Annotated in this window: 116 protein-coding genes, 3 tRNA genes and 3 pseudogenes; 81 read left to right on the forward strand and 41 right to left on the reverse strand. The window is 55.7% G+C overall.

Going from position 1 to position 105,264, the window contains the following annotated elements; all coding sequences use genetic code 11:
• The 9 genes and pseudogenes from RMS03_RS03390 to lexA form a co-directional block, all read right to left on the reverse strand.
• Window positions 1–432: glutathione S-transferase N-terminal domain-containing protein (locus tag RMS03_RS03390; RefSeq protein WP_310625700.1), on the reverse strand; the 432-nt coding region annotated here is incomplete at its 3' end.
• A 9-nt stretch (window positions 433–441) separates the two neighbouring features.
• Window positions 442–1,704 (reverse strand): acyl-CoA dehydrogenase family protein, encoded by a 1,263-nt coding sequence (locus RMS03_RS03395; protein ID WP_310625701.1) that lies wholly within the window; start codon window positions 1,702–1,704, stop codon window positions 442–444.
• Between the two features lie 25 nt (window positions 1,705–1,729).
• Window positions 1,730–2,809: a phosphotransferase gene (locus RMS03_RS03400; RefSeq protein WP_310625702.1), complete on the reverse strand. Its 1,080-nt coding sequence runs from the start codon at window positions 2,807–2,809 to the stop codon at window positions 1,730–1,732.
• 13 nt (window positions 2,810–2,822) lie between these two features.
• Entirely contained in the window at window positions 2,823–3,542 is a 720-nt protein-coding gene (locus RMS03_RS03405; RefSeq protein ID WP_310625703.1) for a Crp/Fnr family transcriptional regulator, read from the reverse strand.
• Between the two features lie 80 nt (window positions 3,543–3,622).
• Window positions 3,623–3,889, reverse strand: a complete 267-nt coding sequence (locus tag RMS03_RS03410; protein ID WP_310625704.1) for a hypothetical protein — start codon at window positions 3,887–3,889, stop codon at window positions 3,623–3,625.
• 6 nt (window positions 3,890–3,895) lie between these two features.
• Window positions 3,896–4,828: pseudogene (locus RMS03_RS03415) on the reverse strand (3-hydroxyacyl-CoA dehydrogenase family protein); the annotation flags it as partial.
• Window positions 4,829–4,876: 48 nt separating this feature from the next.
• Entirely contained in the window at window positions 4,877–5,884 is a 1,008-nt protein-coding gene (locus RMS03_RS03420; RefSeq protein ID WP_310625705.1) for a D-2-hydroxyacid dehydrogenase family protein, read from the reverse strand.
• 88 nt (window positions 5,885–5,972) lie between these two features.
• Complete coding sequence (locus tag RMS03_RS03425; RefSeq protein WP_310625706.1) at window positions 5,973–6,209, reverse strand: hypothetical protein; 237 nt, start codon at window positions 6,207–6,209, stop codon at window positions 5,973–5,975.
• A 13-nt stretch (window positions 6,210–6,222) separates the two neighbouring features.
• On the reverse strand, window positions 6,223–6,879 hold the full coding sequence (gene lexA, locus RMS03_RS03430; protein ID WP_310625707.1) for a transcriptional repressor LexA: 657 nt from the start codon (window positions 6,877–6,879) through the stop codon (window positions 6,223–6,225).
• Window positions 6,880–6,974: 95 nt separating this feature from the next.
• On the opposite strand from lexA, the gene RMS03_RS03435 reads away from it, so the two are divergent.
• A complete protein-coding gene (locus RMS03_RS03435; protein ID WP_310625708.1) occupies window positions 6,975–7,880 on the forward strand; it encodes an asparaginase in 906 nt (301 codons plus the stop codon).
• An 84-nt stretch (window positions 7,881–7,964) separates the two neighbouring features.
• Here RMS03_RS03435 and adk read toward each other — a convergent pair whose 3' ends face one another.
• The 6 genes from adk to RMS03_RS03465 all read right to left on the reverse strand — a co-directional run bounded on the left by adk (window position 7,965) and on the right by RMS03_RS03465 (window position 11,746).
• Window positions 7,965–8,621, reverse strand: coding sequence for an adenylate kinase (gene adk / locus RMS03_RS03440; protein WP_310625709.1), 657 nt, complete (start codon window positions 8,619–8,621; stop codon window positions 7,965–7,967).
• A 66-nt stretch (window positions 8,622–8,687) separates the two neighbouring features.
• Window positions 8,688–9,449, reverse strand: a complete 762-nt coding sequence (gene kdsB, locus RMS03_RS03445) for a 3-deoxy-manno-octulosonate cytidylyltransferase (RefSeq protein ID WP_310625710.1) — start codon at window positions 9,447–9,449, stop codon at window positions 8,688–8,690.
• Window positions 9,450–9,632 carry a Trm112 family protein gene (locus tag RMS03_RS03450; RefSeq protein ID WP_310625711.1) on the reverse strand — a complete coding sequence of 61 codons (183 nt, stop codon included), beginning with the start codon at window positions 9,630–9,632 and terminating at the stop codon, window positions 9,450–9,452.
• Complete coding sequence (gene lpxK, locus RMS03_RS03455; protein WP_310625712.1) at window positions 9,622–10,674, reverse strand: tetraacyldisaccharide 4'-kinase; 1,053 nt, start codon at window positions 10,672–10,674, stop codon at window positions 9,622–9,624. The genes RMS03_RS03450 and lpxK overlap by 11 nt, the downstream gene beginning before the upstream one ends.
• A 6-nt stretch (window positions 10,675–10,680) precedes the next feature.
• Window positions 10,681–11,106, reverse strand: a complete 426-nt coding sequence (locus RMS03_RS03460) for a biopolymer transporter ExbD (protein ID WP_310625713.1) — start codon at window positions 11,104–11,106, stop codon at window positions 10,681–10,683.
• Window positions 11,107–11,119: 13 nt separating this feature from the next.
• Window positions 11,120–11,746 carry a MotA/TolQ/ExbB proton channel family protein gene (locus RMS03_RS03465; RefSeq protein WP_310625714.1) on the reverse strand — a complete coding sequence of 209 codons (627 nt, stop codon included), beginning with the start codon at window positions 11,744–11,746 and terminating at the stop codon, window positions 11,120–11,122.
• Window positions 11,747–11,997: 251 nt separating this feature from the next.
• Here RMS03_RS03465 and xseA point away from each other — a divergent pair, with 251 nt between their 5' ends.
• Together xseA and RMS03_RS03475 are read left to right on the forward strand one after the other, a co-directional pair.
• Entirely contained in the window at window positions 11,998–13,281 is a 1,284-nt protein-coding gene (gene xseA, locus RMS03_RS03470) for an exodeoxyribonuclease VII large subunit (protein WP_310625715.1), read from the forward strand.
• Between the two features lie 35 nt (window positions 13,282–13,316).
• Window positions 13,317–13,898, forward strand: a complete 582-nt coding sequence (locus RMS03_RS03475; RefSeq protein WP_310625716.1) for a Fe-Mn family superoxide dismutase — start codon at window positions 13,317–13,319, stop codon at window positions 13,896–13,898.
• Between the two features lie 132 nt (window positions 13,899–14,030).
• On the opposite strand, the gene RMS03_RS03480 is transcribed toward RMS03_RS03475, so the two are convergent.
• Window positions 14,031–14,474 (reverse strand): DUF192 domain-containing protein, encoded by a 444-nt coding sequence (locus tag RMS03_RS03480; protein ID WP_310625717.1) that lies wholly within the window; start codon window positions 14,472–14,474, stop codon window positions 14,031–14,033.
• A 109-nt stretch (window positions 14,475–14,583) separates the two neighbouring features.
• On the opposite strand from RMS03_RS03480, the pseudogene RMS03_RS03485 reads away from it, so the two are divergent.
• The 16 genes and pseudogenes from RMS03_RS03485 to rng all read left to right on the forward strand — a co-directional run.
• Window positions 14,584–14,985 (forward strand): annotated as a pseudogene (locus RMS03_RS03485) (isocitrate/isopropylmalate family dehydrogenase); the annotation flags it as partial.
• A 47-nt stretch (window positions 14,986–15,032) separates the two neighbouring features.
• Window positions 15,033–15,380 carry an ATP-dependent Clp protease adapter ClpS gene (gene clpS, locus RMS03_RS03490; RefSeq protein WP_310625718.1) on the forward strand — a complete coding sequence of 116 codons (348 nt, stop codon included), beginning with the start codon at window positions 15,033–15,035 and terminating at the stop codon, window positions 15,378–15,380.
• Window positions 15,381–15,493: 113 nt separating this feature from the next.
• Window positions 15,494–17,824: an ATP-dependent Clp protease ATP-binding subunit ClpA gene (gene clpA / locus RMS03_RS03495; RefSeq protein ID WP_310625719.1), complete on the forward strand. Its 2,331-nt coding sequence runs from the start codon at window positions 15,494–15,496 to the stop codon at window positions 17,822–17,824.
• A gap of 147 nt (window positions 17,825–17,971) precedes the next feature.
• A complete protein-coding gene (locus RMS03_RS03500) occupies window positions 17,972–18,691 on the forward strand; it encodes a YebC/PmpR family DNA-binding transcriptional regulator (protein WP_310625720.1) in 720 nt (239 codons plus the stop codon).
• A complete protein-coding gene (purD, locus tag RMS03_RS03505) occupies window positions 18,688–19,995 on the forward strand; it encodes a phosphoribosylamine--glycine ligase (RefSeq protein ID WP_310625721.1) in 1,308 nt (435 codons plus the stop codon). Before RMS03_RS03500 ends, purD begins: the two co-directional genes overlap by 4 nt.
• An 11-nt stretch (window positions 19,996–20,006) precedes the next feature.
• Window positions 20,007–20,666: a 1-acyl-sn-glycerol-3-phosphate acyltransferase gene (locus tag RMS03_RS03510; protein ID WP_310625722.1), complete on the forward strand. Its 660-nt coding sequence runs from the start codon at window positions 20,007–20,009 to the stop codon at window positions 20,664–20,666.
• A gap of 4 nt (window positions 20,667–20,670) precedes the next feature.
• Window positions 20,671–21,624: an oxygen-dependent coproporphyrinogen oxidase gene (hemF, locus tag RMS03_RS03515; RefSeq protein WP_310625723.1), complete on the forward strand. Its 954-nt coding sequence runs from the start codon at window positions 20,671–20,673 to the stop codon at window positions 21,622–21,624.
• A gap of 10 nt (window positions 21,625–21,634) precedes the next feature.
• The gene (gene nadD / locus RMS03_RS03520) at window positions 21,635–22,255 is read left to right on the forward strand and encodes a nicotinate (nicotinamide) nucleotide adenylyltransferase (protein ID WP_310625724.1); all 621 of its coding nucleotides are present in this window, start codon (window positions 21,635–21,637) and stop codon (window positions 22,253–22,255) included.
• Between the two features lie 12 nt (window positions 22,256–22,267).
• The gene (rsfS, locus tag RMS03_RS03525) at window positions 22,268–23,056 is read left to right on the forward strand and encodes a ribosome silencing factor (protein WP_310625725.1); all 789 of its coding nucleotides are present in this window, start codon (window positions 22,268–22,270) and stop codon (window positions 23,054–23,056) included.
• Window positions 23,053–23,520 carry a 23S rRNA (pseudouridine(1915)-N(3))-methyltransferase RlmH gene (gene rlmH, locus RMS03_RS03530; protein ID WP_310625726.1) on the forward strand — a complete coding sequence of 156 codons (468 nt, stop codon included), beginning with the start codon at window positions 23,053–23,055 and terminating at the stop codon, window positions 23,518–23,520. The genes rsfS and rlmH overlap by 4 nt, the downstream gene beginning before the upstream one ends.
• Before the next feature lie 35 nt (window positions 23,521–23,555).
• Window positions 23,556–24,182 (forward strand): Maf family protein, encoded by a 627-nt coding sequence (locus RMS03_RS03535; RefSeq protein ID WP_310625727.1) that lies wholly within the window; start codon window positions 23,556–23,558, stop codon window positions 24,180–24,182.
• A gap of 21 nt (window positions 24,183–24,203) precedes the next feature.
• On the forward strand, window positions 24,204–25,946 hold the full coding sequence (locus RMS03_RS03540) for a site-specific DNA-methyltransferase (protein WP_310625728.1): 1,743 nt from the start codon (window positions 24,204–24,206) through the stop codon (window positions 25,944–25,946).
• 14 nt (window positions 25,947–25,960) lie between these two features.
• Window positions 25,961–26,227 carry a DUF4160 domain-containing protein gene (locus RMS03_RS03545; protein WP_310625729.1) on the forward strand — a complete coding sequence of 89 codons (267 nt, stop codon included), beginning with the start codon at window positions 25,961–25,963 and terminating at the stop codon, window positions 26,225–26,227.
• Window positions 26,228–26,236: 9 nt separating this feature from the next.
• A complete protein-coding gene (locus RMS03_RS03550; RefSeq protein WP_310625730.1) occupies window positions 26,237–26,488 on the forward strand; it encodes a DUF2442 domain-containing protein in 252 nt (83 codons plus the stop codon).
• A complete protein-coding gene (locus RMS03_RS03555; protein WP_310625731.1) occupies window positions 26,488–29,202 on the forward strand; it encodes a DEAD/DEAH box helicase family protein in 2,715 nt (904 codons plus the stop codon). The genes RMS03_RS03550 and RMS03_RS03555 overlap by 1 nt, the downstream gene beginning before the upstream one ends.
• Window positions 29,203–29,210: 8 nt before the next feature.
• Window positions 29,211–30,701, forward strand: a complete 1,491-nt coding sequence (rng, locus tag RMS03_RS03560) for a ribonuclease G (RefSeq protein WP_310625732.1) — start codon at window positions 29,211–29,213, stop codon at window positions 30,699–30,701.
• Here rng and RMS03_RS03565 read toward each other — a convergent pair.
• Window positions 30,698–31,570: a glycosyltransferase gene (locus tag RMS03_RS03565; protein WP_310625733.1), complete on the reverse strand. Its 873-nt coding sequence runs from the start codon at window positions 31,568–31,570 to the stop codon at window positions 30,698–30,700. The two genes, rng and RMS03_RS03565, sit on opposite strands and share 4 nt — an antisense overlap.
• 21 nt (window positions 31,571–31,591) lie before the next feature.
• Complete coding sequence (gene msbA, locus RMS03_RS03570; RefSeq protein ID WP_310625734.1) at window positions 31,592–33,388, reverse strand: lipid A export permease/ATP-binding protein MsbA; 1,797 nt, start codon at window positions 33,386–33,388, stop codon at window positions 31,592–31,594.
• Between the two features lie 204 nt (window positions 33,389–33,592).
• Between msbA and carA the strand changes: the two genes are divergently transcribed.
• The 4 genes from carA to RMS03_RS03590 all read left to right on the forward strand — a co-directional run bounded on the left by carA (window position 33,593) and on the right by RMS03_RS03590 (window position 39,061).
• Window positions 33,593–34,759, forward strand: a complete 1,167-nt coding sequence (gene carA / locus RMS03_RS03575) for a glutamine-hydrolyzing carbamoyl-phosphate synthase small subunit (protein WP_310625735.1) — start codon at window positions 33,593–33,595, stop codon at window positions 34,757–34,759.
• An 81-nt stretch (window positions 34,760–34,840) separates the two neighbouring features.
• On the forward strand, window positions 34,841–38,122 hold the full coding sequence (gene carB / locus RMS03_RS03580) for a carbamoyl-phosphate synthase large subunit (RefSeq protein WP_310625736.1): 3,282 nt from the start codon (window positions 34,841–34,843) through the stop codon (window positions 38,120–38,122).
• 19 nt (window positions 38,123–38,141) lie between these two features.
• Window positions 38,142–38,618 carry a transcription elongation factor GreA gene (greA, locus tag RMS03_RS03585; RefSeq protein ID WP_310625737.1) on the forward strand — a complete coding sequence of 159 codons (477 nt, stop codon included), beginning with the start codon at window positions 38,142–38,144 and terminating at the stop codon, window positions 38,616–38,618.
• An 8-nt stretch (window positions 38,619–38,626) separates the two neighbouring features.
• On the forward strand, window positions 38,627–39,061 hold the full coding sequence (locus RMS03_RS03590; protein ID WP_310625738.1) for a DUF4149 domain-containing protein: 435 nt from the start codon (window positions 38,627–38,629) through the stop codon (window positions 39,059–39,061).
• On the opposite strand, the gene RMS03_RS03595 is transcribed toward RMS03_RS03590, so the two are convergent.
• Complete coding sequence (locus RMS03_RS03595) at window positions 39,058–39,531, reverse strand: YhbY family RNA-binding protein (protein WP_310625739.1); 474 nt, start codon at window positions 39,529–39,531, stop codon at window positions 39,058–39,060. The two genes, RMS03_RS03590 and RMS03_RS03595, sit on opposite strands and share 4 nt — an antisense overlap.
• Window positions 39,532–39,577: 46 nt before the next feature.
• Here RMS03_RS03595 and RMS03_RS03600 point away from each other — a divergent pair, with 46 nt between their 5' ends.
• The 4 genes from RMS03_RS03600 to glmM all read left to right on the forward strand — a co-directional run bounded on the left by RMS03_RS03600 (window position 39,578) and on the right by glmM (window position 44,544).
• Window positions 39,578–40,252, forward strand: a complete 675-nt coding sequence (locus RMS03_RS03600; protein WP_310625740.1) for an RlmE family RNA methyltransferase — start codon at window positions 39,578–39,580, stop codon at window positions 40,250–40,252.
• A 106-nt stretch (window positions 40,253–40,358) separates the two neighbouring features.
• Complete coding sequence (ftsH, locus tag RMS03_RS03605; protein ID WP_310625741.1) at window positions 40,359–42,272, forward strand: ATP-dependent zinc metalloprotease FtsH; 1,914 nt, start codon at window positions 40,359–40,361, stop codon at window positions 42,270–42,272.
• A gap of 58 nt (window positions 42,273–42,330) precedes the next feature.
• Window positions 42,331–43,155 carry a dihydropteroate synthase gene (gene folP, locus RMS03_RS03610; RefSeq protein WP_310625742.1) on the forward strand — a complete coding sequence of 275 codons (825 nt, stop codon included), beginning with the start codon at window positions 42,331–42,333 and terminating at the stop codon, window positions 43,153–43,155.
• 57 nt (window positions 43,156–43,212) lie between these two features.
• Window positions 43,213–44,544, forward strand: a complete 1,332-nt coding sequence (glmM, locus tag RMS03_RS03615; protein WP_310625743.1) for a phosphoglucosamine mutase — start codon at window positions 43,213–43,215, stop codon at window positions 44,542–44,544.
• Window positions 44,545–44,573: 29 nt separating this feature from the next.
• Here the strand turns inward: glmM and RMS03_RS03620 are convergent, their stop codons facing one another.
• Window positions 44,574–45,479, reverse strand: a complete 906-nt coding sequence (locus tag RMS03_RS03620) for a LysR substrate-binding domain-containing protein (protein ID WP_310625744.1) — start codon at window positions 45,477–45,479, stop codon at window positions 44,574–44,576.
• Between the two features lie 312 nt (window positions 45,480–45,791).
• On the opposite strand from RMS03_RS03620, the gene RMS03_RS03625 reads away from it, so the two are divergent.
• Together RMS03_RS03625 and RMS03_RS03630 are read left to right on the forward strand one after the other, a co-directional pair.
• The gene (locus RMS03_RS03625; protein WP_310625745.1) at window positions 45,792–47,513 is read left to right on the forward strand and encodes an NADH-ubiquinone oxidoreductase-F iron-sulfur binding region domain-containing protein; all 1,722 of its coding nucleotides are present in this window, start codon (window positions 45,792–45,794) and stop codon (window positions 47,511–47,513) included.
• Complete coding sequence (locus RMS03_RS03630) at window positions 47,514–50,525, forward strand: molybdopterin-dependent oxidoreductase (RefSeq protein ID WP_310625746.1); 3,012 nt, start codon at window positions 47,514–47,516, stop codon at window positions 50,523–50,525. It begins immediately after the preceding gene.
• Here the strand turns inward: RMS03_RS03630 and RMS03_RS03635 are convergent.
• The 7 genes from RMS03_RS03635 to RMS03_RS03665 all read right to left on the reverse strand — a co-directional run bounded on the left by RMS03_RS03635 (window position 50,470) and on the right by RMS03_RS03665 (window position 57,210).
• A complete protein-coding gene (locus RMS03_RS03635) occupies window positions 50,470–50,619 on the reverse strand; it encodes a hypothetical protein (protein ID WP_310625747.1) in 150 nt (49 codons plus the stop codon). The genes RMS03_RS03630 and RMS03_RS03635 overlap by 56 nt on opposite strands.
• Window positions 50,620–50,621: 2 nt before the next feature.
• On the reverse strand, window positions 50,622–50,780 hold the full coding sequence (locus RMS03_RS03640; RefSeq protein WP_310625748.1) for a hypothetical protein: 159 nt from the start codon (window positions 50,778–50,780) through the stop codon (window positions 50,622–50,624).
• An 11-nt stretch (window positions 50,781–50,791) separates the two neighbouring features.
• Window positions 50,792–51,802 carry a class 1 fructose-bisphosphatase gene (locus RMS03_RS03645; protein ID WP_310625749.1) on the reverse strand — a complete coding sequence of 337 codons (1,011 nt, stop codon included), beginning with the start codon at window positions 51,800–51,802 and terminating at the stop codon, window positions 50,792–50,794.
• 9 nt (window positions 51,803–51,811) lie between these two features.
• Window positions 51,812–54,529 (reverse strand): aminopeptidase N, encoded by a 2,718-nt coding sequence (pepN, locus tag RMS03_RS03650; RefSeq protein WP_310625750.1) that lies wholly within the window; start codon window positions 54,527–54,529, stop codon window positions 51,812–51,814.
• Between the two features lie 8 nt (window positions 54,530–54,537).
• Window positions 54,538–55,642 (reverse strand): peptide chain release factor 2 gene (prfB, locus tag RMS03_RS03655; RefSeq protein WP_310625751.1). Its coding sequence is split into 2 segments (ribosomal slippage): window positions 54,538–55,560 and window positions 55,562–55,642, totalling 1,104 coding nucleotides; the frame shifts between segments, so codons are not numbered across the junction.
• A gap of 61 nt (window positions 55,643–55,703) precedes the next feature.
• Window positions 55,704–56,255 (reverse strand): hypothetical protein, encoded by a 552-nt coding sequence (locus tag RMS03_RS03660; protein WP_310625752.1) that lies wholly within the window; start codon window positions 56,253–56,255, stop codon window positions 55,704–55,706.
• Window positions 56,256–56,304: 49 nt separating this feature from the next.
• Window positions 56,305–57,210: an alpha/beta hydrolase gene (locus RMS03_RS03665; RefSeq protein WP_310625753.1), complete on the reverse strand. Its 906-nt coding sequence runs from the start codon at window positions 57,208–57,210 to the stop codon at window positions 56,305–56,307.
• A 109-nt stretch (window positions 57,211–57,319) separates the two neighbouring features.
• Between RMS03_RS03665 and RMS03_RS03670 the strand changes: the two genes are divergently transcribed.
• The 3 genes from RMS03_RS03670 to plsY all read left to right on the forward strand — a co-directional run bounded on the left by RMS03_RS03670 (window position 57,320) and on the right by plsY (window position 60,918).
• Window positions 57,320–59,122, forward strand: a complete 1,803-nt coding sequence (locus RMS03_RS03670; protein ID WP_310625815.1) for an AMP-binding protein — start codon at window positions 57,320–57,322, stop codon at window positions 59,120–59,122.
• A gap of 72 nt (window positions 59,123–59,194) precedes the next feature.
• Complete coding sequence (locus RMS03_RS03675; protein ID WP_310625754.1) at window positions 59,195–60,262, forward strand: aldo/keto reductase; 1,068 nt, start codon at window positions 59,195–59,197, stop codon at window positions 60,260–60,262.
• Window positions 60,263–60,276: 14 nt separating this feature from the next.
• On the forward strand, window positions 60,277–60,918 hold the full coding sequence (gene plsY, locus RMS03_RS03680) for a glycerol-3-phosphate 1-O-acyltransferase PlsY (protein WP_310625755.1): 642 nt from the start codon (window positions 60,277–60,279) through the stop codon (window positions 60,916–60,918).
• Here plsY and RMS03_RS03685 read toward each other — a convergent pair.
• Entirely contained in the window at window positions 60,915–61,400 is a 486-nt protein-coding gene (locus RMS03_RS03685) for a YajQ family cyclic di-GMP-binding protein (protein WP_310625756.1), read from the reverse strand. The genes plsY and RMS03_RS03685 overlap by 4 nt on opposite strands.
• Before the next feature lie 39 nt (window positions 61,401–61,439).
• Between RMS03_RS03685 and murB the strand changes: the two genes are divergently transcribed.
• A complete protein-coding gene (gene murB, locus RMS03_RS03690; RefSeq protein ID WP_310625757.1) occupies window positions 61,440–62,492 on the forward strand; it encodes a UDP-N-acetylmuramate dehydrogenase in 1,053 nt (350 codons plus the stop codon).
• 42 nt (window positions 62,493–62,534) lie between these two features.
• Here murB and argG read toward each other — a convergent pair whose 3' ends face one another.
• From argG to RMS03_RS03710, 4 genes are all read right to left on the reverse strand, one after another.
• Window positions 62,535–63,875, reverse strand: a complete 1,341-nt coding sequence (argG, locus tag RMS03_RS03695; protein ID WP_310625758.1) for an argininosuccinate synthase — start codon at window positions 63,873–63,875, stop codon at window positions 62,535–62,537.
• Window positions 63,876–63,896: 21 nt separating this feature from the next.
• On the reverse strand, window positions 63,897–64,223 hold the full coding sequence (locus RMS03_RS03700) for a pyrimidine/purine nucleoside phosphorylase (protein ID WP_310625759.1): 327 nt from the start codon (window positions 64,221–64,223) through the stop codon (window positions 63,897–63,899).
• 119 nt (window positions 64,224–64,342) lie between these two features.
• Window positions 64,343–64,882: a glycine zipper 2TM domain-containing protein gene (locus RMS03_RS03705; RefSeq protein ID WP_310625760.1), complete on the reverse strand. Its 540-nt coding sequence runs from the start codon at window positions 64,880–64,882 to the stop codon at window positions 64,343–64,345.
• A gap of 89 nt (window positions 64,883–64,971) precedes the next feature.
• A complete protein-coding gene (locus tag RMS03_RS03710) occupies window positions 64,972–65,331 on the reverse strand; it encodes an arsenate reductase (protein WP_310625761.1) in 360 nt (119 codons plus the stop codon).
• A gap of 55 nt (window positions 65,332–65,386) precedes the next feature.
• Between RMS03_RS03710 and folC the strand changes: the two genes are divergently transcribed.
• The 9 genes from folC to RMS03_RS03755 all read left to right on the forward strand — a co-directional run bounded on the left by folC (window position 65,387) and on the right by RMS03_RS03755 (window position 72,426).
• Entirely contained in the window at window positions 65,387–66,685 is a 1,299-nt protein-coding gene (gene folC, locus RMS03_RS03715; protein ID WP_310625762.1) for a bifunctional tetrahydrofolate synthase/dihydrofolate synthase, read from the forward strand.
• A 12-nt stretch (window positions 66,686–66,697) separates the two neighbouring features.
• On the forward strand, window positions 66,698–67,429 hold the full coding sequence (locus RMS03_RS03720; protein ID WP_310625763.1) for an SPOR domain-containing protein: 732 nt from the start codon (window positions 66,698–66,700) through the stop codon (window positions 67,427–67,429).
• A gap of 9 nt (window positions 67,430–67,438) precedes the next feature.
• Window positions 67,439–67,933 carry a CvpA family protein gene (locus RMS03_RS03725; protein ID WP_310625764.1) on the forward strand — a complete coding sequence of 165 codons (495 nt, stop codon included), beginning with the start codon at window positions 67,439–67,441 and terminating at the stop codon, window positions 67,931–67,933.
• Window positions 67,933–69,447, forward strand: coding sequence for an amidophosphoribosyltransferase (gene purF / locus RMS03_RS03730; RefSeq protein WP_310625765.1), 1,515 nt, complete (start codon window positions 67,933–67,935; stop codon window positions 69,445–69,447). Before RMS03_RS03725 ends, purF begins: the two co-directional genes overlap by 1 nt.
• A gap of 7 nt (window positions 69,448–69,454) precedes the next feature.
• The gene (locus tag RMS03_RS03735; RefSeq protein ID WP_310625766.1) at window positions 69,455–70,666 is read left to right on the forward strand and encodes an O-succinylhomoserine sulfhydrylase; all 1,212 of its coding nucleotides are present in this window, start codon (window positions 69,455–69,457) and stop codon (window positions 70,664–70,666) included.
• A 13-nt stretch (window positions 70,667–70,679) separates the two neighbouring features.
• A complete protein-coding gene (gene gltX / locus RMS03_RS03740; protein ID WP_310625767.1) occupies window positions 70,680–72,068 on the forward strand; it encodes a glutamate--tRNA ligase in 1,389 nt (462 codons plus the stop codon).
• Between the two features lie 34 nt (window positions 72,069–72,102).
• Window positions 72,103–72,178: transfer RNA gene (locus RMS03_RS03745), tRNA-Ala, on the forward strand.
• 38 nt (window positions 72,179–72,216) lie between these two features.
• Window positions 72,217–72,292: transfer RNA gene (locus RMS03_RS03750), tRNA-Glu, on the forward strand.
• Between the two features lie 57 nt (window positions 72,293–72,349).
• Window positions 72,350–72,426: transfer RNA gene (locus RMS03_RS03755), tRNA-Asp, on the forward strand.
• Between the two features lie 70 nt (window positions 72,427–72,496).
• On the opposite strand, the gene RMS03_RS03760 is transcribed toward RMS03_RS03755, so the two are convergent.
• The 7 genes from RMS03_RS03760 to RMS03_RS03790 all read right to left on the reverse strand — a co-directional run bounded on the left by RMS03_RS03760 (window position 72,497) and on the right by RMS03_RS03790 (window position 77,829).
• Window positions 72,497–73,594, reverse strand: a complete 1,098-nt coding sequence (locus tag RMS03_RS03760; RefSeq protein ID WP_310625768.1) for a hypothetical protein — start codon at window positions 73,592–73,594, stop codon at window positions 72,497–72,499.
• Window positions 73,591–73,845 carry a DUF4224 domain-containing protein gene (locus tag RMS03_RS03765; protein WP_310625769.1) on the reverse strand — a complete coding sequence of 85 codons (255 nt, stop codon included), beginning with the start codon at window positions 73,843–73,845 and terminating at the stop codon, window positions 73,591–73,593. The genes RMS03_RS03760 and RMS03_RS03765 overlap by 4 nt, the downstream gene beginning before the upstream one ends.
• A 213-nt stretch (window positions 73,846–74,058) precedes the next feature.
• Window positions 74,059–74,856 carry a cell division protein FtsK gene (locus RMS03_RS03770; protein WP_310625770.1) on the reverse strand — a complete coding sequence of 266 codons (798 nt, stop codon included), beginning with the start codon at window positions 74,854–74,856 and terminating at the stop codon, window positions 74,059–74,061.
• Window positions 74,857–74,888: 32 nt separating this feature from the next.
• Window positions 74,889–75,917, reverse strand: coding sequence for a hypothetical protein (locus RMS03_RS03775; RefSeq protein ID WP_310625771.1), 1,029 nt, complete (start codon window positions 75,915–75,917; stop codon window positions 74,889–74,891).
• Window positions 75,910–76,407, reverse strand: a complete 498-nt coding sequence (locus RMS03_RS03780) for a hypothetical protein (RefSeq protein ID WP_310625772.1) — start codon at window positions 76,405–76,407, stop codon at window positions 75,910–75,912. Before RMS03_RS03780 ends, RMS03_RS03775 begins: the two co-directional genes overlap by 8 nt.
• 105 nt (window positions 76,408–76,512) lie before the next feature.
• Window positions 76,513–77,307 carry a PD-(D/E)XK nuclease family protein gene (locus tag RMS03_RS03785; protein WP_310625773.1) on the reverse strand — a complete coding sequence of 265 codons (795 nt, stop codon included), beginning with the start codon at window positions 77,305–77,307 and terminating at the stop codon, window positions 76,513–76,515.
• 120 nt (window positions 77,308–77,427) lie between these two features.
• On the reverse strand, window positions 77,428–77,829 hold the full coding sequence (locus tag RMS03_RS03790) for a hypothetical protein (protein ID WP_310625774.1): 402 nt from the start codon (window positions 77,827–77,829) through the stop codon (window positions 77,428–77,430).
• Between the two features lie 537 nt (window positions 77,830–78,366).
• Between RMS03_RS03790 and RMS03_RS03795 the strand changes: the two genes are divergently transcribed.
• The 4 genes from RMS03_RS03795 (at window position 78,367) to RMS03_RS03810 (ending at window position 79,235) form a co-directional block, all read left to right on the forward strand.
• Window positions 78,367–78,621 (forward strand): DUF4258 domain-containing protein, encoded by a 255-nt coding sequence (locus RMS03_RS03795; protein WP_310625775.1) that lies wholly within the window; start codon window positions 78,367–78,369, stop codon window positions 78,619–78,621.
• Window positions 78,618–78,818: a DUF2283 domain-containing protein gene (locus tag RMS03_RS03800; RefSeq protein WP_310625776.1), complete on the forward strand. Its 201-nt coding sequence runs from the start codon at window positions 78,618–78,620 to the stop codon at window positions 78,816–78,818. The genes RMS03_RS03795 and RMS03_RS03800 overlap by 4 nt, the downstream gene beginning before the upstream one ends.
• Window positions 78,811–79,029: a helix-turn-helix domain-containing protein gene (locus RMS03_RS03805; RefSeq protein ID WP_310625777.1), complete on the forward strand. Its 219-nt coding sequence runs from the start codon at window positions 78,811–78,813 to the stop codon at window positions 79,027–79,029. Before RMS03_RS03800 ends, RMS03_RS03805 begins: the two co-directional genes overlap by 8 nt.
• Before the next feature lie 65 nt (window positions 79,030–79,094).
• Window positions 79,095–79,235, forward strand: coding sequence for a hypothetical protein (locus RMS03_RS03810; protein WP_310625778.1), 141 nt, complete (start codon window positions 79,095–79,097; stop codon window positions 79,233–79,235).
• 342 nt (window positions 79,236–79,577) lie between these two features.
• Here RMS03_RS03810 and RMS03_RS03815 read toward each other — a convergent pair whose 3' ends face one another.
• Window positions 79,578–79,865: a hypothetical protein gene (locus RMS03_RS03815; protein WP_310625779.1), complete on the reverse strand. Its 288-nt coding sequence runs from the start codon at window positions 79,863–79,865 to the stop codon at window positions 79,578–79,580.
• A gap of 240 nt (window positions 79,866–80,105) precedes the next feature.
• Here RMS03_RS03815 and RMS03_RS03820 point away from each other — a divergent pair, with 240 nt between their 5' ends.
• The 5 genes from RMS03_RS03820 (at window position 80,106) to RMS03_RS03840 (ending at window position 83,225) form a co-directional block, all read left to right on the forward strand.
• Complete coding sequence (locus RMS03_RS03820) at window positions 80,106–80,357, forward strand: YdaS family helix-turn-helix protein (RefSeq protein WP_310625780.1); 252 nt, start codon at window positions 80,106–80,108, stop codon at window positions 80,355–80,357.
• 514 nt (window positions 80,358–80,871) lie between these two features.
• Window positions 80,872–81,180, forward strand: a complete 309-nt coding sequence (locus RMS03_RS03825; RefSeq protein ID WP_310625781.1) for a CII family transcriptional regulator — start codon at window positions 80,872–80,874, stop codon at window positions 81,178–81,180.
• Window positions 81,177–81,611, forward strand: a complete 435-nt coding sequence (locus tag RMS03_RS03830; RefSeq protein ID WP_310625782.1) for a hypothetical protein — start codon at window positions 81,177–81,179, stop codon at window positions 81,609–81,611. Before RMS03_RS03825 ends, RMS03_RS03830 begins: the two co-directional genes overlap by 4 nt.
• A 4-nt stretch (window positions 81,612–81,615) precedes the next feature.
• Window positions 81,616–82,401, forward strand: coding sequence for a DUF1376 domain-containing protein (locus RMS03_RS03835; RefSeq protein ID WP_310625783.1), 786 nt, complete (start codon window positions 81,616–81,618; stop codon window positions 82,399–82,401).
• Between the two features lie 257 nt (window positions 82,402–82,658).
• Window positions 82,659–83,225: an ATP-binding protein gene (locus RMS03_RS03840; RefSeq protein WP_310625784.1), complete on the forward strand. Its 567-nt coding sequence runs from the start codon at window positions 82,659–82,661 to the stop codon at window positions 83,223–83,225.
• A gap of 10 nt (window positions 83,226–83,235) precedes the next feature.
• Here the strand turns inward: RMS03_RS03840 and RMS03_RS03845 are convergent, their stop codons facing one another.
• On the reverse strand, window positions 83,236–83,526 hold the full coding sequence (locus tag RMS03_RS03845) for a hypothetical protein (RefSeq protein WP_310625785.1): 291 nt from the start codon (window positions 83,524–83,526) through the stop codon (window positions 83,236–83,238).
• A gap of 88 nt (window positions 83,527–83,614) precedes the next feature.
• Here RMS03_RS03845 and RMS03_RS03850 point away from each other — a divergent pair, with 88 nt between their 5' ends.
• The 30 genes and pseudogenes from RMS03_RS03850 to RMS03_RS03990 form a co-directional block, all read left to right on the forward strand.
• Window positions 83,615–83,869, forward strand: a complete 255-nt coding sequence (locus tag RMS03_RS03850; protein WP_310625786.1) for a hypothetical protein — start codon at window positions 83,615–83,617, stop codon at window positions 83,867–83,869.
• Window positions 83,870–83,892: 23 nt separating this feature from the next.
• Window positions 83,893–84,246, forward strand: coding sequence for a DUF1064 domain-containing protein (locus RMS03_RS03855; RefSeq protein WP_310625787.1), 354 nt, complete (start codon window positions 83,893–83,895; stop codon window positions 84,244–84,246).
• Window positions 84,246–84,722, forward strand: a complete 477-nt coding sequence (locus RMS03_RS03860; protein WP_310625788.1) for a hypothetical protein — start codon at window positions 84,246–84,248, stop codon at window positions 84,720–84,722. The genes RMS03_RS03855 and RMS03_RS03860 overlap by 1 nt, the downstream gene beginning before the upstream one ends.
• Before the next feature lie 162 nt (window positions 84,723–84,884).
• A complete protein-coding gene (locus RMS03_RS03865; RefSeq protein ID WP_310625789.1) occupies window positions 84,885–85,313 on the forward strand; it encodes a hypothetical protein in 429 nt (142 codons plus the stop codon).
• Window positions 85,279–86,745, forward strand: a complete 1,467-nt coding sequence (terL, locus tag RMS03_RS03870) for a phage terminase large subunit (RefSeq protein ID WP_310625790.1) — start codon at window positions 85,279–85,281, stop codon at window positions 86,743–86,745. Before RMS03_RS03865 ends, terL begins: the two co-directional genes overlap by 35 nt.
• Window positions 86,745–88,379 carry a DUF1073 domain-containing protein gene (locus tag RMS03_RS03875; RefSeq protein WP_310625791.1) on the forward strand — a complete coding sequence of 545 codons (1,635 nt, stop codon included), beginning with the start codon at window positions 86,745–86,747 and terminating at the stop codon, window positions 88,377–88,379. Before terL ends, RMS03_RS03875 begins: the two co-directional genes overlap by 1 nt.
• Window positions 88,306–89,076, forward strand: a complete 771-nt coding sequence (locus RMS03_RS03880; RefSeq protein WP_310625792.1) for a phage minor head protein — start codon at window positions 88,306–88,308, stop codon at window positions 89,074–89,076. Before RMS03_RS03875 ends, RMS03_RS03880 begins: the two co-directional genes overlap by 74 nt.
• Before the next feature lie 29 nt (window positions 89,077–89,105).
• A pseudogene (locus RMS03_RS11630) lies at window positions 89,106–89,555 on the forward strand (hypothetical protein); the annotation flags it as partial.
• A gap of 138 nt (window positions 89,556–89,693) precedes the next feature.
• Window positions 89,694–90,974, forward strand: coding sequence for a DUF2213 domain-containing protein (locus RMS03_RS03885; protein WP_310625793.1), 1,281 nt, complete (start codon window positions 89,694–89,696; stop codon window positions 90,972–90,974).
• A gap of 2 nt (window positions 90,975–90,976) precedes the next feature.
• Window positions 90,977–91,474, forward strand: coding sequence for a phage minor capsid protein (locus RMS03_RS03890; RefSeq protein ID WP_310625794.1), 498 nt, complete (start codon window positions 90,977–90,979; stop codon window positions 91,472–91,474).
• 12 nt (window positions 91,475–91,486) lie between these two features.
• Window positions 91,487–92,599, forward strand: coding sequence for a major capsid family protein (locus tag RMS03_RS03895; RefSeq protein WP_310625795.1), 1,113 nt, complete (start codon window positions 91,487–91,489; stop codon window positions 92,597–92,599).
• 94 nt (window positions 92,600–92,693) lie between these two features.
• Window positions 92,694–93,068 (forward strand): hypothetical protein, encoded by a 375-nt coding sequence (locus tag RMS03_RS03900; protein ID WP_310625796.1) that lies wholly within the window; start codon window positions 92,694–92,696, stop codon window positions 93,066–93,068.
• Window positions 93,068–93,451: a DUF4054 domain-containing protein gene (locus RMS03_RS03905; RefSeq protein WP_310625797.1), complete on the forward strand. Its 384-nt coding sequence runs from the start codon at window positions 93,068–93,070 to the stop codon at window positions 93,449–93,451. Before RMS03_RS03900 ends, RMS03_RS03905 begins: the two co-directional genes overlap by 1 nt.
• A 2-nt stretch (window positions 93,452–93,453) precedes the next feature.
• Window positions 93,454–93,927: a hypothetical protein gene (locus tag RMS03_RS03910; protein WP_310625798.1), complete on the forward strand. Its 474-nt coding sequence runs from the start codon at window positions 93,454–93,456 to the stop codon at window positions 93,925–93,927.
• Between the two features lie 17 nt (window positions 93,928–93,944).
• Window positions 93,945–94,292 (forward strand): phage collar protein, encoded by a 348-nt coding sequence (locus RMS03_RS03915; RefSeq protein ID WP_310625799.1) that lies wholly within the window; start codon window positions 93,945–93,947, stop codon window positions 94,290–94,292.
• A gap of 45 nt (window positions 94,293–94,337) precedes the next feature.
• On the forward strand, window positions 94,338–94,745 hold the full coding sequence (locus tag RMS03_RS03920) for a Rha family transcriptional regulator (protein WP_310625800.1): 408 nt from the start codon (window positions 94,338–94,340) through the stop codon (window positions 94,743–94,745).
• 24 nt (window positions 94,746–94,769) lie between these two features.
• Window positions 94,770–95,342, forward strand: coding sequence for a phage gateway protein (locus tag RMS03_RS03925; protein ID WP_310625801.1), 573 nt, complete (start codon window positions 94,770–94,772; stop codon window positions 95,340–95,342).
• A gap of 77 nt (window positions 95,343–95,419) precedes the next feature.
• Window positions 95,420–96,916, forward strand: coding sequence for a DUF3383 family protein (locus RMS03_RS03930; protein ID WP_310625802.1), 1,497 nt, complete (start codon window positions 95,420–95,422; stop codon window positions 96,914–96,916).
• 16 nt (window positions 96,917–96,932) lie between these two features.
• Window positions 96,933–97,436 (forward strand): phage tail fiber protein, encoded by a 504-nt coding sequence (locus RMS03_RS03935; RefSeq protein WP_310625803.1) that lies wholly within the window; start codon window positions 96,933–96,935, stop codon window positions 97,434–97,436.
• Complete coding sequence (locus RMS03_RS03940; RefSeq protein WP_310625804.1) at window positions 97,433–97,870, forward strand: hypothetical protein; 438 nt, start codon at window positions 97,433–97,435, stop codon at window positions 97,868–97,870. The genes RMS03_RS03935 and RMS03_RS03940 overlap by 4 nt, the downstream gene beginning before the upstream one ends.
• Before the next feature lie 107 nt (window positions 97,871–97,977).
• Window positions 97,978–99,561, forward strand: a complete 1,584-nt coding sequence (locus RMS03_RS03945) for a hypothetical protein (RefSeq protein WP_310625805.1) — start codon at window positions 97,978–97,980, stop codon at window positions 99,559–99,561.
• Window positions 99,562–99,608: 47 nt separating this feature from the next.
• On the forward strand, window positions 99,609–100,100 hold the full coding sequence (locus RMS03_RS03950; RefSeq protein ID WP_310625806.1) for a phage baseplate protein: 492 nt from the start codon (window positions 99,609–99,611) through the stop codon (window positions 100,098–100,100).
• Window positions 100,097–100,411: a phage baseplate plug protein gene (locus RMS03_RS03955; protein ID WP_310625807.1), complete on the forward strand. Its 315-nt coding sequence runs from the start codon at window positions 100,097–100,099 to the stop codon at window positions 100,409–100,411. The genes RMS03_RS03950 and RMS03_RS03955 overlap by 4 nt, the downstream gene beginning before the upstream one ends.
• Window positions 100,398–101,258 (forward strand): baseplate hub protein, encoded by an 861-nt coding sequence (locus RMS03_RS03960; protein WP_310625808.1) that lies wholly within the window; start codon window positions 100,398–100,400, stop codon window positions 101,256–101,258. The genes RMS03_RS03955 and RMS03_RS03960 overlap by 14 nt, the downstream gene beginning before the upstream one ends.
• Before the next feature lie 3 nt (window positions 101,259–101,261).
• Window positions 101,262–101,912: a Gp138 family membrane-puncturing spike protein gene (locus RMS03_RS03965; protein ID WP_310625809.1), complete on the forward strand. Its 651-nt coding sequence runs from the start codon at window positions 101,262–101,264 to the stop codon at window positions 101,910–101,912.
• Window positions 101,909–102,250 (forward strand): hypothetical protein, encoded by a 342-nt coding sequence (locus RMS03_RS03970; RefSeq protein ID WP_310625810.1) that lies wholly within the window; start codon window positions 101,909–101,911, stop codon window positions 102,248–102,250. Before RMS03_RS03965 ends, RMS03_RS03970 begins: the two co-directional genes overlap by 4 nt.
• Window positions 102,247–103,440 carry a baseplate J/gp47 family protein gene (locus tag RMS03_RS03975; RefSeq protein ID WP_310625811.1) on the forward strand — a complete coding sequence of 398 codons (1,194 nt, stop codon included), beginning with the start codon at window positions 102,247–102,249 and terminating at the stop codon, window positions 103,438–103,440. The genes RMS03_RS03970 and RMS03_RS03975 overlap by 4 nt, the downstream gene beginning before the upstream one ends.
• A complete protein-coding gene (locus tag RMS03_RS03980) occupies window positions 103,437–104,096 on the forward strand; it encodes a DUF2612 domain-containing protein (protein ID WP_310625812.1) in 660 nt (219 codons plus the stop codon). Before RMS03_RS03975 ends, RMS03_RS03980 begins: the two co-directional genes overlap by 4 nt.
• A gap of 159 nt (window positions 104,097–104,255) precedes the next feature.
• Window positions 104,256–105,005 carry a gp53-like domain-containing protein gene (locus tag RMS03_RS03985; protein ID WP_310625813.1) on the forward strand — a complete coding sequence of 250 codons (750 nt, stop codon included), beginning with the start codon at window positions 104,256–104,258 and terminating at the stop codon, window positions 105,003–105,005.
• A 1-nt stretch (window position 105,006) separates the two neighbouring features.
• Window positions 105,007–105,264: hypothetical protein (locus RMS03_RS03990; protein ID WP_310625814.1), on the forward strand; the 258-nt coding region annotated here is incomplete at its 3' end.

The raw sequence follows: 105,264 nt of genomic DNA on the forward strand, positions 1-105,264 counted from the left end.
ATACAGGCGTTTGGCTTCATTGGTGTAGCGGTTGTAGGCATAGTCAATCTTCTCTGGCGCATAAATGCGAAAGTGATGTGCTTGGCCCAACATCGGACCTACACCGCCCATTTGAAACATGATCCATTGCAGTACTTCGAATTTAGCGCGCCCACTTTTGGGTAAAAATTTACTGGTTTTGGCCGCGAGGTACAACAAGATGGCGCCTGATTCAAACAGACTGATGGGTTTGCCGTCAGGCCCATGCGGATCTACCAAAGCTGGGATTTTGTTGTTGGGACTGATCTTTAAAAATTCAGGCTTGAATTGGTCGCCCTGACCAATGTGAATGGGGTGCGCCAGCCAATCACGGCCCAAGCGCAAGCCACACTCTTCAAGCATGATGTGTACTTTGTGTCCGTTGGGCGTAGCCCAAGAGTAAACGTCGATCATTTGGATTCCTTAGCAACCGCGTGTGATGGGGATTTCAACCTCTTGTGGTGCAGTGGCCATATGCTTGGCCAGTTCAAGTTTGGCGATGGATTGGCGATGCACCTCGTCAGGCCCATCGGCCAAGCGCAGTGTGCGTTGGTTGGCGTAGGAGTATGCCAAAGGAAAATCATCCGATACGCCTGCTGCTCCATGCGCCTGAATGGCCCAGTCAATGATTTGGCAAGCCATGTTGGGCGCCATCACTTTGATCATCGCAATTTCTGCGCGCGCGGCCTTGTTGCCCACGGTGTCCATCATGTACGCGGCTTTGAGGGTGAGTAAGCGGGCTTGCTCAATCATGATGCGTGCATCTGCAATGCGCTCATGCCAGACACCTTGTGCCGAGACCGGTTTGCCAAAAGCCACGCGGCTGCTGATGCGTTTGCACAGCAACTCCAGCGCACGCTCTGTGGCGCCAATGGTGCGCATGCAGTGATGGATACGGCCTGGGCCTAAGCGGCCTTGTGCGATCTCAAAGCCTCGGCCTTCGCCGAGCAATATGTTTTCAACGGGGATACGCACATCGGTGAGTGCGACTTCCATGTGGCCATGTGGTGCATCGTCATAGCCAAACACGTTCAAGGGGCGAAGCACTTTGACGCCGACTGCATTCGCAGGGACGACCACCATGCTTTGTTGTGCATGGCGTGGCGCATCGGGATTGGTTTTCCCCATCACGATGTAGACCGCACAGCGTGGGTCCCCAGCACCTGAGCTCCACCACTTGGTGCCATTGATGACGTACACATCGCCTTCGCGCACGATGCTGCATTGAATGTTGGTGGCATCGGATGAGGCGGCCGCAGGCTCCGTCATCAAAAAAGCCGAGCGAATGTCGCCGTGCAGCAAGGGCTCTAGCCATTGGTCTTTCAAGGCTTCGCTAGCGTAGCGCTCAAAAGTCTCCATATTGCCTGTGTCAGGGGCTGAGGAGTTGAACACTTCCGCAGCAAACGGCACGCGGCCCATGATTTCACACAAGGGCGCGTATTCCAAATTGCTCAAGCCCTCCAGCGCACGTGGACTGCGTGGCAAAAACAAGTTCCACAAACCTGTGGCACGCGCCTTGGGTTTGAGCTCCTCCACGAGTTGGGTGGGAACCCACGCATTGCCTTTGGCGCGGTTGGCCGAAATCTCTTGGTAGAAACGTTTTTCGTTGGGATAGATGTGCTCGTCCATGAAGGCGAGTAGCCGAGTTTGTAGGCCTTTGACTTTGTCGGTGTAGTCGAAGTTCATGGTGGTTTTTCCTTGTCTCTATTTCTTAGGCTTGTTGTGCAAATTGCCATGCCAGCTCGGCCATGGGGCGTGCCCCTGCGCCGTTGGCTTTGGCTTGGTCGCTGGAGGCGGTGCCTGCTTCGACGCGCTTGGCAATACCTTGCAAAATGGCTGCAATGCGGAACATGTTGTAGGCGAGGTAAAAGTTCCAATCCGCTTTCAAGTCGGCAGGTGTGGCCAAACCTGTGCGGTCGCAATAGCGGTGGATGTAGTCCGTCTCGCTTGGGATGCCTAGGGCGGCGATGTTCATGCCGCCAATGCCTCTGAATGTGCCAGGTGGGATGTGCCAGCCCATGCACAAGTAGCTGAAGTCGGCCAGTGGGTGGCCGAGGGTGGAGAGCTCCCAATCCAACACGGCTAGCACACGGGGTTCAGTGGGGTGAAACATCAAATTGTCGAGACGGTAGTCACCGTGGACGATGCTCACCTTACTGGCGTCTTGTGCGCTGGCGGGCATGTTGGCGGGCAGCCATGCCATGAGTTTGTCCATTTCAGGAATCGGCTGCGTGACAGAGGCGAGGTATTGCTTGATCCAACGCCCAATTTGGCGCTCAAAGTAATTGCCTGGGCGTCCATAGCTTTCGAGCCCGTGCGCCGCAAAATTGACAGTGTGAAGCGCTGCGATTACGCGGTTCATCTCGTCGTAGATGGCGCTGCGTTTGGCGTTGTTCATGCTGGGCAGGGTTTGGTCCCAAAGCACACGCCCAGGCACAAATGCCATCACATAAAAGGCCCGGCCAATGATGGACTCGTCTTCACACAGCACATGCATTTCGGGGACGGGCACTTCGGTGCCATGCAGTCCTTGCATGACTTTGAATTCGCGCTCAATCGCGTGGGCCGAAGGCAGCAGCTTGGCCACGGGGCCAGGTTTGGTACGCATCACATAGCGCTTGCTGGGTGTGCTGAGTTGATAGGTGGGGTTAGATTGGCCGCCTTTGAACATGTCCAGTGAGATCGGACCTTCAAAGCGGGGCAGGTGCTGACCAAGCCATGTGGCCAGCGCGGCAGTATCGATGCTGTGTGCTGGATGCATCAGCTGGGAAAGGGCGGTGTCCCTGCTCATGCGCACGCGCCAGTCAGTGGGCGGCTTCGCTGATGTGTAACAAGGCGTCGCGGTTGCGAATCACCAAACCACCCGGCTCGATGCGGATGGCTTCTTCGCGTTCCATGGCTTTGAGTTCTTGGTTCACGCGTTGGCGTGATGCACCCAAGAGTTGCGCCAATTCTTCTTGCGCCAAATGCAGGCCGCTGCGCATCTCTTGTGTATTGGTGAGACTTTGCACACCGTAGCTGCGCGCCAAGTGCAGCAGTTGCTTGGCCAAGCGTGAACGTAAAGGCAGGGTGTTGAGGTCTTCCACCAAACCGAAGAGTTGGCGAATGCGACGCGCTTGCAAGCGCAACATGGCTTCGTAAAACTCCACATGTTGGCTGAGAATTTTTTGAAAGTCCGCCTTGCCGAGGCACAAAATAGTAGTGTCGCCATGGGCGTACACGTCGTGCGTGCGGCGATCGCCGTCCAGAATCGCCACGTCGCCAAACCAAATCCCAGGCTCTACATACGTGAACGTGACTTGCTTGCCCGACAGCGATGTGGAACTGACGCGTATCGCGCCCTTGGCACAGGCCATCCACTCTTCGGCTGGATCGCCGCGTGCGGCGATTAAGTCGCTGTCTCTGCATCGTTTGACGTAAGCGCATCGAAGAATGTCATGCCTGAGTGAGGGTGAAAGTGATGAGAACCAACGTCCTGCGTTGATGGCCTCACGTTCTTCGATATTAAGAATAGGATCGTCCATCGCTTGTCTTTTGTGTGACCTCAAAGTAAGAATTTGTCACTCAGGAGACCCGTTTGATGAGCGGGGTTTGAGTGGTGTGATTATTTGTAAATGGGGTAGTCTTTGCTCAGAAAGGCTTGGATGCCAGCGCCTGCATTGGGGTGATGCAAATTTTTCACAAAGTGGTTGCGCTCTTGCGCTAACTGGTGGGTACGCGATTGCGTACTGGCATCGTTGACGAGTTCTTTGATGCTATCCATCACGTTCGCGGCGCGTGCATCCGCGCCCATGGCGTTGCGTAACGCGGGGTCTGACAAGGACAAGATCAAGATCGGATCTTGGTTGGTGCTTTTGCGTTGTGTGCTCATGGGGGTTCAACTTTCGACGTGCAACAGGCTCAAGCCCAAGGCACCCCGGCGGCGTAACCACGGGCTAGGGCGGTAGCGGGTGTCGCCGTACACAGTTTGCACATTGAAGAGCACTTCCAAAATTTCGGTAGGCCCATATTTGTCGCCCATCGTCAGCGGGCCCATGGTGTGACCTAGGTCGAACGCGCCTGTGGCCTCCAATGATTGCGGTGTGCAGATGCCTTGCTGGCACATGTCGCACGCAATGTTGATGATGTGCGCTACCACGCGTTGCGTCACAAAGCCAGCGCTGTCACGGATCACCGTCACGGCTTTGCCATCGCTGGCAAACAGGGCGTGAGCAGCGTTGCGCATGTCTGCACGCGTGGCAGGGCTGGTGGCCAGCACGCGACGTTGTGTGAGCTTGTCGTCAATCAACATGTCGATGCCGACGGTGCGGGCGGGGTCGAGACGTTCGACAATGGCCACGGTAGTCACATCAAAGCCCAAGGGTGCCACGATGGACAGCGCTTGTGCCGAGGGCGACGCCCCTGTTTCAATCTTGGCACCCAAGTTTTTGAGTAACTGCAACAACTCGGGTCGGCGCATGGCGCGTGTGGACACCCACACAGGGGGCATGTCCGCGACGGTGGGCGTCACGGGTTCGGCGGCTATTTGCGCTGCGCCGTTGACGTATTTGTAGAAGCCTTCGCCTGTTGTTTGACCGCGTGCGCCAGTGGCCAAGCGTTGTGTCAACAGGTTGCTGGGGCGGTAGCGTGGCTCGTGCCAGTACTGTTGGTAGATAGATGTCATGGCTTCGTGGGCGACATCCAAACCTGCGAGGTCTAGCAACTCGAATGGACTGAGTTGGAAGCCCGCCTGGTCGCGCAAGATACGGTCAATGGTGGCGAAGTCGGCGACGCCTTCCAAGGCGATTTGCAGTGCCTCAGTCGCACCGCCTACGATGCCAATTGTTTTGTAGATGGGGTTCATGTGTATGAAACGGCTTTAGCGACGTGCTTGTAGAGCGCCGGGATTGACGATGTTGGTCGGCGTGCCTTTGATGAAGTTCACCACGTTGTCAAAAGCCGTTCCGAAATACAGCTCGTAGCCGTCTTGCTCCACATAGCCGATGTGCGGTGTGCAAATGCAGTTTTCCAAGCGCAGCAACGCGTGGCCTTGCATGATCGGTTCGCTTTCAAACACATCAATGGCGGCCATGCCTGGGCGGCCACGGTTCAAACCTGTGATGAGTGCGTCAGGCTCAATCAATTCGGCGCGTGAGGTGTTGACCAACAAAGCCGTCGGTTTCATGCGACTCAGATCGGCCAGCTTCACAATCCCTCGTGTCTCATCGACCAAGCGCAGATTGAGGGTGAGCACATCGGACTCTGCAAAGAATGCTTCTCTTGATTCAGCCACATTCAAGCCGTCTTTCGCTGCCCGTTCGCGTGAGGCTTCGCTGCCCCACATCAACACGCGCATGCCAAAAGCTTTGCCATAGCCTGCCAAGAGTTGCCCAATTTTGCCGTAGCCCCAAATGCCCAAAGTCTTGCCGCGTAAGACCTGACCTAAGCCAAAATTGGTTGGCATGGAACCCGCTTTGAGGCCGGATTGTTGCCAAGCACCGTGCTTGAGATTGCTAATGTATTGTGGCAGGCGACGCATGGCTGCCATGATCAAGGCCCAAGTTAACTCGGCCGGTGCAATGGGCGAGCCCGAGCCTTCTGCAACCGCAATGCCACGTTCAGTACAGGCGGCAATATCAATGTGGCTGCCCATCTTGCCTGTTTGTGAGATGAGTTTGAGTTTGGGTAACTTGTCCAACAACTGACGCGTGAGGTGTGTGCGTTCGCGAATCAGTACCAACACTTCTGCGTCTTTGAGTCGGGCTGATAACTGACCCACACCTTTGATGGTGTTGGTGTAAACCTTGGCGGGATAAGCTTCTAATTTGGAGGCGCAAGACAGTTTGCGCACGACATCTTGATAGTCGTCGAGGATGACAATATTCATCTCCCAATTGTGCCTTGCGTCGTGATGCTTTCCGACGTGGAAAGGCCTATTTTGCGAGTCCAGTTTGACTGGCCCCGACCTCCAAATGTCAGTGGCGGTTTTCGAGTTCTGCCAAGCGATCGAGTTCGGCGCACACATCGGCCATACGACCAGAGATGACCATACGACCCGCGTTTTTACGGTTGTGTTGGGCTTCCATCACACGGGCTACGCGCAGGGGCAGTGGGCGACGTGTGCTTTGAAAGGCTTGTGCGGGCATAAAACTACGGACGACGTTTTGCAGAGGGTTCAAGAGGCGATAAGCGCCAAAAAGTGCGATGCTCATGGTCGTTCTTTCTTTACATCATCATGGTGTTACGGATCAGGCCGACGGCCAGACCTTCAATTGCAAAGGGCTCACCCGGCTCGACCACAATGGTTTTGAAGTCGGGGTTTTCTGCGAGTAATTCAATGTGACTGTCCGTTTTGAGAAAGCGCTTGACGGTGACGTCTTCGCCCAAGCGCGCCACCACGATTTGGCCGTTCTTAGCATCGCTGGTGGATTGCACAGCTAACAAATCACCATCCATGATGCCAGCGTCGCGCATGGACATGCCGCGTACACGCAGCAAATAGTCGGGCTTGCGTTGGAACAAACTGCTTTCTACAAAATAGGTTTGCTCCACATGCTCTTGCGCCAAGATAGGTGAGCCTGCCGCGACGCGTCCCACCAGTGGTAATGAAAAGCCAGAGGGAGAAGTGCTGAAAGCACTCTCTTGGTAGCTGCGCTGGTTGCCACCTTTGAGGCGAATTCCGCGCGAGGTGCCACTGACCAATTCAATCGCGCCTTTGCGAGCTAAGGCTTGCAGGTGCTCTTCTGCCGCATTGGCTGATTTGAAGCCAAGTTCGTTGGCAATCTCGGCGCGGGTGGGTGGCGAACCAGTGTTGGCAATCGCAGATTGGATGAGCTCCAAGATCTGCTGCTGACGGGCGGTGAGTTTAGGTATTTCAATCATCGGTTCGACTCCTGCACAATGTGTGGCTTGAGGGGGGGGTCTGTTTAGACATCCAGTGACTGTATTTTTAACCAGTTTTTTGAGTTTAGCAAGCTATGAATGTAAAAAAAATTAAAAAAATTGTTGTTTTAGCCACAGGCGGGACGATCGCTGGGCTGGCAATGGATGTGGATCAGCCTCAGAACTACAAGGCAGCCCAAGTCAATGTGGCTCAGTTGCTCCATAGCGTGGTTCCAGCAGGCTTGAACGTGTTGACCGAACAAGTGGCTCAAATCGACAGCAAAGACATGTCATTTGCCGTTTGGCAAAGCTTGTTGGAGCGTGTGGCACATTGGGCGGCGCAAGACGAGGTGCAAGGCGTGGTCATCACCCACGGCACAGACACGTTGGAAGAAACTGCTTATTTTTTGCAAGCCGTTTTGCAACCTAACAAGCCTGTTGCTCTCACCTGTGCGATGCTGCCGGCCAACGCGCCTGAGAGCGACGGCACCGCCAACTTGAAAGAGGCCTTCTCGTGGGTTCAATCGATGGGTTCAGTTGGGGTGTCGGTGGTTTGTGCGGGTCAAGTTCACACAGGTCTTGCCGTGCAAAAAAGTCATAGCCATAAACGCAACCCATTCACGTCACAAGCCCATGTGAGCCACCCAGCATCGCTGCAGATTCCTAGTGTGGCGCAGGTCTTGGCTTGCACGGATTGGCCGCATGTGGCACTTGTGTTTAACCATGTGGGTGCTGATGGCCGCATGGTGCGCACGTTGATGGCTCATGACGCACCTGATGGATGGGTGGCGGCGGGGACGGGCAACGGCACCTTGCACCATGACTTAGAGGCAGCGCTGCTCGATGCGCAAAAGCAAGGCGCACATGTGCTGCGTGCTTCGCGCTGTGCATGGGGCGGCGTGCAATCGCGGGATACAGATGTGTTGCCGTATGCAGGATTGCTCACAGCGGTGCAGGCACGTGTTGCATTGGTGTTGGATTTGATCGCGAGACGGCCATAAGCGGCCAGTGCGTTGTGCGCGGTACAACCCATAAAAAAGACTGCTCTACAGAGCAGCTTTTTCAAACGCAAGGCTTGAAGGGGTTTAAGCCGAAAGGGCTTGGAACGCGCGTTCTTTGATTTCTTCCACCGACCCTGTACCGCTGATGGCTCGGTATTTGGGGGCTGCCGCTGCATCTGCTTTGGCCCAACCAGAGTAGTAATCGACCAGAGGGCGTGTTTGAGCACTGTACACATCCAAACGCTTTTTGACGGTTTCTTCTTTGTCATCGTTGCGTTGGATCAGAGCTTCGCCCGTCACATCGTCTTTGCCTTCCACTTTGGGTGGGTTGAACTTGACATGGTAGGTGCGACCAGAGGCTGGGTGTGAGCGGCGACCACTCATGCGGTCAATGATGGCATCAAACGGCACATCGATTTCCAATACATAGTCCAACTTCACACCTGCGGCTTTCATAGCATCCGCTTGAGGGATGGTGCGTGGGAAACCGTCAAACAAGAAACCATTGGCGCAATCGGCTTGGGCGATGCGCTCTTTGACCAAGTTGATGATGAGGTCGTCGCTGACCAAACCGCCTGCATCCATGACCTTCTTGGCTTCGATGCCTAAGGCTGTGCCAGCTTTCACAGCGGCGCGCAACATATCGCCCGTGGATATTTGAGGGATGCCGTATTTTTGGCAAATGAAGGTGGCCTGTGTGCCCTTACCAGCACCGGGGGCGCCCAACAAAATGAGTCTCATGCTTGGTCCTAATGGTCTACGTTTTATGACTTAGTTGAGGATATCACGTGCTTCCCTTCGAAAGCCTTACGCTGCCTCGCCTAGCAAGGCTCTGACACGCGCCAAATCTTCCAGCGTGTCCACCCCAGGCCCGGGGGAATGATCGGTGATATGCACCGCAATGCGGTGGCCATGCCACATGGCACGCAGCTGTTCGAGCGACTCGGTTACCTCAATCGGCGCTTGCGCCAGCCGAGGGAACTCTCTTAAAAACCCCACGCGGTAGCCATACAGGCCCACATGACGCAGTGGCGCGGGGTCGGGCAGGGCGGTAACGCCTTGGGCAAATCCGTCACGCCACCAAGCAATGGGCGCACGGCTGAAATACAGCGCAGTGTTGCGTGCATCCAGCACGACTTTCACGACATTGGGATTGACAAAGTCCGCCACGTTGTCGATGGCATGTGCCAAGGTGCTCATGCTGCAATCGGGGCGTGTTTGAAGCAGCTGTGCTGCTGCGTCAATGGAGGTGGGGTCGATCAAGGGTTCATCACCCTGCACGTTCACCACCACATCAGTGTCTTGCAGGTCCAGCAAGTCGCAGGCTTCCGCCAAACGGTCGCTGCCAGAGGGGTGATCGGTGCGAGTGAGGACAACGTCAATGTGGTGCGCTTGGCAGGCGGTCACGATGCGGGCGTCATCAGCCGCGACGACTACGCGTGATGCCCCAGAACGTTGGGCACGTTGCACCACCCGTACCACCATGGGTAGCCCCGCAATCTCGGCCAAGGGTTTGTCGGGCAGACGTGATGACGCCATGCGCGCAGGGATCAAAACGCAGAACGACATTTACGCTTCCAACTCGGCGTCTGTGAGTGGGCGTGCTTCGTTTTCCAACAAAACAGGAATGCCATCACGAATGGGGTAAGCCAAACGCGCGCTGCGCGAGATCAGCTCTTGTGTGTCGCGTTTCAATTCCAGTGGGCCTTTGGTCACGGGGCAGACCAAGAGTTCAAGCAGTTTATTGTCCATTTGCGGATGATAACTTTGTGTATCGTGCCGCGGCGAGGTGCAGGTCAATCGCAGCGAGCAACTCGGTTGGCAAGGTGGTTTGTAGGGGGACAGCCCAAGCGTGGGGGTACTGCGACCAAAGTTTGACCGCGTCTTTCTCCGTGCACAGCACGTCGCCTTGTGTAGCGTCGATGTGCAGTTGCCGCAAATTAGCGTGGTCCGCCAGGGCTTGGGTGTGGCGCAAGGTCAAACCTTGTGCGCGAAGCATGGCAAAAAATACCTCGGGTTTGGCAATCCCCGCCAGGGCTTGCACAGGTGTTTGGCCCCAACTGAGCAGTGCGCGTCGTGTGCCATCGGCCTGTACCGCAAAATCGGCCAAGCGACGTGGCACAGCAAACTCGTTCGGCCCTGCGTCGCCTACAGTTTTGACGATTAAGCAAGGCACCTCGTTTTTGGAACTCCCGCGGGTCCATGCTTGACGCGGCCATGCTTCACGCAATGGGCCTGCGGGCAGCAAGTGGCCGTTGCCCACGTCGCGCTCGTCAAACACACACAACTCGAGATCACGGGCCAATGGCCAGTGTTGTAAGCCGTCATCACACACCAGCACTTGCACCTCGGGGTGCTGCGCCACAAGCGCATGCCCAGCGGCCACGCGGCTAGTTCCCACAAAGACCGGCGCTTGGCAGGCTCGGGCGATTAGCAAAGGTTCATCGCCCACGTCTTGTGCCATGCTGCTGGGTGTGACGGCTTGAACGCCCGATGCTTCGCGTCCATAGCCGCGCGACAGCACACCCGCGTGCCAGCCTTGTGCTTTCAGGTGCTGCACCAAGGCGATGGTGACCGGCGTCTTGCCGACGCCGCCAATCATCACATTGCCCACCACGATGACGGGTACAGGCAAATGCGTCACTTGTAGAAAACCGCGCTGGTAAAGCAGCCGGCGCAGCAGCACCAGCAAGCCAAATACCCAGCTCAACGGGAACAAGACGAATACCAGGGCTTGGCCCCAACCACCTTGGCCATTCCAAGCTTGCATCAACGCATGGCGCATGCTTGCCATGGCTGCTTAATCTGCCTTGCTGGTAGAGGACTGGGCTGCGAAGGTGAGTTGGTTCCGCCCATTACGCCGCGCCGCCTCCATCACCATCATCACCGACTGATGGCTGGCGTTGGCATCGGCACTGATGATGATCATGGGGTTGTCGATGGACTGTGTGACTTGCGCCAAAGCTTGGCTCAAGCCTTGCACGTCGCGGCTTTGAACCTCACGTTTGTTCACAGAAAACTGGCCTGCTCGGCTAATGGCTACGATGACTTCGTGAGGGCGTTCTTGCTGCGCCGCTGCATCGGCCACAGGCAAGTTCAGTTGCATTTCAGTGAACTTGCTGTAGGTGGTCGAGAGCATTAAAAAGATCACCGCGACCAACAAAATGTCGATGAATGGGATCAGGTTGATCTCGGGTTCGGGGCTTTTTTCGCGATGGAACTTCATGGCTGTGGCGTCGTTACTTCAGGCGTGCGCGGATGGCCAAAAGATGACGTACAAAACGCTCTGCATCCAACTCAAAACCCAACACGTATGCATCCACACGCGCACGCAAGTAGCGCCAAAACATCAAGGCGGGGATGGCCACGATCAAACCAAAAGCTGTGTTGTAGAGCGCCATGGAGATGCCATGCGCCAGTTGCACAGGGTTGCTGGTGCCAGGTGCTTGTGAGCCAAAGATATCGATCATGCCAATCACTGTGCCCAGCAAGCCTAATAATGGTGCGGCGGAGGCGATGGTGGCCAATGCGACCAAGTATTTTTCTAGGTCATGAGCCGCTTGCCGACCCGCAGACTCCATGCTTGAGCGTAGGTCCTCAGCGCTGATCAGAGGCTCATCCCGCATGGCGTGTAAGCCAGAAGCCAAAATGCGGCCTAGTACCGAGTGATCGTGCAATTGGGTCATTGCATCTTCAGAAGGTAAGTTGTCGTGCGAGGCGTGCAGTGCTTGCTGCAACAAACCGTCAGGCGCAACCAAGTGACGGCGCAGGCTCAGCATGCGTTCGATGACCAAAGCCAAAGCCACAATTGAGCAAGCCAACAATGGCCAAATCGGCCAGCCAGCCGCTTGTATGATGGTGAACAAAGCCAACACTCCCGAGTATTTATTTCGAACAATTATGTCTCACCCGATCACCCACATGAATTGTGGATAACTTTGGGGATAAGCTCTACCCATATTCTTGTTAAACCGCATAAATCCGTTGCTTGAACAAAGTGAACGAAAATTAAGCGACAAAAAAATTATTAAAATCAAAGACTTACTCCGTGGTTTCGTGCTATCGCCCGCAAGTCGGTAGATACGAGAGAAAAATATATTTTGTGGATGAATTCTCTATGCAGCCCCCAGAATCACTAGGTTTGACACCCCGCATCTGGGCAGTCGGTGCCCTGTGCCGCGCTGTTGCAGACATCTTGGAGGGACGTTTTAATCCTGTTGCCGTGCGGGGCGAGATTTCAGGCTTCACGCGGGCAGCCAGCGGGCACTGCTATTTCACGCTCAAAGATGCAAGCGGCCAATTGCGCTGCGCCATGTTCAAACGCGCGGCCCACATGTTGGACTTTCACCCCGTGGATGGCGAGTTGGTCGAAATCAAAGGCCGTTTGAGTCTGTACGAACCACGTGGTGAGCTTCAACTGGTGGTGGAGCACATGCGCCCCGCGGGCCAAGGCGCATGGTTTGAGCAGTTTTTGCAGCTCAAAGCCAAGCTCGAAGCCGAAGGCTTGTTTGATGCCGAGCGCAAACGCCCACTCAAAACCATGCCGCGTGGCATTGGGGTGGTCACTTCACTCGGTGCCGCGGCCTTGCACGATGTGGCCACTGCCTTGCAGCGCCGCGTGCCCCACATTCCCGTGGTGCTTGCGCCGTCCTTGGTGCAAGGGCCGGATGCGCCGCCTACCTTGGTGCAAGCCATTGATCAACTCAGCCAGCACTCCAACATTGACGTCATCTTGCTCGTGCGTGGCGGGGGCTCCATGGAAGACCTGTGGGCTTTCAACGACGAAAACTTGGCCCGAGCCATCGTCAATAGCCCTGTGCCCATCATCAGCGGCGTGGGCCATGAAACCGATTTCACCATTGCCGACTTTTGTGCCGACCTGCGCGCGCCCACGCCCACTGCCGCCGCCGAAATGTGCGCGCTGCCGCAGGCCGAGTTGCAGTCCAACCTGCAGCTTTGGGGCGATGCGCTACAAACCATTGCCCACCGCCAGCTTGACACCCAAGCGCAGCGCTTTGACCGAGCCCAAGCCCGCTTGGGCCGCCCGTCTGAAGGCCTGAGCACAGAGAAACTGCAGCTTTTGCGTTTGCAACAGCGCCTGGGTCAAGCTGTGCAAACCCGGACCCAGCGGTGCCACAACGAACTTGCCACACTCACCAGCGGCTTGGCCCGTGGCGTGCAGCAAACGCCCGCTACCGCCCGCGAGCGACTGCACCGCGCCGCTTTGCGCCTTGACCTGCTCGACCCCAAGTTGGTGTTGCAACGCGGCTTTGCTTGGCTCAGCGATGCCAATGGCCAAGCCGTGACCTCGGTGGCGCAAACCGCAGAAGGCCAAGCTCTGCAAGCAACCCTTGCCGATGGCGTGGTTGATTTGCGTGTGGCACCATCGACTCAAATTTAGTTTTTACAATTCACACTTTTACACAAGAGGACTTCATGGAACACACGCTCCCCGCACTGCCTTACGCCATCGACGCATTGGCCCCTCACTACTCCAAAGAAACCCTGGAGTTCCATCACGGCAAGCACCACAACGCTTACGTTGTGAATCTGAACAACCTACAAAAAGGCACAGAGTTCGAGAGCCTGCCCCTCGAAGAAATTGTCAAGAAGTCCAGCGGTGGCATCTACAACAACGCCGCCCAGATCTGGAACCACACCTTCTTCTGGAGCTGCATGAAGCCACAAGGCGGTGGTGAGCCCGCGGGCGCTTTGGCTGCGGCCATTCATGCCAAGTTCGGCAGCTACGCTGCTTTCAAAGAAGCTTTTGTCAAAAGCGCCGTGGGCAACTTTGGCGCTGGCTGGACATGGTTGGTCAAAAAAGCTGACGGCTCTGTAGACATCGTCAACATGGGCGCAGCGGGCACACCACTGACCACTGGCGACAAAGCCTTGTTGACTGTGGACGTATGGGAACATGCCTACTACATCGACTACCGCAACATGCGTCCTAAGTTTGTCGAGACTTTCCTCGATCAACTGGTGAACTGGTCTTTTGCTGAAAGCAACTTCGCCTAATTCAGCATGTTCTAGCGAGTTTGATGTTCGTTGAAACACAAAAAAGCCGCCTAGTTAGGCGGCTTTTTTGTGGCAGAGCGCGAATGCGATCGTCGCGATTTGGCTTGCTTACTAAATTTTCTAGGCAATCGTTTAGGGCTTAAAGGCAACGCCGCTCAATCGGCTGCCGACCTTCAGCCCTTTTTTGGTAAACCAGCCTTGGTGCATTTCGAGCACAAAACGGACGGGTTTTTCTGAGCAGTGCGAGTCGGTAGTTTGCGGCTTCATGTCGACCAAATTCACGATGGTGCCGTCGTCGGCCACAAAGGCAGCGGTCAATGGCAGCAAGGTATTTTTCATCCAAAAGCACTGCGTGGCAGGTTGCTCAAACACAAACAACATGCCTTCGTGCTGCGGCATGTCCTTGCGAAACATCAGGCCGATGCTGCGTTGGTCTGACGTTTGCGCCACTTGCGTGTCGATCTGATACATCCCTGCTTGCAGCTTGATGCGTGGCAGGTTGGTTTGTGGTGTGTCTTGGGCGATGGCACAAAAGACCAAGCCAGACAAGAGGAGGGTGAGCAGTGCGCGTTTCATGACGCAGACTGTAGCGCACCGCCCTGCGAGAGGCCTTGTGCCGCTTGGTTGCTGTCATGGCTGGCCTAGAATCAAAAACCAAATTACAGCCCCCGAAAAAGCATTGCTCATGTCTTATCAGCACATCCAAGTGCCCGCCGCAGGTCAAAAAATCACGGTCAATGCGGACACATCATTGAACGTGCCAGACCACCCGATCATTTCGTTCATCCTAGGCGACGGCGTGGGGCAAGACGTCACGCCTGTCATGCGCAAGGTGGTGGATGCTGCGGTTGCCAGCGCCTACGGCAGTAAGCGCCAAATTCATTGGATGGGGCTGTTTGCTGGCGAGAAGGCCACGAAGGTCTAGGGCCCTGGCATGTGGCTACCTGAAGAAACAGCCCAAGCCATGCGCGAGTACAAGGTGTCTATCAAAGGCCCACTCAACACCCCTGTGGGCGGCGGTATTCGGTCGCTCAACGTCGTCTTGCGCCAAGCACTCGATTTGTTTGTGTGCCTGCGCCCCGTGCAGGTGCCAACGCATAGCCGATCTCTTTGCTGCCTCGATAGAATCAACCCATGGCCACTCAAAAACCAACTCCCAAAGTCCAATTGCCCGATCGCGACGATGGCGGATCGGTTGTTTTAGAGCGTTTGACGCAACGCACCAAGCCACCACAGATGTTTCAGGTGCTGATGCTCAATGACGACTTCACGCCCATGGAGTTTGTGGTGATGGTGCTGCAAGAGTTTTTCAGCAAAGACCGAGAAGCAGCCACGCAAATCATGTTGCAAATCCATTTGGATGGCAAAGGCGTGTGTGGGGTGTACAGCAAAGACATTGCAGCGACCAAAGTCGATCAAGTGTTAGATGCCGCACGCAAAGCAGGGCACCCCCTGAAATGCGTCGCAGAGCCGATTGAGTGAGCCCCGCGTGACAAACAGGAGCAATCGTTTGCACATATCCACAAACCTATTGAATAAACGGCTTTCGTTTCCATATACAGTTAATCATCAGTTGCAAGCACGAAGGAAAACACATGATCGCCCAGGAACTTGAAGTCAGCTTGCACATGGCCTTTGTCGAGGCCCGTCAGCAACGACACGAATTCATCACCGTTGAGCATTTGCTGTTGGCATTGCTTGACAACCCAAGCGCCGCTGAAGTGCTGCGCGCTTGTTCAGCCAATATCGACGACTTGCGCAAGTTGCTCTCTAACTTCATTGCCGACAACACGCCTCAGGTTGCGGGAACAGAAGAAGTGGATACACAGCCGACGTTGGGCTTTCAACGCGTGATTCAACGTGCGATCATGCATGTGCAGTCCACTGGCAATGGCAAAAAAGAAGTGACTGGTGCCAATGTGTTGGTGGCCATCTTTGGTGAAAAAGATTCCCACGCGGTGTACTACCTCCACCAACAAGGCGTGACCCGGTTGGACGTGGTGAACTTCATTGCCCACGGCATCCAAAAGAGCGACCCACCTGAGGCCGTCAAGGGCAGCGAGTCGACCCACGCCGAGCAAGAAGAGGGCGCTGCGTCTGACAAGAACGAAAAAGCTTCGCCACTGGAGCAGTTCACCCAAAACCTCAACCAAGCCGCCAAAGACGGCAAGATTGACCCGCTGATTGGCCGTGAGTACGAGGTCGAGCGCACCATCCAAATCTTGTGTCGCCGCCGCAAAAATAACCCACTGTTGGTGGGTGAGGCAGGCGTTGGCAAGACCGCGATTGCCGAAGGCTTGGCTTGGCGCATCACCCAAAAAGACGTGCCTGAAATCTTGGCCGAAGCTGTTGTTTATTCGCTGGATATGGGCGCTTTGCTGGCCGGCACCAAATACCGTGGTGACTTTGAGCAACGCTTGAAGGGCGTGATCAAGAACTTGCAAGGCAAGCCCAACGCGATTTTGTTCATCGACGAAATCCACACACTGATTGGCGCTGGCGCTGCTTCGGGTGGCACGCTGGATGCATCCAACTTGCTCAAACCTGCTTTGTCGAGCGGTCAACTCAAGTGCATTGGCGCCACCACCTTCACCGAATACCGTGGCATTTTTGAAAAAGACGCTGCCTTAAGTCGTCGCTTCCAAAAAGTGGATGTGGTCGAGCCCACCGTGTCTGAAACCGTGGACATCCTCAAAGGTCTCAAGTCGCGCTTTGAAGAGCACCACAACGTCAAGTACGCCGTGGCTGCGCTGCAAGCCGCTGCCGAGCTGAGCGCCAAGTACATCAACGACCGCCAATTGCCAGACAAGGCGATTGACGTGATTGACGAAGCCGGTGCCGCACAACGCATCTTGGTGGCGTCCAAACGCAAGAAAACCATTGGCAAGGCTGAGATCGAAGACATCGTGGCCAAGATCGCGCGCATCCCGCCCGCCAACGTGTCCAACGACGACCGCGGCAAGCTGCAAACCATCGAGCGCGATTTGAAGAGTGTGGTGTTCGGCCAAGACAAGGCACTCGAAGTGCTGGCCTCGTCCGTGAAAATGGCGCGCTCTGGCCTCGGCAAAGCCGACAAGCCGATTGGCGCCTTCTTGTTCAGTGGCCCCACGGGCGTGGGCAAGACCGAAGCGGCCAAGCAATTGGCCTACATCATGGGTATCGATTTGATTCGCTTTGACATGTCGGAGTACATGGAGCGCCACGCCGTGAGCCGCCTGATTGGCGCGCCGCCTGGCTATGTGGGCTTTGACCAAGGCGGCTTGCTGACCGAGGCCGTGACCAAGAAGCCGCATTGCGTGCTGTTGCTCGATGAAATTGAAAAGGCCCATCCCGACATCTTCAACGTGCTGTTGCAGGTGATGGACCACGGCACCTTGACCGACAACAACGGCCGCAAAGCCGACTTCCGCAACGTCATCCTCATCATGACAACCAACGCGGGCGCTGAGACCATGAACAAGGCCACCATTGGCTTCACCAACCCCCGTGTGGCGGGCGACGAAATGGGCGACATCAAGCGCTTGTTCACACCCGAGTTCCGCAACCGTTTGGATGCCATTGTGGGCTTCAAGGCCCTGGACGAGAACGTCATCATGCGCGTGGTCGACAAGTTCTTGTTGCAACTCGAAGGCCAGTTGGCTGAGAAGAAAGTGGACGTCACCTTCAGCGACGCGCTGCGCAAGCACTTGGCCAAGAAGGGCTTTGACCCACTGATGGGTGCACGTCCGATGCAGCGTCTAATTCAAGACACGATTCGCAAAGCCTTGGCCGACGAGTTGTTGTTTGGGCGCTTGACCGAAGGCGGCCGCTTGAGTGTGGACATCGACGACAAAGAAGAAGTGTTGCTCGACATTCAGCCCTTGCCTAAGAAGGAAAAAGCTGCCAAAGGCGAGCACAGCGCTTCCGAGGAGCCTGCGGCGACTTAAAGCGGTACCACCGCAGTTCCTTGAAAAAGCGGCTCGCAACAGCCGTTTTTTTTCACGTCTGAATGCATCTGTGTGCGTCGCTGACGCGGTTTCGCGCAGGTGCGTCACGTAAAATCGTGCTCAGTTGTTAACAACCAAGGATTTCACGTGGCAGGCCATAGCAAATGGGCAAATATTCAGCACCGTAAGGGGCGTCAAGACGAAAAACGCGGCAAGGTTTGGACGCGTATCACGCGTGAAATCATTGTGGCGGCGCGACAAGGTGGTGGTGACTTAAGCCTCAACCCCCGTTTGCGCTTGGCCATTGAAAAAGCCAAAGCTGCGAACATGCCCGCTGACAACATTAAACGCAATGTCGACAAAGCCACAGGCAACCTAGACGGCGTGGTGTACGACGAGATTCGTTACGAAGGCTATGGTGTGGGCGGTGCGGCCATCATTGTGGACGCCATGACCGATAACCGGGTCCGTACCGTGGCCGAAGTGCGTTTTGCGTTCAGTAAAAACGGCGGCAACATGGGCACTGAAGGGTCTGTCGCCTTTCAGTTCAAGCATTGTGGCCAGCTGGTGTTTGCGCCAGGCAGCGATGAAGACAAAATCATGGAAGTCGCCCTCGAAGCAGGTGCAGACGATGTGATCACTGATGACGACGGCGCGATTGAAGTGCTAACGCCGCCTGCCAGCTTTGAGGCTGTCAAAAACGCTTTGTACGCTGCGGGCCTCAAGCCCGAAGTGGCTGAGGTGACCTACCGTGCAGACAACACCATCGAACTCGAGGGTGATGACGCTGCGAAGATGCAAAAACTACTGGACGCGCTAGAAGACCTTGACGATGTGCAAGAGGTCTATCACAACGCAGCACTATGAACGTATTCGTTATTGGCGGCGGTGGCCGCGAACACGCCCTGGCGTGGAAGATTGCTCAATCCAACAAGGTGAAAAAAGTGTTTGTAGCTCCGGGCAACGGCGGCACAGCGCGTGACAAACGCTTGAACAACATCGACATCACCGATGTCAAAGCCCTGCGTGAGTTCGCCCAAAGTAGTGGCGTGGAGTTGACGGTGGTTGGCCCCGAAACACCCTTGGCTGCTGGCGTGGTGGATGAGTTTCGCGCACACGGCCTACGCATCTTTGGCCCGACCCAAGCCGCCGCGCAATTGGAGAGCTCCAAGGCCTTTAGCAAGGCGTTCATGAAACGCCACAACATCCCAACGGCAGAGTACGACACCTTCACCGATGCGCAAGCTGCACACGACTACGTCAACGCCAAAGGTGCCCCCATCGTGGTGAAGGCCGACGGCTTAGTCGCAGGCAAGGGCGTGGTGGTGGCCATGACTGCGGCTGAAGCGCATGAAGCGATTGACTTCATGTTGCTCAACAACAAGCTGGGGGTCAGCCACAACGCAGGCGAGGATGGACAAGCTTTGCCGCGCGTCGTCATCGAAGAATTTTTGCAAGGCGAAGAGGCGAGCTTCATCGTCATGTGCGACGGTAAAACCGTGTTGCCTTTGGCGACCAGTCAAGATCACAAACGTTTGCTGGATGCCGACCTTGGGCCTAACACTGGTGGTATGGGCGCTTATTCGCCAGCCCCTGTGGTCACGCCTGAAGTGCATGCCCGCGCCATGCGTGAAATTATTTTGCCCACCATCAAAGGCATGGAAAAAGACGGTATCCCATTCACTGGCTTTTTGTACGCAGGCTTGATGATCGACCCACAAGGCCACGTCAAAACCCTGGAGTTCAACTGCCGCATGGGGGACCCTGAAACCCAGCCCATCATGGCGCGCTTGAAAACCGATTTGGTAGACGTGTTGTTGGCGGCAACTGCCAGCAACCTCGAAACCCGTTTTGACGACTTTGCATTGGAGTGGGACCGCCGCACCGCTATTGGCGTGGTGTTGGCCGCACATGGCTACCCCATGAATCCGCGCAAAGGTGACGCCATCACAGGCTTGCCCCAAGACAGCGATGACGTGGTGGTATTCCACGCAGGCACGCAACTGAAAGACGGTCAAGTGCTCACCAGTGGTGGGCGCGTGTTGTGTGTGACGGCTTTGGGCGGTACTTTGAAGCAGGCACAGCAGCAGGCCTATGACACCGTTCAAAGCATTCACTTTGACGGCATGCAATACCGCACGGACATTGGCTATCGCGCGATCTCGCGTTAAGTCGCGTTGAGATGAGCACTGAATTCGCCAAACCCGTGTCAGTGCAGTGCAAACCTAATCGGTTGGCTGCATGGCTGGTTCAACTGATGGGCTGGAAAATTGAGTTCAACGGACTCCCTGCCAAGCAAGGTGTGCTCATTGGCTATCCCCACACCAGTAACTGGGACTTTGTGACCATGATGCCCATCAAATGGGCGGTTGGTTTGCCCGTACAGTTCTTTGCCAAAGCAAGCTTGTTTCGCATTCCGTTGTTTGGACGTTGGATTCGCTTCATTGGTGCAGTGCCCATTGACCGCTCATTGCCCCAAGGTGTGGTGGGTGAGATGGTGGATGCGCTCAAGCAACACAAACAAGATGACCGTTTGCTTTGGATTGGTTTGTCACCCGAAGGCACACGCAAGCGAACCGAAGGCTGGCGCAGTGGCTTTTATCAACTCGCCCTGGGGGCCGATGTGCCTTTGTGCATGCTGCGCATTGATTACGGCAACAAGGTGGCGAAGGTCACAGATTTCATGCGTTTGACTGGCGATGTACAAGCAGACTATGCCCGCATTGCGAAGGTCTACAAAGGCGTGAAGGGTTTTCATGCGCATCAAGCTGCACCGATTCGTCCTTTGCCCGCACGCAATGCTGCGAGCGTCAATGCTTCAAGCACCACTTCTTTGAATTAAGTACATGATGACAAATCAAACCCACGCGGATGTGGTCTCCGCTGCACACGATTACCTCATTGGTTTGCAAGGCCGTATCACCCATGCCATCGAAGCTCAAGACGGCCAAGCCAAGTTCTTGGTGAACAAGTGGGACAAAGGCCCGAGCGAGCAGCTGCAAGGCAATGGCATCACTCAAATCTTAGAAAACGGCCTTGTGTTTGAGCGTGCGGGTTGTGGTTTTTCGCGTGTGCGCGGCCCCAAGTTGCCGCCTTCGGCCACACAACATCGCCCCGAGTTGGCGGGCGCACCGTTTGAAGCCATGGGCGTGTCCTTGGTGTTTCACCCTCGCAACCCTTATGTGCCGACGGTTCACATGAATGTGCGCATGATTGCGGCCACACCTGCCAACGGCCCGACCGTTGCTTGGTTTGGTGGCGGCATGGACTTGACGCCTTACTATGGCTACGCCGAAGATGCCAAACACTTCCACCAAGTCTGTCACGATGCCTTACAGCCCTTTGGTGAAGACTTGTACCCACGCTTTAAAACCTGGTGTGACGACTACTTCTGCAACAAACACCGCCATGAGCAGCGAGGCATTGGCGGCATCTTCTTTGATGACTTCTCTGAACTCGGCTTTGAACGCAGCTTTGACATGCTGCGTGGCGTGGGCGATGCATTCTTAGAAGCCTATTTGCCCATCGTGGCGCGCCGCATCAACACGCCCTATGGCGAGCGTGAGCGCAACCACCAGCTCTACCGCCGTGGCCGCTATGTGGAGTTCAATTTGGTATGGGACAGAGGCACACACTTTGGCTTGCAGTCAGGTGGCCGCACCGAATCCATCTTGCTCTCCATGCCGCCTCTGGTGAGCTGGTCGTACCAGCACCAGCCTGAGCCAGGCACGCCAGAACATGACTTGCTGCACGAGTTTTTAGTCCCGCGTGATTGGCTCTGCGTGGGCAAAACGTTGTGAGCCATACCCTGTGAGCCCGCATCCCAAGCGCTTAGGTATCTTTGGCGGTTCGTTTGACCCGCCACACATGGCACACATGGCACTTGCCCAACATGCGTTGGCGCAATTTGCTTTGGACGAACTGCGCATCATCCCCACAGGCGATGCTTGGCACAAATCGCGCACACTCACCCCGTCGCCACACCGTTTAGCCATGACACGCTTGGCTTTTGCTGACGTGCCGCACACCGTGGTAGACCCGCGTGAGCTCAACCGCCAAGGCGCAAGCTACACCGTTGACACACTGCAAGAGCTGCGCACCGAGCAACCCGAGGCCGCGCTGTATTTGTTCATCGGGGCCGATCAAGCCCATGCCTTCCAAACATGGCATCGCTGGCAAGACATTTTGGGCATGGCCACCGTGGTGGTGGCCGAGCGTTCCTTGGGCCCAGCCAAGGGCCTCACCTGTCAGTGGCACAATGCGGTATCCCCCGACGTACAACGCTTGGACATGCCCAGACTGAATGTGAGTGCCACACAAATTCGTGAACACTTCGCACTTGGCACCTCTCCAGCCGCCCCCATGTCCGCGTGGTTGCCTGCCGCTGTGCAGCACTACATTGAAAAACACAGCCTTTACCGTCCTCACTGACCGAACAAAACGATGAACGAAACCTCCGCCAAAAAAGATCTCCAAAAATTGCAACGCACCGTCGTGGATGCGCTGGAAGACGTCAAAGCCCAAGACCTCGTGGTGTTTGACACCGAGCACTTGTCCTCGCTGTTTGAGCGCGTCATCGTCGCGTCTGGTACATCGAATCGTCAAACCAAAGCCTTGGCCGCCAGCGTGCGTGACAAGGTGCGTGAAGGTGGTTTTGGCAAGCCCCGCATTGAAGGCGAAGACAATGGCGAATGGATCATCGTGGACTGCGGTGCTGTGGTTGTGCACGTGATGCAGCCCACCATCCGCAGCTACTACAACCTCGAAGAAATTTGGGGCGAGAAGCCTGTGCGTTTGAAGTTTGGTGCACCAAAGCCTGTCAAAGCGTCTGAGCCAGAAGAGGCGCCTGCTAAGAAGTCGGCTGGCAAAAAGCCCGCAGCTAAGAAAACTGCTGCGGGTGACAAAAAGCCTGCTGCGCGTGGCGCTTCACGCGCTGGTGTAGGCGCGCGCACAGGCGCTGCCAAGCCTGCAACCCGCAGCACCTCCACACGCGGGCCCGCCAACGCAGTACCTGCTAAGACCGCAGCAAAAACAGCATCGAAGAGCACACCTGTCAAAACCGCAACCGCCAAAAAGCCAACCGCAGCGCCTGCCAAGTTGCCTATCGTCAAAGTGGCGCTCAAAGGGGCCAAGTCTTCTGCCAAGTCGGCGGCGCGTACCGCCACCGCCACGGCTGGAAAACCTGCGGCCAAACGCCCCGCTGCTAAAAAGACCACTGTCCGCAAAGCATGAAACTGTGGGTCGTCGCAGTCGGCCAACGTGTGCCCGACTGGGCGCAAACCGCTTGGGACGACTACGCCAAGCGGTTTCCGTCTGAGATCAAGGTCGAACTCAGAGCTGTCAAAACCGAGCCACGCAGCTCTAAAACTCTAGACACCATTTACGCAGCCGAGCGCGAGCGCATCGAAGCCGCGATTCCGCGTGGCTGCCGTATCGTGGCGTTGGATGAACGCGGTACCCACCTCACCACCGTGGCCTTGGCTGCCAAGCTCAAACACTGGCAACTCGAAGCGGATGACGTGGCGCTCGTCATTGGCGGGCCAGATGGCTTATGCCCCGAGTTAAAAAAACAAGCCCACGAGCGCATCCGCATTTCAGACCTTACCCTGCCGCATGCTTTTGCGCGCGTACTGCTGGTGGAGCAGCTCTACCGCGCATGGTCGATCAACGCCAACCATCCTTACCACCGCGAGTGAACCACCCAAGTTCACCGCTCAAGCCAACCCGCGCCATGTCTGACACACCATTCGTTTACCTCGCTTCGCAAAGCCCACGTCGCCGCCAGTTGCTCGAACAGTTGGGGGTGCGCTACCAACTGTTGCTGGCAGATGCAACCGAAGACGGCGAAGCCCTTGAGGTAGTGCTACCCCACGAAACCCCACGCGCCTATGTGCAGCGCGTGACCTTGCTCAAGCTAGAAGCCGCCTTGGCCCGCATGAAGCGCCGTGGCTTACCTGCTGCGCCTGTGTTGTGCAGCGACACTACCGTGGCCCTTGGCAAAATCATTCTGGGCAAACCCGATGACGCCCAACATGCCGCGCAAATTTTGGGTGCATTAAGTGGGCAAACCCACCGCGTGTTGACCTCGGTCGCCGTAGGCACGGTTTCCAAAACGGGCAAGCCATTGAAAACACAGCAAACCTTGAGCATCTCCCATGTGTGCTTTGCGTCGTTGACCCGCACACAGATTCAAACCTACGTTACCAGCGGCGAGCCCATGGGCAAAGCAGGCGCGTATGCCGTGCAGGGCAGGGCAGCGGCATACATTGAGCACATCAGCGGCAGCTACTCTGGCATCATGGGCCTGCCCATGTTTGAAACTGCGAAACTGTTGCATGTGTTTGGATTCAAGATTTAACAGTTAGAAAGCACTGCATTCATGCCAACACTTCACTGGGTAGGAAAAGACAAAGTGGTGAACCACCACCACGACGTACCGTTTCGCTTGTTGGATAAGCTTTACACCTTCACGGCCAATGAGAGCGCGCCTGTTAATTCCACCGCCAACCGCATCATCCATGGCGACAACCTGGAGGCTTTGAAAAGTCTGCTGCCTGAGTTTGAAGGCAAGGTGAACTGCATCTACATCGACCCGCCCTACAACACGGGCAACGAAGGCTGGGTGTACAACGATGCGGTGAACGACCCCAAGATCAAGAAGTGGCTGGGGCAAGTGGTAGGCAAGGAGGGCGAGGATTTAAGCCGTCATGACAAGTGGCTGTGCATGATGTACCCGCGCTTGAAATTGCTGCATCGGTTGCTAGCGGATGACGGGGTGATTTTTGTTTCGATTGACGACTACGAGCAGGCGGCCTTGAAGTTGCTAATGGATGAAATTTTTGGCTCAAGAAATTTTGTAGCTCAAATTGCAGCGGTGACAAATCTGAAAGGCCGAAACGATAAGAAGCACATATCACCGTGCCATGAATACATCTTGATTTATGCGAACAGTGAATTTCAATCTGTTGGCCTCCCCTTAACCGATGAACAAAAAAAGGCTTACTGCTACACCGACGAACAAGGACGTGCGTATGCATTGCGCGATCTTCGTAAGCGTGGTGGCCCAGACAAGCGGGAAGACAGGCCAAACATGTTTTTTCCGATTTTTCTAACGCCAGCGAGCGCAAAACTTTCTCTGGAAAAGAAGTCGGAATTTGACGTTGAAATCTTGCCCCTTCGTGGGGACGGAAGCGATGGGCGCTGGCGCTGGGGAATTGACAAAATTTCAGACCATATTGAATGGTTACATGCTAAGAAACCGAAAAAGAATGGACGGTGGGGCATTGAACATCGTATCTATCTTGACCCATCAATAACGGTAGGTACGTCCACGTTGGAGGCGGAAGACGAGGATGACGATGACGATGACGAGATCGTCGAGCGATCATCAAAACCAAAATCAATTTGGATAGGCGGTGAATTTTCCACGGACAGTGGGAAAAGAGCCGTCAAGGCAGCCGTTAAAAATTTCAGTTTCGATTTCCCAAAATCAGTGGAGCTGATAGGACGTTGCATGCAAATGGCAACTGGGAAGAGTGCCATCGTTCTCGACACTTTCGCTGGCTCAGGCACCACCGCCCACGCCGTCCTCAAACTCAACGCCCAAGACGGTGGCAATCGCCGCTTCATTCTGTGCGAAATGATGGACTACGCCGAAACGATCACCGCCGAGCGGGTGCGCCGCGTGATGAATGGCTATGGCGAAGGCAGCAAGGCCGTGGCAGGCACGGGTGGGGCTTTTGACTACTACACCGTCGGTGCGGCTTTGTTCACGGAAGACAAGAACCTGAATGAAGACGTGGGCGAAGCGGCGATACGGGACTATGTGGCCTATACCGAAAGCATCCCCACGGCGCAGCAATGTGGGACAGACAGCCCTGTGAGCCAAGTCAGTAAATACGCGCTGGGAGCCAACGACACGGCCCTATGGCTTTTCTACTACGAGCGTGAGCGTGTGACCACGTTGAACTTGGATTTTCTCGCCAGCCTGAACATCAAGGGCCTCACCAAACGCCCCGAACACTTCATTGTCTATGCCGACAAATGCGCCTTGGACAAAGAGTTTTTGACCCAGCACGGCATCACGTTCAAACGCATCCCGCGTGACATTACACGCTTTTAACAAGGAGCAAACACATGCCTATTATTTCGATGTTTTACGGAATCATCATCCGCATTTTTTTGATCGACAACAAACACCACCACCTGCCACACATTCATGCGCAGTACGCGGAATTTAATGCGTCTATCGACATCGCAGACGGCAATGTGTTGTCTGGCAGCCTTCCCCGCAAGCAATTGCGCTTGGTGCAGGCATGGATAGAGTTGCATAACGACGAATTAATGGCCGACTGGACGCTGGCCGTTTCGGGCGAATTGCCCTACAAGATTGAACCCTTATAAGGAGGCAACATGTACTGGGACGTAACCAAGGTAAGCGCCGTGTCTGAACGGTGCATTTTCGTTGAACTCAAAAACGGGAAAAGTGGCTTCTTTGATGTTGCACCTTATTGGGATAAGGGCGTACTTAGAGAACTTCAAAATCTGCAGTATTTCAAGCAAGTCACGATTTCGCATGGCTATGTTTCATGGCCGCACGGTCAGGATATCGCGCCAGAAACTTTGCTTGAAAACTTACAGCCGACACTGGCACCAGCCCATTAATGGAACTCAAAGACTACCAAGCCGACGTGCTCAGCGACCTGAGCACGTACCTGCAAACCCTGCTGGATTGCAAAGGCCATTTAGGCAAAGCCTTCACCACCTACTGGCAAAACCGTGGTGTGCTGAACCAAGTCTATAAGAACAACGTTCAGGAGGTGCCCCATGTTTGCGTGAAGGTGCCCACGGCAGGTGGCAAAACCTTCATTGCCGTCAACGCCTTGGAGCGAGTATTTACCGCCTTTGCCGAGTACAACCCCAGCCGCCCGAAGTTTGTGGTGTGGCTGGTGCCGTCGCTCACTATTCTTGAGCAAACGGTGAAGAACCTTGCCAACATCGACCACCCTTATCGTCAGCGGCTGAACGACTTGTTTCAAGGCCGTGTACAGGTGTACGAAAAAACCGACGTGTTGCAAGGCGCAGGGTTCAACGCCGACACGGTGCGCGAACAGTTGTCCGTGGTTGTGATGTCGTTTGATTCACTCAAAGCCAGCAACAAAGAAAACCGCAAGGCCTATCAAGAGAACGGCTACTTGGCTTCGTTTTTGAACGACAGCACCCACGATGCGGTGTTGCTGCCAGAGTTCGACAAGTCTTCTTTGATCAATGTGATCCGCACCTTGAACCCCGTGGTGGTGGTGGACGAGAGCCACAACGCTGAGAGCACTTTGTCGGTGGACATGCTGCGCAATCTGAATCCGAGTTTCATTTTTGACCTGACGGCCACGCCGCGTGAGAACAGCAACATCATTAGCTACGTAGACGCATTGCGCCTGAAAAAGCAAGACATGGTGAAGCTGCCTGTAATTGTGGCCAATCAGCACAGCCAAGAAGAGGTGATCATGGCCGCGCTGAATATGCGCCGCCAGTTAGAGGTGTTGGCCGTCCAGGCTGAGGCCAACGGTGGTGGCTACATCCGCCCGATTGTGTTGTTCCAGGCCGAACCGAAGAGCCGCGACGACAACACCACGTTTGAAAAAGTCAAACAAGTGTTGCTTGATCTGAATATTCCGCCCGAGCACATTGCCATCAAGACGGCCAACGTCAACGAGTTGAAAGGCGTGGACTTATTGGATCGCCATTGCCAGATTCGCTACATCATTACCGTCAACGCCTTGAAAGAAGGCTGGGACTGCCCGTTTGCCTACGTGCTGGCAACGCTGGCAAACAAATCCTCCGTGGTGGACGTGACGCAGATTTTGGGGCGCGTGTTGCGTATGCCTTACACCGCCAAGCACAGCGCCGAATTATTGAATCTGAGTTATGTGTTCACGGCATCCAACCAGTTTCAGAGCACTTTGGGCAAGGTGGTGGCGGGCTTGAACAAGGCGGGTTTTTCCAAGCGTGATTATCGCGAGGTGGATATGTCTGCCATGCCTGTGGCAATGGATACGGGCAAAACAGGTGCCCAGCAGGGCGACTTGTTGGCCCCAGCAAATCAAGAGCCAGTAGCGCCAAGCGCAGGCGAGGTGGCGGTAGACCCCTCCAAACTCAATCCGAACTGGGAAGCCGAAGCGGTACAGCACGCCGAGAACTCAGGCGACGGTGCCGCCACAGAAGCCGCCCCCGCAGATGCCACAGGCGTGGAAAGCATCAAGGCGCAGGCTATTGCCCAAGCGCAGGCGTTTGAAGCAGAGGCCGCTCAGGCTGAGGGAGACAGTTGCCCAGATGAATTGAAGGCGGACATGAACGAACACAAAATGAAGCCGATGTTTGAAGCATCCGCGCAGGCCATTGAGTTGCCGCAGTTTTTTCTGAAACTTCCCAAAGAAGGCGGCTTCTTTGAATCCAGCGACTTCAATGGCGATGAGTGGCACAAACTTGCCAAAGAAAATTTGTTGACCGATTTTGTTCTTGCCAATCTGGATGCCACGGTCAACTTTTCAGCCATTGATGCGGACGTGTATTCCGTCGATGCGGAAGTTGTCGGCGAGGGCGAAAGCGCCCCAGCGTTCAAGGCGGTGAAGAAGGCCGAGAAGGAAAAACTCAATCACATCATCAAAAGCCAGCTACCGTCAGGGCAGGTGATGTCCATCGTGGCGCGGTTGTTCAGCCTAATCGGCAAGAACACCTTCTACCCCATCGAAGACAACGACATCAAGAAGTACCTCACGCGCATCGTGGAGGTGATGAGTGCCGAGCAACGTGCCGACTGCCTTGAGCGCGACTATGCCTATGTGAAGGCCATTAAAGACAAGATTCAGAGTTTGGCAAACGAGTTCGCCGCCAAAGAGTTCAACAACTGGCTGACCACGCAGAAGGTGAAATTGCAGCCGAGCTTTGTGTTGCCCGCAAGCATTACGCCCAGCGACAACGGGCCTGCCATTATCAAAAGCCTGTATCTCACCGAACGCGGTATGAATGGGCTGGAAGCGCCTGTTATTGGCAAGGTGGCTCAGCTTGAAAACGTGGAGTGGTGGCACTGCAATCTGGAACGAAGCAAGGGCTTTTGCATCAATGGCTTCGTCAACCATTACCCCGACTTCATTGTCCTGACCGCCAGCAAAAACATCGTGGTCATTGAAACCAAAGGCGACGACCGCGACAACTCCAATTCAAAAGACAAATTGAAACTGGGAAAAATCTGGGAAGCACAGGCCAACCAGATCGCGCACGAAACAGGCTACCGCTACCACTACATGATGGTGTTTGAGAGCAACCCGATTGACGGGGCTTTGGTGGTGGGGGATGCGTTGAAGTTGGTTGAAAATCTTTAAGCGTTCACATGCAACAAGACATCCTCATCAACTGGTCACCCCAAGAAACCCGCGTGGCTGTGGTGGAAACAGGCGCGGTGCAAGAGCTGCATGTGGAGCGCACCTTAGAGCGTGGCTTGGTCGGCAATGTGTACCTGGGCAAAGTGGCGCGTGTGTTGCCCGGCATGCAATCGGCTTTCATCGACATTGGCTTAGAACGCGCCGCCTTCTTACACGTGGCCGACTTGATGAGCAGCGTCGCCGCCCGTCATACCGACGCCGACAAAGGCGAGCCTGTGCCTGTGATGCCGATTGAAAAACAAGTTTTTGAAGGCCAGTCCATCTTGGTGCAAGTCATCAAAGACCCGATTGGCACCAAGGGTGCACGTTTGTCGTCGCAAATTAGCATTGCAGGGCGCTTGCTGGTGTTCTTGCCGCAAGACCAACACATCGGTGTGTCGCAAAAAATCCCATTCGAGCAACGTGAAGCCTTGCGTCAACGCCTGCAAGCCTTGGTAGAAGCGGGAGCACCTCATGGGCAAACGGGCGGCTTTATTTTGCGTACCAATGGCGAAGAAGCCAACGATGCCGAGTTGGGCGAGGACATCGCCTACTTGTGCAAAACTTGGGCGCGCATCAAAGACGCAGCCACGCGCTTGCCACCCAAATCCTTGCTGCACCAAGACCTGAGTTTGTTGCAACGTGTGCTGCGCGACTTGGTGAGCGAAACCACGCAAACCATTCGCATTGATTCAGCAGAGCAATTTCAAAAACTCAAAACCTTTGGCACCGAGTTCACACCCAGCGCGGTAGACAAATTGCAGCTCTACAAAGGCGAGCGCCCCATCTTTGACCTCTTCAACATCGACGAAGAGGTAGGCAAGGCGCTAGGCCGACGTGTGGACTTGAAGTCTGGCGGCTACCTGATCGTGGATCAAACAGAAGCCCTCACGACGGTGGATGTGAACACGGGGGGGTTTGTGGGTGCACGCAACTTTGACGAAACCATTTTCAAGACCAATCTCGAAGCGGCAGGCGCCATTGCGCGTCACCTGCGCTTGCGCAATTTGGGCGGCATTGTCATTGCCGACTTCATTGATATGACGCGTGAAGATCACCGTGAAGCGGTGTTGGTCGAGTTCCGCAAACAACTCGCCCGTGACCGTGTGAAGACGATGGTGAGCGGCTATTCGGCCTTGGGGTTGGTGGAGATGACGCGCAAGCGTACCCGCGAATCACTGGCCCACATGCTGTGCGAGCCTTGTCCCGTGTGTGATGGCCAAGGTAGCGTGAAAACCGCCCGCACGGTGACCTATGACATCTTGCGTGAAATCTTGCGTGAAGCCCGTCAGTTCAACCCACGCGAGTTCCGTGTGATTGCATCACCCGATGTGATCGATGCGTTGCTCGATGAAGAAAGCCAGCACTTGGCTGGCTTGAGTAACTTCATTGGCAAGCCCATCTCCTTACAAGCTGAAGGTGCGATGACGCAAGAGCAGTACGACATTGTTTTGCTTTAAGCGACGAGCTTGAAGTGCTTGCGACTGAAATCCAAACCAAACGCTTTCTCTAGCTTCATCAACCAGCGATGCCGCTTTTCACGTTTTGTGAGTTCGTAGTTCGGGTCAATCGTGAAGCTTTTTTCTGCCGAGCTTTCCAGCCAAGGCTTGACCAGTTCTGGGTGTGTGCCTGTGAAGGCTTGCAATACCTGCGCATCGAACTGGTTGTAGCGAATGGTGGGCGCACCATGCGACCAAAACTTACTCACTTGGTCAAGCTTTTTTTGCATCGCTTCGTTGCTGCGCACCCAGCCGTAGTGGTAGATGTGCGCGTTGGCCAACGCGGCTTGTGGGTTGCGGCCTTTTTTGTGATCGGACGTGATCAACCAATACTGGCCGTCCGGCGCGTACGAGCGGATGGTGTTGCGAATCAGGCGACACTCACGGCGGTACCATGCGGGGCTGTTGGCGACAAACTCGGGCGTACCGTAAAAGTGAAAGTAGTCAAACACCAAGGCTTCTACCGCGGGGTTGCTGTGGTGCTTGTCCACGCTGGCGCGGATGTTGGCCAACTCAGCTTCGTGCACCACCTCGTCACCCTCCAAATAAAATGCCCAGTCCCCCGTGCAGGCGTATTGCGCGATCATTTTTTGTTGGGCGTAGACAAAGCCGCGGTCGGCCATGCGTTCGTTCCAGATGGTTTCAATCACGCGAATCTTGGGCGAGCCGATCGCGTGGATACGCGCGAGCGTGTCGTCGTTGCCTTTGCCGACCGCCACCACAAACTCATCCACCAAAAGCAGCATTGAGCGAATGGAGGCTTCGAACGGAAAGCCTAATTCGACGCCGTTGCGAATGAAGGTGAAACCGCTGATGGATGCTTGGCTCATAAAGTACTCAGATGAAGGTGCTCAGATGCTGGGTGAGTCAGAAAAATGGTTGTCGGCGCTTTGTGCCGCCACTTGGTACAGGGCCGCATACGCGCCGCCTTGTGCCATGAGTTGTGTGTGCGTGCCCGTCTCGACGATGCTGCCTGCTTGCATGACCACAATCAGATCGGCGTGTTCGATGGTGGATAGGCGGTGTGCAATGACCAGCGAGGTGCGGCCTTGCATCAGCACTTGAAGCGCGCCCTTGACGGCTTGTTCGGAGGTGGTGTCTAAGGCCGAGGTGGCTTCGTCCAAGATGAGGATGGGCGCATCTTTGTAGATGGCGCGAGCAATCGCCAAACGTTGTCGTTGACCACCGGAGAGTTGGGTGGCGTTGTGGCCGACCCAGGTGTTTTCTTGTTGCGGCAGGCTGCGCACAAAGTCGCCTAAATTGGCGGCTTCTAGGGCGCTCCACACGCGCGCTGTGTCGATGCTTTCGCCCAAGGCGATGTTTTGTGCCACTGAGTCGTTGAACATGACCACATCTTGGCTCACATACGCCACTTGGCTGCGTAGGCTGGCGAGGGACCAGTCTTTCAGGGGCACACCGTCTAAGCAGACTTGGCCCGATGTGGGGTCCAAGAAACGCGGCAGCAGGTTGGCCAAGGTGGTTTTGCCCGAACCCGAGGGGCCGACCAGCGCCACGGTTTGGCCGGGTTGGATGGTCAGACTCACGTCATTCAGTGCAGGCTGTGTGGCTGAAGGGTATTGCAGATGGATCTGCTCAAAACAAATCTCACCTTTCGCATGGGCACTGGTGTGCGTGCCTTGGGGTTCGTCAGGCGCGAGGTACAACAAGTTCAGGCCGCGCTCCAGCGAGGTGACGCCGCGTGTCAGCGTGCCCGCTACTTCGGACAGGTGCTTGATGGGCGAGATCAACATCAACATGCCGGTGATGAACGCGGCAAAGCTGCCCACTGTCACCCCTTGGGTGTCGCCGTCACCCGTACTTTGGTACAGCGCCACCATGATGACGGTCGACAAGGCCAAGGCCGCAAACATTTGAATGAGTGGCGTCATCACCGAGTTGGCCACAACGGCTTTGAGCGCCAACTGGCGCAGCTTTTGGTTGGATATGCCGAACTTGTGGGCTTGGCTGTTTTGCGCGTTGTGCAAGCGCACCATGCGGTAGGCCAGCACGTTTTCCTCCACCACATAGGCCAGTTCGTCCGTAGCGTCTTGACTGGCCCGTGTCACGTTGTCCAAGCGACGTGACAGGTTTTTCACCACCCACGCAATGGGCGGGAAGATGGCAAACACGATGAGGGTGAGCTTCCAGTTCAGCACCAACAAGTAGCCGAGTAGGGCGAGCAGGGTGACCAAGTCTTTGGCAAATGCCAGCATGGTGGTCACCAGCAAGTTAGCCCCGTTATTGACTTCGTAAACCATGGTGTTGGTCAAGCCACTGGTGTGCTGGGTGGCAAACAGCTGTGGGTCTGCGCGTAAGAGCTTTTCAAACAAACGCTGGCGCAGCCGCTCCATCGAGTAATTGGTCACACGGGCCAAGCAATACGCAGCCACAAAGCCGGCAAAACCACGGATACCAAACAGCAGCAGCAAGACCACAGGAATCTTCCACAGCGCCAAAGTGCCTCGGTCAAAGCCACTGTCGAGCAAGGGCTTCATCAATGCAGGAATAGCGGGTTCTGTGGCAGCACCTACAAAAATACTCACAATCCCCAACACCAAGGCACCGGGGTGGCCAGAGAACCAAGGTGCGACACGTTTGAGTCTTCGATACAAAGAGTCCGACGGTGTGGGTTCGACGAGGGTGGTCATAAATTCTCAGAGTGGCAACAAACGCAATGCAGAACATTATCGCCAGTTGAAGACCAAACCAGTGCCTCGGATATAATGAGAGGCTTTCCCGCATCAACCTGTACGCCACAGCTCAAACTTAGGCAAATTCCTCGAGCAAAGCAGCCAAAGAGACACGTTCTCTTGTGAGCGTTGAGGCGTACCCGAACTATTCCGGAGAACCCAGTGCTTTTGTCTCTTCAGGGAGCCTTCCCGCCCGCCATTTTGGCGCTTGCAGACGGCACGGTCTTTATCGGCAACTCGATTGGATCCACAGGCTCTACGGTCGGCGAAGTGGTGTTCAACACCTCACTCACCGGCTACCAAGAAATCCTCACCGACCCCAGCTACTGCCAGCAGATCGTTACCTTGACGTACCCGCACATTGGCAACTATGGCGTCAACGTGGAAGACATCGAAGCTGACAAAGTCCACGCCGCTGGTTTGATCATCAAAGACTTGCCTTTGGTTGCAGGCAACTTCCGCTCTCACCAAACCTTGTCGGCCTATTTGGCTGAAGCAGGCACTGTGGCGATTGCCAACATCGACACGCGTCAACTCACTCGCATCTTGCGCACCAAGGGTGCTCAAAACGGCGCCATCGTGGGTTTGGCCAAAGGCCAAGAAATCACACAAGCTTTGGTTGACCATGCCGTGACCGCTACTAAGGGCGCGCCCCACATGGCGGGCCTCGATTTGGCACAAAAAATCACGGTGTCCAAAGCCTATGAGTGGACACAAACTGAGTGGAAACTTGGCGAAGGTTACGGCAACCTTACTGCGCCGAAGTTTCATGTCGTTGCTTACGACTTTGGCGTGAAGAAAAACATCTTGCGTATGTTGGCCCAGCGCGGTTGCAAAGTCACGGTGGTGCCTGCCAAGACGCCAGCCGCTGAAGTGCTCAAGCACAAGCCGGACGGCATCTTTTTGTCCAACGGCCCTGGCGATCCAGAACCTTGCGATTACGCGATTGCCGCAGCGGCTGAGTTGATCGATACCGGCATTCCCACTTTTGGTATTTGTTTGGGTCACCAAATCATGGCCTTGGCCAGCGGTGCGAAAACGTTCAAGATGAAGTTTGGTCACCACGGTGCCAACCATCCCGTGAAAGACCTCGACTCAGGCCGTGTGTCCATCACCAGCCAAAACCACGGTTTTGCAGTGGACGAAAAATCATTGCCCGCCAACTTGCGTGCCACGCACGTGTCTTTGTTTGACGGTACTTTGCAGGGCTTGGCCCGCACCGACAAGCCCGCGTTTTGCTTTCAAGGTCATCCTGAAGCATCGCCCGGCCCGCACGACATTGCTTACCTTTTTGACCGCTTCATCAAACTGATGGAGACGAAGTTATGAGCCCCCACGTTCACGGCTCCGCCGTTTCTCTGCCCCCCGAGGGGGCCATTGCTCCCTTGGAGCTGTCCTGCGGGAGCAAACATGCCTAAGCGCACCGACCTAAAAAGCATTCTCATCATTGGCGCAGGCCCGATCATCATTGGTCAGGCCTGCGAATTTGATTACTCTGGCGTGCAAGCTTGCAAAGCTTTGCGTGAAGAGGGCTACAAGGTCATCTTGATCAACAGCAACCCAGCCACGATCATGACCGACCCTGCCACGGCCGACGTCACCTACATCGAGCCCATCACGTGGCAAACGGTGGAGAGGATCATTGCCAAAGAGCGTCCCGACGCCATCTTGCCTACGATGGGCGGCCAAACTGCGCTCAATTGTGCGTTGGACTTGTGGCACCACGGCGTGCTGGCCAAGTACAAGGTGGAGCTGATTGGCGCCACGCCTGAGGCCATCGACAAAGCCGAAGACCGCTTGAAGTTCAAAGACGCCATGACCAAGATTGGTTTGGGTTCTGCGCGTTCAGGCATTGCGCACAGCATGGGTGAGGCTTGGGATGTGCAAAAAAGTTTGGGCTTCCCCACCGTCATTCGCCCCAGCTTCACGCTGGGTGGCACGGGTGGCGGCATTGCCTACAACCCCGAAGAGTTTGAAATCATCTGCAAGCGCGGTTTGGAAGCTTCGCCCACCAACGAGTTGTTGATTGAAGAATCTTTGCTCGGCTGGAAAGAGTACGAGATGGAAGTGGTGCGCGACAAGGCGGACAACTGCATCATCGTTTGCTCGATCGAAAACTTGGACCCGATGGGCGTGCACACGGGCGACTCCATCACCGTGGCTCCTGCGCAAACCTTGACTGACAAGGAGTACCAAATCTTGCGTAACGCCTCATTGGCGGTGTTGCGCGAAATCGGTGTGGACACAGGCGGCTCAAACGTGCAGTTCTCCATCAACCCCAAAGATGGCCGCATGGTGGTCATTGAGATGAATCCACGCGTGTCGCGCTCATCTGCGTTGGCTTCCAAAGCCACGGGTTTCCCGATTGCCAAAGTCGCCGCCAAGTTGGCGGTGGGTTACACCCTCGACGAGCTGCGCAACGACATCACGGGCGGTGCAACGCCTGCGTCGTTCGAACCCTCGATTGACTACGTCGTCACCAAGATTCCACGTTTCGCGTTTGAAAAATTCCCAACGGCTGACAGCCGCTTGACCACCCAAATGAAATCGGTGGGCGAGGTGATGGCCATGGGCCGCACTTTCCAAGAGTCCTTCCAAAAAGCTTTGCGCGGTTTGGAAGTGGGCGTGGACGGCATGAACGAAAAAACCCAAGACCGCGAAGTGCTGGAAAAAGAACTGGGTGAGCCTGGTCCCGAGCGCATTTGGTACGTGGGCGATGCCTTCGCCATGGGCCTGAGTGTGGACGAGGTGTGTGCGCTGACCAAGATCGACCCTTGGTTCTTGGTGCAAATCGAAGAGATCGTGAAGATTGAGCTGGAACTCGAAACCACCTCACTCGACGTCATCGCTGCCCATGAGTTGCGTGCTTTGAAAAAGAAGGGCTTCTCCGACCGCCGTTTGGCCAAGTTGCTCAAGACCACCGAGCATGTGGTGCGCGCACGTCGCCATGAACTCAACATTCGCCCCGTCTACAAGCGCGTGGACACCTGTGCGGCCGAGTTCTCGACCGATACCGCTTACATGTACTCCTGCTACGAAGGCAACGGCGATGCTTTCGGCATGGGCAACGGCGAATGTGAGGCCGACCCCACGAACAACAAAAAAATCATGGTGCTCGGCGGCGGTCCTAATCGCATTGGCCAAGGCATTGAGTTTGACTACTGCTGCGTTCACGCCGCACTCGCCATGCGCGAAGACGGCTATGAAACCATCATGGTCAACTGCAACCCAGAGACCGTGTCCACCGACTACGACACCTCGGACCGTTTGTACTTTGAGCCTTTGACGCTCGAAGACGTGCTCGAGATCGTCGCCAAAGAAAAGCCCACGGGCGTGATCGTGCAATACGGCGGTCAAACGCCTTTGAAGTTGGCGCTCGGCTTGGAGGCGGCGGGCGTGCCCATTATCGGCACCAGCCCAGACATGATTGATGCAGCCGAAGACCGTGAGCGTTTCCAAAAGTTGTTGCAAAACCTCGGCCTGCGTCAACCGCCGAACGCCACGGCCCGTACCGAACCAGAAGCTTTGGAAAAAGCAGCCGCCTTGGGCTATCCCCTCGTGGTGCGTCCCAGCTATGTGTTGGGTGGCCGCGCCATGGAAATCGTGCACGAACAACGCGACTTAGAGCGCTACATGCGCGAAGCGGTCAAGGTGTCGCACGACTCGCCTGTGTTGCTCGACCGTTTCTTGAACGATGCGATTGAGTGTGATGTGGATTGCCTGCGTGACCCCGAAGGCAAGACCTTCATTGGTGGCGTGATGGAGCACATCGAACAAGCCGGCGTGCACAGCGGTGACTCGGCTTGCTCATTGCCGCCTTACTCTTTGTCCGCTGAAACAGTGGCTGAACTCAAGCGTCAATCTGCCGCGATGGCCGGTGCGTTGAACGTGGTCGGTTTGATGAATGTGCAGTTCGCGATTCAACACGTGGACGGCAAAGACGTCATCTATGTGCTGGAAGTCAACCCACGCGCCTCACGCACTGTTCCTTACGTGTCTAAAGCCACGGGCATTCAATTGGCCAAGGTTGCTGCACGTTGTATGGCGGGTCAAACCCTCGCCTCACAAGGCATCACCCAAGAAGTCACGCCACCTTATTTCAGTGTGAAAGAAGCGGTGTTCCCCTTCGTGAAGTTCCCTGGCGTGGACACCATCCTTGGCCCAGAGATGAAGTCCACTGGCGAAGTCATGGGTGTGGGCAAAACATTTGGCGAAGCCTTTGTGAAGAGCCAATTGGGCGCAGGCACCAAATTGCCTCGTCCACGTGATGCCGATGGTCGATCCACCGGCAAAGTGTTCATTTCGGTGAAGAACAACGACAAGCCACGCGCCATTGAAGTGGCGCGTCAGTTGGCCGTCATGGGCTTTGAATTGATTGCCACCAAAGGCACCGCGTCAGCGATTCAAGAGGCCTGTGTGTCTTGTGATGTGGTGAACAAAGTGACAGAAGGCCGTCCCCACATCGTAGATGCCATCAAAAACAACGAAGTGGTGTTGGTCATCAACACCGTGGAAGAGCGTCGCAACGCGATTGCCGATTCCCGCCACATTCGCACCTCGGCATTGCTCAACCGTGTGACCACCTTCACCACCATCGCAGGCGCAGAAGCGGCTGTGGAAGGCATGAAGTACATGGACAAATTGGATGTCATTTCCGTGCAGGAAATGCACGCTCAGTTGACGGCTAACTAAGAAGGCTGAAGGACACATGATGAGTACAGTTCCCATCACCAAGCGTGGCGCAGAGAAGCTCAAGGATGAGTTGCATAAACTCAAAACCATCGAGCGTCCCTCCGTCATTGCTGCGATTGCCGAAGCCCGTGCCCAAGGCGACTTGAGTGAAAACGCTGAATACGATGCAGCCAAAGACCGTCAGGGTTTCATTGAAGGCCGCATTCAAGAAATTGAAGGTAAGTTGTCGGTGGCCCAAGTCATTGACCCTACATCGCTCGATGCAGGTGGTCGTGTGGTGTTTGGCGCGACCGTGGCATTGGAAGACGAAGACTCGGGTGACAAAGTGACTTACCAAATCGTGGGCGAAGACGAAGCCGATTTGAAGCTCGGCCTCATCAACATCAGCAGCCCGATTGCCCGTGCCTTGATTGGCAAGGAAGAGGGCGATGTCGCTGAAGTGCAAGCCCCAGGTGGTGTGAAGCACTACGAAGTGGTCAAAGTCTCTTACCTCTAAAGCCATACATGGCGCGGCTACAAGTCTTTTTAGCGGCGCTGTGGTGGGGGAGCCTGTGTTGCGTTGGGTTCATGGTGGTGCCCCTGTTGTTTGTGCACCTTGAAACCCCTGCTATTGCGGGACAAATGGCGGCTAAGTTGTTCACCGCGCAGTCTTGGTTGTCGCTGGTCTGTGGTTTGCTGCTTTTGTTGGCGGCCCAGCGTCAAAGCCGAGACACAACCAACACCCCCTCACCTTGGGTGATTGGCGGCATGTTGTGTGCGTTGTTGATTGAAATGGTGGTGAAGCCCCACATCGTGGCCCGTGACAACATGGCGTTGTGGCACAACTTCGGGTCTGCGTTGTATGTGGCACAGTGGCTGTGCGCTACGAAGGTGCTTTGGGCCTTGTGCCCCGTCAAGTTCGAACCTGCTGAGTCAGCAGACTCAGCGCAAAACGATTAACCCAAAGTACGTTTTTTGACCGAAATCTTTTTCGGTTTGGCGCGTTTGACCTGACCACCCGATGTGAGGCGTTGGTTGCCCAAGACGCGCAAAGTTTTGACCTCTGGGCGTTGACCGCCACGGCTGCTGTACTTGAGCACCTTCACATCGCGAGGACCAGCCATGCGGTCTTCGTCGGCAGTGCGTTCTTTCTCAGCGCGTGGACGCCACAGCACAAACAGCTTGCCAATGTGTTGAATGGGCGCGGCGTTGAGTTGATCGGCCAAAGCCACAAACATGGCTTCGCGTGCTTGGCGGTCGTCGCCTAGCACGCGGATTTTGATGAGGCCGTGTGCGTTGAGCGCCATCTCGGCTTCTTTGAGGACGGCGGGGGTTAAACCATCGTTACCGATCATGACCACAGGGTCTAAATGGTGCGCTTCGGCGCGGTGAATTTTGCGTTGAGCAGGTGTGAGTTGTATTGCAGACATACAGGTATTATCCCCGCTCGCTGCGGTGGACGTATAAAGGGTTGAATTGAAAGCTAAAACTAAAAGCAAAAAGGTGAATAAAACATGGTTGAACGACCATGTGAACGACACCTACGTCAAGCTGGCACAGCGAGAGGGCTATCGCGCACGTGCAGCCTACAAGCTCAAAGAAATTGACGAGCAGCTCAACCTCATCAAGCCCGGCAACGTGGTGGTGGATTTGGGGTGTGCGCCGGGTGCGTGGTGTCAGTACTTGCGTCGCCGCATGTCGCCCACAGGGGCGGCATCGGGTACGTTGAACGGCACCATCATCGGCTTGGACATTTTGCCCATGATGCCTGTGGAGGATGTCACCTTCATCCAGGGCGACTTTCGTGAGGAGGCTGTCTTGGCGCAACTCGAAGCCGCCTTGCAAGGCCGTGTTGTCGATGTGGTGGTGTCTGACATGGCCCCCAACTTGTCTGGCATTGGCTCAACCGATGCCACGCGCATTGCGCATTTGATTGAGTTGGCAGTGGACTTTGCGCAAAAGCATTTGAAAGACGATGGCACTTTGGTGGTCAAGCTGTTTCATGGCAGTGGCTACAGCGACTTGGTGAATCTTTTCAAAACGACATTCCGCGTGGTCAAACCCATCAAGCCAAAGGCGAGCCGCGACAAATCAAGTGAAACCTTTTTGGTTGGCATGGGCGTGAAAAGTCGCGTTTCGGTAAATCCTTGAGATTCATAAGGCCGCTGCCCAAGAATAAAGCGGCACAGGTACTTGAAACGCCTAAAATCAAGCCCATCTCAGTACATCTCGTACTCTTTTTATTTCGGAGCCCACATTGAACAATCAATGGTTCTCAAAAGTCGCTGTTTGGTTGGTCATCGCTTTGGTGATGTTTACCGTGTTCAAACAGTTTGAAACACGCCCAGGCGCAGGCTCTGGTTATTTGGGCTATTCGGACTTTCTTGAAGAAGTTCGTGCCAAACGCATCAAAACGGCGACCATTCAAGAAGGTCAAGGCGGCACAGAAATCACGGCGGTCACCAACGATGAACGCAAAATTCGCACAACGGCCACTTACCTTGACCGTGGTTTGGTGGGCGACCTCATTGCCAATGGTGTGAAGTTTGACGTCAAGCCTCGCGAAGAGGGATCACTTCTCATGACCTTGCTGATCAGCTGGGGCCCCATGTTGCTCTTGATTGGTGTGTGGGTGTACTTCATGCGCCAGATGCAAGGCGGTGGCAAAGGCGGTGCTTTCAGCTTTGGCAAGAGCAAAGCGCGCATGTTGGATGAGAACAACAACCAAGTCACTTTTGCGGACGTGGCTGGTTGCGATGAAGCAAAAGAAGAAGTCAAAGAAGTCGTGGACTTCTTGAAAGACCCTCAGCGATTCCAAAAACTGGGGGGGCGTATCCCTCGCGGCTTGTTGTTGGTCGGCCCTCCTGGTACTGGTAAAACATTGCTGGCCAAGGGTATTGCCGGCGAAGCCAAAGTGCCGTTCTTCAGCATTTCTGGTTCTGACTTTGTGGAGATGTTTGTCGGCGTGGGGGCAGCCCGCGTGCGCGACATGTTTGAAAACGCCAAGAAGAACGCTCCATGCATTGTTTTCATTGACGAGATTGATGCCGTGGGTCGCCAGCGTGGTGCCGGTGTGGGCGGCGGCAACGACGAACGTGAACAAACCTTGAACCAAATGTTGGTCGAGATGGATGGCTTCGAAACCAACCTCGGTGTGATCGTGGTGGCTGCGACCAACCGCCCCGATATTTTGGATGCGGCGCTGTTGCGTCCTGGGCGCTTTGACCGTCAAGTGTATGTGACCTTGCCTGACATCCGTGGCCGTGAACAAATTTTGAATGTGCACATGCGCAAAGTGCCGATTGGGCAAGACGTTAATCCCAGCGTGATTGCACGCGGTACACCTGGCATGAGTGGTGCGGACTTGGCTAACTTGTGCAACGAGGCGGCTTTGATGGCCGCACGTCGCAACGCCCGCGTGGTGGAGATGGTCGATTTCGAAAAAGCCAAAGACAAAATTTTGATGGGCCCCGAGCGCAAGAGCATGGTGATGCCTGAAGAGGAGCGTCGCAACACGGCGTACCACGAGTCTGGCCACGCGCTGATTGGCAAGCTTTTGCCCAAGTGTGACCCTGTTCATAAGGTCACCATCATTCCGCGTGGTCGCGCCCTTGGCGTGACCATGAGCTTGCCTGAGAAAGACCGCTACAGCTACGACCGCGACTACATGCTCAACCAAATCAGCATGTTGTTTGGCGGCCGTATTGCTGAAGAAGTGTTCATGCACCAAATGACTACGGGTGCCAGCAACGACTTTGAGCGTGCGACTTCCATCGCCCGTGACATGGTGACGCGTTACGGAATGACCGAAGCCTTAGGCCCTATGGTGTACGCTGAAAACGAAGGTGAAGTGTTCTTGGGCCGCTCGGTCACAAAGACCACCAGCATGTCGGAAGCCACCATGCAAAAAGTGGATGTAGAAGTGCGTCGCATCATCGACATGCAATACGACTTGGCCCGTCGCTTGATTGAAGACAACGCCGACAAGATGCACACCATGGCCAAAGCTTTGCTCGAATGGGAAACCATCGACAAAGAACAAATCGACGACATCATGGAAGGCCGTCAACCACGTTCTCCCAAAGATTGGACACCACGCACCCCTTCTGGCGGTGACAGCGGTGGAGGCACCCCTGCGGTGCAACCAGACCCTTCCCCCTCAGCCGCTTAATAAAGTGGCTGGCTAAAACCGAAGACGGGGCGCAAGCCCCGTTTTTCATGGAGCATTTATGTTTTGGCAAACCTCACGCTTTCGCATGGACCTGTCGCAACCACAGGTCATGGGCATCGTCAATGTCACGCCAGACTCCTTCTCGGATGGTGGGCAACATGCCACGACGCGTGCAGCTTTGGCGCACTGCGAACAGTTGCTCAAAGATGGCGCGCAGATCTTGGACATCGGGGGGGAGTCCACTCGCCCTGGTGCGCCTGCGGTGTCGCTCGAAGACGAATTGGCCCGCGTCTTACCCGTGGTGCGCGAGGCGGTGCGCTTGAATGTGCCGATCTCGATTGACACTTACAAACCTGCGCTCATGCAAGCGGTGTTGGATGCAGGAGCGGACATCATCAACGACGTGTGGGCACTCCGCCAAGCAGGTGCGCAGCAAGTGGTGGCGGCACATGCCCGTTGCGGTGTGTGCTTGATGCACATGCATGGCGAACCTCAAACCATGCAAACTTTGCCGATGGATGGCACAGCCATTCAACCTGTGCTTGCCTTCTTGAAGCACCAGGCACAAGCTTTGCAAGCCTTGGGTGTGGCGCATGAGCGCATCGCACTCGATCCTGGTGTTGGTTTTGGAAAAACTGTGGCGCAAAACTTCGAGTTGTTGACGCATCAAGAATCATTGCTCGCTTTGGGCTATCCCTTGCTGGTGGGGTGGTCGCGTAAATCGTCTCTCGGCGCGGTGACTGGTTGTGAGGTTGCTGACCGCATGGTGCCCAGCGTGGCAGCTGCGCTGCTGGCGGTGGAGCGCGGCGCACACTTGGTGCGTGTGCACGATGTAGCGCAGACGGTGCAAGCGCTGAAAGTTTGGCAGGCTGCACGAGTTTGAGACAATGTATGCACAGCGATAGACAATCAAAAAAATAACACCAAGGCAAAACAGACAATGACGCGCAAATATTTTGGAACAGACGGCATTCGTGGCACGGTGGGCCAAGCGCCCATCACGCCAGATTTTGTGTTGCGCTTGGCGCATGCCGTGGGCCGTGTACTCAAAAAAACTGAGGCGCACCCGACCGTGTTGATTGGCAAGGACACGCGTATTTCAGGCTATATGTTGGAGTCAGCCTTAGAGTCCGGCTTCAACTCAGCGGGTGTGAACGTGGTGTTGCTGGGGCCATTGCCCACACCGGGGGTGGCCTACCTCACGCGTGCGCAGCGTGCGAGCTTGGGCGTGGTTATCAGCGCTAGTCATAACCCGTTTGCAGACAACGGCATCAAGTTTTTCAGCGCCCAAGGCAATAAATTGAGTGATGCATGGGAACTGGCGGTGGAAGCTGTCTTGGATGAACAGCCTGTGTGGGTGGACTCTGCGAACCTCGGTAAAACCAAACGCTTGGACGATGCCGCAGGTCGCTACATTGAGTTTTGCAAAAGTACGTTCTCTAACGACCTCACGCTCAAAGGTTTGAAAATTGTGGTCGATGCTGCACACGGTGCGGCGTATCACATCGCGCCCAAAGTGTTTCACGAGTTGGGTGCTGATGTGATTGCCATTGGTTGCAGTCCCGATGGATTGAACATCAACCATGAGGTGGGCGCGACCCATCCTGATGCCTTGGTACGTGCCGTCAAAGCCAACCATGCGGACTTTGGCATTGCCTTGGATGGTGATGCGGACCGTTTGCAAATGGTCGATGCACAGGGGCGTCTCTACAACGGTGACGAACTGCTTTACTTGATGGCCGACGATCGTTTGGCGAACGACGAAGTCGTGCCAGGCGTGGTGGGCACCTTGATGACCAACATGGCCGTCGAAGTCGCGTTGAAAAAACGTGGCGTGCAGTTTGTGCGCGCCAGGGTGGGGGACCGCTACGTGCTCGAAGAACTGGCCAAGCACCAGTGGATTTTGGGCGGTGAGGGCTCCGGCCACTTGCTAGCCTTAGACAAGCACACCACTGGCGATGGTTTGGTGAGTGCCTTGCAGATTTTGCAAACCTGTGTGCGCAGCGGTCGTGCCATGGCTGACTTGCTCAAAGACGTCACACTGTTTCCGCAAACTCTTATCAACGTGCGCTTACGTCCCGGCCAAGATTGGCAGTCCAACTTGTGCATGAAAGAAGAAGTGCAAAAAGCTGAAGCCGAATTGGGTGACACAGGCCGTGTGTTGATTCGTGCCAGCGGCACCGAGCCTTTGGTGCGTGTGATGGTGGAGGCACGCGACGAAGCGCAAGCCAATGCGTGTGCCAAGCGCATCGCAGAGACCTTGTCCACTTAAGATCAGGGGGTGTGCGCTGGCGGTGACCGTCAGCAATCCGCTTCTTTTTGTTGAATCAGCCAGTCTTTGAAATGCCGCCAGATTTCGCGGGGTGGCGCGATGTGCGGTTCTATCAAGTAATAAGCCCGCAAGCCAGTTAAAGGGCGGTTGCAGGCCACCACCAAGTCGCCACTAGTGAGTTCATTTGAAATCAACAAAGTGGGAATGAGCGAGATGCCTAAGCCACAGCGGGCGGCGGCGACTTGCATGGAAAAAAGCTCATACCGTGGGCCGGTCATAGCGCGGGGGGCATCGACACCTTGTGCCTCAAACCACTGTCGCCAAGCTTCGGGACGGGTGGACTGTTGCAACAAGGGCATGTGCAGCAGTTGCGACGGGGTCAGGGGTTGTTTTTTTTTCAGCAGCGCAGGACTGCAAACGGGAATCACTGTTTCATTAAACAGTTTGGTCGCCAGCGTGCCTGCCCACTGGAGCACTTGAGCGGGCGTGCCAGCATACAAGGCCGCGTCCATCCCTGAGTCACTGAACATGAAGGGTCGTGTGCGGGTTTCAATGTGAATTTGATTTTGCGGAAAAGCCTGTGTGAAGGACGGCAAGCGAGGGATGAGCCAACGCGAGGCCAGCGTGGGTACAGCGGCCAGTGTCAGACTTTCGTTCTGGCCTTGTGCGCCCATGACATCGAGGGTGTCACGCTCCAAGGCATCGAGGCGCTTATTCACCTTCCGTGCGTAGTCTTGTCCCGCGGCTGTGAGTTGCATGCCATGTTGCCCACGTTTGAATAAGGTGACGCCCAGCATGTCCTCGAGCGCCGCCACTTGGCGCGAGACGGCACCTTGCGTCAAGGCGAGCTCTTGTCCAGCTTTGGTGAAGCTGGTGTGGCGAGCGGCGGCTTCAAAGCAGATGAGGGATTGGGTGGAGGGGAGCTTGCGTCGCATGGAGAAACTTGGATGGGGAATACTCAGATAATACAAAATGCATGACTGGGTGATAAGCAATCGTTTGCGCATTTCATACCTAGCGCGTTTGTTTTGCGGTATGACGATGAATCGACGGATCACCCGCGATTCGATGAATGACAGCAAGGAAGAAACTGGAGTCAGCTAACCTTGCAAACCTCGGACTTCTGGAGTTTAGATTGGTACGGGAATTGGGGGCAGGTCACGACAGCATGCCGTCGCTGAGGTGCATCATTTGGTGTTCCTTGGATTTTCAGGGTATCGTATCTGTTGATACTTGTTTTCTGTCCCATGAACCATTCAGCTTCCCGTCCTTTTCCCCCCAGCGTCGTTGTCGCCACGGTCGATCAACTGCGCGAAACAATTCGTCGTAAAGGTCAGCTCAAAGGCCGACAAGCCGATGATGTGTCATTGCAAAAGGTGCTCGCCTTGATTGGCGAAGCCCCGCATCGCCGTGATTTGCTGATTGAGCATTTACACAAACTCAACGATGCCTATCGTTGTTTGCATGACCGTCACTTGGTGGCCTTGGCCAAAGAGATGAAGCTGCCGATGGCGGAGGTGTTTGAAGTGGCCACGTTCTATCATCACTTCGAAGTCGTGCGTGGCGATGAAGCCGCACCCGGTTTGACCGTGCGTGTGTGCGATGGTTTGAGCTGTGAGCTGTCAGGTGCCAAACAATTGATAGAGAAGTTGCCCGCCTTGCTAGGCAATGCCGATGTGCGTGTGATTTCTGCGCCCTGCGTGGGCCGTTGCGAGCAAGCGCCTGTGGCCGTGGTGCATCAAAACCCTGTGCCACATGCCACACCAGAGTTGGTGGTGGCTGCAGTGAATGCCAAGCAAACCCATCAAGCCATGACCGAGCATGTGGACTTGGATGCGTATGTGGCCGACGGCGGCTACCGCTTGCTTGCAGATTTGCACGCAGGCAAAGTAGAGACGGAGCAAGTGCTCAAGGCCATGGAAGACTCTGGCTTGCGCGGCTTGGGTGGCGCAGGTTTTCCGGCAGGGCGCAAATGGCGCATCGTGCGCGAACAACCCGCGCCACGTTTGATGGCCGTCAACATTGACGAAGGCGAACCCGGCACCTTCAAAGACCGCACTTACCTCGAGCGTGACCCACACCGTTTTTTAGAAGGCATGCTGGTGGCCGCGCAGGTGGTGGGCATCGACGCCATTTACATTTATTTGCGTGACGAGTACCACGGCTGCCGTGACTTGCTCACGCAAGCGTTGGCTCACTTACAAGCCAACCCACCTTGCCCGTTGCCACACATCGAGTTGCGACGCGGTGCAGGTGCCTACATCTGCGGTGAAGAGTCCGCGATGATTGAAAGCATCGAAGGCAAACGCGGTGAGCCACGCATGCGCCCGCCCTACATTGCCCAAGTGGGTTTGTTTGGCAGGCCTACCTTGGAACATAACTTTGAAACCCTCTATTGGGTACGCGACATTGTGCAAAAAGGCGCAGATTGGTTTAGCGGTTTTGGCCGACACGGACGCAAAGGTTTGCGCAGTTTCAGTGTGAGTGGTCGCGTCAAACAACCCGGGGTCAAACTGGCTCCTGCGGGCATCACCATCCAAGAGTTGATTGACGAGTATTGCGGTGGCATGCGTGACGGTCATGAGCTCTATGCCTATTTGCCCGGCGGAGCCTCGGGCGGCATCTTGCCCGCGCGCATGAACGACATTCCTTTGGACTTTGACACCTTGCAACCCTATGGCTGCTTCATTGGTTCAGCCGCTGTGATTGTGTTGAGCCAGCACGATTCAGCGCGCGATGCGGCCGTCAACATGATGAATTTTTTTGCGCACGAGAGCTGTGGCCAATGCACCCCGTGTCGTGTGGGCACTGCGAAAGCTGCACAACTGATGCAGGCCAAGGTGTGGGACAACACGACGTTGGAAGACTTGAATCAAGTGATGATCGACGCCTCCATTTGTGGTTTGGGTCAAGCTGCACCCAACCCTGTGCGTTGTGTGCAAAAGTACTTCCCAGAGGAGGTCGTTTAAGTGAACGCCTCGACCCAACCCACAAACTTGATACCGCCAACCGTCGCGTTCACGCTTGACCAACAAACCATCCATGCCTATGAGGGCGAAACTATTTTGAAGGCGGCTCAGCGTCACGGTGTGGACATTCCCCACCTTTGTTACAAAGATGGTTTGCGCCCAGACGGCAACTGTCGCGCGTGTGTGGTGGAAATCAAAGGCGAACGCACCTTGGCACCGAGCTGCTGCCGCACGGCGACAGCGGGTCTTGAAGTGTTGGTGAGCGAGCGTGCGGTGAAGAGCCAGAAGATGGTGTTGGAGATGTTGCTCTCCGACATGCCTGATGTGGGCTACAAGTGGAATGACGCTGCTCCCTCTCTCGCTGCTGCGACGGGGGATACGCTAGGCGCCTCATGCGGCGAGCCAAAATCGTTGCCCGGCGCATCCCCCATCGCAGCGGGTGTGGGCGAGCATGGCGAGCTGAGTGATTGGGCTTCGCGTTTGAATGTGTCGGTGCGTCCAGAGCTGCGTGCGTTGCGACGCGAACAACCCGCATGCGATGTATCACACCCTGCCATGGCGGTGAATTTGGATGCATGTATTCAGTGCAACCGTTGTGTGCGAGCCTGCCGTGAAGAGCAAGTCAACGATGTGATTGGCTACGCCAACCGTGGTGCGCACAGCCAAATCGTGTTTGACTTAGATGATGAGATGGGCCACAGCTCGTGCGTGGCGTGCGGTGAATGTGTGCAAGCGTGCCCCACGGGCGCGTTGATGCCCAAGACACAGATTGGTTCACAAGTGGTGGACAAAAAAGTGGACTCCGTCTGTCCGTTCTGCGGCGTGGGTTGTTTGCTAACCTACCACGTGAAGGACAACACCATTGTCAGCGTGGAGGGCCGCGACGGCCCCGCCAACCACAGCCGCTTGTGTGTGAAAGGTCGTTTTGGCTTCGACTACATCCACAACCCCCAGCGTTTGACCGTGCCTTTGATTCGCAAGCCCGGTGTGCCCAAAGACCCAGAGGTTATCGGGCGGCTCAACCGCGATGCCGCAGATTGGTCAGAGGTCTTCCGTGAAGCGACATGGGAAGAAGCCTTGGCGCTCGGTGCTGGCAAGCTCAAAGACTTGCGCGACATCCATGGCACCAAAGCCTTGGCGGGTTTGGGTTCAGCCAAAGGCAGCAACGAAGAAGCCTACTTGTTCCAAAAACTGGTGCGCACAGGCTTTGGCTCTAACAACGTGGACCACTGCACGCGTCTGTGCCACGCCTCTAGCGTGGCCGCACTGCTCGAAGGCGTAGGCTCGGCGGCGGTGAGTAACCAAGTCAACGACGTGGCATATGCGAACTTGATTTTCGTCATCGGCTCTAACCCGACCGCCAACCACCCTGTGGCCGCCACATGGATGAAGAACGCCGCCAAACGCGGTGCCAAGATTGTGCTGGCCGACCCGCGCATCACCGACATTGGCAAGCATGCGTGGCGCACTTTGCAGTTCAAGCCTGACACCGATGTGGCCATGCTCAATGCACTCATTCACACCGTGATTGAAGAAGGCTTGGCGTATGAAGACTTCATCCGTCATCGTGCCAACAACTACGAGGCCTTGAAAGCAAACGTTCAAGGCTACAGCCCCGAGGCAATGGCTCCGATTTGTGGTGTCCCTGCTGAGACCCTGCGTGAAGTGGCGCGTGAGTTCGCTAAATCCAAGGGGGCGATGGTGTTGTGGGGCATGGGCGTGAGCCAACACATCCACGGCACTGACAACGCCCGTTGTTTGATTGCGTTGGTGACGGTGACAGGGCAAATCGGCAAGCCCGGTTCTGGCTTGCACCCACTGCGCGGACAAAACAATGTGCAGGGCGCCAGCGATGCAGGCCTCATTCCCATGATGTACCCCAACTACCAACGCGTCACTAACAAGGCCGCACACGATTGGTTTGAAAAGTTCTGGGACATGCCGTTGGACGACAAGCCTGGCTACACCGTGGTCGAGATCATGCACAAAGCTTTGGCCGATGACAGCGACCCGCACAAAGTGCGCGGCATGTACATCATGGGTGAGAACCCCGCTATGAGCGACCCTGATTTGAACCATGCGCGTCATGCCTTGGCCTCGTTAGAGCATTTGGTGGTGCAAGACATCTTCATGACCGAAACCGCTTGGCTCGCCGACGTGGTGCTGCCTGCCACCGCATGGCCTGAAAAAACAGGCACGGTCAGCAATACTGACCGCATGGTGCAGCTGGGCCAACAAGCGATCGACCCACCCGGTCAAGCCAAGTCCGATTTGTGGATCATTCAGAAAATTGCCCAAAGAATTGGCCCTCATGCACCACCGCTGCATGGCTTGTCGCCTGCGCAGGGGCAGCCGGGTGGCGGGCGTGCCCTCGCGTTTGGCTACCAAGGTGAACACTGTGGCGTGGCCGAGGTCTACGAAGAAATGCGCCTAGCCATGCATGCGGTCATCAGTGGCATCACATGGGCGCGTTTGCAGCGCGAATCCAGCGTGACCTACCCTTGCTTGAGTGAGGTGGATCCAGGTTCTCCCACCGTCTTCACATCACACTTTGACACCGACGATGGTCGTGTGCATTTGGTACCCGCAGACATCATTCCCGCAGACGAGCGTCCTGACCGCGACTATCCCTTTGTGCTCATCACAGGTCGTCAACTTGAGCACTGGCACACAGGCAGCATGACGCGCCGTGCCACGGTGCTCGATGCGATTGAGCCGATGGCAACGGCCTCTATGTGTGGTGCGGACATGCAGCGCTTGAAGGTGGGGGCAGGGGATGTCATCACCATCGCCTCGCGTCGTGGTCATGTGACCTTGCATGTGCGTCGCGACGACGGAACGCCCCAGGGCGCAGTGTTCGTCCCGTTTGCGTACTACGAAGCTGCCGCCAATTTGATGACCAATGCAGCGCTTGATCCGTTCGGGAAAATCCCCGAGTTCAAGTACTGTGCGGTGGCTATTCAGGCAGGTGGTGATTTGCCGCTGCATGCGGGTTTTGGCGTGAATGCTTGAGGCTCAACAACTCGTCGGCAGATTTGGCATAGCTGAACGTGGCGGTACGCACACCTAGACCCACCGCCACATCACGGATGCGTTCACGGTTCATGGTCAGGTTGGCAGCGCGGCTTCGTTCAACATGCTGAACACGCTGCATTCATCAGCCACTTGCATGGCGGGTGCACCTGCATAGCTTTCGCAGGACACGACGTAGCAGCCCAAGCGCTTCGCGCTGATGACGAATTCTTTGCCAAGCTCACCAGAGCCCAAGAGAAGGTTTTTTATAAAGCGTGGTAGCTCGTCACACGGGCTACTTCGTTCTTCGAGCCTAAGATGACGCTCACACGTTGGTGAAGTTCGGTGGGTTGAATGTCCAAGATGCGCTGCTGTCCGTTGGTGGATGCGCCACCGGCTTGCTCGATCAACCAGCTCATGGGGTTGGCCTCGTACATCAGGCGCAGCTTGCCAGCTTTGCCGGGTTCGCGCTTGTCCCAGGGGTACATGAACACGCCACCGCGTGTGAGGATGCGGTGTACATCGGCCACCATCGAAGCAATCCAACGCATGTTGAAGTTTTTGCCACGTGGTCCTTCAACACCTTGCAAACACTCGTCGATATAGCGCTTCACAGGCTCGTCCCAATGGCGCATGTTGCTCATGTTGATGGCGAACTCTTGGGTATCGGCAGGCACTTTGACGTTTTCATGCGTCAGCACGAAAGAGCCTTGCTCGCGGTCCAAGGTGAACATGGCCACGCCGTCCCCCACGGTCAACACCAAAGTGGTTTGTGGACCATACACGCAATAGCCTGCGGCCACTTGCTGGGTGCCAGGTTGCAAGAAGTCTTCCTCGCTCACGCCTTTGCTGGGGTCTACTTTTTTGAGCACGCTGAAGATGGTGCCAATGCTGACGTTGACTTCGATGTTGCTAGAGCCATCGAGGGGGTCAAACATCAACAGGTATTCGCCTTGGGGGTAGCGGTTGGGCACGACGTGGATGCTGTCCATTTCTTCGGACGCCATGGCAGCCAAGTGACCGCCCCATTCGTTGGCTTCAATCAACACATCGTTGGCGATGATGTCGAGTTTCTTTTGCACTTCGCCTTGCACGTTTTCGCTGCTAGCCGAGCCCATGACGTCGCCGAGTTCGCTGCCCAAAGCGCCTTTGTTGACGGCATGGCTGATGCTTTTGCAAGCACGTGCCACGACTTCGAGCAACAAACGCAGCTCAGAGGGGATGAGGCCTTTGGCACGTTGTTGTTCGACCAGATAGCGGGTGAGGGAAACAGGCATGGCAAGTCCTTAGTTGGCGAGCGCGCGCGAGACCACTTCGCGCACATCGTTGCTTAAATCGGTTTTGGCGGCGATGCGTTGGATGGCTTCGTGCGCAGCGCTGCGGTAGGGCTCGGCCAGTTTGCGCCAACGGTCTAAGGCGCGTGCCAAACGGGCGGCGACTTGGGGGTTGATGGCATCGAGCTCCAACACGCGTTCGCTCCAAAACACATAGCCTGCGGCATCGGTGCGGTGGAAGGCGCCGGGGTTGGCACTACAAAAGCTGAAGATCAAGCTGCGTGCGCGGTTGGGATTCTTGAGGTTGAAGTCAGGGTGCTGCATGAGGTGGCGCACCAAGGGCAATACGTTGCCACCACGGTCGGTGCTGCCTGCTTGCAGGGCAAACCATTTGTCCATCACCAAGGCTTCGCGTGAGAACAAGTTGTAAAAGCGTTGCAGCGCGTCGCTCGCCAAGGTGTGCCCAGCTTGAACCAGTGCGCTCAAGGCATTGAAGCGGTCGGTCATGTTGTGGGCATCTTGGAAGCACTGGTAGGTGCGCTCAGGCCACACCACGTCACCGGTGGTGCGTGCGTCCAAGCACAACATGGCGAGGGCCATGCCGCTCAAGGCGCGGCGACCACTTGACACGGGGTCGGGGCTGAAAGCGCCGTTCTCACTATGCGCTTCAAAAGCCCAAGCCCAGTCGTCGTGCAACTCGCGGGCGAGCTGCGCGCGCATGGTTTCGCGCACGGCGTGGATGCGTTGTGGGTCGACCACATCGAGTTGTTCGGCGATGTAGGTTTCAGAGGGCAGTGTGAGTACCAAGTCTTTGAACGCGGCGTCTAAAGCTGGGTTGCGCAGCACGGTGCGCAGGGCTTGCATCAACGCGGCATCCAACACGTGGGTAGGTCCCTCGCTGGCAGCCACAGCAGTGAGTGCTGCGTTCAGACACAGGCGTTGTACCGCTTCCCATTGGTTGAATGGGTCGGTGTCGTGCGCGAGGAGCGTGAGCAGTTGCGTGGGCGTGAAGTCTTTCTCCAGCATCACCGGTGCGCTGAAACCACGCAAGATGGACGGCACGGGTTCTTCACCCGCTTGCAACGACAAGTCTTTGAACTCAAAGCTTTGAGTGGCTTCGGTAAGTACGAGCAGTTGGCTGGGCAAGACCTCACGGCCATCAGCACCCAGCAAGCCAAATTGCACGGGAATGACAAAAGGCTCTTTGTGGTCTTGGCCGGGACCGGGTGGGCAGCTTTGGCTCAGGTTCAGTGTGTAGCTGCGTGTGTCGGCGTTGTAACTGCCAGCGGCTTGCACACGGGGTGTGCCCGCCTGTGCGTACCAGCGCTTGAACTGTGTCAAGTGCGTGGCGAGCGCAGAGCCGGGGTTGGCATCGGCAATCGCTTGGGCAAAGTCGTCGCACGTCACGGCTTGACCATCGTGGCGCTCGAAGTACAGCGACATGCCTTTGGCGAAGCCTTCACGAGACGTCAAGGTTTGCATCATGCGCACTACCTCAGCGCCTTTTTCGTAAATCGTGACGGTGTAGAAGTTGTTGATCTCGACATAGCTGTCAGGACGCACGGGGTGAGCCATGGGGCCTGCGTCTTCTGGGAACTGCGCGGTGCGCAGCAAGCGCACGTCTTCGATGCGTTTGACGGCTTTGGCTGAGGCCGCAACAAAGTCATTGTGCGCGGTGTTGCCATGTGAATTGGCTTTCAATGCTTCGGCGGCCAAGTCTTGACTGAACTCTTGGTCGCGGAAAACGGTGAGGCCTTCTTTGAGCGAAAGCTGGAACCAGTCGCGGCAAGTCACGCGGTTGCCAGTCCAGTTGTGGAAGTACTCGTGGCCGACCACGCTTTCGATGTTGGCGTAGTCCATGTCGGTGGCGGTGGCCGAGTTGGCCAGCACAAACTTGGTGTTGAAGATGTTGAGGCCCTTGTTCTCCATCGCGCCCATGTTGAAGTCGCTGGTGGCGACGATCATGAAGCGCTCGAGGTCGAGGCTCAAGTTAAAGCGCTGTTCGTCCCACTTGATGCTGGCCATGAGCGAGTTCATGGCGTGTTCGGTTTTGTCCAAATCGCCCGAACGCACAAACACTTGCAGCACATGTTCTTTGCCCGATGGCGCTTTGACACGCTGTTCGCGGCAGACAAACTGGCCTGCGACCAAGGCAAACAAGTAGCAAGGCTTTTTGTGAGGATCGACCCAGCGGGCGAAGTGGCGGCCGTCTTCGAGCAAACCTTCGTCCATCAAGTTGCCGTTGCTCAGCAGCACGGGGAAGGCTTTTTTGTCAGCCCGCAGGGTGACGCTGTAGTGAGACATCACATCGGGGCGGTCCAAGAAATACGTGATGCGTCGAAAGCCCTCGGCCTCACACTGAGTGAAGAACGAGTCGTTGCTGACGTACAAGCCCGAGAGCATGGTGTTCTTGGCAGGCAAGCAGGTGGTGAAGATTTCCAGCGTGAAAGGCGCGTGGCCTTCGGGCAAGTTTTCCAGCACCAACTGGCTGCCGTCCATCTTGAACGAGGTGCCTTGGCCGTTGACCAAGACGCGTGCCAAGTTGAGTTCGTCGCCATCCAAGCGCAGAGGCTGAGCCGCCACGTCGGGGTTGCGGCGCACACGCATGTGGTTGAGCACGCGGGTCTTGGCGGGGTCTAAATCAAACGTCAGATCGACGGTGTCAATCCAAAACGCGGGCGCTGTGTAGTCTGCGCGTTGAATCAATGGGGCTGTGCCTTCACGGTGCATAAATAACCTCAAATTCCTTGCTTGAGTGACGCTTCGATGAACGCATCGAGGTCGCCATCCAAGACTTTTTGTGTGGCCGAGACTTCAACGTTGGTGCGCAAGTCTTTGATGCGGCTGTTGTCCAGCACGTAGCTGCGAATTTGGTGACCCCAGCCCACATCGGTCTTGGTGTCTTCGAGTTTTTGTTGCTCTTCTTGGCGCTTGCGCATCTCGAAGTCATACAAGCGTGAGCGCAGGCGCTTCCACGCCACGTCGCGGTTGCTGTGTTGGCTGCGGCCGTCTTGACACTGCACCACGATGCCTGTGGGGAGGTGGGTCAAACGCACGGCCGAGTCGGTCTTGTTGATGTGTTGCCCCCCCGCGCCCGAGGCACGGTAGGTGTCGGTGCGCACATCCGATGGGTTGATGTCAATCTCGATGGAGTCATCAATTTCGGGGTACACAAACACCGAGGCAAACGAGGTGTGGCGACCGCCCGAGCTGTCAAAAGGCGACTTGCGCACCAAACGGTGCACGCCGGTTTCGGTGCGCAGCAAACCAAACGCGTATTCGCCTTCGATCTTGATGGTGGCGCCCTTGATGCCTGCCACGTCGCCAGGTGACTCGTCTTCCACCGTGGTTTTGAAGCCTTTGCGTTCGGCGTATTTCAGGTATTGGCGCAGCAACATGCTGGCCCAGTCGCAGGCCTCTGTGCCGCCTGCGCCAGCTTGGATGTCCAAAAAACAATTCAGTGGGTCGGCCTCGTTGCTGAACATGCGGCGGAATTCGAGCTCTTCGATGGTTTTGACCAAGCCTTGGGTGTCGGCTTCGATGGTCAGCAAGCCGTCTTCGTCGTTGTCGGCTTTGCTCATTTCAAACAACTCGGCGTTGTCTTCCAGCTCTTGGGTCAGGCGGGTGAGGGTGACGACCACGCCGTCGAGGGCTTTTTTCTCACGACCCAGCTCTTGTGCTTTTTTGGGGTCGTTCCAAATGGTGGGGTCTTCTAGAGACGCATTAACGGTGCGAAGGCGTTCAGCTTTGGCATCGTAGTCAAAGATACCTCCGCAGATCTACCGTGCGCACGCTCAGGTCGGCGAGGGTAGATCCAATGAGGTTGATGCGTTCTGCTTCCATGATGCGGTCTTCTTTATGTGTCTAGAGGAAACCGCAGATTTTCTCACGTTCAGACCCGTTCTCAGAAGTTGCGTGCGTAGGCGAACAAAAGCCCAGCATTGCCGAGCAAAAAGACCTGTGCCGAGTCGTTGGGGGTGATGGTGTAACCCAGCGACGGAATGATGGCAGGTGCAATGCCCATTTGGTTGAATGGAATCTTGTCTTTGTATTCGCCGCGATAGCCGTACAAAAGACCCGCAGACACTTTGGTGAAGAGTTTTGGGTTACCCCAAATGCCATCCCACTGTTGGCCGACATAGACGTAGGTCGAGCCTTGACCGAATGAGTTGGTGAACAAGGCCATGCCACAGAAACGACCGCCGCTGACATGGCTGTCCAAAGCGCCCAACATGACTTGCTTGTGTTCCGGGCTGTAATGCCAGTGGTGGGTGTAGGGGGAGAGGGTGAGGTCCCACTTTTTGGCGGGTTGCGCACCGCCTTCAACCGCCAAGCTGTCTGGGCAAGGCTGCAGGTCGTAAAGGTTGCTGTCAGCCGCTTGTACCGATGTTGCCCCCCAAACGCCAGCAAACATAAGAGACAGTAGCAGCGTACGCAGTTTGTGTTGGAAAAACATCGGTTGAATTTAGTTTCTAAGAACAGAATCGTATCTGCTTTCGTTCGTCTCATGCCTTGAGAAAACGCTCCACCCAACGTGCCAATGCTTCTGGCTGGTCGTGGTGCAGCATGTGGCCTGCGTCGTCTATGACGGCGTGGGTGAGGTGGGGGATGGCGGCAATGCGCTGCATGAACTCGGCCTGTGTGTAGCTGTCTTTCCACCATGACTGCATGCTGTCGCTGCTAGCCACCACGCACAGCGTGGGGGCGGTGATGCGTTCGTAAATGGCTTGGGTTTCATCGGTTTTGAACAGTTGGGCATTCACCACTTTGTGTGCCGCATGGCCCAAGATGCGCCATTCGCCTTGGTCGTTGGCGCGCGCCCAGTGTTGCGCTAGCCAATGGGCTTTGTCCGTGCCCAAGCGGGGGTTGGTTTTGATGAGGCGTTGTGCGACGGCCTCTAGGCTGACATAGGGCTTGAGGTACATCTCACCACGTGTCTGTGCTTTGACTTCGTCCATCCATTTGGCCAAGCGTGTGGGGGCTTGGCTGGGTCTGGTGGCGGGCATACCAAAGCCTTCGAGGTTGATGAGTTTCTTCACTCGCTCAGGCCGCACGCCTGCATAGAGGGTGGCCACATGGCCACCCATGCTGTGGCCCAGCAGGTGGACAGGGCGCGCACCCACGTAGTGGTCCAGCAGTTGGTCTAAGTCGGCCAGATAGTCTGGGAACCAGAAGTTGTCGGTGTGGGGTGTCTCTGTCAGCCCAAAGCCGCGCCAATCAGGGGCGATCACCCAATGGTTGTTTTGCAGTGCATCCACCACGAACTGGAACGAGGCCGCCACATCCATCCAGCCATGGACCATGACCAGTGGTGTTGTGTCGGGAGAGAGCGTGCCCCATTGACGGACGTGGTAACGCAGGTGACGGATAGGGATAAATTCGCTGTGTGAATGCTTTTGAATTGAGTACATTGAACGCATCATAAGGACACGAGACATGGCCCACGCTTTTACGCATCGCACCGCTCATTCAACGCCGCATGCCGTGCGGCCTTCACAGTCGCATGATTTTTATCACGCCATGCAGCGTGACTTTGGTTGGTCTGTGCCCGAGTACTTCAACATGGCCGAGGTGTGTAGCCGCCGTTGGGCCGTGCAAGCCAACGCACACCAGCGGCTGGCCATCGTCGAGCACCAAGCCGCCGATGCACAAGGGCAGCCCATGCCCCCACACGGCTATAGCTATGCGCAGTTGCAAACAGACGCCGATGCACTGAGCCATGTCTTGACAGGTTTGGGTGTGCAGCGTGGCGACCGCGTGGCCATTGTGTTGCCGCAACGCTTGGAGACTGCCGTGGCCTACATTGCCGTCATGCAAATGGGGGCGGTAGCCATGCCTTTGTCGCAGTTGTTTGGCCCCGAGGCCTTGGAGTACCGCTTGCAAGACAGCGAGGCCGTGGTGGCGATTGTGGATGCCTCGTCTGCCCGTCATGTGTTGGCCGTGCGCCCGCAGTGCCCTGCGTTGCGGGCGGTGGTGGGCGTTGATGTGCGCGATGCCGCTGACATGCGGCAAGTGGATGTTGATTACGCCAGCGCCATCGCTGCACAGCACCGCAGCTTTGTGGCTGTGCAAACCAAGGCGCAAGAGGGCGCGGTGCTGATTTACACCAGTGGCACCACCGGCCCACCCAAAGGTGCCTTGATCCCACACCGTGCCTTGATGGGCAACTTGACCGGCTTTGTGTGCAGTCAAAATTGGTTTGGCTTTGCAACCGTGGGGGATGGCGCGAACCGTGCCAGCGCAACCCAGCCCTCGCAGCTACCGACAGGTAGCTCAGCCGTGTTTTGGTCCCCCGCTGATTGGGCGTGGACGGGCGGCTTGATGGACGCCTTGCTGCCCACGCTGTACTTTGGGCGCCCCATCGTGGCGTGGAATGGGCGCTTCAGCCCTGAATTGGCGTTCACCTTGATGCAGCAACACGGTGTGACACACACCTTTTTGTTCCCCACCGCCTTGAAGGCCATGATGAAGGCCTACCCCCAACCCAGCCGTCAATTCAAGCTCAAGCTGCAAGCCATCATGAGTGCGGGCGAGGCCGTGGGTGATGCAGTGTTTGGCTATTGCCAAGCGCAGCTCGGTGTGACGGTCAATGAAATGTTTGGTCAAACGGAGATCAACTACATCGTCGGCAACTGCGCGATGGAATGGGCCTCGCAGGCAACACCCAGCGACGTATCACAGCCCCGCACCCGTTTGACGGCACACCGCGTGAATGTCGGTTGGCCTGCCAAACCTGGCAGCATGGGCAAGGGCTATCCCGGCCACCGTGTGGCGGTGATTGATGAAGACGGCCACGAGTGTCCCGTGGGCGTGCTGGGCGATGTGGCGCTCAACCGCTTCAACCAACACGGCGAGCCAGACCCGATTTTCTTTTTGGGTTATTGGAAAAACGACAGGTCTACCCAAGGCAAATTCACGGGTGACTGGTGCCGCACCGGAGACATGGCCGTGCGCGATGAAGACGGCTACCTTTGGTACCAAGGCCGTGCTGACGATGTGTTCAAAGCGGCGGGTTACCGCATCGGGCCGAGTGAGATTGAAAACTGCTTGGTCAAACACCCTGCGGTAGCCAATGCGGCTGTGGTGCCCAAGCCTGATGCCGAGCGCGGCGCGTTGGTGAAGGCCTATGTGGTGTTAGCCCCAGGCTTTGAAGCCAGCAATGCCTTGGTGGCTGAGCTGCAAGCGCATGTGCGTGGCAAGCTCGCCCCTTACGAATACCCCAAAGAAATTGAATTCACCCCTGAGTTGCCCATGACCACCACAGGCAAGGTGCAACGCCGTGTGCTGCGCTTGCAAGAAGAGGAACGCGCCAAAATCAAATGAAAAAATCAAATCAAGGTGGGGCAGGCTTTAGACTTGTCGGGTTTTATCAGCCTTCCATCCGTGAGTAGACACATGACATTTCCTCTTGTTCAGCTGGGTACCAGCGATTTGCACGTCACGCCAATTTGCTTAGGCACCATGACCTTTGGCGAGCAAGTCAACGAAACCGACGCACACGCCATCCTCGATCACTCGCTGGCGCGTGGTGTGAACTTCATCGACACCGCCGAGATGTATTCGGTACCGCCCAAGGCCGAGACGTGTGGTCACACCGAGACCATCCTTGGCAACTGGTTTGCCAAAAACCCCAGTGCCCGTCAAAAGTTGGTGTTGGCCACCAAAGTGGCTGGGCCCTCGCGTGGCATGCCTTGGATTCGTGACAGCCAAGGTCTTTCGGCGCAAGACATCCTCACGTCGTGTGAAGGTAGTTTGCGTCGCTTGCAAACCGATGTGATTGATCTCTACCAAATTCACTGGCCCGAACGCCATGTCCCTGCATTCGGCGCTGTGTATTACGACCCTGAAAAAGAAAGTTCCAAAACCAATATCCATGCGCAGTTGGACGCGTTGGCAACGTTGGTCAAAGCGGGCAAGGTACGCCACATCGGGCTGTCCAATGAAACGCCTTATGGGGTGCATGAGTTTGTGCGCTTGGCCGAACAACACGGTCTGCCGCGCGTGGTATCTGTGCAAAACCCGTATTGCCTGATTAACCGCACCTATGAAAACGGGTTGGACGAAACTTGCCACCGTTTGAATGTCGCTCTCTTGGCCTATTCGCCTTTGGGTTTTGGCTTGCTGACAGGCAAGTACGACGACTGCGGTTTATTGGGCGAAGGGGCCCCGAAAGATGGTCGCATGACGAAGTACGAGACCATGCGCAAGCAACGCTGGGGCCGTCCTGAATCTTTGGCCGCTGCACGCCGCTATAACGCGTTGGCGTTGGAAAACGGCATGACTCCGCCGCAAATGGCGTTGGCGTTTTGCTACACCAAGTGGCAAGTGACCAGCACCATCATTGGCGTGACCTCGCTGGCGCAACTCGATGCTGATTTGGATGCGTGGGGAACTACCTTGTCGCCAGAGCTCTTGGCCGCCATCGATGCCATTCGTTGGGACCTGCGCGATCCTGCTCAGTAAAAAGGAAAAAATAAATGTTTGCTGATTCTTCGATAGTTGTGGCGCTCACTTTGGGCGCGTATGTGGTGGGCTCTTTGTCTTTCGCGGTCATCGTGAGTCGTTTGATGGGCTTGGACGATCCACGCACCTACGGCAGTCAAAACCCAGGGGCCACCAATGTGCTGCGCTCGGGCAGCAAGGCAGCTGCGGCGGCCACCTTGTTGTTGGATGCACTCAAAGGCTACTTCCCAGTGTTACTGGTCAAGGTGTTTGGCCCCGCGGTTGGCTTGGATGACCGTGCGGTGGGCTTGGTGGCCATCGCGGCCTTCATGGGACATTTGTGGCCTGTGTTCTTTGGCTTCAAAGGCGGCAAAGGTGTGGCCACTGCGGCAGGCATTTTGTTCGGGGTCGAGCCTTTGTTGGGCGTAGCGACCATCGGCACTTGGTTGATCGTGGCGTTCTTCTTTCGCTATTCCTCACTGGCGGCCTTGGCTGCCTCGGTGTTTGCACCGGCTTACTATGTCTTTGGCGACAAGCTGGCATGGCAAACCAGTGAGGCCGAGTTGCTGGCTGTGACGGTGATGAGTGCCTTGCTGCTGATGCGCCACAAAGACAACATCGTGCGGCTGGTGTCTGGGCAAGAGTCGAAGATTGGCGGGAAGAAAGACGCCAGTTAATCGCGGAAGTTGCTGAACGACAAAGGTAAGTCGGTCATGTCTTTGCGAATCAAAGCCATGGCCGCTTGCAAGTCGTCGCGCTTGGTGCCGCTGACGCGCACCGCATCGCCTTGGATGGCGGCTTGCACTTTGATCTTGCTGTCTTTGAGCAGGCGTTGAATCTTTTTGGACACTTCGGTTTCAATGCCGTTGCGGATTTTGATGACTTGCTTGACCTTGTCGCCGCCAACTTTTTGCACATCGCCTTTGTCGAGGAAGCGCACATCGACTTCGCGCTTGGCCAGCTTGTTGCGCAGCACGTCTTCGACTTGCACCAACTGAAAGTCGGCATCGCCAAACATGGTGATCTCTTTGTCTTTGAGTTCAACGGCGGCAGAGGTGCCTTTGAAGTCAAAGCGGGTGGCGATTTCTTTAGCCGTGTTTTCCACAGCATTTTTCACTTCGACCAAATTGGGTTCGAGGACGGTGTCAAAAGAAGGCATGGCAGGCCGCTTTCAAAATCAGAATGAGACAATCGCCCTATGTTAGTGGAACCCAACACCCCTCTTCAAGCGCACAACAGTTTTGGCATTTCGGCCAAAGCGCTGCAACTGGTGCGCATCCACACCGAGGCCGATGTGCAGGCTGTGTTGGCCGATGCAGCCTTGCGCGAAGCACCGAAGTTTGTGCTGGGTGGTGGCAGCAACATTGTGTTGACGGGCGACGTGAAGCCTTTGGTGCTCAAGGTGGAAATCAAAGGCATGCGCTTGGTGGAGGAAACCGACAAGGCCTGGGTGGTCGAGGCCGCTGCGGGTGAAAACTGGCACGAGTTGGTGCGCTGGACGTTGGACAAGGGCTGGCCCGGCTTGGAGAACATGGCGCTGATTCCGGGCAGCGTGGGTGCCTCGCCCGTGCAAAACATTGGTGCCTATGGCGTGGAGTTGCAAGACCGCTTTCACTCGCTGGACGCGATGGATCTGACCACGGGCCAAGCCTTCAGCCTAGATGCCGCGCAATGCGCCTTTGGCTACCGCGACTCGGTGTTCAAGCACGAGAGCAGTGGCCCAAATGGTTTGGGCTTGGCGGGTAAAGCGCTCATTACCCATGTGCGATTTTTGCTGCGCAAAGACTGGCAGCCCGTGCTGGGCTACCTCGACCTCGAACGCAAAATGGCCGAGACAGGCATCAGCCAACCCACGGCTCAGCAAATTTTTGAATGGGTGTGCGCGATTCGCCGCGCCAAACTGCCAGACCCTGCCGTCATTGGCAACGCAGGCAGCTTTTTTAAAAACCCCACCGTCACCCAAGACCAGTGTGACGACATCATCGCGCGTGAGCCCAAAGTCGTGCACTACCTCTTGGACGATGGCCGCATCAAACTCGCAGCAGGCTGGCTGATTGACGCCTGCGGCTGGAAAGGTAAAACCGTGGGCAATGCCGGCGTGTACGACAAGCAAGCCTTGGTGTTGGTCAACGTGGGCGGCAAAGAACACCCTTGCACGGGCGGCGAGGTGATGACGCTGGCCAAAGCCATTCAGACCAGTGTGTATGCGCGGTTTGGGATTCGGTTGGAGCCGGAGCCTGTGGTGGTTTAAGTCACCCAACAAACACACCGAAGGCACGTGGCTAAGAAGTGTTTACTTCTTAGACCCGCCTTCGAGTTTGATCATGTCCGGACCTTCGCCCAACGACAGCAAGCCGGTGTGTGCGTACAGCCCCAGCTTGGCGCGTGTGTCCACGATGTCTAGGTTGCGCATGGTCAGTTGGCCAATGCGGTCGAGCGGGCTGAACGGCGCGTCTTCCACTTTTTCCATGCTCAAACGCTCAGGAGCGTAGGTGAGGTTAGGGCTTTCGGTGTTCAAGATGCTGTAGTCGTTGCCACGGCGCAGCTCAAGGGTCACGGTGCCAGTCACGGCACGTGCCACCCAGCGCTGGGCGGTTTCGCGCAGCATGATGGACTGGGGGTCAAACCAGCGGCCTTGGTACAACAAGCGGCCCAAGCGCAGGCCGTTGATGCGGTATTGCTCGATGGTGTCTTCGTTGTGGATACCCGTGACCAAGCGCTCGTAAGCGATGTGCAACAGCGCCATGCCCGGGGCTTCGTAGATGCCACGGCTCTTGGCTTCGATGATGCGGTTCTCGATCTGGTCGCTCATGCCCAAACCGTGACGGCCACCGATTTCGTTGGCTTTCAAGAACAACTCGACGGGGTCTGCGTATTCCACGCCGTTCAAGGCCACAGGTTGTCCTTCTTCAAAACGAATGCTGATTTCTTCGGCTTTGACCACGCAGTCGTCGCGCCAGAAGGGCACGCCCATGATCGGGTTGACGATCTTCATGCCACTGGCCAAGCTCTCGAGGTCTTTGGCTTCGTGGGTCGCGCCCAGCATGTTGCTGTCGGTGCTGTAGGCTTTTTCGGCGCTCATCTTGTAGCCAAACCCATTGGCAGTCATGAAGGCGCTCATCTCAGCGCGGCCACCGAGTTCGTCGATGAACAGTTGGTCTAGCCAAGGCTTGTAGATTTTGAGGCTGGGGTTGGTCAACAAACCGTAGCGGTAGAAGCGCTCGATGTCGTTGCCTTTGAAGGTGGAGCCATCGCCCCAGATGTTGACGTCGTCTTCCTTCATCGCCGCCACGAGCATGGTGCCGGTGACGGCACGGCCCAAAGGCGTGGTGTTGAAGTAGGTGATGCCGCCCGTGCTGATGTGGAACGCGCCGCATTGAATGGCGGCAATGCCCTCAACGGCGAGTTGTTTGCGGCAGTCGATGAGGCGGGCTTTTTCGGCGCCGTATTCCATCGCTTTGCGTGGGATTTCGTTGTAGTCCGACTCGTCGGGCTGGCCGAGGTTGGCGGTGTAGGCGTAGGGCACTGCGCCTTTTTGCTTCATCCACAGCAGGGCCGCGGAGGTGTCGAGGCCGCCGGAGAAGGCGATGCCGACTTTTTGGCCTTTGGGGAGGTGTTGCAGGATGGTGCTCATGGTATTCCGATCGGCCGTCGATTAACCGAAGTGGCAGATGTAGTGGTAGGGCTCGCTTCCTTCGGGAATCCGAATCTCGAACTTCGAGTTGCCGGGTACGTTGAACTTTTCGCCAGCGCTGGACTTGACCCAGTCGTGGCTGCCGTCGAGCTTGTATTCACAAAAACCAGCCACGCACTCCATCACTTCGGGGGCGGCGGTGTTGAAGGTGAGGGTGGCGGGCAAGATGACGCCGACCGACAGTTTGGTGCCATTGGCTGTGGTGATGGCGTGGCTGATGCACTTGCCGTCAAAAAACACATTGGCTTGGGTGGTGATGCTGACGCTGTCGATTTTTTCTGTGGTCATGGTGTGCGCTCGGTATGAATTGCAAAACCATAGATTTTAGGTGACCCAAAACGACAAAAGCCGCTTAATGCGGCTTTTGCTTGTGATCAACGCTCCCAGCGTGGGGCGAAGATGAGAATTTAGTAGCGAGGGGCAGAGCCAGCAGGTGGCACGCCGTAGCCAGCGTTGGCTGGGGCTGGTGCCATGGGCGTGATTTGCAGACGCACGGTAGGGCCTGGGTCTTGTGGCATTTGCACGGTGTATTGCTTGCCCGCGTATTCGTACACCACGTTGTAAGCCATGGTGCGGTTCTCATAGAACATTTGTTGGCTGCAATTTTGGACGTGGCGCACTTCGGGGGCGCTGGGGCCTTCGATCTTGTCGCCCATGATGGCGCCACCAAAGATACCAGCCATGGTGGCCAAGGCCCGGCCTGAACCGTTGCCAATTTGGTTGCCAATGGCACCACCAGCGATGGCGCCCATCGCAGCGCCAGCCCCAGATTTTTGCCCATCGATGACGACTTGTTGGTTGTTGCACACCTGACGGGGCACAGCTACTTGTTGAATGATGGGTGTGCTAGAGATGACTTTGCCTACCTCTTGGGCTTGCACTGCAAAGGTGCCCAACACGGCGATCAAACCGACGATGCAGGTCTTTTGAATGGATGTATTTTTCATAGTGAATCTCTTTTTTAACTTGGCAGGAGTGTAGTGCTTGGACTACGCAGGGTCTGTAAAGCGCTGGTAAAACTTGAATGTGCAAACGCTCAGCCTACAACGCGAGCCCATGCTTGTGGGTTGACGCCCACGATGACAGTTTGGCCTTGAACGACCACCGGACGTTTGATGACGCTGGCGTGTGCCAGTATCAAGGCGCACGCTGAGGTGTTATCTGTGGCACCCATTTGCAAGGCTGCATCAAGTTTGCGCCATGTGGTGCCTTTGCGGTTGACCAGGGCCTCCCAGCCGACTTGTGTCAGCCACAAGTCCAGTGCTTCGGATGGAATGCCTTGTTTTTTGAAATCGTGGAATACGTAGTCAACGCCATGATCGGTGAGCCACACACGGGCTTTTTTAACGCTGTCGCAGTTGGGGATGCCGTAAACGGTGATGGTTGTTTTGCTCATGGGGTGAATCATGCCGCAAATGGAGAAGTCCTTGGGTGTGGGCGACAATCTAAAGATGAATTCACTAGCCAGTTGGCTCGCGCATGGCGAGCGTTTACATCCTCAAAACATTGACATGGGCTTAGAGCGCGTGCGCACTGTCGCCGTGCGCATGGACCTGAAGTTTGATTGCCCTGTCATCACCGTGGCAGGTACGAACGGCAAGGGCTCGACCTGCGCTATGTTGGAAGCGTGTTTGCTGGAGGCGGGCTACCGCCCTGGTGTGTATACCTCGCCGCATCTTGTTCATTTTCAAGAGCGTTGTCGCTTGCACGGAGAGATGGTGCAAGCGGATGATCTGTTACCGCACTTTGTACGCGTTGAGGCGGCTCGTACACAAGGGGGGGAGGTGTCGCTCACTTACTTCGAGTTCACCACCTTGGCTATTTTGAGTTTGATGGCTTCGTCGCGTTTGGATGTGGTCATCCTGGAGGTGGGCTTAGGGGGGCGCTTGGATGCGGTCAATGTGATTGAGCCGACGTGCGCCATCATCACCAGCGTGGACTTGGACCACATGGATTTTTTAGGCCCAGACCGCGAAACCATTGGCCGCGAGAAGGCGGGCATCATGCGCACCGGCCGTCCTGTGATCGTGAGCGATCCTGTGCCACCACAAAGCGTGATTGACCACGCGACAGAAATTGGCGCTGACCTGTGGCTGTTTGGCCGTGACTTCAACTTCACCGGCGACAAGCAGCAGTGGGGTTGGGCAGGGCGGGGCCGTCGCTACAGCGGTTTGGCTTACCCCGCGTTGCGTGGGGCGAATCAGTTGGTCAACGCCAGTGGTGTGCTGGCAGCGCTTGAAGCCTTGCGCAGCGAGATGCCTGTGACTGCACAAGCCATTCGCAATGGGCTGGCGATGGCGGAGCTGCCAGGGCGCTTCCAAATCATTCCGGGTCAGCCTGCTTTGGTGTTGGATGTGGCGCACAACGCGCACGCTGTGGCTGCGTTGACCGAGAACTTAGATGCGATGGGTTTTTATCCCACCACCCATGTGGTGTTTGGTGCCATGGCCGACAAGGATGTGGCATCTATGTTGGTGCGCCTCGGGCCTTTGGTGGACCGATGGTATTTTTGCGATTTACCCACCGAGCGCGCTGCTAAAGCCTTGAAATTACAAGCGATCTGGCAAGCGGGCAACAGCCGCAAAGATGTGCAGGCAAGTACGCATGCCGACCCACAAGCTGCACTGGACGCAGCGGTGGCTGCAGCAGACCCCGCTGATAGAATCGTGGTCTTCGGATCGTTTTTCACGGTCGGGGGAATTTTGGCGAATGGCATACCCCGTCTAGATGCCCCACATTTGAGCTCCTGAGGCCCCATTCACATGGCTTTTTTCAAGTTTCGATTGCCCGGTCAACCGAGTAGTGAGCCGCAAGGCAACCACAGCAATAGTCCTGCGCAGAGCGTGGACGTCATGCGTCGCCGCGCGCGTCATCGTTTGATTGGTGCTTCGGTGTTGGTCATTGTGGGCGTGGTTGGTTTTCCTTTGTTGTTTGATACGCAGCCACGTCCTGTGTCGGTGGACATTGCGGTCGATATTCCTGACCGTGCCACTAGCAAACCGTTGGTCGACACCTCCAAACAAAAGCCTTTGTCGGCGGCTGCGGGATTGGATGCCAAAGAAGAGGTAGTGACCACTGACAGCAAGCCTGAGGTGAAAGCCGATGTCAAAGTCGACAATAAGCCAGAAGCAGCTGTTGCTGCGGTATTGCCTAAGCCTGAAGCCAAACCTGAACCCGCCAAGGCTGAGGCCAAATCACCTGCACATGCGGAAGTAAAACCAGAACCGAAGGCGGTGCTCAAGCCCACGGACAGCAAAGACACGGGTGCGCGTTTTGTTGTGCAAATCGGCGCCTTCAATGACGAAGCGAAAGTGCGTGAGGTGCGAGCCAAGGTGGAAAAGGAAGGCATCAAAACCTATACCAACGTGGCGCAAACCAAAGAGGGTGCACGTACCCGTGTGCGTGTTGGTCCATTCACTAGTCGTGATGAAGCCGATAAGGTGGCCCGAAAGATCAAGCAGTTGCAATTGCAACCGCAGGTCTTGACGCTGTAATTGCCTGATATGCAGACGTTTTCGGCCATAGATTGGATTCTGCTGGCTGTCTTGGGCCTGTCTTTGCTGTTGGGTATGTGGCGCGGCCTCGTGCAAGAGGTGTTGTCACTGGCGGGTTGGGTAGCTGCGTTTTACGTCTCCCAAATGTTTGCGCCGCAAGCTGCGGCTTGGCTGCCAATGGAGGGCAGTAGCCAGATGCTGCGCTACGCCGCTGGTTTTGTGGTGGTGTTCATCGCGGTGCTGATGGCTACGGTGTTGGTCAGTTGGATGGTTAAGAAACTGGTGTCAGCAGTTGGCCTAGGACCTTTAGACCGATTGCTGGGTAGTTTGTTTGGATTGATGCGCGGCCTGGTCATTTTGTTGGCCGTCACGGTGCTGGTGGGCATGACGCCCATGCGCGAAACCGAAGCTTGGAAGCAAGCCCAAGGCGCGCAATGGTTGCAACAGTTTTTGCATGTGTTGAAGCCGGTGTTACCGGCTGATTTTGGAAAGTACCTCCCCTAATGTGTGGCATTGTCGGCGTTGCAAGCAACGCACCTGTGAACCAGTTGATTTATGACGCCTTGTTGCTCTTGCAGCACCGAGGCCAAGATGCCGCAGGCATCGTCACCCAGCTGGATCGTAAATTTTTCATGCACAAAGCTAAAGGCATGGTGCGTGATGTGTTTCGCACACGCAATATGCGCGCCTTGCCCGGCAACAACGGCTTGGGCCAAGTGCGTTACCCTACAGCAGGCAATGCGTTCAGTGAAGAAGAAGCGCAGCCTTTTTACGTGAACGCACCGTTTGGTCTGGTGTTGGTACACAACGGCAACTTGACCAATGCGCATACGTTGAAGGCCGAGCTGTTCTCTGAAGACCACCGCCACATCAACACCGAGAGCGACTCTGAGGTGTTGCTCAACGTGCTGGCCCACGAAATTGACAAAGCCACGCGCGGCTTACCCCTCAAACCCTCCGATGTGTTTGAGGCCGTGCGCCGTGTGCACCGTCGCATCCAAGGCTCGTATGCGGTGATCTCGATGATTGCAGGCCACGGGTTGTTGGCGTTCCGTGACCCGTTTGGCATTCGCCCTTTGTGCATTGGCCGTGGCCAAGATGGTACGTACATGGTGGCCAGTGAGTCGGTGGCTCTGGAAGGCACCGGCCATGCGTTTGAGCGCGACATCGCGCCGGGTGAGGCGGTGTTCATTGACCTGGCAGGCCAAGCGCACGTCATGCAATGCGCGGATGAGCCGCAGCTCAAGCCTTGTGTTTTTGAATACGTGTACTTGGCCCGTCCTGACTCGACCATGGACGGCATTTCTGTTTACCAAGCGCGTTTGAATCTGGGTGAAACCTTGGCCAAACGCGTGGTGTCTACGGTGCCGCCAAGCGATATTGATGTGATCATTCCTATCCCCGAGTCCAGTCGCCCCAGTGCCACGCAGTTGGCGCACTTGCTGGGTGTGCCGTACCGCGAAGGGTTTGTGAAAAACCGCTATGTGGGCCGTACCTTCATCATGCCTGGTCAAGGTGTGCGCAAAAAATCAGTGCGCCAAAAGCTCAACGTGATTGCCAGCGAATTCAAAGGCCGCAATGTGTTGTTGGTGGATGACTCCATCGTGCGCGGTACGACCAGCCGCGAGATTGTGCAAATGGCGCGCGACGCTGGTGCGCGCAAGGTCTACATGGCCAGCGCTGCGCCCCCTGTGCGTTTCCCGAACGTGTATGGCATTGATATGCCCACGCCCGAAGAGTTGGTGGCGCACAACCGCACCATCGACGAAGTGCGCGAGTTGATCGGTTGTGATGCGTTGATCTACCAAGATGTGGAAGCGATGAAGCAAGCTGTTCGCGCCGCCACGGCGGGCAATGCGCCGCAGCTCGATGGCTTTGACGCATCCTGCTTTGACGGTGTGTATGTGACGGGCGATGTATCGGCCAGCGACATCGTTCGGTTGAACGAAAAACGTGTGGGGCAAGAAGAGGGTGCTGAAGATAACTCGCGCCTCGCTTTGCCGAATCAATCGGAGTGACCAAGGTATGAGCCAACGCCCATTACCCGACGATTTGCATTTGGAAACACTCGCTGTGCATTTGGCTGCTGAGCGCAGCCAATACGGCGAAAACTCCGAAGCGCTTTACCTGACCAGCGGGTATGTGCAACCTTCTGCGCAATCCTCGGCACGCCGTTTTTCGGGTGAAGAAGAAGGCTACACCTATGGCCGCTCCGGCAACCCCACGGTGAGCAGTTTTGAAATGCGCTTGGCTGCCTTGGAAGGCACCGAGGCAGCGTTGGCCACGTCATCTGGCATGTCTGCTGTGATGCTGATGTTGTTCAGCTTGCTCAAGGCGGGTGACCATGTGGTGTATTCGCAGTCCATGTTTGGCTCGACCCTCAAGCTGATTGGCTCAGAGTTCGCACGCTTTGGCGTGGAATCCACGGTGGTGTCACAAACCGATTTGGATGCATGGAAAGCAGCGATTCGGCCCAACACCCAAATTTTGTTTGCAGAAACGCCGACCAATCCATTGACCGAGGTGTGTGACATTGCCGCCTTGGCCGATTTGGCACACAACGCGGGGGCTTTGTTGGCTGTCGATAACTGCTTTGCCACGCCTATCTTGCAGCGCCCCGTTGAGATGGGCGCAGACATCGTCATGCACTCGGGCACCAAGTATTTGGATGGTCAAGGCCGCGTGATGGCTGGCGCTTTGTGTGCCAGCGAAAAATTCGTCAAGGAAAAGTTTTTGCCCGTCATGAAAAACGGTGGCATGGTGTTGTCACCTTTCAATGCGTGGGTGGTGCTCAAGGGCTTAGAGACACTCGATATTCGCATGCGTGCCCAAAGCGCACGTGCGCATGACTTGGCGCTGTGGCTAGAGCAACACCCCGCTGTCGCATGCGTGTACTACCCGGGCTTGCTCAGCCATCTTCAACATGAGTTGTCGATGAAACAAATGTCTGGCTTGGGTGGTGCTGTGTTGTCGTTTGATGTGAAGGCGGCTGATCCACAGGTGGCACGTACCCGAGCTTTCCATTTGCTTGACAGCTTGCGCACCTTGTCACTGTGCACCAACTTGGGAGACACCAAAACCTTGCTCACACACCCAGCTAGCACATCGCACGGCAAACTGTCTGAGGACCAACGCCAAGCCGCAGGCATTGGCCAAGGTTTGATTCGCGTAGCCGTGGGACTGGAGCATTTAGATGACATGAAGGCCGACTTGTTGCGCGGCCTCGAGACCCTTTGATTTCAATTTCTGCATGACCAAAATCCGTACGCGCTTTGCACCCTCTCCAACGGGGTTCATCCACTTAGGCAATATTCGCTCTGCTTTGTATCCTTGGGCGTTTGCCCGCGCCACCGGTGGTGACTTTATTTTGCGTATTGAAGACACGGACCTCGAGCGTTCGAATCAAGCGGCGGTGGACGTCATCATCGAAGGTATGAAGTGGTTAGGCCTCGACCACGACGAAGGCCCGTTCTATCAAATGAAACGCATGGATCGCTATAAAGCAGTGTTGGAAGAGTTGAAAGCAGCGGGCCATGCCTACCCTTGTTACATGAGCATGCAAGAGTTGGACGCTTTGCGCGAACGACAAATGGCCACCAAAGACAAGCCGCGCTATGACGGCACATGGCGTCCTGAGCTAGGCAAAACATTGCCTCCTATCGCCGAAGGTGTGAAACCCGTCCTGCGCTTTAGGAACCCACAAGGTGGCTCGGTTGTCTGGGAAGACAAAGTCAAAGGTCGCATCGAAATCAGCAATGACGAGTTGGATGACTTGGTCATCGCGCGTCCTGACGGCACACCCACCTATAACTTCTGCGTGGTGGTGGATGACATCGACATGGCCATCACCCACGTCATCCGAGGTGATGACCATGTGAACAACACGCCACGTCAAATCAATATTTTCAAAGCCCTTGGCAAAGAACCCCCTGTTTACGCCCATTTGCCCACCGTGCTCAATGAGCAAGGCGAGAAGATGAGCAAGCGCAATGGTGCCAAGGCTGTCACCCAATACCGTGATGAAGGTTACTTGCCTGACGCGATGGTGAACTACTTGGCGCGCTTGGGCTGGAGCCACGGCGATGACGAGATTTTTAGCCGCGCTCAGTTTTTAGAGTGGTTCAACCTCGACCACCTTGGTCGCAGTGCTGCGCAGTTTGACGAGGCCAAACTCAAGTGGGTGAACGCCCAGCATTTGAAGGCCATGTCTAATGAGGCGTTGGCATTTTTGGTGAGTGCTGAGTTGGCCAAGCGTGGCATCACCGCGGATGACCGCTTGCCCGCCATTTGCGGTTTGTTCAAAGATCGCTGCGACACCTTGTTGGTGTTGGCTGATTGGGCCAGTGCGTTTTACAACGATGTCACGCCACAAGCCGACGATGTGGCTAAACACATCACGCCTGCTGTGTTGCCTGCACTCGATGCATTGGTTGCCAAGCTGAGTGAAGTGACTGAATGGAACACAGCCAATGTCAGCGTGGCATTCAAGGCGGTGTTGACCGAACAAAGTTTGAAGATGCCGCAACTAGCTATGCCTGTGCGCGTGTTGGTGATGGGCACACCGCAAACACCTTCAGTGGATGCAGTGCTTTGGTTGTGTGGCAAAGAAAAAGTTTTGGAGCGTTTGACGAAACGTTGAAAATTTGGCTATACTATTGCTCTTAACACTCAATGGGGGTATAGCTCAGCTGGGAGAGCGCTTGCATGGCATGCAAGAGGTCAGCGGTTCGATCCCGCTTACCTCCACCAAAGTGTCGAGAAGATTCGAAAGAATCAGTCCAGGTTATGACCCTATCGTCTAGAGGCCTAGGACATCACCCTTTCACGGTGAGTACCGGGGTTCGAATCCCCGTAGGGTCGCCAAGTTTTGTAGCACTTGGTTGAGTTGCTCAAGCACCTCAGCAAAAGATACAGCTATCAGGAGTGGTAGTTCAGTTGGTTAGAATACCGGCCTGTCACGCCGGGGGTCGCGGGTTCGAGTCCCGTCCACTCCGCCAGTAAAATCAACGGGTTAGCTGTAAAAGGCTAACCCGTTTTTCTTTGCATATTCCAAAATTTGGAATATCGTCACTGCACGGGTTTGGCTTTTTTGACTGCGTGACGGTCATAAACTTGGCGAATCATGCGCTCACTTGAGTGCCCTGTCGCGTCTTGGGTGTCGGTCTGACCGCTCGCCAATTTGTCGCTCACCCCCTTCGGGCGGCAGTCTTGCAAGCTAAATGGCTTGAACTCAATTTTTCGCTTTTCTGCTTCGCTCACGCACACCGTCATCAAGTCGCTCAACATGGCTTTCCAGCCGCCCTTGGTGTAGCGTTGCCCGCGCATATTGTCGAACACGTACATCGAACCCGCAACGTGGTTGCGCTTTAGTGCCAAGGCTTCATTCATGGTGGCGCGAAGCTCGTCCGTCCACTCAATCAGCACGGCGGGCTTGGTCTTGCTCTTGCCGTCCTGCCACAAAATGCCGTCGTCGCGGATTGCATCCCGCGTAATACCGCGCACCTCGACCGAGCGGCGAACACACAGCCATGCGGTTTTGAGTGCAAGCGCGACAATGAGCCGCGCACCGCCCTTGCTTCGCCCAACTTCCAGCGCCAGCGACATTTCCACGTCGTTCACATGGCGGCTTGTTTTTACGGTTTTGTTCTTACGAATTCTGGTCAGTGGGTTGGTGCTGATGCGCCCAATACGCACACCATATTCGAGGATGACTTGCAACAACGCAATTTCTTTGTTGCCTTTTTCTGGCCGCCCAGCCTGCACACACGCATCAAGGTAGGTATAGCCGTCGGTTTTTGTGATTGCCGCAGGGTCAATATGGCCGAACGCCAGTTTGAGGTTTTTGGACTCGCGCTTGTTTTCGCGCAGCGTGGAATCGGCGCGGCGGTTTAGGTCGCTTGGAGGCAGTGATTCTTGCCAAGTGAACCATGCGTCTATCAGTTCCTCGGTTTGCCCTGACGAGCGCACCCCATGATTGAGCAAAGCCGATTCAGTGATGGCTTTACGGCGCAGCTCGCTCACCTGATTTTTGTCAGCTATGGGGCATGAATACCGAAACGCCCACTGTCCATTCGACTGTTTGTAGCCGATGCTGTAGGTGCGCGCCCCACGGCGCTCATAGACGCGGTATGGCAAGCCATCAGGGGTATCACGAGGACGGTTCATGCTCTTTTAAGGAATGCGATATTTACAGATGGCTGGGGCTGGCCTCTATCGTTTGAAAACTCCCCGCGACACACGGCGAGATAGTGCGGGCGCTCTAAAATCACGCGCCCGTCACGCGCTCGGTATGCCCGAACAAACCCGCGCATGTGCAGCACGTTAAGCTGGCGCAACGGTGCGCTGTAGCCAGTAATTTGTTGTAGTTCTTCTTCGCTCAATCTGGCGCTGTCGATTGTCGCTTCGTTGGTGTTCATGTCCCACCTCCATATCTAAATTCAATTCGTGTGACTAGGCTATCTGGCGTACAGCCCCGATGCGTCGCGCAAAACATCGCCACGAACTCTTCGGGCGACATTTCGGGGAAGCCCTCACGTCGGCATTCCTCGCGCCCGTACTCTGGCTCGTCGGTCATGCGCCGCAGTGGTTCGCACCGCGTCGAAACCGTGACGACGGCATCACCAAGGCGCTCAATCTTTTCCCCAGGGCGAAGCCCCATGCACTTGGCCACCGGCTGGAATGCCTCGCCCACTTTGAGATGCAGCCTCCCCGCCCAAGCCGTCATCGTCGTTGTGTGCTTGCCACCACTCAGTATTGTTTTCCTCTTGCCATGCTTTCCAGCCCTTGACCCACTCGATGCAAAGAGCGCCAGCCATGATTGGGCAATCGCTTTGCGGCTTGCCTTCTTGCGCGGCCAGTTGTCCGTCGCCGTAGGCTTCGTCTAACTCGCTTTGAAGGTGCTGGTGTGGAATGGCCTTGACCTCGGCATCAACCACTTCACCCGCGCCACTTGCGCCGTCCATGCCTTTGCCGTCGCCGTTCGGGTCGTACTCATGCCCCAAGTCCATAGCGCGTTGGTCTGATTCGCCCTTGATTTCATCCATGCCGCCCGTGTGCTGGGCAGGGTTGGCAACGACAACCAGCACGGCTTTACCGCTGGCTTCGTAGAGTTCATGCAGATTGGGGGCGGAGCTACCGAATTTCACAACAGCTTTCACGCCGTCCTTGATTGTGATTTGGTCGAGGTCGCCCGCAACCACAGTGCGGCCTTCGCTGGCTACGAGGTGAACCGCCATGCGGACATTGGTTTCTACGCGATTGCGAAGGCGGTCAATCACGTCGTCTTGCTTTGCCTTGGGCAGTTTCACCCACAGGTCGGGCAGCAGCTTGATTTCCTGGACAAGGGTTTGCAGGATGTCGCGCCCCACGGTGTCCGAAGTCATGGACAGGAGGGTTTTTACGTCGTCGGCTTGGTTATCGGTTGCCATGGTGTCTGTTCCTTTCAGGTTTCAAAAATGGGTTATTCCATGCCGCCAGTCGTGGCGCGTTCACGGCGGGCGCGGGGTTGCTGGGCGGGCTGTTGTCCGTTTGCCTCGGCAAGTTCACGGGCTTGGATGTCTGCCAGTTCTTCGGCGGTTGGCTCCCACGGTGCGCCCGCGTCGGCTGCTGGTGCGGTGTTGGTGGCCGCTGGTGCTGCGCCTTTAATCTCGCCCGTTTCCTGATTGACGGTTTCAGCGCGAGCGGCAGGTGCGGCGGCAGGTTGCTCGGTTTGCACAACTTCGGCGGGGCGCATTTCACGGGGTGCATTACGTAGCGTTTCCGTGGTGACGCTTGCCACCGTGCCGTCTGGGTTCATGTCGATGATGTCGTGGGCTTCTTCCACGGTCTGCAAACCCATCAGCAATTCAGGTGCGTACAGCTTGCCGAAGAAGCTGGCTGTGCGGTAGCGCAGCATGACTTCTGGCATGGTTTGCCACTTGCTGCCGTTCTTTCCGTACCAGCCCTCTTTGACAGCCATTTCAAGAGACACCTTGGGGCTGTCAATGCGCGTGCCTGTTTCTTTCTCGACCGCCCACGCGATGCACTCAAGGTTTTGCACGGTGGCTTTCATTTTTTTATTCACGCGCTGGCGGTCAACCCACTCAGTGACGGTGTATTCAACTTCTTTGCTGCCCAAGTCTTTGAGGTCAAAGCGCAGCGGCGAGAAGCGTCCGCATCCGTTGATGGCGGCAATAATCCACTGGCTTGACCAGCTTGGGCGACCTTCCACGATGTAGAGGTTTTGACAAATCATTAATGGGTCAGCGCCCATGCGCTGCGCCATGTTTAGTGCGACAACGCAGTTTGAAAGTGCGTTTGGGTTATCGCCTTTTTTCTCGTCCCACTTGCGGTAGGCCGCGGGTACAAGCGTGGAGTTTGACAACAGGTTTGCCGCACGCTGCATCAATTCAAAACCCGCTGAATTGAAGAACCCAAGCGTTGCGTTGGCTTGAGGTGCTGGGGTTTGTGGGCGTAAATTTGCCAGTGTTTTTTGAGTAACTTCAGACATTTGATTTCTCCTTGGTTGATGAACGTTTGTTTCGGTTTTGCTCGGTACGGGTAGCCCATCGGCAGTTGCTTGGTTCGTAGTTGCCGTTGGTGTTGATGCGGTCAATGCTGGTGTCTGGTGGTCGCTCGCCCATGTCGGCAAGGAAACTCTCGAAGGACTCGCGCCACTGTTTGCATACCGTAATGCCGCGCCCGCCGTAGTCTTTGAAGTTGCGGTGGGTGCTGTCGCTGCACCGCGCCAACATCGAACGCCATGAGTTGTAGGTCGGCGATTTGTAGAAACCGTGGGTAGTCTTCTTTTCTCGCATAGCATCGGCGCGGGCACAACCGCACGAGGTGGTTTCGCCTTTGCGCAGAGATTGAGAACGCACGGTGACTTGCTTGCCGCAGTCGCACCGACAGACAAAGGCGGCAACGATGCCGATGCGCGTTTTCTTGGTGGCGACAAGCCGCCCGAAGCGTTGACCGATGAGGTTGATGAGGGCGCTCATACCGTCACCGCCTTGCTGAACGTGGGCTTCATGCCTGCACGTTTGGCAGGCTCTGCGCTTGGTGTTCCTGCTTGGTACTCGGCAAGGTATTGGCTGTAGTCGTGCTTAGGCATGAGCTTTGCACTCCTTAAAAATTGGGCAGTACCGCTCATGACAAAGCATTGACTTTGGATTCGGATAAAACGATCCTGAATGAATTAACCTTGATGCGTGTTCCAAGATGCCAGGCGACTCGCCGTCGCCCAGGAGCACAGAACGAGCGTCCGAGATTTCGCCAGTGCCCACGCGCTGCGACGCTGGTGTTTTGGCGGTATTCATGCCGATGATTTGCGCCGCGCCCGTGATTGGCACGCCGCTGGCTTGTTCGGCGAGCAGCTCGTACACTCCCATTTGGTAGGCGTGGCCTGCGGTTTTGACGTTGCCGTCTGACCCAACGGCGGCTTTGCCCGTCTTGAGGTCACAGATAGCCAAGCCGTCGGCGGTTTCACGCACGCGGTCTGTTGTGCCCGTGAGCGCAATGCCGAGGTCGGTGATTTCCAAGCGCTCGCACTTGATTTCAACGCCGCGATAGGTTTGCTTCGGGGCGATGATTTGGCAGTACTTGACGTGCAAGGAAAGGGCAATCTTCTCGGCATCCTGCGGCGTGTCGTCTTCCCAAACCACGTCCTCGTCGGGGCGGTGGATGGTGTCAACGGCTGCGGCTGCGGCCTCGTCGATTGAAATGCCTGTGCCGTCAATGCCCGACTGGTCGAACACAGCGGTGCTGGCGTGTACGGCTTTGCCAAGCATGGCTTTACCGTTTGACGGAGTGCGTTTCCCGTCTATGTGGGTGGCTGCCCATGCCGCAGGGCAGTCAAAGAGCCTGCCGAGGCTTGAGGCGCGAATGGTGACAATGTTCACTTGGGCTTCTTTTCAGGGTGGTGGTTTAGTAGGTGCGGCGCATGGTTCGCCATGCTTGGGCGATGGAGCGTCTTGGTGTGTGGCCGAAGCGGCGATAGAGGGCGTAGAGGCGGAAGAAGGTCATGCCGCCATCCGAAGTGCTGATGCGTAGCTCGCGCCACGGCTGAGGGCGTCAATCACTGCATCTGATCCGCTGGCAAAAATGCCATTCCAAGAGCCGACGTTCGTTCTCACGCGAAAAGTGCGGGGCTTGTTGTGCTCCACGCACGCATCGAGCAGCCACTTCTCCTCGGCGCGGCTCAGGAGCAGGTGTGTGATTTCTTCCCACTCGGTGTCTGTTGCTGACTTGGCGAACAGGTGAGGCCAGTAGCCTTCGCGCACCATGTCTCCGTCGTCACGCGGCTCGTAGTCAAACGCGATACACAGGTCACGGTCGCCCACTACTTCGTCGAGCGAAATAGGCTGGTTGCCACTCGCGTCAAAGTGGTGTTCGTAGTCTTCGGGTTGCAGGTCATTTGCCATCACGCGCTCCATTGGGTAAAACGTGCAGCACTTTGATCTGACCTCATCCCCTCAGACATAGCGGGGCGGTCTATCTGGTCGGTTGAAAAAACGCTCATCCTCGGTGGATGGGGTCAGATCAAAGCACTGCTCCTTGAGAGTGATTCGGTGGGCGCTACATCCGCGCTTTGCCACCCTTTGCCCCGCCACACGCCATTCGTAAATGTGCGTAACAGTCGCTTGGACTCACGCTTCGCGCGGCATAGCGCCCACCGAATCACTCTCTACGCTGCAAACCTTGTGCGTCGCATAGAGAGAGCCAGTCGCGCTGGGTTGCATCTATGCTGGGTAGGCCATGCCCTTGGCCGCTTACTCTGACTTTGAGCAATCCCTCCGTCAGAACCGTGTCGCTGTTTTGTTGCGATGGATGTAATGTAGCAAAGATAAACAATTAAGTCAATAGCAAAAGATAAATTATTTGCAAGAATGCGGGTAAACCTCTAGGTCTAGGCGTAAAAAACCGCCTTTCTACTACGCTTAAAGCGTATAATTGATTTCATGCAAGTCACTTACACCCAACACGCACTGACCCGTATGGCCGAGCGTGGCATTAGCAAACAAGAGGTCGAATGCGCATTGGCTCAACCCATCCGTACCGTTGCGGCACAAAATGGGCGCACAGAATCGCAAGGCTGGATTGAGCGCTTAGGCAAACGGCAGTTGCTTCGGGTGTTGACTGAGAGCGGTGTGGTGGTGTTGGTGGTCACCGTGATGGCGACTAGCAAGTTTGAAAAATACGGAGTTCAACCATGAAAATCGAATATGACCAACAGGCCGATGCTATGTACATCCGTCTACGCATGGGCACCGTGGCTGAGAGTGACGAGGTACGCCCAGGCGTGGTGCTTGACTTTGATGCGTTAGGCCGCGTGCTAGGCATTGAAATGCTTGACGTGAGCCAACGCACCGACAACCCGCGCGAGCTGGCCATGGAGCTGGTCGGTGCCTGATGCACTACTCACCACCCGCGTGGGGGCGGCTGAACTGAGAGCATCGAGGGCCATGACAGGCATGTCGCAGGCTGAGTTTGCCAACGCTTGCCGCGTATCTGTGCGTACGCTGCAAGAGTGGGAGCAGGGGCGCAAAGTGCCAAGCGGTGCAGCACAAAGCCTGCTGAAGCTGGTCAGCCGTCACCCCGAGTTGTTGGCCGAGTTGGCGTAAAAACCGCACTTGGCAGGTTTGTCCTAGTCTCGCTGCATTGTTAAAAACGATAAAGGAGAGTGGAAATGAACATGACTGACGTGATAGCTCCGTGGGCGGCCGTCAATGCGGCCTTGGGTTTGGCTGCCCCAGTGCGTGACGAAGCCCACCACGCCGAGTTGCTGGCTTTTGTGGCCGACTGTTTCGAGCAGTTTGGGGCAGATTAAGAGCACCCTATTTTTTCTTTGGTTGGGGTGGTGGCGCGTCGGTTTGGGTTGAAGGCTGACAAAAGTCCATTCGGTAGTGCCGTCAATCGGAGCTTGCATAAAGGCACAGGCTGGCTGCGGTATGGCAAGCGCAGACATGGCGGTGTAGCCGAACCATTCGTTGAACAAGCCGCGCGGCGCAGATGTAGGAAAGTGCTTGACGTAGCCCCTACAAAGCTCACCCGTTGGCGACATCAATTGCGCTAGGTGGGTGAAGGCACGAGCGCCACCATGTTGCTGCTGGATTTTTCTAACGTAACAAGTTGAAGGCCAGATTTGCGGCGCTTTGAGAGGCATCTATTTTTAAAAAGTGGGGGTGGATTGATCGACTTTGCCAGTCGGCGGCTTGCCCGCGAAGGCTGCTGTCTCGGTGGCTGGGTGGGCGGGCGTGTTTCCAGCGCTGCCTAGCACCTCTAGGATGTCTTGTTTGGTGGTTTGGCGCAGCCCCACGACGAAGATGGATAGTAGGCTTGCAGCTTCTTTGCGCTGCTCATGGCCCAGCTTCTCGCAGGCAGTCTCGATCACGTCTAGCGCCCCGGACACCGTAGGTGCAGCCCCCGCACTGCTGACGTTGCCAGATTCGGGGCGCATGGGGCCAAACCTTATCGCAATGTCTCGTTCAATCTTTGCCCCTATTGGTCTTTTTGCAGCGAGCCACTGATTGACCTGTGATGGAGACTTTCCAAGCATGAGCGCAAAGCGGGCTTGGCTGCCCTCTGCGTGCTTGTCTATCAGTTTTTTGAGCTGCTCAATTTTCATGATCTTCACTTTAGCAAAAGTTTATTTATCTTTGATATTGACTTTTATGTTTACTAATGCTACATTCTTGGCATGGAAATTAAAGACTACCTTGATAAGACATCAACTGCGGGACACCAACTAGCCGCGCTTATTGGGATTGCCCCTTCATACCTCAGCCAGATGATCGCTGGTCACAGGCCGTGGAAGCCTGCGCACTGCACCGCCATCGAACGCATCACTGGCGGCAAGGTGACCCGCCAAGGCCTCCGCCCCAACGATTACTGGCTGATCTGGCCAGACCTCCAACAACCCGCCGAGGCGAAGGATGTGGCGAATGCTTAGACCATTGATTCCCCTTGAAAAAGAGCTTGCGCGCTGTTTGGTTTTGACTGAATCGAAGACGACTTTAGAGCTGGCGACGCGCATCGCCCATGAGTTACCAACTGGTGCAGATGCAGCTATGGGGGCGCAGTCCGCGCTGAAGTTGGTGTACGGACTTTTAAGAGCGTTGCAAGTCACCCCCGAATGTGAAGGGTTCTGTGATCGATGTTTTCCGGGATGTCCCCAAGGATCACCGTCACATGCCACGCCAAAAGCTCCTGATGGTTGTCTGGGTTGCGTCGGATTGTGTAGTGAACCGATAACACTAAAAAATCCCGAACCTCTCCCCCTAAATGCTCCACCAGTTGATGCCGAACGACTTCGCCAACTCTTGGTATTGGCATTCCTTCCTGAATTGCTAGGGGAACGTCCGTCAATTTGTACCCAGCGGGTACGGATGCATACGTGTTTTTCGAGCGTGAGTTTTTGCGCTTGCAAAACGAAATGATGGCTGAAGAAGCTGTGGAGTGAAGTCATGACTGAATCTTCTCACTCAATATCTGAGAGGTCACGCAAGAACGAACGCGCGGTCTTGCATGCGCTTGCAGAGGCTGGCCAATCTGAAATCGCAAAGCGAATGGATGTGAGCGAATCCACAGTTAGCCGCATGAAGGATGGGCAAATTGCCGCTGTGTCTTCGCTTCTCGCCGCATGCGGCCTGAAGGTTGTACCAGAGCAATTTAAGTGCATTGACCCAGCAAAGGCGCAGGCAATGGTCACGCTATACGAAGCGGCCATGGCACGTATTGAAAACCCTGTTTCCTTACTTTGGGGGGATGAATGATGCGGATCGCCCAAAGTGAAACCTCCCTCGATGCCTACCACTCACTACCCGTGGCGGGTTACCTCCAACCCAAAGAACAGCAAGTCATGGCGGCATTCAAAGGCCGCGCCGACACTTTCACGCGCCAGCAGTTGGTTGATGTGGTCGGTATGCCGCTCCATTGCGTGTGTGGGCGCATCAATTCACTACTGAGCAAACGGGCGCTGCGCGACAGGCTGGATTACGCGGTCGAGCGCGGAGCGACGAAAAGCAGCCTCTACCCAACACCGACGACAAACATTACCGAGGGAACACATGGTGGGCAACTGAACCCGACGTGGGTCGAGTGGCTCATGGGGTGGCCGCTCGGGTGGAGCGAATTAAAGCCCTTGGAAATGGACAAGTTTCGCTCGTGGCGGCAACAGCATGGAGACTTCTCAAAGGACGGCTAGACACATGATTAAAACAGACACTTGGATGCCACTTTATGTGTCCGATTATTTAGCGGACACAGCCCACCTCAGTACCGAGGAACACGGCGCATATTTCCTGCTGCTCATGCACGCATGGGTCAACGGCGGCGCATTGCCTGATGACGATGACCGATTACGACGCATCACACGCATGGAAGCGAAGGCGTGGAAAGCCTCGCGCTCAGAGCTGCGGGCGTTCTTCTACCAGCATGAGGGTGTACTGCGCCATCACCGCGTGGATACAGAATTGCAGCGGGCGCAGGTACTGGTGAGCCAACGGTCAGAGGCTGGTAAAGCATCGGCAGCGAAGCGAAAGGCAGAACGGGAAGCCCAACGAAACGGCAACGAGAATTCAACGAGCGTTGCAACAACCGTTGAACGGGAAGCCCAACGAAACGGCAAACCTCCACCTTCACATATACCTACTAACACAACTACTGAAGTAGTTGCGTTAACTCAGTCTGGTGAAGATGCCCCGCAAAACGCAACCCGCGTCGGCTTGCTGTGCAAGCGGTTGCGTTCGATTGGCATTGACGCAGCGCCTCATTTGCAGGCGTGGACTGAGCTTTTACCGAGATATTCCGACGAGCAAATCATCGCTTGTGCCGAAGCCACGCGAGACGCGAAGCCAGGAAAGCGCATACACCTCAACTACCTTTTGCCGAAGCTCGCGGACGCTTCGATACCGAAAGCAAGCGCTCGAAATTCTCGACAACCGAAGGCTGAAAACTTCGACTCCATCGACTACGGAAACGGGGGTAAGTTATGAACCCCATAGCCGACACGCTCAAAGGCGGTGGAATTCACTCCGAAGCCAAGACGCGCACAGACACTTGCGACACGCACGGCGAGTACGAAGCCAAATGCTTCATCGGTCAAATCTGGTCAAAGTGTCCAGCGTGCAATGCAGAAAATCAAGCGCAAGAAAAAGCCGATGCCGAAGTAAAAAGCCGTGAAGCCAAATTGCAGGCGTGGCATCGAAAAATTGGCGACGCTGGCATTCCAGAACGCTTCCAAAACCGCAGCTTGAAATCGTTTGTCGCTGAAAGCGACTCTCAAAAACGGGCATTGGCCTTTGCAAAAACTTACGCAGACGAGTTCGATAAGGTTTTGAAAACTGGGCGCTCGGCTGTTTTTGTTGGGAAGCCAGGGACGGGAAAAACCCATCTGTCAGCAGGCATTGGTCTTCGCATCATGCACCGCGACAACCGCACGGTGTTGTTTTCGTCTGTGCTTCGGGCAGTCCGTCGCGTCAAAGAATCGTGGCGCAGGGATAGCGCAGAAACGGAAAGTCAAGCTATAGCCGCACTGGTGTTCCCTGACCTTTTGATTCTTGACGAAGTTGGGCAGCAATTTGGCAGTGATACCGAGAAGCTGATTTTGTTTGACGTGCTCAATGAGCGTTACGAAAAACGCAAGCCAACACTGCTGCTTGCCAATGTGCCGTTGGACGACTACCTAAAAAATCCAAGCGACAAAGAAAAAAGCCCTGGACTTAAGTCGTTTTTGGGTGAGCGAATCATTGACCGCTTGCGCGAGGATGGCGGCGAAATAGTCCCCTTCGATTGGGAAAGCATGAGGGGGAAGCTCTGATGCGATTTCCTCAATCCGCTTTGAAGTATCCAGCCGCCGTGAAGTCTGGCTCTGCCATGAGTGCAAGCCATTCATCGCATTGTTTTGGTTTTTCACGAAACAAATCCACAAGGCTAGGTGACCATCGCGTGCCGCCAAGACGCTCCTGCACAGCATCGGCAAATAGCTTTAACGCGTTCCAAAGAGCCTCCCCTCCCAACTCGTGCCGTACATCGTCTGCCAAATCTGGCTTGGCAAGCGTTCGGCAAATTGCTTGCACAACGAACTCGGATTTTTCTTCGCGCCAGTCTGCTGTCGGCATGGTTGTTCTCCTTGAATCAAAGGCTCAATTTTACCTGCCGACCTTGAAATTTGGAATCAATACGAATGACAACAAAGGAGTGTGAGCAATGCAAAAAAGCACAAACGAACAAGTGGCGTGGTGGTTATCAGATGCAGTGCGTCCAGTGCTGCGCCCGACTGGTTGCGTCAGCCAGACCGTCACGCCCGCATCAGGAGGCAATGCTGGCGGCAATAGCCAGATTCCCGAACGCACCCACACGCGAGGCGGTTTTGGACTGTCTGCAACGGAACTTTACGGGACACCACTCAACGCCGCCGAGCTTGCTTTGAGCTATCCGCACGAGTTTGGCGAGATGGCTTGATTTGATTATTTTGGACATAAAAGATGGCAACAAACCCTAAAAAATTCTTCGCTCTGGGACGCTTGAAGACAGGTGAGCGCAACAAAACCGAATCAGCCTACGAGGATTTTCTCAAAGTGCTGCAAGCGACTGGTGACGTGCTTTGGTTTCGCTTTGAGGGCGTGAAGCTGCGCCTTGCTGACAACACGTTCTACACCCCTGACTTTGCTGTGATGCGTCGTAACGGGCAGATTGAGTTACACGAGGTAAAGGGCTTCTGGCAGGACGACGCAAGGGTAAAAATCAAAGTTGCCGCCGACTCCTACCCGTTTAAGTTCATTGCCGTGCGACCCAAGCCGAAAAAGGATGGCGGCGGTTGGCAGGTTGAGGAGTTCTGATGGTGGCGCTTGATTCGTGGATGTACGGCGACCCTGAGAAGGTGGCGATTCACAAGCAGGAACAACAACTTAAAAAGAAAGATTCATTCATGCGCTACACGCCAAAGCAACTACCTCGTGACCTCGAAGATGCTGATCGGTTGCTGACAAAGTTTGGACTGTGGGCGCAAGACCGGTACAAGAAGCGGACGTGCGCCAGTGCCGAAGGCAAGTACAAGATTCCTGACCCGCCTGACTTCATCCCTCCAAGCGCCTTGATGGCCGACTTCCGGGCGATGGACGTGCACCGAACCTTGCTGCTGGTGCCGCTCGCCTATCGTTGCGTGGTGCAAGCCCATTACATCCCCAAGCGTGAGCCAGAACACGCGCAGCGCAGCGCAATGCGGGTACCGCGCAAGACATGGGATGACACGCTCGTCGCGGGCGTGCGGATGTTTTGGAACAACTGGCGATTGAAAAGTCACGCCATCGATTGAAAATCTGTGTTACACTTTCACCATCACACGACGTATACGTCCAGAGTAGTTTTGAACTTTTCAAAATTAGGGTTGCCTTGCGGCAGCCTTAACTCGCTCTAAAAATATCAACCCGCCCAAGGCAACTTCGGCGGGTTTTTTCATTCCTGAAGGATTTGCACCATGCCCGGAGCCAAAGGGCGCTCCGGCGGTGCGCGCAAAGGCGCTGGACGCGCAACATTCAAACCAACAAGCGAGCAACGCGCACTCGTTGAAAAGCTTTCAGCGTTCGGCATTCGACTTGATGAAATGCCCGTGTTTGTCATGGGCGCGACGGGCAAGCCAATCAGCGAGCCAACGCTCAAAAAGTACTTCAAGAAGGAAATCGAGCATGGCAGGCTGAAAGCCAATTTCAAGGTGGCGAATGCGCTCTACAAAAACGCGGTCGAGGAAGGAAATACGACCGCGCAAATTTTCTGGTTAAAAACCCAAGGCGGCTGGAGAGAGCCACAGCGCGTTGAACTGACGGGCAAAGACGGTGCGCCGCTAATCCCCACCAAACTAGACGACATGACTGATGAGCAACTCGCAGCGATTGCAGCAGGCGGCTAGGCTTCTGCTGGCGCGTAGGGCATCGCGTAAAGACCCCATTGCTTTTGCCGAGTTCGTCGATGTGCCTGGCAGGCCTGTAGGCCATGACGAAGATTGCGAGGATTTCCGCAAAGCTGAATCGAAGCTTGCCACGCATCACAAGCTGATCTTGGATGCGATGGAGCGCACCAGCCGCACGCCGCATGGACGCTTGATGATCTTTGCGCCGCCTGGCAGCGCAAAGTCGAGCTATGCGAGCGTGGTGTTTCCCGCTCACTACCTCGGGCGCGAGGCAAACCGCCGCGTAATTCTCGCGAGCTACGGTGACACACTGAGCCGTAAGATGGGGAGGCGTACTCGGGCCATCATCAAGCAAAAGCGATACGGGCAGGTGTTCAACACCGGCCTGTCTGCTGAATCTTCGGCGGCTCACGAGTTTGGGCTGACCAACGGCAGCGAGTACATGGCGGGCGGCATTCTGTCCGGCATCACCGGCAACCGCGCCCATGGCATCGTGATCGATGACCCCGTGAAAGGGCGCGAGGATGCAAACAGCGAGGCGGTCAGTCAAAAGACTTGGGACGCCTACAACGATGATTTAAAAACCCGCTTAGTGCCTGGCGGCTGGATCGTGTTGATCCAAACGCGGTGGAGCCAAAAGGACTTGGCTGGCCGCATCTTGCCCGACGAATGGAAGGGCGAGAGCGGGCCTATCAAATGCAAGGACGGGCAGACATGGGAAGTCCTGTGCCTGCAAGCCAAGTGCGAAACAGACAGTGATCCGCTGGGCCGCAAGCGCGGCGAGTATCTTTGGAAAGAATGGTTCGACGCCAAACACTGGGCGCAGTTTGAAAACCTGCCCATGACGTGGGCGAGCCTGTATCAGCAGATACCAAGCCCAGCCGAAGGCAGCTTGTTCGAGGTGGGCAACATCTTGACGGTGGACGCGATACCCGCTGGCTCGATCAAGCTGGCGCGTGGCTGGGACTTTGCATCAAGCAAGGACAAGGGCGACTACACGGTAGGCGTGAAGCTGGGCCGGTTGGCCGACGGCCGCTTTGTGATTGGCGATGTGGTGCGCGGGCAGTGGGAGACGGACAAGCGCGATAGGTATTTGGTCAACACCGCCGCAAGCGACGGGAGGCCAGTGCTGCAAAGCATCCCTCAAGACCCCGGCTCCGCTGGCAAGTCGTTGATCTTGTATTTGACAAGGCGGCTTGCAGGGCACCGCGTTACATCCAGCCCCGAAACGGGCAAAAAAAAGACACGCGCCGAACCAGTGGCTGCACAGGTCAGCGCCGGCAATGTGTTGATGCTGCGTGGGCCTTGGAATACGGCACTGCTTGACGAGATGCGGTTATTCCCAAACGGCAGAAACGACGATCAAGTGGACGCACTTTCCCGGGCCTTCGCCGAGCTACTGCAAACGAAAAACACTTTTTTGGGGTTCTGATGTTCGACTTTTTCAATCGCTTCAAGCGTCCCGAGACGAGGGCTGATGCAACGCCCAAGAAGGGGCGCGCGGGGCTTTTGACGGCAGTAGACGGGAACGTGCACCCTGACAAGCCCGAGGCTGTGATTCGGATTGCGTTTGACCGCGCCTTCCAGCGTCCGGCACTGTTTGCCGAGCCGCGTACCACGGCAGCGATGGACGGCAAAGATGCGCCCGCCAACGCCACCGACGCAAGCGACACGGGCATCATGGAAAACAAGGTGCAGCAGTCGCTCACCGGAAACCCTCAGCAAATGGCGTGGTTTTCTCAAGCGTCATTCATCGGTTACCAAGCGTGCGCGCTGCTGGCGCAGCACTGGCTGATCGAGAAAGCGTGCTCACAGCCAGCGGTTGACGCGGCGCGCAACGGCTACGACATCACCATCAACGACGGAGAGAGTGGCCTAGACGATGTGGAGCGCCTTCGCGCCAATTCGCAAAAGTTGAAGGTCGCTGAATCGCTGGTCGAGTTCGGCACCAAGGCCCGCGTGTTCGGCGTGCGTATTGCCATGTGCGACTTTGGTCTTCGCGGCGCAGACCTAGAAGCCCCGTTCAATATCGACGGGGTGACGGCCGGCAGCTACAAAGGCATCAAGCAGTTCGACCCGTACTGGATCACGCCTGAGCTAACGCAAGACTCCATCGACCCGCTGTCGCTGGACTTCTATGAGCCGACTTACTGGCGCGTGGGCTCGCAGCGCATCCATAAATCGCACCTCGTTGTCGTGCGTAACGGTCATGTGCCCGATATTTTGAAACCGACGTACTTTTACGGCGGCATCCCCATCCCGCAGCTCATTCGGGACCGCGTGTACTCATCAGAGCAAATGGCAAACGAAGCGCCCAAGCTGGCAATGTCCAAGCGGTTGAACGTGCTCAAGTGCGACATGGAATCCGCCATGCTCAACCAAGCGGCGCTGGTCGAAAAACTCGAATTGTTCGGGCAAATCAGAGACAACCACGGAATCAAATTGGTGGGGCACGATGACGAGGTGTCGCAGATCGACACCTCACTTGCTGATCTTGATGAAGTGGTGATGACGCAATACCAGCTCGTCGCCGCCGCCGCTCGTGTACCAGCCACGAAACTGCTGGGCACCACGCCCAAGGGCTTCAACAGTTCCGGCGACTACGAGCAAAGCAGCTACCACGAAGAGTTGGAGAGCATCCAAGAGACGTTTTTCACGCCGCTACTCAATCGCCACTTTGAAGTTCTTTGCCGCTCTGAGCGCATCAGCGCCGATGTAAAGATCGAGTGGAAGCCATGCGACAGCCCGTCGGCCAAAGACCTCGCTGAGTTGCTCAAAAACCGTGCCGATATGGACGCGGCCTACGTAAACATGGGCGCACTGCTACCCGAGCAGGTGCACAACCGCTTGGTGAACGACCCCACCAGCGGCTACTCGGCGCTAGAAGGCGAACCCTATGAAGAAGTTAACCCTAACCCAAGCGAAGGCGCGGTGGGGAGCCAAGGCTCGCCCGAAGGTGGTGGAGGGGCTGCCCCTGCACCGTCCAGTGCAAGTGGAGCAACGCTACGCGGAAAGCCTGCAACGGCTGACCCTGCAACTCCAACAGGAAACGCGCAGGGCGGTTGAGCGCCTCTACAACGGCGACACAGCACAAGAGTTTTTTGCCGAAGACGCATCCATCGCGGCAGCGGTAAAAAAGGTCTTCAGCAAGCTGGCGGCTCGGTTCGACGAGTTGTTTTCGCTGAACGCCCCCAAGATGGCCGAAACCATGCTGAACGGCGTGGACAAGCAGTCCACCACCGCGTTGCATTCAAGCCTCTCGAAACTCACGGGCGGCATGAGCCTGAAAACCTCAGTGGTGTCGGGCGACATGAAACAGGTGATCGCAGCCAGCGTGTCCAACAACGTTGATCTCATCAAGACCATCGCCAGCGAATATCTCGACGGCGTGAAGCAGGCGGTGAATCGCTCCATCGTCACAGGCAATGGATTGGCTGATCTTGTGCCTTTCCTCGACGCCTACGACAACAAAACACGCAACTATGCCAAAAATCTCGCGCTCGACCAGACGCGCAAGGCCTACACAGGCCTAAACAAAGGCCGCATGAAAAAGCTAGGCGTGAAGCAATTCACCTGGCTGCATTCGGCTGGTGGTCAGCACCCGCGTAAAGAGCACCAAGCCTTGAGCGGCCAAGTGTTTGACCTAGACGACCCGCCCGTCATCGGTGTGATGTACGGCGAGGAGGTGCGCGGGCTGCCGGGGCATCTGCCCAACTGCAAATGCACCATGAAACCCGTCATTAAATTTGGAGATGAAGAGTGAATCAGATAGGACAGACCATTACTGCTTCAATGGATGGCGGGTTCAATGAGTCTGACCATCCGCGAGGCGAGGGAGGTAAGTTTGGCCCTGGTGGTGGTTCGGTACCAAGCTCGAAATCCAAGATCACAGTTATCAGCGAAACATTGGGCACCACAGGAGCAACAACTGAACTTCGCAAAGCCGCAATGCAACACGCCGAAACGCATCTGATAGGCAAATCATTTAAGAACGCCAGAACTGGCGCTGATATTGAGGTCACTAGGCAAGGCATCAAGCACTCCCTAGCGGGGGCGAATGAAGCAGAAATCAGGCTCCTTCCACACCTTCCAGAAATATTAAAGAACGCCGAATATGTGGAGCAGATAAGAGACCGTAAAAACAGGCCAGATATTAAGGCTGCTCATTTGTACAGAGCAAAAGTTGAATTATCTGGGAAGACGGAAACCGTTGGAGTTGTGGTGCGAGAAACGCACGACGGCCACAAGCACTATGACCACTTCCTAACAAAAAGTGACCCTGCTCGTACATCTGGGGCCGCATCCGATGGGAAGTTGGGCGCTCCAGCCTCAGCAGGGTCGGAATGGATTTTACAAGCCTTCTTAAGGAAATACAACGCCATGGATACCGCCCGTCAACCAGACACCAACGGATGGGTGGAAATCAAAGGCAACCCAATCACAAAAACTGGGGTTTTTGAATATCTCGGCTCGTCCATGATGCCCGAGCTAGAGCCTAACAAGATTTACAAGGTGTATCGACCGCCAGAAGCGCTCAAGAACGAAGCCACGATCAACAGCTTCAAGTTGCTGCCGTGGATTGATGACCACACGATGTTGAGTGAGGCCAAGGGCAACACCTCCACAGACGAAGTGGGCATCAAAGGTGTGACAGGGGAAGAGTGCTACTTCGATGCCCCTTACTTACGAATCAACCTCAAGATTTTTTCTGAGGAACTTGCTTTGCTCATTCGGAGCGGCAAGAAAGAGTTATCGGCGGGCTACACCTGCCGGTATGAGATGGCCGCTGGCGTTACGCCTGACGGCCAGCAGTACGACGCTATCCAAACCAACATCCGAGGTAACCACCTCGCCCTCGTAGAAGAAGGGCGAGCTGGCTCCGATGTGTCGGTTTTGGACGGTAAATGTTTTTTCACCATTGACGCAAAGGATAAAACCATGCCACCTGATATGACCCAAGTCCACGCGCTGCTCACGCAGTTGATGGCACTCTTCTCGCCCGCTGCCAAAGCAGATGGAGACGACGCACCACCAGCAACGCCGCAAGGTGATGCAGACCCCAAAAACCCAGCGGCAACGCCTGAAAACCCAGCCAATAAGCCGGGCGACGGTATTGATGCTGACCCATCAGCCAGCGGCGACCCTGAACGCGCCGAAGCCAAAGACGGCGACGATGAGGACGAAGACGAAGCAATGGACACCGCCATTGCCACCCTCAAATCCCAGCGCGACCGCGCTCCCAAAGCGCAACGAACTGCGATGGATGCGGCAATCGCCGTGTTTGAGACCAAGCGAACCAACAAGCGCAACGCCATGGACGCACGTGTCCGAAACTTGGAGTCGCAAATTGCAAAGCTGGCAAAGCCTGCCGCGCACACTGCCATGGACGCCGCCGTCGTGGAAAAGGCCATCAACGCAAAGGCCTCCTTGGTGCGCCAGCTTGCCCCTGTTGTGGGCGCGTTCGATGCCGCCGACATGAGCTTGTCTCAAGTTGCTGAATACGGCTGCACAAAGCTGGGCCTCAAGCCTGCAAAAGGTCAGGAGTTGACCGCGATGGATGCGTACTTCGCAGGCCGTCAAAACAAGCCCGTAGTCGTCGTCCAAGCGCAAGACGCTGGTGACACAGCGGCCCTAGAAAACTTCCTCACAGGAGGCAAATAATCATGGCATTCCAACAAGCAATGCAGCAGTTCGCCGCTGCTGGTTTCCCTGGTCAAATCGCGTTCGACGGCCCAACACGCGCACGCCAATTCATACTCAACAGCGCGGGCGCAACACCGAACGTGGTGGGCTATGCCTTCACCATGGTGTCCGAGGGCATCGCCCGCGCTGGCGGTACTGGCGCGTTCGCCGGTCTGCTGTCCAACCCGCTCGCGCTGGGTAGCGCAGGCACCGCCGCTGGCGGCACATTGGCGGCCACGCTGACCGTGGCAGATGGCACCCGAGGGCAGCTTTTGAGCATGGGCTTCATGTGGGTGATGCTCACCAACGCCTCGGCCAACATCGGCGACGTGGTGCAGTTCAACCAAACAACGGGCGCACTGTCGTCCAAAGCCGCAGGCTCCACAGCCGACGCGGGCAACACCCTGATCCCAAACTGCACCATCGACACCTACACCGTGTCAGCTGCTGGTTTGGCACTCGTCAAACTCATAAATTAAGGGGCACTCACAATGAATGCACGAATTAAAGCTACACCAACCCGCCAGTACATCGCCCCGCGCAATGTCCGCGCTATGGACATAGCCATCGCCACCAAAGCCGCACAAAACGTTGAGTTCTTGGGCCGCTTGGGTATTGGCACGGATTCGTCTGTGGCCCACGCCATGGACGCCATCGCACAGCCCCTGTCCACGCCTAGCTTGGACGCTGCTGCTCAGTTCTTGCAGGTCTTCATGCCCGGCTTCGTTGCCGTGGCTATGCAGCCCCGAAAGATTGATGAGTTGATCGGTATGTCCACCGTTGGCGAATGGCACATGGAAGAGATCGTTCAAGGGTTCGTCGAGCAAGCTGGCAACGCTGTCCTGTACAGCGACAACAGCAATATCCCGCTGGCCAACATCAACTCCCAATTCGAACGTCGCTCCATCGTCCGCTTCGAGCAGGGCATGCAAGTGGGCATCCAAGAAGGGCGCGTCGCAGGCGAGCAAGGCCTGAACATGGAAGACATGAAGCGCCAGGCTGTGATCATTTCTTTGGAGCAACGCCGCAACCAAGTGGGTTTCTACGGCTACAACAACGGCACCAACCGCACTTACGGGTTCCTTAACGACCCCTCCATCAGCGCCTACGTCACACTGCCAAACGGCGCATCGGGCAACCCTTTGTGGTCTGGAAAAACGTACCTCGAAATCATCGCCGACCTCCGTTTGATGATGAAAACCTTGCGCGTGCAAACCAAGGGTTCAATCGACCCCAAGTCCACCAACGTCACGCTGGCATTGCCTGTGGCAGCGCACGACTACCTGTCTGTGGTCAACGTGCAGGGCACAGCATCGGTGCAAGACTGGATCACCACCACCTATCCAAAGACACGCATCATCAGCGCCCCAGAGATGGACTTGGCCAACGGCGGTGTGAACGCTGCGTACCTGTACGCCGAATCGTGGGGCGTAGAGGATGCCAGCACAGATAACAGCGCCGTTTGGGTGCAAATGGTGCCCACCAAGTACATGCTGACAGGTGTGGAGCAACGTGCTAAAGGTCGCGTAGAAGACGCTGTCAACGCCACCGCAGGTGCGATGCTCAAGCGTCCATTGGCCGTGGCGCGATTCTCGGGCCTATAACAACAAGACCGACCCAACCAAGAAACCCGCTTCGGCGGGTTTTTTTTACGTCCCCACCCGCTTCGGCGGGTTTTTTTACGTTCGGAGAAACCCCATGCCATTCATTTACTCTCGCCTAGCCGCCGACCAGGCCTACACAATTTATGTGGCTGGCACTACAGAGCAAGTCCCCGTGATTGAACAAACCATCAGCATCAAAGGTGGCGCAGATGTTGCCAGCCGCAACATCATCACCATGCAAGGCGTCGCCACCGAGGTGACGGATGCCCAGCTCGAAGCCCTGCAAAAAAACCACGTCTTCGGCATCCACCTCGAAAACGAGCATCTTGTGATTGACAAGAAAAAACGCGACGCTGACGAAGTTGGCGCAGACCTGAAAAAAGACCCAAGCGCCCCCAAGACAGATGCAGACCTCGCCAGTGAAGACGTGACTGTGACGTCCATGGGCAAAAATTCCAAAGGTAAGTAATGTCTGCTGCCTCTGACGCTTTTCGCGCCAAACAACCAATTTTCGCCAGTGCAACAAACTGGCCCGATTTGGCGATTGACGCGGCTATTGCCGAGGCGCAGAACTACACCGACTTGACCGGCTACCCGCTCGACCTGATGACGGGCCATCTCTTGGAGTTGGCTGCAAACGCGGGGAAAAACGGAACTGGCCAAGGCGGCGTGGTGCAGTCGGCCGGCATCGACGGGGTGTCTGTTTCAATGGCTCCCCCTCCTGTCAAAGGGATGCTGCAATACAACTTGGCGCAAACCATCATGGGGCAAAAACTGCTCATGTACCTCAAGACCCAATCCGTGGGTGGCTTGTACGCTGGCGGATCAACCATGCGTGGGAGTTTGAGATGAAGATGACGGGCGGCATCAAACCTGAGTTCTTGGCGGCTGTCAAAGCTCTTGGAAAAGTTCAGGGGCATGTTGGCTGGCTTGAATCTGCCGAGTACCCCGACGGGCGCAAGGTGGCAGACAACGCGCGCACGCACGAGTACGGGGCACCGGCCCAAGGAATACCGCCGCGCCCATTCATGCGCACAGCCATTGCAGACCACCAAAACAATTGGATTGACGCAACAGCCAAAGCGGTAAAAGAGGTGCTGGCGGGCAAGACTGATGCCGTCACAGCCATGGGTAAGGTGGCAATGATTGTGGAGGGCGACGTGAAACAAGCGATTGTCAACGTCACCAGCCCAGCACTCAATCCAGCTACGATCAAAGCTCGCGCCAGAAAACTTGCAAGCGGGGAAGTTACAGAAACACTGAACAAGCCGCTCGTAGAAAGCGCCCTCATGCTCAAGTCGCTCACCTCCGAGGCATCGAAAAAATGATCCCATCGTCAAACATTTTGAGCACGGCGCTGCGACTGATTGCCAGAACCGAGTTTGTCATCATTCCCTGGCAGTCATCAGCACCAGATGCGCGAGGCATCAATGTTGACGTGTTTGGGCCGCCTGTCACGTACAACGGGCACGTGCAAATCATCAACCAAAACAGGTACCAAGCACTTGGGCTGGATTTTCAAAAATCCTACATCCGCATTTACTCTGATGATGCCGCTGTATCTGACGTAGAGCGATCCCGTGGATCAGACAAGATCGTCTGGAATGGCGATACTTACAAAGTGGATTCGATAACGGATTGGCAGGTGGTGGACGGATGGTTACGCGCAACTTGCGTGAAGGTGCAGCCCTAAAATGACCGCACAAATACTACTGATTCGCCGTCTCCAATGGCGCAAATGAAAGCCAAAATTCATCAAATGCCGATGTGCGAGCTGGCAGAAATCAGTGCCTTTGGAACACTCGCGTTTGAAACGCGAAAGTCTGGCGGGCGGCCAACTGAGTTTGCGATGCTGAATGAACGTCAAGCTCTATTGCTCATCAGTCTGATGCGCAACACAAAGGCAGTCGTTACCTTTAAGGTGCGCCTAGTCCAAGAGTTCTGCCGTATGGCTGAATCATTGCGAAACCGTGACCTGACTATGTGGGAGCGCCGCATTTTGTTTGAGGCCAAGGACATGAACTCACGCGCCCTTGGCTCCTTCGGCTCTCACCTGATGCTTGACCGAAAACGAGAAAAACCACGGATTGAATCGGAGCGGCACCTTATAGAGGCCGCCATGCAACCTTCCTTACTCCACCACTAAGCCGCCTAACCAGCGGCTTTTTTTATGACCGACAACGAAATCGCCACAGTCCTATGCTCGGCGCTCACCACAGCCATGCCCGATGTGCGGGTGATGCAGGCTAACCAGCCGACCATTCAAGGCGCGCCAGACGGCATAGTCGTGTTATTCACCGAGATTCACAGTAAGCGCGTGGGCTACCCCAAGCGCACCCTCACCACCGATGGCAACAGTTTTTCGGAGAGTTGTATCTGGGAGGCCATTTACCAGTTCAGCGCCTTGTCACCTCAAGACCCCAACGATGCCACCTTGCCCACGGCCAAGGACGTGTTGCGGCGAGTGTCATGGGTACTCAATGGGGCGGCGGGCATGTTGGCGTTGCGCCAGTCTGGCATTGCCGTGTTGCACATTGGTGATTTGCAAGTGACCAACATTGAGGACGACCAAGGACAGTACACCCAAACACCCAGCATGGATGTCACGATTCAGTATCTGTCCACCAACAATGTGCCCGTGTCCACACACCCCGTCACCAAGTCCAACATTTACACGCCAGCACAAACCACCACAGACCCGTCGCCAGCATCCAGCAAGAAAACGGGCACGTACCCCGTTTAGCCGTTCGCCGCATTTATCGCCGCCGCCATCGCTTTTGAAGTGTTGGCGGTTTTTTGTTTTCTACAGGAGCTGTCTCTATGTCCATCCGCATGTCCCGCTACGTTGCCATCACCTCTGGTGTTGGCGCTGGCACCACCGTGAATCAGCGCGCCCTCATTGGTCGCCTGTTCACCACCAACCCCCTTGTGCCCCCGCAAACCGTGCTTGAGTTCACCGACCTTGCCAGCGTGGGCGCGTACTTTGGCACCACGGCTGAAGAGTATTTGCGCGCATCGCTTTACTTTGGCTGGGTGTCCAAGTCCATCAAGAAAGCCAAAAAAATCAGCTTCTACCGCTGGATGCAAACGGCTGCAACGCCGCAGATTTTTGGCAGCACAAGCGTGGCGCCTTCGCTGGCGCAGTTGACTGCACTGACCGCCGCCACGTTAACCATCAGCCTTGATGGTGTCGCAAACAACGCCACAGCCATCAACCTGTCTGGCGCGGCCAACCTTGCCGCCGTCGCTACCATCATTCAAACTGCCATTCGCGCATCTGGTGGAGCCAACTGGTCTGCGGCGACGTGCACGTTCAACGCCACGCTGAATGAATTTGTCATCGGCTCAGGTAGCGGCACAGCCCTATCCGTGGCCGCTGGCACTTTGGCTTCGTACATCGGCATGGATGCGCCAAACAAGCCCATTCTGTCCAATGGTGGTGCGGCTGAATCGCTCACCACTTGCATGACCAATTCGGCCAACCTCAGCACCAACTTTGGCTCGTTTTTGTTTTTGCCCGCCTTGTCTGTGGCGCAACAAACAGAGTTGGCGATCTGGAACAACGCGCAAAACATCATGTACCAGCAGATGGTGCGCTGCATGACCACCGAGGCCGCTGCTTACAACGCTGCTCTGGCCAACTACTCGGGCGTGTGCCTGACGCTCTACAGCGCAGCGCTGACCACCGAGTACCCAGAGATGGTGCCCATGATTCAGACCGCAGCGACCGACTACAACGCAATCAATGGAACATCAAACTACATGTTCCAGCAGTTCCCGCTGACCCCCTTGGTCACCACCGACACCGATGCCAACACCTATGACGCGCTGTCGGTTAACTACATGGGTCAAACGCAAACCGCAGGCCAGTACCTGTCCTTCTACCAACGCGGCAAGATGCTCGGGCCATCCACCGCGCCGCTGGACATGCACACCTATGCCAACGAAATGTGGTTCAAGGATGCAATGCAGTCGTCGTTCATGACGCTCATGCTGTCTATGCCAAAAGTGTCGGTCAACAAAGCGGGCCGATCTCTGCTCATTGCGCAGGCCATGTCGGTCATTGCGCAGGCTTTAAACAACGGCACGATCAGCCCCAATAAACCGCTGACACAGACCCAGCAGAGCTACATCACCACGGTGACGGGAGATGAAACGGCTTATCGACAAGTAGGCGGCATTGGTTACTGGCTGGACGTGCAGTTCCAGCAGTTCACAACCCCAAGCAACACCACAGAGTGGCAAGCGGTCTACACCTGCATCTATGCCAAAGACGATGTGGTGCGCGCCGTCTCTGGCACTCACATCTTGATCTAAACCCAAAGGAAAAATCATGGCAAACGACATTTCAGGCAACGGCCTTATCTTGACGCTTAAGGCGTCTAAAACTTTCCCCGTGGGGTTTGTTGTCTCGCAGTTTGCAGATGACAGTGACCCCTTTGATGTCTCCGAAATCAACGTGGCCGAATCGGCCATGGGGGTAAATGGCGACTTGGTGGTGTGGTCAAAAGCCGTGCCAACCAACATCAAAATCAGCCTTATCCCAGGCAGTGTTGACGACATAAATTTAAGCATCTTGCTTGAGAACAACCGCGTGGGCAAAGGCAAGATTTTGCGCCGAGACGAAATCACCATGGTAGCCGTGTACCCCAGCGGGCGCATGGTCACCTTGTCAAAAGGCGCGCTCGTCAGCGGCCCTCCGTTCCCGGGTGTCGCAGGCTCTGGGCGCATGAAATCTAACAGCTACGCCTTCACGTTTGAAAACGTGACAGGCTCACCCGTTGGCACGGCGCTTGGCATTGTGAGCGCTGCGAACGGTCTGGGGGCATTGCTGTGATAAAGCCCCAAGAAGTCACCATCACCGACGGCGACGGCGTGGAGCGCATCTACGTCGTAAGTCGAATGCCAGCCACTCAAGGGCGTGAGGTGTTCACTCAATACGTCAGCGCCAACATCCCCAAGGTGGGCAGCTACGACGTATCGCAAGAACTCATGCTCAAACTCATGGCCTTTGTCGGTGTCGTGCGCGAGGGCGAAGCGCCCTTGATGCTCACCACCAAAACTTTGGTGGACAACCACGTGCCAGACTGGGAGACGCTGGGCAAGCTAGAGCTGGCAATGATGGAGCACAACTGCTCTTTTTTTCGCAACGGCAAGGGCTTGAATTTCTTAAAAGGGTTCGTGTTGAAAGCCCAGTCGAGCCTTACAGAAACGTTGACAGCCTTATTGGGTCAGTACTTGCCAGCGGGCAAGCCACCCTCCAAGAGCTGAGAACCATCTACGACTTGGAGGATGCGCTCGACATGTACGAGGCCGTAGCCATCCCCAAATTCAACGAGTACCTTGCCGCCAAACACGCCAATAAGAAAGGCTAACCCGTGTCCATATTTGCCGCTTTTTCGATCCTTTTGGAGGCCAACACAAAAGGCCTAGATGCATCTCTAAAAGATACAGAAGGAAAAGTCAAAGACCTTGGAAAATCTGTCGAGGGGGTAGAGGCATCCACTCAATCGGCTGCATCGCACATGATGGAGCTTGTATCAAGTTTAGGCAAAGTAGCCGCCACCTTTATTTCGGTACAAGCCGTGCGAGCTGCGGTAGACCAGTTCACCAGGGGGGCGGATGGCGTGGGTCGTTTCTCGGAGGCTATCGGTCTAAATGCCGAAGAGGTGGGGGCGTGGCAGGGCGTGATTGGGCATGCAGGCGGCAGCATTGATGCGTTCAATGGCACCCTAAAAAGCATGTCAGAGCAGCTCTATCAGGCTAAGCGATTTGGGTTCTCTGAGCTGACGGCAACGATGGCGTGGATGGGCATGTCTGCCACCAAGGCAGGCGGCGAGATGAAGACAGCCTTTGAGGTGTTGCCCGACATTGCCGAGTATTTGGAAGAGGCCACCAAAGGGATGTCAGAGTTCAACAAAGCCCAGCGCTACCTTGAGGTAGGGCACAAATTGGGCATGGATGACAGCACCATTGCCGTTCTGAAAAAAGGCTCCGTGGCACTGCGTGAGCAGCTTGAAGCCCAGAAAGCCCTAGGTAACTACACCAAGGATGATTACGCGTTGTCGCAACGTCGAACCGCCGCACTGTACGACATGGGCAAGGCTTACGATGCGATGACGGCCATCATCGCTCGAATTGCAATACCAATACTTGAGGGGTTTGATGATTTCTTGAAGAATATCGCGGTGTTCATGCGTGAGCATGAGCCTCTCGCAACTGTATTTTTTGGGCTGATGGGCGCGGCTGCGTTAGCGTTAAGTTATGTTGTGGCAGGAACATTAATACCAGCGTTGATGAAGTTTATTGGGCTTGGAGGAGTAGCGCTTGCGCCTGTGTTGGCGTTTGTTGCTGTTGCGCTATTGCTTGCGGCTGTTATTGACGACGTGGTGACATACATCCAAGGTGGCGATTCTGTGCTTGGGCGGTGGATTGAAAAGTGGCCAGAACTTGGAGGCGCATTAAAAGATGTAGGTGCAATTTTTAAATGGCTGTGGAACACGGTAACGGATTTTTTCACATACCTTGATACTAAAACTGGCGCAATTCCTGATGCATTCAGGGCTGCATTTAAGGTGATTGGCGACATCATTGATGCTTACATTAAATTTTGGAAAACAATTTTTGAAGGATTCTTCACCGGCATACATAAGCTGGCTGATTTCTTAGGGGCTGGCGACGATAAAAACGAAGCAAACCAGGCAGGCGGGGCTAAAACTTCTCTAGAGCACGCGCAAGCTGCCGTGAATGGCATAAATGCCGCCAATGTGCCTATCTCTGCCATTACCAACAACACAGCGGCGCAAACATCGCGCACATCCAGCAACAAGGTATCCATTGCCAAGGTAGAGGTCAACACCCAAGCCACCGATGCCGCAGGAGTTGCCCAAGCCATCGGACAAACCTTGAGCGATCAACTGAGCAGCACCATTGACGAGTGGAGCCAAGGAGTAGCCGCATGACGCAGGCAAGTTATGTAGGGCTTTTCCAAAACGACAAAGAGTTGTTTGTGCAAGGCACCACGCGCAATGTGATTGCCGTGAACGTGTCGATCAACGAGCAGGCCAAGGCTATGGAGCACCCAGTTGAGAGTGGGGCCATCATCACCGACCACAGAGTGATCCAGCCTGTGGAGGCCAGCCTGTCCATCATCATCGCTACCGCCGAGTTTGCTGCGGCGTATGAGCAAATCAAGGCGCTCTACCTGAAATCGGCGCTGTTGCAGGTGTACACACGCACGGCGCGTTACGACAACATGATGATCGTATCCATGCCTCACAAAGAGGATGCCGACATGGTGGACGCCTTGGCGGTTGCGATAAAGCTAAAAGAGGTTGTGATCGTCACATCCAAAAGAAAAAAGTACGCCCCCCAAAATCCAAAGCATGCGAAGACAGAGAAAAGAGGCGTGGTTCAACCAGAACCAACGTCTGGTTTAGCAAGCGCGTATGACGCTTCGGCAGCGAAATTTAAGAATTTTTTTGGCGGTAGCAAAAAATGACGAAAAAAATCCCCCTTAAAGCAGTAGCCAGCCAATCGCTCACCCTGGTGTTGGACGGACACACCTACGACATCACACTGCGCGAGGCCAACGGCATCATGGCTGTAGACATTGCGGTGAACGGCGTGACCGTGGTGAGTGGTCGCCGCTGTCTGCCAGGCTATCCATTGATCCCCTTTGCATACCAGTACGCTGGCATGGGTAACTTCGTATTTTCGACAGAGGGCGACGCTTATCCGTATTTCACTGAATTTGGTGTGACGTGCTTTTTGAACTACTACTCACGGAGCGAGATTGATGCAGGAGCTTGACCCCCGCGTCATTCGCGTGACGATTGAAGTGCAAGGCGAAACGACCACGCTAGACACACGCACAGCCGTGTCGTTTTGCGTAACTAAGACGGCCAACCCGCTGATGAATGAGGCAGAGATTCGCATTGCCAACTTGCCACATAGCATCCGCGACCACCTGCTGACACAGCTCACACCTTGGGTCAAACTGCCGCGCAAGGGCACAGTGATGCTAGAGGTTGGGCGCGTGAGTACGGGTTTAACCAAGCTGTTTCAAGGCTCCATCGTGAGCGCCATGATCGGGCAGCCGCCCGACATTGTGGTGGCGCTCAAGTGCAAGACGGGCTACTACTTCAACGCCACACTGTGCGCCGTTTCGCATCCTGCCTGCACAAATTTGTCGGCAATTTGTAAACAGACCGCAGACAGCATGGGCTTGTCAATGATTTTTGAGGCAACAGACAAGCAAATCGCCAACTACAACCACACAGGCCCAATGGGGGCGCATGTGCGCAAAATTGCCGAATCTGGCGGTGTGACGGCGTTCGTCGATGACAACGAACTGGTGGTGACCAACGAGGGCGAGCCGCGAAAGGTGTACACACTGGTGGTGAACGCTGAGACAGGGATGATTGGTGTGCCCATGTTTACTGAGCAAGGCTTGCAATGCAAGATGCTGTTGGATACCAAACTGCGCATTGGCGGCAAGATTGAAGTCACCAGCAAGGCCAACCCCGCAGTGAACGGCACTTACACGGCCTTCAAAATCCAATACGAAGGCGCGAATCGTGATACGCCTTGGTATATGACGGCGTCCACCATGCCGCCTCGCTCGGTCATGTCGGGCAACCTGACGAATTTAGGCTAGACCATGATTGATGCAAATACCCCCAACATTGACCCCGCGAACAAAGGTAGCCTTGCAGGGATGATGCGCGAGGTGCTGACCGCTTGGCTGCGCGGTGAGGTGGATGACTGCCTGCCCGCCAAGGTGGTGAGCTACGACCGTGCCAAAAACCGCGCCAGTGTGCAAATTTTGGTGAATGTGGTGGGTACGAGCGGGGAGGTTATCCCTCGTGCCGTGGTGCAGTCTGTGCCCGTGTTCACGTACTCGGGCGGTGGATTTGTCATCAATTTCCCGTGTAAAGCAGGCGACCACGGATGGCTCAAAGCCGCCGACCGAGATACCAGTCTGCACCTGCAAAACGGGCAAGCAGCCAAGCCAAACACCAAGCGACTGCACAGCTTTGAGGACGGGTTGTTTATGCCCGACATGATTCAGGGTTATACGATTTCTGGCGAAGACGCGGGCAGCTTGGTCATCCAAAACGTTGCGGGAACTGTGCGAGTAGCGATAAGCGACACAGCCATCAAGCTGACGGCTGGAAGCGCATCGGTAACCGTAAAGGACGGGCATGTTGACATTGCTGGCCAGCTAACAAACAACGGCGTGAATATCGGCAGCATGCACCACCACGGCGGCGTCCAAACTGGCACAGGCAACACGGGAGGCCCAGCTTGAAAACCATCACCATCGACAGCAACAACGACATGTTTGTGGTTGCCAAAAATTTACAAATCAGCACGGGCCTACAAGCGTGCATGGAGGTTTGCAAGCAAACCATGCTCACCGTGTTTGGTGAGCTGATGTTCCACGCAGAGAGTGGGACGCCTTATTTCGACATCGTTTTCAACGGGCGGCCAAACCTTGTGGCGTTTCGAAGCATCACAGAAAAAGCGCTGCTTGAAGTGGATGGCGTGACAGGAATCGGCAATTTGGTTGCCTCTGTGAGCGGCGACCAACTGAGCTACTCGGTTGAAATCTCAACAATTTACGGAACAGCGACCTTAGCATCATGAGTTACGACTACATCAACTCAACGGGAACGGTGCAAGCCGATACCTCTGACACGCTTGCAACGATCAAGGCGGAATGGCAGCGCATCTTTGGGCAAGACCTGGATTTGTCACCCCAAACACCCCAAGGAATGATGATGGCGGCGCAAGCTATCGGGCGCGACACGATTTTGAAAAATAATGCAGCGGTCGCAAATCAAATCAACCCCAACCTTGCAGGCGGCGTGTTTTTGGACGACATCTGCGCACTGACTGGGATGCAACGCATTGCGCAAGCATTCACGCAGGTGACATGCACAGTGGCGGGTGTAGAAGGCACCGTGATTGCCAAAGGAAAAAAAGCAGCAGACGCGAACGGCAACCAATACCAAGCAGCAGCAGACATCACCCTGAGCGGACCAACTACATCGCAATGGCTTGCAGTGAACGCTGGCGCACTGGCTTGCCCCGCTGGCACGTTGACGCAAATTGTGGATGGTGTGCTGGGGTGGGAGACCATCACAAACCCCGTGGACGGCGTTGTGGGTTATGCCCAGCAGTCGGATGCCTCAGTGCGAAATTTGCGCCGCAAAACACTGGCATTGCAGGGCAGTGGCACGGCCATCTCTGTAAGCTCTGCACTGTGGGCACTACCCAACGTGCAAAGCGCACTCGTTCTTGAAAACGCAAGCAGCGCACCCGCAGTGGTGCAAGGCGTGTCGATGACGCGTAATTCAATTTGTTGCATCGTCAATGGCGGACTTGATGCGGACGTTGCCAACACAATCTTGACGAAAAAATCTGGCGGCTGTGGCACATCATTTACTTGCCCTGTGGCCACCACCACGGTGAACGTTTCGGCGGTCGGTGGTCAAATTGTGCCCATCAACTTTTGCAGGGCATCTCAGGTGCCCGTCCAAATCGAAATCACAGTACCCAAGAACAGTAAATCAACCATCCAGTCCGATATTCTCTATGCAGTGGCACAGTACGCCTCGGGCAACGTGGACGGGCAGGATGGTTTTATTTTGGGCGCATCCGTGTCGCCCTATGAGCTGGCGGCGGCAGTAAGCGCACAGATACCAGGTGTTTACATCGCCAACTGCCGCCTGACACGGGTGAGCAACAACGCGCTGACAAATTCCACGGTCGCCATCAATCCATGGGAAGTGGCAATCACAAGCGATGGTCTCGTCAATGTGGTGCTGAAATGAATGTGCAAACCGCAGGGCAGCTAGACCCCTTAAATCTGGCATTGCTATGGCAGCACAGCAATGCACCTAACCGTGCCGCCTTGATTGCCGCAGAGCAAGCTTGGCTTGACAAGTTTGGGACAGGCTTTTGGAGTGATTGGCAGCGGGATGTGTTTAACCTTGCGACAGCCAATGAGTTTGGCTTGTCGGTTTGGTCTGCAATTCTTGATGTCAACCTTGGTCTTAAAACGACAGGGTCACCTAGCCCCTCGACCAATTTTGGTGTTGGCGCAAGTTGGCAAAATTTTGGCAGAGGCAACTTTTTCGCAACGTCAAGCGGAGGTGTTGCCACACTCTCGACGGATGAGCGCAGACTAATTTTGCAACTTCGGTATTTCCAACTTACATCACGGGCCTCGGTTTCTGAAATTGGTCAATTTGTCACCAAATTGTTTGGCGGCAATGCACGCATCCTTGACCCACAAAACATGTCCGATATGACGCTGTACCTTGGGTTCCAGCCTTTTAGCGCCCTGCTAAGTGTGCTGCACGACTTTGACTTGTTGCCGAGACCCGCAGGCGTGGGCATCAAGGTGCGCGTGCAAACAGTTCCATTTTTTGGTTTTGGATTGTCGAACGGGAATTTCGGCAATAGCTTCGCGCCATCAAGCTGGTAAGCACGTAACACAAACTTCACAAACCCGCCCAAGGCAACTTCGGCGGGTTTTTTGTTGTCTGATTTTTAAGGAGAGTAAATGAGCAAGATATTCACCACCCCATTTGCAAAAACGGGGGACAAAGTGGCAGTACCTGATGCTGTCGATACAAGCGGCGACGTGTCATATGCCGAGGGATTCAACTTCAACTTTGAACGAAACCTCGCAACAGACCCGCTTGCAAAGCCAATCGGACGACAAAAGCTGAACCAGATTTTGAACGACATCACCGATGCGCTGGGCGACGCTCAAACCGCTCTAACTGCCGTGGCGACAACTGGCGCATACGTGGCCGGAGGCACTTCGTTTGTGGCCACGCCTGCCAAGGCTCTGAGCACGCTCACCGGCGCTCGGTTGTCTTTGTTGTTTGGTGCCGATGGTGGCGCTGCGCCGACGATAAACACCAGCGGCCTTGGTGCAAAGTCCCTCAAGCAATACGGCGCGACTGGTGCAAAAGTGGCTGCGGTGATCGCAGCAAATCAACTCGCCGACATTGAATACGACGGCATTGATTTCGTCATTCTTGACCCGTTGCCTGCGTCGCTCGCATCGTTGGGATTCGCCGGTGCCAAGGCGACAAGTGGTTACCAAAAATTGCCAGGTGGTTTGATTATCCAATGGGGGGTGGCGGCGGCGGCGTCGAACAGTAGTGGTTATGCAGACGTGACCTTTCCAATTGCTTTCCCGGGCGCGGTGTTGTCTGTCTACGGGTTTTATTCAGCATCGGGCACCACCGCTGGCGGTGGGTGCTTTTGCACGGCGGCCTCATCATTTGCGACAACAACAACATGCCGCATCTGGACATATTCGTCATCATTCTCGACCCCTTCTGGGGGTAATACCCCGTCTTATTTAGCGATTGGATATTGAAATGAAATTCAGCAAAACTACGGGGTGCTTCTACCCTGACGACATCCAATACCCAATCCCGCCCGCAGACTTGATTTATTTAAATTTAGGCGAGTACAACGCGGCTATGTCACGCCCAGCAGGCGCGGTGCTTGATGTGCAGAATGGCAAACTAGTCATCGTGCCCGCGCCCACGCCAACGCAAGCTGAGCTGCTCGTGCAAGCGCAAGCGGATGCACAAGCGCGTATCGCGGTCTACGCACAAAACAAACGCCAGCTC

The organism is Limnohabitans sp., assembly GCF_031538885.1.
GTDB lineage: Bacteria > Pseudomonadota > Gammaproteobacteria > Burkholderiales > Burkholderiaceae_C > Limnohabitans.

Bases quoted from the DNA above. Each gene is read 5' to 3' on its own strand.
- RMS03_RS03395 (WP_310625701.1), bottom strand. From the start codon at position 1,704: ATGAACTTCGACTACACCGACAAAGTCAAAGGCCTACAAACTCGGCTA.
- RMS03_RS03400 (WP_310625702.1), bottom strand. From the start codon at position 2,809: ATGAGCAGGGACACCGCCCTTTCCCAGCTGATGCATCCAGCACACAGC.
- RMS03_RS03405 (WP_310625703.1), bottom strand. From the start codon at position 3,542: ATGGACGATCCTATTCTTAATATCGAAGAACGTGAGGCCATCAACGCA.
- RMS03_RS03410 (WP_310625704.1), bottom strand. From the start codon at position 3,889: ATGAGCACACAACGCAAAAGCACCAACCAAGATCCGATCTTGATCTTG.
- RMS03_RS03420 (WP_310625705.1), bottom strand. From the start codon at position 5,884: ATGAATATTGTCATCCTCGACGACTATCAAGATGTCGTGCGCAAACTG.
- RMS03_RS03425 (WP_310625706.1), bottom strand. From the start codon at position 6,209: ATGAGCATCGCACTTTTTGGCGCTTATCGCCTCTTGAACCCTCTGCAA.
- lexA (WP_310625707.1), bottom strand. From the start codon at position 6,879: ATGATTGAAATACCTAAACTCACCGCCCGTCAGCAGCAGATCTTGGAG.
- RMS03_RS03435 (WP_310625708.1), top strand. From the start codon at position 6,975: ATGAATGTAAAAAAAATTAAAAAAATTGTTGTTTTAGCCACAGGCGGG.
- adk (WP_310625709.1), bottom strand. From the start codon at position 8,621: ATGAGACTCATTTTGTTGGGCGCCCCCGGTGCTGGTAAGGGCACACAG.
- kdsB (WP_310625710.1), bottom strand. From the start codon at position 9,449: ATGTCGTTCTGCGTTTTGATCCCTGCGCGCATGGCGTCATCACGTCTG.
- RMS03_RS03450 (WP_310625711.1), bottom strand. From the start codon at position 9,632: ATGGACAATAAACTGCTTGAACTCTTGGTCTGCCCCGTGACCAAAGGC.
- lpxK (WP_310625712.1), bottom strand. From the start codon at position 10,674: ATGGCAAGCATGCGCCATGCGTTGATGCAAGCTTGGAATGGCCAAGGT.
- RMS03_RS03460 (WP_310625713.1), bottom strand. From the start codon at position 11,106: ATGAAGTTCCATCGCGAAAAAAGCCCCGAACCCGAGATCAACCTGATC.
- xseA (WP_310625715.1), top strand. From the start codon at position 11,998: ATGCAGCCCCCAGAATCACTAGGTTTGACACCCCGCATCTGGGCAGTC.
- RMS03_RS03475 (WP_310625716.1), top strand. From the start codon at position 13,317: ATGGAACACACGCTCCCCGCACTGCCTTACGCCATCGACGCATTGGCC.
- RMS03_RS03480 (WP_310625717.1), bottom strand. From the start codon at position 14,474: ATGAAACGCGCACTGCTCACCCTCCTCTTGTCTGGCTTGGTCTTTTGT.
- clpS (WP_310625718.1), top strand. From the start codon at position 15,033: ATGGCCACTCAAAAACCAACTCCCAAAGTCCAATTGCCCGATCGCGAC.
- clpA (WP_310625719.1), top strand. From the start codon at position 15,494: ATGATCGCCCAGGAACTTGAAGTCAGCTTGCACATGGCCTTTGTCGAG.
- purD (WP_310625721.1), top strand. From the start codon at position 18,688: ATGAACGTATTCGTTATTGGCGGCGGTGGCCGCGAACACGCCCTGGCG.
- RMS03_RS03510 (WP_310625722.1), top strand. From the start codon at position 20,007: ATGAGCACTGAATTCGCCAAACCCGTGTCAGTGCAGTGCAAACCTAAT.
- hemF (WP_310625723.1), top strand. From the start codon at position 20,671: ATGATGACAAATCAAACCCACGCGGATGTGGTCTCCGCTGCACACGAT.
- rsfS (WP_310625725.1), top strand. From the start codon at position 22,268: ATGAACGAAACCTCCGCCAAAAAAGATCTCCAAAAATTGCAACGCACC.
- rlmH (WP_310625726.1), top strand. From the start codon at position 23,053: ATGAAACTGTGGGTCGTCGCAGTCGGCCAACGTGTGCCCGACTGGGCG.
- RMS03_RS03535 (WP_310625727.1), top strand. From the start codon at position 23,556: ATGTCTGACACACCATTCGTTTACCTCGCTTCGCAAAGCCCACGTCGC.
- RMS03_RS03540 (WP_310625728.1), top strand. From the start codon at position 24,204: ATGCCAACACTTCACTGGGTAGGAAAAGACAAAGTGGTGAACCACCAC.
- RMS03_RS03545 (WP_310625729.1), top strand. From the start codon at position 25,961: ATGCCTATTATTTCGATGTTTTACGGAATCATCATCCGCATTTTTTTG.
- RMS03_RS03550 (WP_310625730.1), top strand. From the start codon at position 26,237: ATGTACTGGGACGTAACCAAGGTAAGCGCCGTGTCTGAACGGTGCATT.
- RMS03_RS03555 (WP_310625731.1), top strand. From the start codon at position 26,488: ATGGAACTCAAAGACTACCAAGCCGACGTGCTCAGCGACCTGAGCACG.
- rng (WP_310625732.1), top strand. From the start codon at position 29,211: ATGCAACAAGACATCCTCATCAACTGGTCACCCCAAGAAACCCGCGTG.
- RMS03_RS03565 (WP_310625733.1), bottom strand. From the start codon at position 31,570: ATGAGCCAAGCATCCATCAGCGGTTTCACCTTCATTCGCAACGGCGTC.
- msbA (WP_310625734.1), bottom strand. From the start codon at position 33,388: ATGACCACCCTCGTCGAACCCACACCGTCGGACTCTTTGTATCGAAGA.
- carB (WP_310625736.1), top strand. From the start codon at position 34,841: ATGCCTAAGCGCACCGACCTAAAAAGCATTCTCATCATTGGCGCAGGC.
- greA (WP_310625737.1), top strand. From the start codon at position 38,142: ATGAGTACAGTTCCCATCACCAAGCGTGGCGCAGAGAAGCTCAAGGAT.
- RMS03_RS03590 (WP_310625738.1), top strand. From the start codon at position 38,627: ATGGCGCGGCTACAAGTCTTTTTAGCGGCGCTGTGGTGGGGGAGCCTG.
- RMS03_RS03595 (WP_310625739.1), bottom strand. From the start codon at position 39,531: ATGTCTGCAATACAACTCACACCTGCTCAACGCAAAATTCACCGCGCC.
- folP (WP_310625742.1), top strand. From the start codon at position 42,331: ATGTTTTGGCAAACCTCACGCTTTCGCATGGACCTGTCGCAACCACAG.
- glmM (WP_310625743.1), top strand. From the start codon at position 43,213: ATGACGCGCAAATATTTTGGAACAGACGGCATTCGTGGCACGGTGGGC.
- RMS03_RS03620 (WP_310625744.1), bottom strand. From the start codon at position 45,479: ATGCGACGCAAGCTCCCCTCCACCCAATCCCTCATCTGCTTTGAAGCC.
- RMS03_RS03625 (WP_310625745.1), top strand. From the start codon at position 45,792: ATGAACCATTCAGCTTCCCGTCCTTTTCCCCCCAGCGTCGTTGTCGCC.
- RMS03_RS03635 (WP_310625747.1), bottom strand. From the start codon at position 50,619: ATGAACCGTGAACGCATCCGTGATGTGGCGGTGGGTCTAGGTGTGCGT.
- RMS03_RS03645 (WP_310625749.1), bottom strand. From the start codon at position 51,802: ATGCCTGTTTCCCTCACCCGCTATCTGGTCGAACAACAACGTGCCAAA.
- pepN (WP_310625750.1), bottom strand. From the start codon at position 54,529: ATGCACCGTGAAGGCACAGCCCCATTGATTCAACGCGCAGACTACACA.
- RMS03_RS03660 (WP_310625752.1), bottom strand. From the start codon at position 56,255: ATGTTTTTCCAACACAAACTGCGTACGCTGCTACTGTCTCTTATGTTT.
- RMS03_RS03665 (WP_310625753.1), bottom strand. From the start codon at position 57,210: ATGTACTCAATTCAAAAGCATTCACACAGCGAATTTATCCCTATCCGT.
- RMS03_RS03670 (WP_310625815.1), top strand. From the start codon at position 57,320: ATGCAGCGTGACTTTGGTTGGTCTGTGCCCGAGTACTTCAACATGGCC.
- RMS03_RS03675 (WP_310625754.1), top strand. From the start codon at position 59,195: ATGACATTTCCTCTTGTTCAGCTGGGTACCAGCGATTTGCACGTCACG.
- plsY (WP_310625755.1), top strand. From the start codon at position 60,277: ATGTTTGCTGATTCTTCGATAGTTGTGGCGCTCACTTTGGGCGCGTAT.
- RMS03_RS03685 (WP_310625756.1), bottom strand. From the start codon at position 61,400: ATGCCTTCTTTTGACACCGTCCTCGAACCCAATTTGGTCGAAGTGAAA.
- murB (WP_310625757.1), top strand. From the start codon at position 61,440: ATGTTAGTGGAACCCAACACCCCTCTTCAAGCGCACAACAGTTTTGGC.
- argG (WP_310625758.1), bottom strand. From the start codon at position 63,875: ATGAGCACCATCCTGCAACACCTCCCCAAAGGCCAAAAAGTCGGCATC.
- RMS03_RS03700 (WP_310625759.1), bottom strand. From the start codon at position 64,223: ATGACCACAGAAAAAATCGACAGCGTCAGCATCACCACCCAAGCCAAT.
- RMS03_RS03705 (WP_310625760.1), bottom strand. From the start codon at position 64,882: ATGAAAAATACATCCATTCAAAAGACCTGCATCGTCGGTTTGATCGCC.
- RMS03_RS03710 (WP_310625761.1), bottom strand. From the start codon at position 65,331: ATGAGCAAAACAACCATCACCGTTTACGGCATCCCCAACTGCGACAGC.
- folC (WP_310625762.1), top strand. From the start codon at position 65,387: ATGAATTCACTAGCCAGTTGGCTCGCGCATGGCGAGCGTTTACATCCT.
- RMS03_RS03720 (WP_310625763.1), top strand. From the start codon at position 66,698: ATGGCTTTTTTCAAGTTTCGATTGCCCGGTCAACCGAGTAGTGAGCCG.
- RMS03_RS03725 (WP_310625764.1), top strand. From the start codon at position 67,439: ATGCAGACGTTTTCGGCCATAGATTGGATTCTGCTGGCTGTCTTGGGC.
- purF (WP_310625765.1), top strand. From the start codon at position 67,933: ATGTGTGGCATTGTCGGCGTTGCAAGCAACGCACCTGTGAACCAGTTG.
- RMS03_RS03735 (WP_310625766.1), top strand. From the start codon at position 69,455: ATGAGCCAACGCCCATTACCCGACGATTTGCATTTGGAAACACTCGCT.
- gltX (WP_310625767.1), top strand. From the start codon at position 70,680: ATGACCAAAATCCGTACGCGCTTTGCACCCTCTCCAACGGGGTTCATC.
- RMS03_RS03760 (WP_310625768.1), bottom strand. From the start codon at position 73,594: ATGAACCGTCCTCGTGATACCCCTGATGGCTTGCCATACCGCGTCTAT.
- RMS03_RS03765 (WP_310625769.1), bottom strand. From the start codon at position 73,845: ATGAACACCAACGAAGCGACAATCGACAGCGCCAGATTGAGCGAAGAA.
- RMS03_RS03770 (WP_310625770.1), bottom strand. From the start codon at position 74,856: ATGGCAACCGATAACCAAGCCGACGACGTAAAAACCCTCCTGTCCATG.
- RMS03_RS03775 (WP_310625771.1), bottom strand. From the start codon at position 75,917: ATGTCTGAAGTTACTCAAAAAACACTGGCAAATTTACGCCCACAAACC.
- RMS03_RS03780 (WP_310625772.1), bottom strand. From the start codon at position 76,407: ATGAGCGCCCTCATCAACCTCATCGGTCAACGCTTCGGGCGGCTTGTC.
- RMS03_RS03790 (WP_310625774.1), bottom strand. From the start codon at position 77,829: ATGGCAAATGACCTGCAACCCGAAGACTACGAACACCACTTTGACGCG.
- RMS03_RS03795 (WP_310625775.1), top strand. From the start codon at position 78,367: ATGCAAGTCACTTACACCCAACACGCACTGACCCGTATGGCCGAGCGT.
- RMS03_RS03800 (WP_310625776.1), top strand. From the start codon at position 78,618: ATGAAAATCGAATATGACCAACAGGCCGATGCTATGTACATCCGTCTA.
- RMS03_RS03810 (WP_310625778.1), top strand. From the start codon at position 79,095: ATGAACATGACTGACGTGATAGCTCCGTGGGCGGCCGTCAATGCGGCC.
- RMS03_RS03815 (WP_310625779.1), bottom strand. From the start codon at position 79,865: ATGCGCCCCGAATCTGGCAACGTCAGCAGTGCGGGGGCTGCACCTACG.
- RMS03_RS03820 (WP_310625780.1), top strand. From the start codon at position 80,106: ATGGAAATTAAAGACTACCTTGATAAGACATCAACTGCGGGACACCAA.
- RMS03_RS03825 (WP_310625781.1), top strand. From the start codon at position 80,872: ATGACTGAATCTTCTCACTCAATATCTGAGAGGTCACGCAAGAACGAA.
- RMS03_RS03830 (WP_310625782.1), top strand. From the start codon at position 81,177: ATGATGCGGATCGCCCAAAGTGAAACCTCCCTCGATGCCTACCACTCA.
- RMS03_RS03835 (WP_310625783.1), top strand. From the start codon at position 81,616: ATGATTAAAACAGACACTTGGATGCCACTTTATGTGTCCGATTATTTA.
- RMS03_RS03845 (WP_310625785.1), bottom strand. From the start codon at position 83,526: ATGCCGACAGCAGACTGGCGCGAAGAAAAATCCGAGTTCGTTGTGCAA.
- RMS03_RS03850 (WP_310625786.1), top strand. From the start codon at position 83,615: ATGCAAAAAAGCACAAACGAACAAGTGGCGTGGTGGTTATCAGATGCA.
- RMS03_RS03855 (WP_310625787.1), top strand. From the start codon at position 83,893: ATGGCAACAAACCCTAAAAAATTCTTCGCTCTGGGACGCTTGAAGACA.
- RMS03_RS03860 (WP_310625788.1), top strand. From the start codon at position 84,246: ATGGTGGCGCTTGATTCGTGGATGTACGGCGACCCTGAGAAGGTGGCG.
- RMS03_RS03865 (WP_310625789.1), top strand. From the start codon at position 84,885: ATGCCCGGAGCCAAAGGGCGCTCCGGCGGTGCGCGCAAAGGCGCTGGA.
- terL (WP_310625790.1), top strand. From the start codon at position 85,279: ATGAGCAACTCGCAGCGATTGCAGCAGGCGGCTAGGCTTCTGCTGGCG.
- RMS03_RS03875 (WP_310625791.1), top strand. From the start codon at position 86,745: ATGTTCGACTTTTTCAATCGCTTCAAGCGTCCCGAGACGAGGGCTGAT.
- RMS03_RS03885 (WP_310625793.1), top strand. From the start codon at position 89,694: ATGGATACCGCCCGTCAACCAGACACCAACGGATGGGTGGAAATCAAA.
- RMS03_RS03890 (WP_310625794.1), top strand. From the start codon at position 90,977: ATGGCATTCCAACAAGCAATGCAGCAGTTCGCCGCTGCTGGTTTCCCT.
- RMS03_RS03895 (WP_310625795.1), top strand. From the start codon at position 91,487: ATGAATGCACGAATTAAAGCTACACCAACCCGCCAGTACATCGCCCCG.
- RMS03_RS03900 (WP_310625796.1), top strand. From the start codon at position 92,694: ATGCCATTCATTTACTCTCGCCTAGCCGCCGACCAGGCCTACACAATT.
- RMS03_RS03905 (WP_310625797.1), top strand. From the start codon at position 93,068: ATGTCTGCTGCCTCTGACGCTTTTCGCGCCAAACAACCAATTTTCGCC.
- RMS03_RS03910 (WP_310625798.1), top strand. From the start codon at position 93,454: ATGACGGGCGGCATCAAACCTGAGTTCTTGGCGGCTGTCAAAGCTCTT.
- RMS03_RS03920 (WP_310625800.1), top strand. From the start codon at position 94,338: ATGAAAGCCAAAATTCATCAAATGCCGATGTGCGAGCTGGCAGAAATC.
- RMS03_RS03925 (WP_310625801.1), top strand. From the start codon at position 94,770: ATGACCGACAACGAAATCGCCACAGTCCTATGCTCGGCGCTCACCACA.
- RMS03_RS03930 (WP_310625802.1), top strand. From the start codon at position 95,420: ATGTCCATCCGCATGTCCCGCTACGTTGCCATCACCTCTGGTGTTGGC.
- RMS03_RS03935 (WP_310625803.1), top strand. From the start codon at position 96,933: ATGGCAAACGACATTTCAGGCAACGGCCTTATCTTGACGCTTAAGGCG.
- RMS03_RS03955 (WP_310625807.1), top strand. From the start codon at position 100,097: ATGACGAAAAAAATCCCCCTTAAAGCAGTAGCCAGCCAATCGCTCACC.
- RMS03_RS03960 (WP_310625808.1), top strand. From the start codon at position 100,398: ATGCAGGAGCTTGACCCCCGCGTCATTCGCGTGACGATTGAAGTGCAA.
- RMS03_RS03965 (WP_310625809.1), top strand. From the start codon at position 101,262: ATGATTGATGCAAATACCCCCAACATTGACCCCGCGAACAAAGGTAGC.
- RMS03_RS03975 (WP_310625811.1), top strand. From the start codon at position 102,247: ATGAGTTACGACTACATCAACTCAACGGGAACGGTGCAAGCCGATACC.
- RMS03_RS03980 (WP_310625812.1), top strand. From the start codon at position 103,437: ATGAATGTGCAAACCGCAGGGCAGCTAGACCCCTTAAATCTGGCATTG.